Origin of the sequence: Rothia sp. HC945 (assembly GCF_051370785.1) — a bacterium.
Taxonomy (GTDB): Bacteria; Actinomycetota; Actinomycetes; order Actinomycetales; family Micrococcaceae; genus Rothia.
Genome location: NZ_JBFCSN010000002.1, coordinates 230,687 through 341,159, shown reverse-complemented (window position 1 = coordinate 341,159; position 110,473 = coordinate 230,687). Strand labels below are relative to the sequence as shown.

Annotated in this window: 88 protein-coding genes, 2 tRNA genes, 1 pseudogene and 2 riboswitches (1 of these 93 only partly in view); of the genes and pseudogenes, 69 read left to right on the top strand and 22 right to left on the bottom strand. The window is 64.8% G+C overall.

Features of this window, described 5'->3' with window-relative positions; translation table 11 throughout:
• Positions 1–284: 284 nt before the first annotated feature.
• Positions 285–2,744 carry a trehalose-phosphatase gene (otsB, locus tag AB0Y14_RS10050; protein WP_436589111.1) on the bottom strand — a complete coding sequence of 820 codons (2,460 nt, stop codon included), beginning with the start codon at positions 2,742–2,744 and terminating at the stop codon, positions 285–287.
• A gap of 154 nt (positions 2,745–2,898) precedes the next feature.
• Between otsB and AB0Y14_RS10045 the strand changes: the two genes are divergently transcribed.
• From AB0Y14_RS10045 to AB0Y14_RS10035, 3 genes are all read left to right on the top strand, one after another.
• Positions 2,899–3,792, top strand: a complete 894-nt coding sequence (locus AB0Y14_RS10045; protein WP_436589110.1) for a DsbA family protein — start codon at positions 2,899–2,901, stop codon at positions 3,790–3,792.
• A gap of 122 nt (positions 3,793–3,914) precedes the next feature.
• A tRNA-Thr gene (locus AB0Y14_RS10040) sits at positions 3,915–3,991 on the top strand.
• Between the two features lie 181 nt (positions 3,992–4,172).
• Positions 4,173–5,096, top strand: coding sequence for an SDR family oxidoreductase (locus tag AB0Y14_RS10035; protein ID WP_436589109.1), 924 nt, complete (start codon positions 4,173–4,175; stop codon positions 5,094–5,096).
• On the opposite strand, the gene AB0Y14_RS10030 is transcribed toward AB0Y14_RS10035, so the two are convergent.
• Complete coding sequence (locus tag AB0Y14_RS10030) at positions 5,065–6,162, bottom strand: TDT family transporter (protein WP_436589108.1); 1,098 nt, start codon at positions 6,160–6,162, stop codon at positions 5,065–5,067. The two genes, AB0Y14_RS10035 and AB0Y14_RS10030, sit on opposite strands and share 32 nt — an antisense overlap.
• A 91-nt stretch (positions 6,163–6,253) precedes the next feature.
• Between AB0Y14_RS10030 and AB0Y14_RS10025 the strand changes: the two genes are divergently transcribed.
• The 9 genes from AB0Y14_RS10025 to AB0Y14_RS09985 all read left to right on the top strand — a co-directional run bounded on the left by AB0Y14_RS10025 (position 6,254) and on the right by AB0Y14_RS09985 (position 17,691).
• On the top strand, positions 6,254–7,180 hold the full coding sequence (locus AB0Y14_RS10025; RefSeq protein ID WP_436589107.1) for a LysR family transcriptional regulator: 927 nt from the start codon (positions 6,254–6,256) through the stop codon (positions 7,178–7,180).
• 100 nt (positions 7,181–7,280) lie between these two features.
• Positions 7,281–7,874, top strand: a complete 594-nt coding sequence (locus AB0Y14_RS10020; RefSeq protein WP_436589106.1) for a histidine phosphatase family protein — start codon at positions 7,281–7,283, stop codon at positions 7,872–7,874.
• Positions 7,875–8,039: 165 nt separating this feature from the next.
• Positions 8,040–8,831: a DeoR/GlpR family DNA-binding transcription regulator gene (locus tag AB0Y14_RS10015; protein WP_129314859.1), complete on the top strand. Its 792-nt coding sequence runs from the start codon at positions 8,040–8,042 to the stop codon at positions 8,829–8,831.
• On the top strand, positions 8,828–9,787 hold the full coding sequence (locus tag AB0Y14_RS10010) for a 1-phosphofructokinase family hexose kinase (RefSeq protein ID WP_436589105.1): 960 nt from the start codon (positions 8,828–8,830) through the stop codon (positions 9,785–9,787). Before AB0Y14_RS10015 ends, AB0Y14_RS10010 begins: the two co-directional genes overlap by 4 nt.
• A 79-nt stretch (positions 9,788–9,866) precedes the next feature.
• The gene (locus AB0Y14_RS10005) at positions 9,867–12,107 is read left to right on the top strand and encodes a PTS fructose transporter subunit IIABC (protein WP_436589104.1); all 2,241 of its coding nucleotides are present in this window, start codon (positions 9,867–9,869) and stop codon (positions 12,105–12,107) included.
• A gap of 37 nt (positions 12,108–12,144) precedes the next feature.
• The gene (gene ptsP / locus AB0Y14_RS10000) at positions 12,145–13,842 is read left to right on the top strand and encodes a phosphoenolpyruvate--protein phosphotransferase (protein WP_436589103.1); all 1,698 of its coding nucleotides are present in this window, start codon (positions 12,145–12,147) and stop codon (positions 13,840–13,842) included.
• Positions 13,843–13,906: 64 nt separating this feature from the next.
• Complete coding sequence (locus tag AB0Y14_RS09995; RefSeq protein ID WP_129314870.1) at positions 13,907–14,185, top strand: HPr family phosphocarrier protein; 279 nt, start codon at positions 13,907–13,909, stop codon at positions 14,183–14,185.
• A 205-nt stretch (positions 14,186–14,390) separates the two neighbouring features.
• The gene (locus AB0Y14_RS09990; RefSeq protein ID WP_436589102.1) at positions 14,391–15,503 is read left to right on the top strand and encodes a lipid II:glycine glycyltransferase FemX; all 1,113 of its coding nucleotides are present in this window, start codon (positions 14,391–14,393) and stop codon (positions 15,501–15,503) included.
• A 79-nt stretch (positions 15,504–15,582) separates the two neighbouring features.
• Positions 15,583–17,691 carry a threonine/serine ThrE exporter family protein gene (locus tag AB0Y14_RS09985; RefSeq protein ID WP_436589101.1) on the top strand — a complete coding sequence of 703 codons (2,109 nt, stop codon included), beginning with the start codon at positions 15,583–15,585 and terminating at the stop codon, positions 17,689–17,691.
• Between the two features lie 18 nt (positions 17,692–17,709).
• Here AB0Y14_RS09985 and AB0Y14_RS09980 read toward each other — a convergent pair whose 3' ends face one another.
• A complete protein-coding gene (locus AB0Y14_RS09980; protein ID WP_436589100.1) occupies positions 17,710–18,390 on the bottom strand; it encodes a uracil-DNA glycosylase in 681 nt (226 codons plus the stop codon).
• Between the two features lie 49 nt (positions 18,391–18,439).
• Here AB0Y14_RS09980 and AB0Y14_RS09975 point away from each other — a divergent pair, with 49 nt between their 5' ends.
• The 7 genes from AB0Y14_RS09975 (at position 18,440) to AB0Y14_RS09945 (ending at position 26,361) form a co-directional block, all read left to right on the top strand.
• The gene (locus AB0Y14_RS09975; protein WP_436589099.1) at positions 18,440–18,652 is read left to right on the top strand and encodes a DUF3263 domain-containing protein; all 213 of its coding nucleotides are present in this window, start codon (positions 18,440–18,442) and stop codon (positions 18,650–18,652) included.
• A 106-nt stretch (positions 18,653–18,758) separates the two neighbouring features.
• Entirely contained in the window at positions 18,759–19,487 is a 729-nt protein-coding gene (locus AB0Y14_RS09970; RefSeq protein WP_436589098.1) for a LytR C-terminal domain-containing protein, read from the top strand.
• A gap of 374 nt (positions 19,488–19,861) precedes the next feature.
• On the top strand, positions 19,862–21,499 hold the full coding sequence (gene groL, locus AB0Y14_RS09965) for a chaperonin GroEL (RefSeq protein WP_436589097.1): 1,638 nt from the start codon (positions 19,862–19,864) through the stop codon (positions 21,497–21,499).
• Between the two features lie 181 nt (positions 21,500–21,680).
• Positions 21,681–22,949 (top strand): MFS transporter, encoded by a 1,269-nt coding sequence (locus AB0Y14_RS09960; protein ID WP_436589096.1) that lies wholly within the window; start codon positions 21,681–21,683, stop codon positions 22,947–22,949.
• Positions 22,950–22,993: 44 nt separating this feature from the next.
• Positions 22,994–24,130, top strand: coding sequence for a 23S rRNA (uracil(747)-C(5))-methyltransferase RlmC (rlmC, locus tag AB0Y14_RS09955; protein WP_436589095.1), 1,137 nt, complete (start codon positions 22,994–22,996; stop codon positions 24,128–24,130).
• Between the two features lie 73 nt (positions 24,131–24,203).
• Complete coding sequence (locus AB0Y14_RS09950; RefSeq protein ID WP_436589094.1) at positions 24,204–25,388, top strand: isochorismate synthase; 1,185 nt, start codon at positions 24,204–24,206, stop codon at positions 25,386–25,388.
• A gap of 10 nt (positions 25,389–25,398) precedes the next feature.
• Positions 25,399–26,361, top strand: a complete 963-nt coding sequence (locus tag AB0Y14_RS09945; protein WP_436589093.1) for an RNase H family protein — start codon at positions 25,399–25,401, stop codon at positions 26,359–26,361.
• Positions 26,362–26,368: 7 nt separating this feature from the next.
• Here AB0Y14_RS09945 and AB0Y14_RS09940 read toward each other — a convergent pair whose 3' ends face one another.
• The 4 genes from AB0Y14_RS09940 to AB0Y14_RS09925 all read right to left on the bottom strand — a co-directional run bounded on the left by AB0Y14_RS09940 (position 26,369) and on the right by AB0Y14_RS09925 (position 29,425).
• Complete coding sequence (locus AB0Y14_RS09940; RefSeq protein WP_436589092.1) at positions 26,369–26,659, bottom strand: WXG100 family type VII secretion target; 291 nt, start codon at positions 26,657–26,659, stop codon at positions 26,369–26,371.
• A gap of 137 nt (positions 26,660–26,796) precedes the next feature.
• Complete coding sequence (locus AB0Y14_RS09935) at positions 26,797–28,227, bottom strand: sensor histidine kinase (protein ID WP_436589129.1); 1,431 nt, start codon at positions 28,225–28,227, stop codon at positions 26,797–26,799.
• Between the two features lie 75 nt (positions 28,228–28,302).
• On the bottom strand, positions 28,303–29,010 hold the full coding sequence (locus AB0Y14_RS09930; protein ID WP_238692325.1) for a response regulator transcription factor: 708 nt from the start codon (positions 29,008–29,010) through the stop codon (positions 28,303–28,305).
• Between the two features lie 103 nt (positions 29,011–29,113).
• Positions 29,114–29,425 (bottom strand): hypothetical protein, encoded by a 312-nt coding sequence (locus tag AB0Y14_RS09925; RefSeq protein WP_436589091.1) that lies wholly within the window; start codon positions 29,423–29,425, stop codon positions 29,114–29,116.
• A gap of 354 nt (positions 29,426–29,779) precedes the next feature.
• Between AB0Y14_RS09925 and AB0Y14_RS09920 the strand changes: the two genes are divergently transcribed.
• The 3 genes and pseudogenes from AB0Y14_RS09920 to AB0Y14_RS09910 form a co-directional block, all read left to right on the top strand.
• Complete coding sequence (locus AB0Y14_RS09920) at positions 29,780–30,163, top strand: cold-shock protein (RefSeq protein ID WP_129314896.1); 384 nt, start codon at positions 29,780–29,782, stop codon at positions 30,161–30,163.
• A gap of 30 nt (positions 30,164–30,193) precedes the next feature.
• Positions 30,194–30,715 carry a DUF3027 domain-containing protein gene (locus AB0Y14_RS09915; protein ID WP_436589090.1) on the top strand — a complete coding sequence of 174 codons (522 nt, stop codon included), beginning with the start codon at positions 30,194–30,196 and terminating at the stop codon, positions 30,713–30,715.
• Positions 30,716–30,816: 101 nt separating this feature from the next.
• Positions 30,817–32,112: pseudogene (locus AB0Y14_RS09910) on the top strand (MFS transporter); the annotation flags it as partial.
• A 124-nt stretch (positions 32,113–32,236) separates the two neighbouring features.
• Here AB0Y14_RS09910 and serC read toward each other — a convergent pair.
• On the bottom strand, positions 32,237–33,361 hold the full coding sequence (gene serC / locus AB0Y14_RS09905) for a phosphoserine transaminase (protein WP_436589128.1): 1,125 nt from the start codon (positions 33,359–33,361) through the stop codon (positions 32,237–32,239).
• A 171-nt stretch (positions 33,362–33,532) separates the two neighbouring features.
• Between serC and AB0Y14_RS09900 the strand changes: the two genes are divergently transcribed.
• The 5 genes from AB0Y14_RS09900 (at position 33,533) to AB0Y14_RS09880 (ending at position 37,637) form a co-directional block, all read left to right on the top strand.
• Entirely contained in the window at positions 33,533–34,228 is a 696-nt protein-coding gene (locus tag AB0Y14_RS09900; RefSeq protein WP_436589089.1) for a metal-dependent transcriptional regulator, read from the top strand.
• Positions 34,229–34,234: 6 nt separating this feature from the next.
• Positions 34,235–34,861 (top strand): thymidine kinase, encoded by a 627-nt coding sequence (locus AB0Y14_RS09895; protein ID WP_436589088.1) that lies wholly within the window; start codon positions 34,235–34,237, stop codon positions 34,859–34,861.
• A gap of 432 nt (positions 34,862–35,293) precedes the next feature.
• Positions 35,294–35,442: riboswitch (cyclic di-AMP (ydaO/yuaA leader) on the top strand.
• 8 nt (positions 35,443–35,450) lie between these two features.
• Complete coding sequence (locus tag AB0Y14_RS09890) at positions 35,451–36,059, top strand: C40 family peptidase (protein WP_436589087.1); 609 nt, start codon at positions 35,451–35,453, stop codon at positions 36,057–36,059.
• 180 nt (positions 36,060–36,239) lie between these two features.
• A complete protein-coding gene (locus AB0Y14_RS09885) occupies positions 36,240–37,163 on the top strand; it encodes a C40 family peptidase (RefSeq protein ID WP_436589086.1) in 924 nt (307 codons plus the stop codon).
• A 213-nt stretch (positions 37,164–37,376) separates the two neighbouring features.
• Positions 37,377–37,637: a hypothetical protein gene (locus AB0Y14_RS09880; protein WP_436589085.1), complete on the top strand. Its 261-nt coding sequence runs from the start codon at positions 37,377–37,379 to the stop codon at positions 37,635–37,637.
• Positions 37,638–37,645: 8 nt separating this feature from the next.
• On the opposite strand, the gene AB0Y14_RS09875 is transcribed toward AB0Y14_RS09880, so the two are convergent.
• Entirely contained in the window at positions 37,646–38,539 is an 894-nt protein-coding gene (locus tag AB0Y14_RS09875) for a DUF4031 domain-containing protein (protein WP_436589084.1), read from the bottom strand.
• Positions 38,540–38,580: 41 nt separating this feature from the next.
• On the opposite strand from AB0Y14_RS09875, the gene AB0Y14_RS09870 reads away from it, so the two are divergent.
• From AB0Y14_RS09870 to AB0Y14_RS09860, 3 genes are all read left to right on the top strand, one after another.
• A tRNA-Arg gene (locus AB0Y14_RS09870) sits at positions 38,581–38,653 on the top strand.
• A 353-nt stretch (positions 38,654–39,006) separates the two neighbouring features.
• Positions 39,007–39,624: a PadR family transcriptional regulator gene (locus tag AB0Y14_RS09865; RefSeq protein WP_436589083.1), complete on the top strand. Its 618-nt coding sequence runs from the start codon at positions 39,007–39,009 to the stop codon at positions 39,622–39,624.
• Positions 39,621–41,228 (top strand): DHA2 family efflux MFS transporter permease subunit, encoded by a 1,608-nt coding sequence (locus tag AB0Y14_RS09860; protein WP_436589082.1) that lies wholly within the window; start codon positions 39,621–39,623, stop codon positions 41,226–41,228. The genes AB0Y14_RS09865 and AB0Y14_RS09860 overlap by 4 nt, the downstream gene beginning before the upstream one ends.
• Positions 41,229–41,262: 34 nt before the next feature.
• On the opposite strand, the gene AB0Y14_RS09855 is transcribed toward AB0Y14_RS09860, so the two are convergent.
• Positions 41,263–41,961, bottom strand: coding sequence for a hypothetical protein (locus tag AB0Y14_RS09855; protein WP_436589081.1), 699 nt, complete (start codon positions 41,959–41,961; stop codon positions 41,263–41,265).
• 82 nt (positions 41,962–42,043) lie between these two features.
• On the opposite strand from AB0Y14_RS09855, the gene pcrA reads away from it, so the two are divergent.
• The 5 genes from pcrA to AB0Y14_RS09830 all read left to right on the top strand — a co-directional run bounded on the left by pcrA (position 42,044) and on the right by AB0Y14_RS09830 (position 50,020).
• Positions 42,044–44,602, top strand: coding sequence for a DNA helicase PcrA (gene pcrA / locus AB0Y14_RS09850; RefSeq protein ID WP_436589080.1), 2,559 nt, complete (start codon positions 42,044–42,046; stop codon positions 44,600–44,602).
• 100 nt (positions 44,603–44,702) lie between these two features.
• Positions 44,703–46,097: an MFS transporter gene (locus AB0Y14_RS09845; protein ID WP_436589079.1), complete on the top strand. Its 1,395-nt coding sequence runs from the start codon at positions 44,703–44,705 to the stop codon at positions 46,095–46,097.
• 207 nt (positions 46,098–46,304) lie between these two features.
• Positions 46,305–47,474 carry an ADP-forming succinate--CoA ligase subunit beta gene (gene sucC / locus AB0Y14_RS09840; protein ID WP_436589078.1) on the top strand — a complete coding sequence of 390 codons (1,170 nt, stop codon included), beginning with the start codon at positions 46,305–46,307 and terminating at the stop codon, positions 47,472–47,474.
• A 37-nt stretch (positions 47,475–47,511) separates the two neighbouring features.
• The gene (sucD, locus tag AB0Y14_RS09835) at positions 47,512–48,429 is read left to right on the top strand and encodes a succinate--CoA ligase subunit alpha (protein WP_436589077.1); all 918 of its coding nucleotides are present in this window, start codon (positions 47,512–47,514) and stop codon (positions 48,427–48,429) included.
• Positions 48,430–48,562: 133 nt separating this feature from the next.
• Complete coding sequence (locus AB0Y14_RS09830; RefSeq protein ID WP_436589076.1) at positions 48,563–50,020, top strand: protein adenylyltransferase SelO; 1,458 nt, start codon at positions 48,563–48,565, stop codon at positions 50,018–50,020.
• A 60-nt stretch (positions 50,021–50,080) separates the two neighbouring features.
• Here the strand turns inward: AB0Y14_RS09830 and AB0Y14_RS09825 are convergent, their stop codons facing one another.
• The 4 genes from AB0Y14_RS09825 to AB0Y14_RS09810 form a co-directional block, all read right to left on the bottom strand.
• Complete coding sequence (locus tag AB0Y14_RS09825; protein ID WP_436589075.1) at positions 50,081–51,283, bottom strand: VIT1/CCC1 transporter family protein; 1,203 nt, start codon at positions 51,281–51,283, stop codon at positions 50,081–50,083.
• A gap of 212 nt (positions 51,284–51,495) precedes the next feature.
• Complete coding sequence (locus tag AB0Y14_RS09820) at positions 51,496–52,755, bottom strand: MFS transporter (protein WP_436589074.1); 1,260 nt, start codon at positions 52,753–52,755, stop codon at positions 51,496–51,498.
• A gap of 56 nt (positions 52,756–52,811) precedes the next feature.
• Positions 52,812–54,218 carry a TY-Chap domain-containing protein gene (locus AB0Y14_RS09815; protein WP_436589073.1) on the bottom strand — a complete coding sequence of 469 codons (1,407 nt, stop codon included), beginning with the start codon at positions 54,216–54,218 and terminating at the stop codon, positions 52,812–52,814.
• A 235-nt stretch (positions 54,219–54,453) separates the two neighbouring features.
• Positions 54,454–55,290 (bottom strand): aldo/keto reductase, encoded by an 837-nt coding sequence (locus AB0Y14_RS09810; RefSeq protein WP_436589072.1) that lies wholly within the window; start codon positions 55,288–55,290, stop codon positions 54,454–54,456.
• A gap of 83 nt (positions 55,291–55,373) precedes the next feature.
• Here AB0Y14_RS09810 and AB0Y14_RS09805 point away from each other — a divergent pair, with 83 nt between their 5' ends.
• Complete coding sequence (locus tag AB0Y14_RS09805; protein ID WP_436589071.1) at positions 55,374–56,759, top strand: MFS transporter; 1,386 nt, start codon at positions 55,374–55,376, stop codon at positions 56,757–56,759.
• A gap of 93 nt (positions 56,760–56,852) precedes the next feature.
• Here the strand turns inward: AB0Y14_RS09805 and AB0Y14_RS09800 are convergent, their stop codons facing one another.
• The 4 genes from AB0Y14_RS09800 to AB0Y14_RS09785 all read right to left on the bottom strand — a co-directional run bounded on the left by AB0Y14_RS09800 (position 56,853) and on the right by AB0Y14_RS09785 (position 66,017).
• The gene (locus tag AB0Y14_RS09800; RefSeq protein WP_436589070.1) at positions 56,853–58,454 is read right to left on the bottom strand and encodes a GMC family oxidoreductase; all 1,602 of its coding nucleotides are present in this window, start codon (positions 58,452–58,454) and stop codon (positions 56,853–56,855) included.
• A 25-nt stretch (positions 58,455–58,479) separates the two neighbouring features.
• Positions 58,480–59,955, bottom strand: coding sequence for an aldehyde dehydrogenase family protein (locus AB0Y14_RS09795; RefSeq protein ID WP_436589069.1), 1,476 nt, complete (start codon positions 59,953–59,955; stop codon positions 58,480–58,482).
• On the bottom strand, positions 59,952–62,090 hold the full coding sequence (betT, locus tag AB0Y14_RS09790) for a choline BCCT transporter BetT (RefSeq protein WP_436589068.1): 2,139 nt from the start codon (positions 62,088–62,090) through the stop codon (positions 59,952–59,954). The genes AB0Y14_RS09795 and betT overlap by 4 nt, the downstream gene beginning before the upstream one ends.
• 231 nt (positions 62,091–62,321) lie before the next feature.
• Positions 62,322–66,017, bottom strand: coding sequence for an SNF2-related protein (locus AB0Y14_RS09785; protein ID WP_436589067.1), 3,696 nt, complete (start codon positions 66,015–66,017; stop codon positions 62,322–62,324).
• An 83-nt stretch (positions 66,018–66,100) separates the two neighbouring features.
• Positions 66,101–66,232: riboswitch (SAM riboswitch) on the top strand.
• 27 nt (positions 66,233–66,259) lie between these two features.
• Here AB0Y14_RS09785 and AB0Y14_RS09780 point away from each other — a divergent pair.
• Together AB0Y14_RS09780 and AB0Y14_RS09775 are read left to right on the top strand one after the other, a co-directional pair.
• Positions 66,260–66,445 (top strand): hypothetical protein, encoded by a 186-nt coding sequence (locus tag AB0Y14_RS09780; RefSeq protein ID WP_129314968.1) that lies wholly within the window; start codon positions 66,260–66,262, stop codon positions 66,443–66,445.
• On the top strand, positions 66,442–66,882 hold the full coding sequence (locus tag AB0Y14_RS09775) for a plasmid stabilization protein (RefSeq protein WP_436589066.1): 441 nt from the start codon (positions 66,442–66,444) through the stop codon (positions 66,880–66,882). Before AB0Y14_RS09780 ends, AB0Y14_RS09775 begins: the two co-directional genes overlap by 4 nt.
• 60 nt (positions 66,883–66,942) lie before the next feature.
• Here AB0Y14_RS09775 and AB0Y14_RS09770 read toward each other — a convergent pair whose 3' ends face one another.
• Complete coding sequence (locus AB0Y14_RS09770) at positions 66,943–68,259, bottom strand: glycosyltransferase family 4 protein (protein ID WP_436589065.1); 1,317 nt, start codon at positions 68,257–68,259, stop codon at positions 66,943–66,945.
• A 147-nt stretch (positions 68,260–68,406) separates the two neighbouring features.
• Here AB0Y14_RS09770 and AB0Y14_RS09765 point away from each other — a divergent pair, with 147 nt between their 5' ends.
• Complete coding sequence (locus AB0Y14_RS09765) at positions 68,407–70,533, top strand: cell division protein PerM (protein WP_436589064.1); 2,127 nt, start codon at positions 68,407–68,409, stop codon at positions 70,531–70,533.
• A 36-nt stretch (positions 70,534–70,569) separates the two neighbouring features.
• Here AB0Y14_RS09765 and AB0Y14_RS09760 read toward each other — a convergent pair whose 3' ends face one another.
• Positions 70,570–70,992 (bottom strand): hypothetical protein, encoded by a 423-nt coding sequence (locus AB0Y14_RS09760; protein ID WP_436589063.1) that lies wholly within the window; start codon positions 70,990–70,992, stop codon positions 70,570–70,572.
• Between the two features lie 39 nt (positions 70,993–71,031).
• Between AB0Y14_RS09760 and purN the strand changes: the two genes are divergently transcribed.
• The 10 genes from purN (at position 71,032) to AB0Y14_RS09710 (ending at position 83,731) form a co-directional block, all read left to right on the top strand.
• Positions 71,032–71,595, top strand: a complete 564-nt coding sequence (purN, locus tag AB0Y14_RS09755; RefSeq protein ID WP_436589062.1) for a phosphoribosylglycinamide formyltransferase — start codon at positions 71,032–71,034, stop codon at positions 71,593–71,595.
• Between the two features lie 54 nt (positions 71,596–71,649).
• The gene (gene purH / locus AB0Y14_RS09750) at positions 71,650–73,260 is read left to right on the top strand and encodes a bifunctional phosphoribosylaminoimidazolecarboxamide formyltransferase/IMP cyclohydrolase (protein ID WP_436589061.1); all 1,611 of its coding nucleotides are present in this window, start codon (positions 71,650–71,652) and stop codon (positions 73,258–73,260) included.
• Positions 73,261–73,434: 174 nt separating this feature from the next.
• Positions 73,435–74,454 (top strand): LacI family DNA-binding transcriptional regulator, encoded by a 1,020-nt coding sequence (locus AB0Y14_RS09745; protein ID WP_436589060.1) that lies wholly within the window; start codon positions 73,435–73,437, stop codon positions 74,452–74,454.
• A gap of 151 nt (positions 74,455–74,605) precedes the next feature.
• Entirely contained in the window at positions 74,606–76,015 is a 1,410-nt protein-coding gene (gene uxaC, locus AB0Y14_RS09740) for a glucuronate isomerase (protein ID WP_436589059.1), read from the top strand.
• Positions 76,012–77,400, top strand: coding sequence for a mannitol dehydrogenase family protein (locus AB0Y14_RS09735; RefSeq protein ID WP_436589058.1), 1,389 nt, complete (start codon positions 76,012–76,014; stop codon positions 77,398–77,400). Before uxaC ends, AB0Y14_RS09735 begins: the two co-directional genes overlap by 4 nt.
• Before the next feature lie 74 nt (positions 77,401–77,474).
• The gene (uidA, locus tag AB0Y14_RS09730) at positions 77,475–79,289 is read left to right on the top strand and encodes a beta-glucuronidase (protein WP_436589057.1); all 1,815 of its coding nucleotides are present in this window, start codon (positions 77,475–77,477) and stop codon (positions 79,287–79,289) included.
• Between the two features lie 83 nt (positions 79,290–79,372).
• Positions 79,373–80,977, top strand: a complete 1,605-nt coding sequence (locus AB0Y14_RS09725) for a glycoside-pentoside-hexuronide (GPH):cation symporter (protein ID WP_436589056.1) — start codon at positions 79,373–79,375, stop codon at positions 80,975–80,977.
• Positions 80,978–80,981: 4 nt separating this feature from the next.
• Entirely contained in the window at positions 80,982–82,211 is a 1,230-nt protein-coding gene (gene manD / locus AB0Y14_RS09720) for a D-mannonate dehydratase ManD (RefSeq protein WP_436589055.1), read from the top strand.
• A complete protein-coding gene (locus AB0Y14_RS09715) occupies positions 82,205–82,750 on the top strand; it encodes a gluconokinase (RefSeq protein WP_436589054.1) in 546 nt (181 codons plus the stop codon). Before manD ends, AB0Y14_RS09715 begins: the two co-directional genes overlap by 7 nt.
• A gap of 9 nt (positions 82,751–82,759) precedes the next feature.
• Positions 82,760–83,731, top strand: coding sequence for a bile acid:sodium symporter family protein (locus AB0Y14_RS09710; RefSeq protein ID WP_436589053.1), 972 nt, complete (start codon positions 82,760–82,762; stop codon positions 83,729–83,731).
• Between the two features lie 376 nt (positions 83,732–84,107).
• Here the strand turns inward: AB0Y14_RS09710 and AB0Y14_RS09705 are convergent, their stop codons facing one another.
• Positions 84,108–87,419, bottom strand: coding sequence for a beta-phosphoglucomutase family hydrolase (locus AB0Y14_RS09705; RefSeq protein ID WP_436589127.1), 3,312 nt, complete (start codon positions 87,417–87,419; stop codon positions 84,108–84,110).
• Positions 87,420–87,633: 214 nt separating this feature from the next.
• Here AB0Y14_RS09705 and glyA point away from each other — a divergent pair, with 214 nt between their 5' ends.
• From glyA to AB0Y14_RS09675, 6 genes are all read left to right on the top strand, one after another.
• Positions 87,634–88,920: a serine hydroxymethyltransferase gene (gene glyA / locus AB0Y14_RS09700; RefSeq protein WP_436589052.1), complete on the top strand. Its 1,287-nt coding sequence runs from the start codon at positions 87,634–87,636 to the stop codon at positions 88,918–88,920.
• Positions 88,914–89,867, top strand: coding sequence for a bifunctional methylenetetrahydrofolate dehydrogenase/methenyltetrahydrofolate cyclohydrolase (locus tag AB0Y14_RS09695; RefSeq protein WP_436589051.1), 954 nt, complete (start codon positions 88,914–88,916; stop codon positions 89,865–89,867). The genes glyA and AB0Y14_RS09695 overlap by 7 nt, the downstream gene beginning before the upstream one ends.
• 101 nt (positions 89,868–89,968) lie before the next feature.
• Positions 89,969–90,505, top strand: a complete 537-nt coding sequence (locus tag AB0Y14_RS09690) for a hypothetical protein (protein WP_129315002.1) — start codon at positions 89,969–89,971, stop codon at positions 90,503–90,505.
• A 113-nt stretch (positions 90,506–90,618) separates the two neighbouring features.
• Entirely contained in the window at positions 90,619–91,488 is an 870-nt protein-coding gene (locus AB0Y14_RS09685) for an exodeoxyribonuclease III (protein ID WP_436589050.1), read from the top strand.
• Between the two features lie 67 nt (positions 91,489–91,555).
• Positions 91,556–92,593, top strand: coding sequence for a tryptophan--tRNA ligase (gene trpS / locus AB0Y14_RS09680; RefSeq protein ID WP_436589049.1), 1,038 nt, complete (start codon positions 91,556–91,558; stop codon positions 92,591–92,593).
• A gap of 51 nt (positions 92,594–92,644) precedes the next feature.
• A complete protein-coding gene (locus AB0Y14_RS09675) occupies positions 92,645–93,172 on the top strand; it encodes a 2'-5' RNA ligase family protein (protein WP_436589048.1) in 528 nt (175 codons plus the stop codon).
• Between the two features lie 82 nt (positions 93,173–93,254).
• Here AB0Y14_RS09675 and AB0Y14_RS09670 read toward each other — a convergent pair whose 3' ends face one another.
• Positions 93,255–94,364, bottom strand: coding sequence for a mannose-1-phosphate guanylyltransferase (locus AB0Y14_RS09670; RefSeq protein WP_436589047.1), 1,110 nt, complete (start codon positions 94,362–94,364; stop codon positions 93,255–93,257).
• A 331-nt stretch (positions 94,365–94,695) separates the two neighbouring features.
• Between AB0Y14_RS09670 and sdhC the strand changes: the two genes are divergently transcribed.
• The 14 genes from sdhC to AB0Y14_RS09600 all read left to right on the top strand — a co-directional run.
• The gene (gene sdhC, locus AB0Y14_RS09665; RefSeq protein WP_129315108.1) at positions 94,696–95,097 is read left to right on the top strand and encodes a succinate dehydrogenase, cytochrome b556 subunit; all 402 of its coding nucleotides are present in this window, start codon (positions 94,696–94,698) and stop codon (positions 95,095–95,097) included.
• 3 nt (positions 95,098–95,100) lie between these two features.
• Positions 95,101–95,586, top strand: coding sequence for a succinate dehydrogenase hydrophobic membrane anchor subunit (locus AB0Y14_RS09660; protein WP_129315012.1), 486 nt, complete (start codon positions 95,101–95,103; stop codon positions 95,584–95,586).
• Positions 95,587–95,668: 82 nt separating this feature from the next.
• Positions 95,669–97,429, top strand: coding sequence for a succinate dehydrogenase flavoprotein subunit (sdhA, locus tag AB0Y14_RS09655; RefSeq protein ID WP_436589046.1), 1,761 nt, complete (start codon positions 95,669–95,671; stop codon positions 97,427–97,429).
• Positions 97,429–98,220: a succinate dehydrogenase iron-sulfur subunit gene (locus tag AB0Y14_RS09650; protein ID WP_436589045.1), complete on the top strand. Its 792-nt coding sequence runs from the start codon at positions 97,429–97,431 to the stop codon at positions 98,218–98,220. Before sdhA ends, AB0Y14_RS09650 begins: the two co-directional genes overlap by 1 nt.
• A 128-nt stretch (positions 98,221–98,348) precedes the next feature.
• Positions 98,349–99,578 carry an amidohydrolase gene (locus AB0Y14_RS09645; RefSeq protein WP_436589044.1) on the top strand — a complete coding sequence of 410 codons (1,230 nt, stop codon included), beginning with the start codon at positions 98,349–98,351 and terminating at the stop codon, positions 99,576–99,578.
• Positions 99,579–99,713: 135 nt separating this feature from the next.
• Positions 99,714–100,832, top strand: a complete 1,119-nt coding sequence (locus AB0Y14_RS09640; protein ID WP_436589043.1) for a BMP family lipoprotein — start codon at positions 99,714–99,716, stop codon at positions 100,830–100,832.
• Between the two features lie 12 nt (positions 100,833–100,844).
• Positions 100,845–102,404, top strand: coding sequence for an ABC transporter ATP-binding protein (locus AB0Y14_RS09635; protein WP_436589042.1), 1,560 nt, complete (start codon positions 100,845–100,847; stop codon positions 102,402–102,404).
• Entirely contained in the window at positions 102,401–103,717 is a 1,317-nt protein-coding gene (locus AB0Y14_RS09630) for an ABC transporter permease (protein WP_436589041.1), read from the top strand. The genes AB0Y14_RS09635 and AB0Y14_RS09630 overlap by 4 nt, the downstream gene beginning before the upstream one ends.
• Positions 103,714–105,021, top strand: coding sequence for an ABC transporter permease (locus AB0Y14_RS09625; protein ID WP_436589040.1), 1,308 nt, complete (start codon positions 103,714–103,716; stop codon positions 105,019–105,021). The genes AB0Y14_RS09630 and AB0Y14_RS09625 overlap by 4 nt, the downstream gene beginning before the upstream one ends.
• Before the next feature lie 4 nt (positions 105,022–105,025).
• Positions 105,026–105,445, top strand: a complete 420-nt coding sequence (locus AB0Y14_RS09620; RefSeq protein ID WP_436589039.1) for a cytidine deaminase — start codon at positions 105,026–105,028, stop codon at positions 105,443–105,445.
• A gap of 50 nt (positions 105,446–105,495) precedes the next feature.
• Positions 105,496–106,803: a thymidine phosphorylase gene (locus tag AB0Y14_RS09615; RefSeq protein WP_436589038.1), complete on the top strand. Its 1,308-nt coding sequence runs from the start codon at positions 105,496–105,498 to the stop codon at positions 106,801–106,803.
• A 76-nt stretch (positions 106,804–106,879) separates the two neighbouring features.
• Complete coding sequence (locus AB0Y14_RS09610; RefSeq protein ID WP_436589037.1) at positions 106,880–108,676, top strand: hypothetical protein; 1,797 nt, start codon at positions 106,880–106,882, stop codon at positions 108,674–108,676.
• Between the two features lie 51 nt (positions 108,677–108,727).
• Positions 108,728–109,957 (top strand): adenosine deaminase, encoded by a 1,230-nt coding sequence (locus AB0Y14_RS09605; RefSeq protein WP_436589126.1) that lies wholly within the window; start codon positions 108,728–108,730, stop codon positions 109,955–109,957.
• Positions 109,954–110,473 carry the 5' portion of a MazG nucleotide pyrophosphohydrolase domain-containing protein gene (locus tag AB0Y14_RS09600; protein WP_436589036.1) on the top strand. 320 nt of this gene lie beyond the right edge of the window, so only the first 520 of its 840 coding nucleotides appear in the window; it begins with the start codon at positions 109,954–109,956; the stop codon falls past the right edge of the window. The genes AB0Y14_RS09605 and AB0Y14_RS09600 overlap by 4 nt, the downstream gene beginning before the upstream one ends.

Sequence of the window (110,473 nt, the reverse complement as noted above, 5' to 3'; positions counted from 1 at the left end):
CCGAAAATGTTTTTGGTGTGGGGGAGTGGTGTTGTCTGCCTGTTGTGGGCGGGTGGCACTGTTCCCCCACCTTTTTTTGTTTAATGTCCGGACCCTGTGGCCCCGGCCCCCGGGGCTGGTGCCCCGGCGCCCCGGGCCCCCGGGGCTGGTTCTGGTGTCGGGGTGGTGGGGTGATCACACACCACGCCGCTGTCCTGGCACGGTAGGCCACTATGTAAAGCCCCGGTCCCTTGAAAGGGACCGGGGCTTTGTTTGTTTAACCGACAGATCCTTGGTCGGCTGAATCAGCCGGTAACGTTCGCCTCATGCCAGTCTGCCTGAGCCGAATGCTTTCGGCGTAGGTGAGCCAGGCGGGCCAGAGCATGGGACATCGCTTCGGGCCCTGTGACTCGGAGGCGCGCCACGGAATCCGCCCTTCCGACTTTGATCCCGAGGTCGTCCGGTCCGAGGACGCTCAGAGCGTGTTCATCCGTGAGGTCGTCACCGGCAAAAATGGACACGTCCGCCTGGACGACATCCCGGACGGCCTTCATGGCGTCGCCCTTGTTCACCTCGAGCACGGCGCATTCGACGACGTACTGGCCTGGGGACAACATGACTCCCGGAATCCGTTTGAGCGTCTGGACGGCGTCCGCTTCGGCAGCCTGAGCAGCCTCGTCGTCGCCCATGGTTCTCGTATGGAAACCCACGCCGGCCGGTTTGTGCTCTATTTCCGAGCCAGGATGGCGCCGGACCAGGTCTTCTACGGCTTGGGTGGCTCGGTCGAGTGCCGCGCGTTGATCGTCGCTCAGCCGCAGGCCGGGTGACTCCTCGCCGGCGGCAGACAAATCGAACTCGGCGCCGTGCGACCCTGCGAGCAGCATCTTGCGGTTGGGGTCGGCGACCTCGCGGAGAAAGTCCAGCGGGCGCCCTGAGATGAGCGCGACCGAGGTGTTCGGGAGTTCCGCCAGGGAATCCAAGGCGTTTTCCGACAGCGGCAACGCACGTGCCTCCTCCGGGTCGGTCGTGAAGGGAGCCAATGTCCCGTCGAAGTCCATCGCAACCAGCAGGTTGTCCACACCTGCCGCGCGTTGGAGCTCTTCCTCCACGGCCGGGGTGGGGAACGGCCCGTGGCCACGATCCATGTGACCGACGGCGGGCAGCTCGTCCGTGGACGGTTCCGGTCCAAGATTGTCTTCTCGTGTCTTGGACAGGTCTTCCAAGAACCGGGTAGACCAGTCCTCGACGTCGTGCGCGAAGATCTGCTCCCTCATGCCCTTCATGCGATCCTGTTGTTCTTCGATCGTCATGTTCTTGGCGTACAGCAGGGCTTCTTTGAATCCGTCGATGTCGTGCGGGTTGATCTGTATCGCGTCCGGAAGCTGCTCGGCTGCGCCCGTGAACTCGGAGAGCACCAGGGCGCCGGTATGATCCAAGTGGCTCACCACGAACTCCTTCGCGACGAGGTTCATGCCGTCGCGCAGGGACGAGACCACCAAGACATCGCTGGCCAGATACAAAGCGATCATCTCTTCGAACGGGTAACCATGGTGCAGATACCTGATCGCTGTGTGGGACATCGTGTCGAACTGGCCGTTGAGTCTTCCGACCATGCCCTCGATCTGTTCTCGCAACTCTATATAGGAGGCGACTCGCTCCCGGGAGGGGCTCGCCACCTGGATCATCGCCGAGCTCTCCACGGTGAGATCCCCGTCATTCAGGAGTTCTCCATAGGCCTTCAATCGGTGGCGAATGCCCTTGGTGTAGTCCAACCGGTCCACGCCCAAATAGACGGTCTTCGGGTTGCCGAGCTCTTCCCGGATCTGACGGGCGCGCCTCTTGGTCGTGGCCAGGGACGCCATTTCCGTCACGGCCTCCACGTCGATCGAAATGGGGTACGACGCCGCCCGAGCAATCCATGTGGGAAGATCGCGATTGAGCCGTTCCTTGCGGGCCCGGCGTCTCGACGTCACGTTCGGCATGGCATTGGTGTAGGCCCGGCGGAACCGTTCGTTCTCTTCGTCCTCATGCTGCTCCTGAGGCGTCTGCGTCACCTCGGCCCGTTCGCCGTCGAACTGGACGCCCAGGATCTGGTCGCAGCACCTCCGGAAATTCTGGGCATCTCCGGGACGCTGGAAGCCGAGAAGGTCCGCGCCCAGCAGGCCCGTGAGGACCTGCTTGCGCCACGGGAGCTGCGCGAAGATTTCCAACGGCGGGAACGGGATGTGATCGAAGAACCCGATGGTGAGGTCAGGGCGGAGATGCCGCAACATGGCCGGTACCAGTTGCAACTGGTAGTCCTGGACCCAGACCGTGGCATTGCGGGAGGCGTTTCGTGCCGCCGCTTCCGCGAACCGACGGTTCACGGCGCGGTACGTGTCCCACCACGTACGGTGGAACTCGGGAGGGGCGATGACGTCGTGGTACAGCGGCCAAATGGTCGCGTTGGAAAACCCCTCGTAGTAGCGGCGGACCTCGCCCTCTGAGAGCCCTACCGGCACGAGATGGAAGACATCATGGTCGAAGGGCTCGAGCTCTTCGTCCGCGGCACCGTGCCAGCCGATCCAAGCGCCGGAATGACTCGACATGACGGGGGCGAGGGCGCTGACCAGGCCCCCTGGAGAGCGCCTCCAGGTGGACTCTCCGGTGTCGTCTACTGTTCGGTCCACGGGCAGCCTGTTGGCTACGACGACGAAGTCGTAGTCGCCCACGGGGCCTTCTTCGGAAGCAACGCGATCCTGCGTCAGTTCTTCACTCGGATTCATGGTTTCTCCCTTCAACCAACCTGTACCAAGCCTATCCGCAGTTGGTGGGAGAGGAAGGAGCGTTCTCCGAGTAATTTGTTGACCGGCTATTCAGCAAATTCGGCTAGGCTATTCGCGACTGTAAGTACCGTCCAACTCGAACAGGGAGCATATCGTGGCATCTTCCACTTCGCCGCGCAGCAGCGAGGCGAGAGAAAAGGCGCGCCAGATCGCCGCAAAGCAGAGCAAAGGGGCCGGAAAGAAGTCCCGTCTGTGGTGGCAGATCGGCGTAGTCGTCGTGCTGGTGCTCATCATCGGCATCATTGCTGCGGTCTACACGCACAACAAGAAGAGCGAGATCCCGGATGCCGGTCCGGTGCCCGCCAGCGCAAACCAGTACGGCGGAATCGTGCTGACGAAGGACGGTATCAAGAAGGACACCTCGGACGTCGACAAGAGGGACGTCAACGACATCAAGAAGTCCTCCGAGTCCGCTCCGCCAGACGACGAGTCCAACGGCAAGGAGACCACCCTGCCCCTGGGCATGACCACTTCCGAGGACGCCAAGAAGAACGGTGAACCGGCGAAGGTGACCACGTTCCAGGATTACAACTGCGTCCACTGCGCAGAGTTCGAAAAGGCCAACGGGGACGAGATCAAGGAGAAGGTCCTCAACGGAGATATCACCCTGGAAATCCGCAACCTGAACTTCCTGGACCAGGAGACGAGCACGGAGTACTCCTCGCGTGCCGCGGCGGCCGCCTACTCCGTGGCCGACCAGGTCTCGCCCGAGAAATTCCTCGACTGGCAGCAGGAGATGTTCTCCCACCAGGGCCAGGGAGGAATGAGCAACAAGGAGATCGCCAAGATCGCGGACAAGTACGGTGCCGACATCAAGGACGACCTGGACAACAACAAGTACAGGCCCATGGTCAACGTCTTGGTTGCCGAATCGAAGAAGAACGACGTGCAAGGCACTCCGACCACTTATGTGGACGGCAGAAAGTTCACGGGGCAGAGCTTCCCCGACTTCCTCGATGGCATCATCAAGGACAAATCGGGTCAGTGATCCAAGCCTGCGGTGCTGCATGTGGGGCACGATGCCGGTCACGGAGTCGTGTCTCACACGCGGCCTGGCGGGTTTGGGATAGTCCTGGGCGCCAGGTAATCTGATCAAGCGCCTCGGCGCCTGCCTCCTTAGCTCAGATGGCCAGAGCATCTGTCTTGTAAACAGAGGGTCGCCGGTTCGAATCCGGCAGGGGGCTCCATGTTCAAAGGGCCACGAACGGCATCAACCGTTCGTGGCCCTTCGTGTTTCATGGGGTTCCGCGGCGTCGCGGGCCGGCGTGGGATTAAGCGTGTGGCTTGACCTGGTGGCAGGGGGATTCTCCGCCTTCCTAGACTGGTGCCGAAGCGTACTTCCGTTGGACACCCTCTAGAGGAGACACCATGACTCAGAAGAATACGCAGAACGATGTCGGCGTCGATCAGCTGACTTTTCAGAATCCCGTACACCGCTTCCCCTCGATCGAGCCCCCTCAGCAGCATCAGCCGGAGCCCGGCCTGGACGAACAGCTCGCCCCCAAGGCCGATAGGGGGGAGACCAGTTACCGGGGGACGGGGCGTTTGGAAGGGCGCAAGGCCCTGATCACTGGCGCCGACTCCGGAATCGGGGCCGCGGTGACCATCGCTTTCGCGAGGGAAGGTGCCGAGGTCGCCCTCAACTACCTTCCGGCCGAGGAAAAAGACGCCCAGTACCTCAAGAACCTCCTGGAAAACGAAGGGCACACGGTGCACCTTCTCCCGGGCGACCTGTCCGATCGGGAATTCTGCCGGAGCGTGGTCGACCGAGCCCATGAAGCCATGAACGGGCTCGACACGCTCGTCAACAACGCCGGAAAACAGGTAGTGACCGACGGGCTGCAGGGGCTCAGTGATGAAGAGCTGGAAGCCACGTTCGACGTCAATATTCTGGCCATCTTCCGAGTCACCCGGCAGGCCCTGAACTACCTTCCGGCTGGCTCCTCGATCGTCAACTCGACGTCGATCCAGGCCTACGACCCGTCGCCGCACATCATGCACTACGCCTCGACCAAAGCGGCCATCAACAACTTCTCCAAGGGGCTCAGCCAGGAACTGGCCCCGAAGGGAATCCGTGTCAACGCGGTGGCCCCAGGGCCGATTTGGACGCCACTGCAGGTCAGCGATGGACAGCCAAAGGAAGCCCTTCCCCAGTTCGGCAAGAACACCCCGATCGGACGCGCGGGTCAGCCCACCGAATTGGCCCCCGCATACGTCTTCCTGGCGTCATCCGAATCCAGCTATGTGATCGGCGAGACCCTCAACGTGACGGGCGGACAGGTCTCGCCGTAACCAGAGCCCGGGTGAGGTTGGTGACCGACCCCGTGGCCGCGATGCACCAGTGCACCGCGAGGACGAGAAGCAGCGCGAGGGACAGAAGATCCCATCCCATCAGGTGGGTCCCGAGGCTGCAGGTTCCCACGGGGAAGGTCATGGCCCACCAGCCGGGGCTGAAGGGCATGCCGCGGAGAAACTGCCGGTACGTCGTCGCGGCCGCCCACGCAAAGACCGGGATTCCGATGCACAAGACGATCACGCCGTATATGTGGGCGAAGTCCGACAGGACGGAGCCGGTTTCCGGTCTGACGAACGGGGCGGCGGCCATGGCCAACGACTGGGCGGCTGCCGTCGATTGCCCCACGATGCCCAGAGGAATGAAGGACGACGCCGCGGCGGCTGGTGGCAGCCCCTCGTGTCTCCACGCATGCTCGTAGGCGACTCCGAATACCGCGACGCCCATGGCCAGGGCCACGAAAAAGCTTCCGACCGACAATAGTCCCGCGAGTATTGCCCCGTGCGGGGACGCGGCGTGCGCGACCAGTTGGGCCCCCGTCGTCGCCGTCACCATGGGTGCGACCACGGGCAATCCCCACGCGGGCAGGGGACGCTCATTGTGAATCTTCATGAGCTTGGCACCGAATCCCACCGCGCTGACCCAGCCGATCGCGGTTCCTATGATCCACAGGACCCAATCCACCGACCAGGCGGTTGCCTCCAACTGGGGAATCCAGTGAGGGATGACGGCCGACGTCGCGGAACCCACAGACAGGTACCCCATCGAGACCATGCCCCAGGCACTGATCTCGGAATGCCTGGACAACGAGTCCATGAGGACACGAGGTCGACGAATGCACCTCGCCAGAAAACCCACGCTGATCAGAACCAGCAGTGCCCAGGCGGTCAGGCACAGCACCACGTCCAGCACCGGGATTCCGTGGGCCCGAACAAGGGACGCCAGCAATGACGTGCCCATCACGGAACCGAACCACGCGGGTCCCGCCGGGAACGCGGTGGGGCGTCGTATGCTCTCCGTATTCTCCCGCGGGTGCGTGTCGAAGTGTTGCGCTGAACGAAGCATGGGTCGAGCCTATGCCCGTCATTGCGCCTCGAGTAGGGGGTATTCAACTGTCGGCCCACAACTCGAGCTTGTGACCCGCTAGGCTTGGACCATGAGCGTGCATCGACTTCCGGACCTCTCTGTCTGGGCCCTGATCGACGAGGTGGACCGGCGCGGGAGCCTCGGCGCGGCGGCACGCGCCCTAGGGATGACGCAACAGGCGGCCTCGGCCAAAGTCAGGAGCGCGGAAAGCCTCATCGGGGTCGACCTGTTCGCGCGCTCTCCACGGGGCGCCGTCGCGACCCCGGAAGGGCGCACGGTGCTCGAGGCCGCAGCGGGCCTGCTCGAGTCCGCACGCTCGCTTTCGGAGGCGGTCGACTCGGTTCGAGGGGGCGCCTCGAGGCGGCTCACGGTTGCGGCCAGCAATACCGTGGTCGAGCACTATCTCCCGACGTGGACGGGGGACATGCTCCGTCGGGATCCAGGTGTGAGGATCGACGTCGTCGCCGCGAACTCCCGCGAGGTCATGCGCGACGTCGTGGCCGGAGACGTCGAGCTCGGTTTTATCGAAACCCCAGAGCGCCCGGGTGGCGATCCGGATGCCGGCCGGTTGCGCGAAGAAGCCCGCTGGCAAGGCAAGCTCCTGGCTCGTTCAGTGGCCTGGGACAGTATCATCCTGGCCGTGACCTCGACCCATCCTTGGGCCGACGAACCACCAACGGTGGATCAGGTCCGCACCACCCCTCTGCTGCTTCGGGAGTACGGCTCCGGAACCCGCCGCGCCGTTGAACAGGCATTGCCGGGAATGGTCGCTCCCGCAGCGGAGGTCGGGTCCCTCTCCGCGTTGTGGCGCACGGCTCGGGCGACCGGGATACCCGCATTCTTGCCGTCGCGGGCGATTGCCGAGCCCCTGGTGCCAGTGCGCGTCGAGGGGCTCGACGTCGGGCGTCCCATTCGTGCGATTTGGCGCCGAGGTCGTCACCTGTCCACCGTCGCGAGTTCCCTGATCGCGGCGGCGGAGGATCCTGCATCCCCGTAACAGGGGTCGGGCCAGAGGATGTTGGGCGTCACACAAAAGTCCACGCAAGCCCACAGGCCCGAGTAGGATCGATCCGGATCGATCTATGAGGAGGCAACGAGTGACTCAGGAACAGGCCGAGAAATCCGTGATGACGGGGCGTCTTGTCGTCGTGCGTCATGGACAGACCGACTGGAACAAGGCCGGCCGGATGCAGGGCAGCTCGGACATCCCCCTCAATGACAGAGGTCGCGAACAGGCGCATGAGGCCGGGAGTGCCCTGGCGGAGCAGAACGAGTTCTGGAACTACCTCGGGTCATCGCCGCTGTCCCGCGCCCAGGAAACGGCTCGCATTATCGGTGAGCACGTGGGTCTGTCGGAGATCGAAACCGTCCCTGGCGTCATTGAGCGCGCCTATGGTGACGCCGAGGGGCAGACGCTGTCCTTCGAGGACTCGCGCCATCCGCAGGACCTGTTCGCGGGAGTCGAGCCCGAAGCGGACGTCTACCGTCGTGGAGTCGCAACCCTCAAGGACCTGGTCCTCGAGCATCCTGGGGAGAACCTCCTGGTGGTGAGTCATGGGACGCTCATCCGTAGGGTTCTCCTGGCGACGACGCCGGGGGACTGGAGCCAGCACGTGCCGAACGCGACCCCGATCGAGGTCGACATCGAAGGATTGTTCGCGTGGGATCCGGAGCAGCTGGTTCTGGACTGAAACGTTCCGTCATGGAGTCCACGATCGCGGCGTAGCGGGAATGTGCGTTTCCCTGCGAACGCTAGCGATCGCAATCAATCCCGTTGACCGAACCACTTAATGCCACATAAAATCAAACACGCACAAACGGGGGTTTCCCGTTGACGTAACCGGGAGTGTTTCACCATGTTCGCTGAAGAACGACGGGCGGAGATCGCCAAGCTGGTCAGCAGCGCCCGGCGAGTGAACGGTGCCGAACTGGCCCGCCGATACGAGGTCACGATGGAAACCGTGCGCCGTGACCTGGCGGCTCTCGAAGCCGATGGCCGGTTGCGCCGAGTGCACGGCGGGGCCGTGACCGTCGAGCAGTCCACGGCGGTCGAATCCAGCATTTCCTCCCGACAGACAGTCAACACCCCGGAGAAGCATCGCATCGCGTCCCGTGCATACCAGCTCCTGCAGGATGCCGACGCCGGGGCCGTGGTTCTCGATGCCGGTTCGACGACCGAAATCTTGGCCGACCTCATCGCAACCTCGGACTTCTCTCTCAAATCCGGTGCCGATCGTTTGATCGTCACCCATGCTCTGCACATCGCGGTCAAGCTCGCCGAAGCCGACGGGATCGTTCTCGACCTCGTCGGCGGCCAACTGCGCAAGATGACGTGGGCCGCGGTAGGCACGCGAGCTGCGGAACATTTTTCGACCATCCGCCCGGACATAGCCCTGATCGGCGTCAACGGACTCAACGAAGAGTTCGGGTTGTCGACTCCAGGACTGAACGAGGCCATCGTCAAGACCGCGATCGTGCGCAGCGCGCGCCGCGTGGTTCTTCTGTGCGATTCGGCCAAATTCGGTCAGGAGTCGCTCGTGAGGTTCGCGAGCCTGCCCGATATTGACGCCCTCATCACTGACAAGGCGCCCGAAGGATCCTTGGCAGCCGCCCTCGAAGAAGCGAACGTAGAGGTTCTCATCGCATGATCGTCACCCTGACAGCCAATCCCAGCCTCGATCGAACCGTCGAGATTCCCTCAGCCCTGGATCGCGGAACCGTGATTCGTGCCAGCCGTTCGGTGGCAGACCCCGGCGGCAAGGGCGTCAATATTGCCCGCGCTCTGAGCGTCAGCGGCGTCGAGACGGTCGCCGTACTGCCCGGTGACGATGGTGATCCTGTTCTGGCAGGTCTTGCCGAGGCGAACGTCAGGTATTCGAACCTGGCGACCGGTTACCCGATCAGGACAAACGTGACCGTGGCAGAGCCGGACGGGACTACGACCAAAATCAACGCCCCCGGCGAGCCCTTCGACGAAAGAGCGCAGCGCGAGCTGACTCGCTTGCTGATCAATGAGGCCGACGGCGCCGGTTGGCTGGTCCTCGCCGGTTCGTTGCCTCCTGGTGTGCCCAGCGACTACTACGCCGTGATCTCCAGGGCGGTCAGGGAAGGCCTGGGGGACGAGGCTCCCCGCGTGGCCGTGGACACCTCCGGGTCCGCGTTGAGGGACACCCTCAACGGCCAGGACGGACTGCCGACCCTGATCAAGCCCAACTCCGAGGAGCTGGCGGAATTGGTGGGGCGTTCGGGGGCTTGGGAAACACTCGAATCGGATCCGGTGGAGACCGCCAGGACAGCCCGTGAACTCGTGGACCGCGGCGTCGGCTCTGTGCTGGCGACACTCGGTGCCAAAGGCGCGGTTTTGGTGACTGCCGATGGTTCGTGGCACGCCCAGCACGCTCCGATCCGTGCCCGGAGTACGGTCGGCGCCGGGGACTGCTCGCTCGCCGGATACCTCCTGGCTCATGAAGCCGGTCAGGAGCCGCAGGAATGCTTGCGCCAGGCCGTGGCCCACGGCTCGGCGGCCGCATCCCTGCCTGGGACCCAGGTTCCTACCCTTCAGGACACGACCCCGCAGGCCGTGACCGTGACCAAGATCGACTGACAGCACAACCCATCCCACGCCCCGGCGGGCCGCTTCCGCCGGACCGTGCGACCGGGCCCGCACCATCAAGGAGAAGCTCATGTCCGAACTGATCACCGCAGATCTCGTGGTCTTGGATCAGAACCTGGGCGAGGACCGCTTCGACCTCATCAGGAATCTGTCCGAAAAAGTCGTCCAGCAAGGCCGGGCGACGTCCCTCGACGGTCTCTACGCGGACGCCAAGGCGCGCGAGTCCAAGACCGACACCGGGATCCCGGGCGGAATCGCTATTCCGCACTGCCGGTCGGAGGCGGTCACCGAGGCGACACTGGCCATGGCCAGGCCCGCACCCGGCGTCGACTTCGGGGCGAAGGACGGCCCTGCTGACCTCATCTTCTTCATCGCCGCGCCGGAAGGCGCCGACCAGGAACATCTCACGCTGCTGTCCAAACTGGCGCGCTCGCTCGTCAAGAAGAGCTTTGTGGCGTCCCTCCGTTCGGCCGAGGACCCGCAGGACGTCGTGGACCTGGTCAATGGCGCTCTCGGACTCGGCGGCGCAAGCGAGGCCTCCGAAGCCGGAGCGTCCGCGGACGCCGCGTCGTCGGACAAGGGCGAGCCGAGGGGCGGATCGAAGACGCCCACAGGCGAAGGATCCACGTCGCTGGCCGCCGGCGCCACGGCGGGCGCAGGGGCGGCCGCTGGCGTCGGTGCAGCCGCTGGCACTGGCGCATCGGGAGCTACCGCGGACGCTTCCACCGCTGACACAGCCGCGTCCCATGATGATCACGGGACGGAGCCCGCCACGGGGGACGCAGCCTCCAGAAGCGGCTCGACCGAAAAAAGACTCGTTGCCGTGACCGCGTGCCCCACAGGTATCGCCCACACCTACATGGCTGCGGATTCCCTGGCTCAGGTGGCCGAGGAAAAGGGCATCCGCCTCGACGTCGAGACCCAAGGGTCCTCGGGGAACGAAGCCCTGTCGCAGGAGACCATCGACGCCGCCGACGCGGTGATCTTCGCCGTGTCCGTCGACGTCCGGGACCGGGGGCGTTTCGCGGGCAAGCCGGTCATCGAATCCCCGGTGAAACGAGGTATTGACGAACCCGACGTCATGATCGACGAAGCGCTCGCGGCCTCGGAGGACCCGAACGCGCGCAGGGTGTCAGGCTCCAAGTCCGAGAATGCCTCCACGGCGTCGGACGAAGGAACGTGGGGCGGACGAATCTATCGCTCGCTCATGACGGGCGTCTCCTACATGATCCCGTTCGTTGCGGCGGGCGGTCTTCTGGTGGCCATCTCCTTCATCCTGGGCGGCTACGAGATTGCCAACAACGCCAACGACATTCTGGGGATCTCAGACGACGCCGTCACGGGGGACGGCGCGTCACTGTTCAACCTCGGAGACACGAGCCTTCTCCAGTACCTTGCCGCCGTGGCGAACGTGATCGGCAACTTTGCGATCGGGCTCCTGGTGCCGGCCTTGGCCGGGTACATCGCCTTCGGCATGTCGGGGAGACCGGGCATCGCTCCCGGATTCGCGGCCGGCCTGGTTGCCAATACCGTGGGCGCCGGCTTCCTGGGCGGGATCGTTGGTGGTCTCCTTGCCGGCGTCGTCGCCTACCTGCTGGCGAAACCGAAACTTCCTCGGTGGCTGGCCGGTATGATGCCGGTGGTCATCATCCCGTTGCTCGCGACCATGATCTCCAGTGGTCTGATGTTCCTGGTCCTGGGGCAACCGATTGCATGGATCATGACCGTGCTCAACGACTTCCTGATGTCGATGTCCGGCGCATCCGCCGTGGTCCTGGGCCTTATCCTGGGCGCGATGATGGGGGCGGACCTGGGCGGCCCGATCAACAAGGCCGCATACCTCTTCGCCACGGCCGGGCTCTCCGCCGGAAACGACGTCTCGAAGGAAATCATGGCCGCGGTCATCGCCGCCGGAATGGTCACGCCCCTGGCGATGGCGCTCGCGACGACGATCCGCAAGAAGTACTTCACCGAGGCAGAGATCTCGAACGGACGCGCGGCCTGGTTGTTGGGCGCGTCGTTCATCTCCGAGGGAGCCATTCCGTTCGCGGCGGCGGACCCGTTGCGCGTCATCCCGTCCTCGTTGGTCGGAAGCGCCGTCGCCGGTGCCGTGTGCATGGGGTCGCACGTCGCCTCACCCGCGCCCCACGGCGGCATCTGGATTGTGCTCCTGGTGGACAATTGGCCGATGTACCTGATCTCGGTTGTGATCGGAACGATCGTGACCGCCGCGATGTACCTGGTCCTCAAGGGCCTCGGCAACGCCAAGACCGGCAATGAAAAGGCCGACGAGGTAGCAGCAGCTTCCTGACAGTCGGCACGAGCTTCACGAGTAAGGACTGATAGCGATGAAGAAACTCACCGGAGTAGGCGTTTCCGCCGGGCGGGTCATCGGCCCCGTGCTGCAGATGCCCGAACCCATCCAGGAGCCGGCCGTCGGATCCACCCTGGGCGACGACCAGTCGCCCGAGGAAGCGGTCGAACGTCTCCAACAGGCGGCCGCCTCCGTCAAGGAGAACCTCAAGGAGCGTTCCGGACGGACCTCGGGCAATGCTGCCGCGGTTCTGAAGTCCACGGCCCTCATGGCCGGGGACAAGGCGCTGCTGAAGAGCGCGAGCAAGCTCGTGACCGGCAAAAACTACACCCCCGAGCGTGCGATCTGGGAAGCGGCAGGCTTGTACGCGGAACAGATGAAGGCCTTGGGCGGCTACATGGCCCAGCGTGTGACCGACATCCTCGACGTTCGGGCGCGCATCGTGGCGGAACTGACCGGTGAGCCCGCTCCCGGAATCCCCGAGTCCGAGGGCGCCTTCATCCTGATTGCGGAGGATCTGGCCCCGGCCGACACCGCGACGCTCGACCCCGAAAAGGTCATCGCCTTGGTGACCTCCGAGGGCGGGCCCCAGGCCCACACCGCGATCCTCGCCAGGGACCTGGGTCTCCCTGCCATTGTGGCCGCCAACGGTGCAACCGAGGTTCCGGAAGGCACGGTCGTCTACGTGGATGCAACCGACGGGACCATCGTCACGGAGCCCGGAGAAGCCGAAAAGCATCTGGCCGAGAAGTACGCCAACCGCAAGGCGATCCCGGAGTTCGACGGCGCGGGTGTCCTTGCCGACGGGACCGGTATCCCGTTGTACTCCAATGTCGGCAACGGAAAGGCGGCCCTGACCGCGGCGGAGAACCGGGCTCAGGGGATCGGCCTCTTCAGGACCGAATTCGCGTTCCTGAACAGGGAGGAAGAACCCTCGGTCGAGGAGCAGCAGGTCGAGTACAAGGCCGTTTTCGATGCATTCCCGGAGCAGCACGTCGTCGTACGGACGCTGGACGCGGGTGCAGACAAGCCTCTGCCCTTCCTCACGGATACCTCCGAGCCCAACCCGGCGTTGGGCGTCCGCGGTTACCGGACCGATTGGACGACCCCGGGCGTCCTGAAACGACAGCTCGAAGCGATCTCGGCCGCGGCGAAGGAGTCCAGCGCCGACGTCTGGGTCATGGCTCCGATGATTTCCACAGCCCCGGAGGCCAAGGACTTCGCGGCCATGCTCGATGAGGTCGGCCTCGGCGTGCACGGCGTCATGGTCGAGACCCCGTCTGCCGCAGTAACGGCAGAGGCGATCCTCCAGGAAGTGGATTTCGTCTCGATGGGAACGAACGACCTGACGCAGTACACGATGGCCGCGGACCGCCTCCTCGGGGCTTTGGCCGAGCTGAACAATCCGTGGCAGCCGGCGGTTCTGGAAATGATTCGGCTCACCGTCGAAGGCGCCCAGCGGGCCGAAAAATCGACCGGTCAGGAGAAGACAGTATCGGTCTGCGGCGAGGCCGCGGCCGATCCGGCGCTGGCCGTGGTTCTGGTCGGGATGGGTGTCAAGGCTCTTTCCATGAATACCCGTTCCTTGCCCGCCGTCGCCGCCGTCTTGAAATCCGTTACGCTGGAACAAGCACAACAGATTGCCTCCAAGGCCTTGGGCGCGCGATCTGCTGAAGAGACAAAGGATGTGGCTCGCGCGGAGCTGCCCATCCTTGATGACCTCGGTCTGTAATCAGTCCGGCATTTCAAGGGACGTTCCGACGCCCCGCCTGACCACATAATCAAGGAGAACAATCATGGCAGAACGTATCGCCACCATCGCCAGCCGAGTCGGACTGCACGCTCGACCGGCTGCGATTTTTGCCGAGGCTGCTGGCGACCTCCCCGTCGAGGTCACCATCGCCGCCGAGGGCGAGTCGGCTGATGAGGCAATGGACGCGTCGTCGATCCTGTCCCTCATGTCCCTGGGTGCCAAGCACGGCGACAAGGTAGTCCTGCGAGCCGAGGGCGAGGGTGCCGACGAGGCCTTGGACAGCCTGGTCAAGATTCTCGAAACGGATCACGACGCCGAATAGTCGGCGACGGCCGAGGTGCTCGACTCCTCGAGCCTGCCGGCCCAGCACTGAGCCCGAGCTCGTTGTCCACAGAAGACGACGATCTCGGGCCTTTGTGTGAGGACTTTCCGAATCTCCGCCGTAAACTGGTGGAGACCAGCCCGCGGCGCGGGAAAACCAACCATGGCGTGGGGCAATACCTCCGCGCACGGCAGATGAGGATTCTTTGCGACACTTCACCGCTCGATTCGCGACCGATCAGGAAATCGACAACTGGGATGACCACGTCACCTCCAACCCCAACGGTGGCAACCTCCTCCAGTCCGCGTCCTTTGCCTCGGTCAAGTCCGCACACGGGTGGAAGCCCGTGTTCATGGTTTACGAGGGTGTGACCGAAGTCGGCGAGGGGGACGACGTCGAGGAGCGAGAGGTCTCCAGCTACAACCTCGTCCTCGAGAAGAGCATTCCTCTCCTGGGCAAGATCTGGTACATGATCAAGGGGCCGGATGTCACCGACATTGAGGACATCCCCGCGATCATGGACGCCAACCGCGAATTTGTCCGCTCCAACGGCCTGAAGGTTTTCGCCATCAAGATCGAACCGGACATCGAGGATTCCGAATCTCGCAGCGCGTTCCTCCACCGTGCCGGCCTGGTCAAGCAGTTCAACATCCAACCCAATGACTCCACGGCGATTCTTCGTACGGACGCGGACGAGGAGACGGTGCTCAAGTCCCTTCACTCCCGCGGGCGGAACGCCGTGCGCCGCGCCACGCGTGAAGGGGCCGAAGTCGAACAGGTCGAACTCACGGAAGAGAACATGAAAAAGATGTTCTCCCTGATGGACACGGTCGGCCAGGGCAACGCGAACGTGAACCTGAGGTCTTTCGAGTACTACAAGCAGTTCTGGACCACCTTCGCCCGCGCCGGTCAGGGGCGCCTCTACTTCACGTACGAGGACGGCGAACCTTCCGTCGGCGCCTTCGTCATTCGATACGGGCGCAAGGGCACCTACAAGGACGGCGGGTCCAAGCCGCGTCGTCGCCAGTATGGGGACTCGCACCTGGTGCAGTGGATCGCACTGACGGACCTCATGACCGATTACGGGATCGAGGAATACGACTTCTGTGGGACGCCGCCCAAGGCGGAACTCAAGAACAAGGAACACGGCTACTACGGGTTGGGGCTGTTCAAGACCAGCTTCACGAAGACGGTGGTCGACTTCGTTGGTGTTTACGACCAGGTTCTGAACCCGACCGCGTACAAGGCCTGGGTGTCCGTGGTCGAACGCGTGGTGCGCCAGATCTGGTGGCGCCGTACCAAGCAGCCTTTCTACTGAGCCGACCCTCAGGTTCTCGCGAACCGATTCTCAGGGGCGCTCGGTAGCGTCGGAGTGAGTCATGTGCCTAGGAGGGAAGATGAGCGAAGGGCAAGGGGAGCAGCACCTTTCGGGTGCCTACCCTTCTGCGGACTTGCCGCACGAGTCCGGGTCCGAGGCCGACCCATTCGGCCCGGACGTCGCAGAAGACGTCTACACGGATCCGTTCTCCGGAAGTCACACGGCCCCCATCGCCTCCGACAGCACAACGGCCGAGCAATCCGCCGTGCCCACGACGAATCTTCTGGACGCTGACGGGGAATTCGGCGAGGACCCCCTGGCGGGACCGCCGACTCGGGCCGAACAGCAGTCGACGGGATTCCCTGCCGTCCGCAGATCCCAGATCCGGGACGAGCGGCTCGCGGAGATTCTCGGACGACCGGAGCATGGCGAGTCCGTTGCCGACCACGGCACGGTATCGGCCGGCGGTCGTACGGGATCCACCGCGTACGCCGAGGAGAACATCCAGCCCGAGACCGATGTCAGCAGCTTGGGCGCCGCGACCCAGGGATCCGGGGTCCAGGACGCCGAGCGGATCGCCGCCGTCAGGACCGCCCCGCAGGATGTCTTCCGCAATACCCAAGACCTGACCGGCAGCTATGCGGCGGGCGCGCAGACAGCGCCGGCGGAACAACCGATAGCTCGTGCCAGCTATCCTTCCGCCGAGGCTCCGACCGCCCGGCCGTCGCAGCCCCGTCGCGGCATCGGCTTGCGCCGGATGATGCGGTCCGAAAACTTGCCCACGGCCCCCATGAGGGTGGTCGAAAGGCTCGCGAACTCGCCCTTCGCCAACCCGCGGCGTCGCAAGGAGAACACCGAGGCACGGAAAACGCTCAATTTCGCGTTGCGCATGGCGGAGACCATGTTCCACTTCGGTGCCGATTCCCGCGACGTCGAGACGGCCATCGTCGCGACGTGTGCGACCTACGGCGTCGAGGACGTCGACATCGACATCACCAACCAGTCGGTGATCATCAACTACATTTCCGAGTACGGAATCCACTCGGGTGCGAATGAGGCGACGAACGAGAACGGCGGCGTTTTCAGTCACACCGTGGTTCGTGTGGTCCGGTCCTGGTCCGACAACTACGCCGGGCTGACCGAGACCCACCGCCTGGTCAAGACGATCACCAACGGTGAACTTTCCCGGTCCGAGGCGGAAGCGCGGCTCAACCGTATCCTGTCCAAGCCCAAGCCTTATCCGCGCTGGCTGGTGAGCCTCTGCAATTCTCTGGCGGCCGCGGCCCTGACGATCGGTATCGGTGGTACGTGGCCTGGCGCCATCGTCTCCTTCGTGACGTTTGCCCTCGTCCAGGTAATTGCGGGGAAACTGGCCTCGTGGAGGATTCCTTCCTTCTTCACCATGGCGGCGTGTTCCGCCGTGGTCACGCTCATCGCGATGGCTCTGTGGGCGATCGGTGCACCCATTTCTCCGCCGCACATTGTCGCCTCCGGCCTGATCATGCTCCTGCCGACGCTGACCCTGGTATCGACCATTCAGGACGCGATCAACGGGTTCCCCGTGACATCGGCAGGGAGGCTGGTCGCCACGGGGTTGTCATTCCTCGGGCTGATCGTCGGCATCGCGATCGCCATCTCGATCACCAGCTATGCCGGATTCGAGGAGATCAAGGTGGACAGCGTGATCTTCTCCGGGGCGCAACCGTTGGTCAACATCATCTTCATGCTTATCGCAACGGCTCTGATCGCCGTGACGGTCCAGGTGAAACCCGAACATATTCTCTACGGGGTATTCAGCGCCTTCTGTGGCCTGATGGTCTACCACCTCTTCGGGTGGCTGGGTGCGGGCGGTCGCATGATCTCGATGCTCGGCGCGATCGGTGTGGGTTCCGCTTCCGCCCTCATTGCACAGCGGCGGGTCATCCCGCAGGTTGTCATTGCCGTTCCCGGGCTGACGTTCTTGCTCCCCGGACTGACCATTTTCCGCGGTATGTACACACTGACGGTCAATATCGACCCGGTCACCGGGATCATCCCCATGCTCAACGCCGGGGCGATCATTATGTCGATGGCCGCGGCGGTCGTCCTCGGTAATTACCTGATGCGCCCACTGATGAGCAAGGACCCGCAAGTCACGCGAAGGCTCGTCCGTAGAAGGAAACAGCAACCGGAGCCACTGGGCAACTAAAGCCGGCGTCGTCGAGAGCTACTGGATGCGCCAATCGACCGGTTCGAGCCCCAGGGAATCCAGATGCTGATTGGCAGTGCTGAATGGCCGCGATCCGAAGAATCCTCGGGATGCCGACAGGGGAGAGGGGTGCACTGACTCGACCTTCGGTACGTCCGGCCCAAGCTGGGCACCGGCATTCCGGGCGTCCCTGCCCCACAGAATCGCGACGAGAGGCTTGTGGCGTGCACCCAGGGCTTGGATGGCGGCGTCGGTGACTGATTCCCACCCCTGGTTTCTGTGGGACCCGGCCTCGCCCTCGCGCACCGAAAGGCATCGGTTGAGGAGCATGACTCCCTGCCGTGACCACGCCGTCAGATCCCCATGCTGGGCGGGCGGAATGCCGAGGTCCGATTCCAGCTCCTTGTAAATATTTCCCAAGGAACGGGGCAATGGGCGCACGTGGGGCTGGACGGAGAAGGAGAGCCCCATCGCATGACCCGGTGTCGGGTACGGATCCTGACCGATGATGAGGACTCTGACTGAATCCATGGGCTCCTGGAAGGCGCGGAACACCTGGTCGGCAGCCGGAAAGGTGCGGTGTCCCGCGGAATGCTCGGCCCGCAGGAAGTCGCCCATGCGTCGAATCGTCGGCTCGACGGGTTCGAGGGCCTCGGCCCAGTCACGGGCCATGATCTCGGACAGCGGCTGAGCGCCCACGGTTGCTCCCTGGTTCGTGTACGACGACGGTGGTCCCTAGACTATCCTCGTGGAGTCCCTGACCGAAGCCGAGCGCGCCATCCTTGAGATGGAGAAGAGAACCTGGAAATATCCGGGTGCCAAGGAGCGTGCCGTGCGCCGGGAACTCGACATGTCGGCGACCGAATATTATATGCGCCTCAACCGCCTGATCGACGATGTGCGCGCCATTCGGGAGGAGCCGGCACTGACCCGGAGACTCAGGCAACGGCGGGATCCCTGAGGATCTTCGTCGCGCGTGCAGAATTTGACCAGCCGGGCCGGATATCGTGGATGCTTGACCGATGCGCGGCCGAGCGTAAGCAACCCCGAAAACGACGAGGACACTGATGGCCGAGTACGAACACGATGAATTCGACGACGTCCCTGCGGATTCGCCCCGCCGCGGGGCATACCGTGGCGAGGTGCCCGAGAAAACCCGCGGTTACAAGCATCTTGCGGCCTTGATCGTCGCCGGCGTCTGCGCGCTCGTTCTGGGCGGCGTGTTCTTCCTGCTCTCCCCGAAACTTGCCTCGCCCGAGTCGGCGAGTGCCACGAAGTCGTCCTCGAGCAGCCAGTCTTCCTCGGAATCCTCTTCGCAGGCTGGGGACAGCGGAGGTTCGTCCGAGACCGAACCCGATTCTTCGACCTCGCTCGCGGTGTACAACCAAGGCGCGGCGGAAGGTACGGCGACCGATGCCGCGTCGACCCTGACGGACGCCGGCTGGAAGGTGGCCGATGTCAGCAACTGGGACGGCCCGTCCCAGGACTCCACCGTGGTCTTCTACACCGACGGCAATGAGGACCAGGCCAAAGCGGTAGCCGACAAGCTGAACATCGACAACGTCAAGCCGGCCACCGGTTCCGGCTACGACGTCGTGGTCGTTCTCTCCGATGACGGCGGGTCTTCCGCCGAATCCGGTCAGGACGGCGGGAACGCCGAGCAGGGATCCGGAAGCGCGGGAGAGGACGCCGGAGGATTGGGCCAGGATTCCGGGATCACGGGCCAAGACGGCACTGGTATCGGTCAGGACTCCGGGATTCCGGGCCAGGATTCCGGGATCGCGGGCCAGCAGTAAATCGGCATGGCCCGGCAGCTTTTGGCCCCGGGCCGTCCGAACATCGGCACGATGACGAGAGGTGTTCGAAACGGCCGATCCCACGGATGTGCTGTGAGCGAAGAGCCGTCGCCGTCTGTGGAGAACGTTTGCACTCTCCGTCGTCGAGTGCCAAGATTGGACTTAGCACTCATCCACCTCGACTGCTAAATACGCCGCTTGGACCGGCCGATTGCTGGCTGGGCGGCAGGCGTCGCGGATCGATGGGCAAAGACACAGTCACCACGGTGAGGTGTGGGATCAGGTCGCCCAGAGCGTGGTCTGGTCACCAGCCGTCCGTCGCGGGCACCGTGGCTGATGTATCCGTCTACCGTCCAGGAGGGACGTAAGCCACCATGGCAAAACTGATTGCTTTTGATGAAGAGGCACGGCGCGGACTCGAGAAGGGTCTGAACACCCTCGCCGACGCGGTCAAGGTCACGCTTGGGCCCCGCGGTCGCAACGTTGTGCTGGAGAAAAAGTGGGGTGCCCCCACGATCACCAACGACGGCGTTTCCATCGCACGTGAGATCGAGCTGGAAGATGCGTACGAGAAGATCGGCGCCGAGCTCGTCAAGGAAGTTGCCAAGAAGACCGATGACATCGCGGGCGACGGCACGACCACCGCGACCGTCTTGGCCCAGGCTCTGGTTCGCGAGGGCCTCCGCAACGTTGCGGCAGGCGCGGATCCGCTGTCTCTCAAGCGCGGCATTGAAAAGGCCGTCGAGGCCGTGACCAAGGAACTGCTCTCCTCCGCCAAGGAGATCGAGACCGAGGAAGAGATCGCGGCCACCGCTTCGATCTCGGCCGGTGACCCCGAGATCGGCAAGCTCATCGCGCAGGCGATGGAGAAGGTCGGCAAGGAAGGTGTCATCACCGTCGAGGAGTCGAACACCTTCGGGCTCGATCTCGAACTGACCGAAGGTATGCGCTTCGACAAGGGCTTCCTCTCCGGTTACTTCGTGACCGACGCCGACCGCCAGGAAGCGGTCCTCGAGGACCCCTACATCCTCATCGTCAACTCCAAGATCTCCAACGTGAAGGACTTGGTCCCCGTGCTGGAGAAGGTCATGCAGTCCGGCAAGCCGCTGCTGATCATTGCCGAGGACATCGAGGGCGAGGCCCTGGCCCTCCTGGTCTTGAACAAGATGCGTGGCTCCATCAAGTCCGCGGCCGTCAAGGCGCCGGGCTTCGGTGACCGTCGCAAGGCTCAGCTGGCCGATATCGCCGTCCTGACCGGCGGCCAGGTCATCACCGAAGAGGTTGGTCTCTCCCTCGAGACCGCGACCCTTGACCTGCTGGGCCAGGCCCGCAAGGTGGTCGTGACCAAGGATGAGACCACCATCGTCGACGGTGCGGGTTCCGCCGAGGAGATCGAGGGCCGTGTGGCCCAGATCCGCGCGGAGATCGCCAACACCGATTCGGACTACGACCGCGAGAAGCTCCAGGAGCGCCTGGCGAAGCTCGCCGGCGGCGTGGCCGTCCTCAAGGCTGGTGCCGCGACCGAGGTCGAACTCAAGGAGCGCAAGCACCGCATCGAGGATGCAGTCCGCAACGCCAAGGCAGCAGTGGAAGAAGGCATTGTCTCCGGCGGCGGCGTGGCACTCATCCAGGCCGGTGTGCGTGCTTTCGATTCCCTCAGCCTTGAAGGAGACGAAGCAACCGGCGCGAACATCGTCAAGGTGGCCGTGGATGCTCCGCTCAAGCAGATCGCAACGAACGCTGGTCTCGAGCCCGGAGTCGTGGCGGACAAGGTTCGTGGACTCGAGCAGGGTTACGGTCTGAACGCTGCAACCGGGGACTACGAGGACCTCATGACCGCGGGCATCAACGACCCGGTCAAGGTGACCCGCTCGGCACTGCAGAACGCCGCATCCATTGCAGGACTGTTCCTGACCACCGAGGCCGTCGTTGCCGACAAGCCCGAGAAGAACGCCGGCGGTGCCGGTGCCGAGGGCATGGACGGAATGGGCGGCATGGGCGGCATGATGTAGTCATCGGCCCTCCGGGCCCTTGCCCGGATGCCTCCGAGGCCCCGCACGAGCTCGACTCGTGCGGGGCCTTTTTCTGCGTTCCAGGCCTTCCGGAGCGTGAGAATGACGTGGATGCGTCATGTTCTGCCGGTCGGGGTAAGGTGGGCAACCGGAAAAATCCATCGAGGAGCGGGGACGACGGGTGGGGAGCACGAAGAGCAAGGCCTGGTTGTGGGCGCTGGTTGCCTTCATGTTCTTCTCCCAGACGGGTCTCAACATCGCCAGGCCGCAGATGAGCTACAAGCTCATAGCCCTCGGTGCGCCACCGTTCACGATTGGTCTGGTGACCTCTGCCTACGCGATTGTCCCCGTATTTGCCGCGATCGCTATGGGACGGCTGGCCCAGAGGATCAAGAGATTGCGGCTCCTCGTTCTCGGGGGCGGACTGCTCATCGCGGTGGGTACCGCGATGCTCGCCGTCGTCGATGGCGTGGGAACCATCGCGTGCGCCAGCCTCGTCTTTGGTATGGGGCACCTCGTCTCCCAAATCGGCTCACAGTCAGCGGTCTCCAGGTATGCGTCCGACTCCGGCCTGGACCAGGGGTTCGGCTGGATTACCGCGGGGTTGTCTGCCGGTCAGCTCGTCGGGCCGCTGATCGGTGGCTGGGTTCTGGGGCTCCACGCCGACCCGAGCGAAGCGCAGAGGCTCGATGACATTGCGATCGCCTCGTGGATCGGTGCCGGGTGCGCCCTGATCTCCATTGTTTTCATGCTCCTTCCCGTGGTGAAGGCCTCGTCCCATCCGCAGACCGAGGGCTCGCAAACGCAGAATGCCGACATGGAGGATGCCCCAGAGGCAGCGGAGCCCGCCGCGTCGAAGGCCACCACCAGGAGAATTCTCGGGACGCCCGGAGTCGCCTCACACATCCTGGCGTCCATGGCCATGCTCTCGATCATGGACATCCTGACCTCATTCCTTCCGCTGGTGGGCGAACAGCACGGGGTGGCTCCCGTCTGGGTCGGCATCCTCTTGGCCGCCCGCAGTCTTGCCTCGATCGTGTCCCGATCGATGATCTCCGTCCTTTCCGCCCGGTGGAACAGAACGAAGTTGGTGTTGGTCTCTCTCGTGCTGAGTTCCCTCACGGTGGCCGCCGTTCCACCCATCATGTCCGTGATTCCTGCGGCGCTCGTGTTGCTCCTGGTCGGAGGCTTCTTCATCGGACTCGCACAGCCTCTGACGATGACGATGATCATCAAATCCGTGCCGACCACGTGGAGGTCTCCCGCGCTCGCGGTGCGCCTGACCGGCAACAGAGTGGGGCAGGTCCTGATTCCGCTGGTGGCCGGCGCCGTCGTCGCGCCCGTGGGACCCGCCGGTGCCATGTGGTTGACCTGCGCACTGCTCCTGGGGTCGGCAGGGGAGAAAGCGTTCCGATATTCGCGACAAGGAGCCACGAATGCTGACCTCTGATCCGGATCTGGGGACTCGGCTTCGCGGGTTACCATGGGGTCACCATGCAATGCGATGATTTCGACGCCGGCACCTGCCGGTCCTGTTCCCTGATGGGGATCCCGTATCGCACCCAACTTCAGGACAAACAGAATCAGGTCGAGGCATTGTTGGCCGAATTCGAGGGAGTCGATTGGTCGGCTCCCGCGGGGAGCGCCGAATCCGGTTTCCGGAACAAAGCCAAGATGGCCGTTTCGGGTACCGTGAACCATCCGATGCTGGGAATCCTCGACCGGGGAGGGCGCGGCATCGATCTGTCCGAGTGCGGGCTCTACCCCGAGCCCGTCCTGCACTGCATGCCCGTGCTCAAATCCCTCATTCGGTCCCACGGCCTGACACCCTACGACGTGCCCTCACGGCGAGGTGAACTCAAGAACATCTTGGTGACGGTTTCACCTGATGGGGAGGTCATGATCCGATTCGTGCTGCGGAGCAAGAAGCTTGTGGTCCCGATACGTCGCGCCATGCCAGATCTGCGGCGCGCTCTTCCGCACGTCCGTGTCGTCAGCGCGAATATTCTGCGCGAACACAAGGCTCTCCTCGAAGGCGACGAAGAAGTGCCGCTCACAGATGAGCAGTTGTTGCCGATGCGACTCAACGGCCTCACGCTGAATCTCAGGCCTCAGGGTTTCTTCCAGACCAATTCGCGGATTGCGGCGGGAATGTACGAGCAAGCTGCGGCCTGGGCCGCCCAACGAAGGCCGGACAGGGTCTGGGACCTGTACTGCGGCGTCGGAGGATTCGCTCTCCACGCGGCACGGCGGCTCGGGCCGCGGAGCACGGTTCGCGGCGTGGAGATCAGCACCCAAGCCATTCAGGCGGCTAGGGCCAGTGCGGCGGAGGCCGGCCTGGACAATGTCACATTCGACGACGCCGACGCGGGGACTTTTGCCGCCGGCTCTGCCGAGAGCCCGGACATGATGATGGTCAACCCGCCCCGGCGAGGACTCGGACCGACGATGACGGAATGGATCGAGGCCAGCGCGACGAGCACTCTCATGTACTCGAGCTGCAATGCTCGTTCGCTGGTCAAAGACCTGCGGGCGTTGTCGTCGTTCAGGCCTCGGGAAGCGAAGATGTTCGACATGTTTCCCCAGACCAACCACTACGAGACGATGGTTCTGCTCGAGCGGGTGAACTGACGGTACGGCCGGATATCCCGGCGGAAAACTTGGAACGTCACGGCACGGGCACCGTGGAAGAGGAAGGACGACGATGAACTGGACGGACGCGAGCGGCGCCGAGGCAGTGGGGGCCGCTGCCCCCGGTGCCGTCCCCGACGAATCCGGCGTGCGGGGGACCGAGGGCGGCATGCCCGATTTCGCGTTGTCCACGGGGCGCGGAACGCTCGAAACTTCGGGCGTCCGCGAACGCGTTTCCGAGGGCCGGGCTGCTCAGGCCGCGGCAGAGCACGAATCGGTCGTTGTCGGTATGCTGCCTTTTGACCCAGAGGGCGAGCCGCTGCTGTTCGTGCCCGAGCGCGCCGCATGGACGGCCAGGGACCAGACACCTGCGTCCCCGTCCGATGTCGCCCGACCGACGGCGGCCCACGGGGTCGACAGCCAGATGTACCGTGATGCCGTGGCACTGGCCGTGGCCCGGATCCACGAGGGAGCCCTGAACAAGGTCGTCCTGTCCAGGGCATTGGACCTCTGTTACGACGCTCAGCCCATCCGCCCCGAAGCGGTGTACAGAAATCTTCTCGCGCTGTACCCGACCGCGTATGTTTTCTCCGTCCGAAACCCCTCGACGGGGGAGTACGTGATGGGGGCGAGCCCCGAACTCGTGGTGGGGGTCGAAAACGGCCGGTGTTCGACCCACCCGTTGGCGGGATCGTCCGCCCGGCGAACGGCGGACGGCCCGACCGAGGACGCCCAAGCGGGGGAAGCTCTGTTGCGGTCCGCGAAGGACCGGGCGGAGCACGCAACCGTGGTCGACGACATCGCCGCGCGTCTGGGGCCGTTGTGTGCCTCATTGGCGGTTCCACCTGCCCCGACGCTGTTGGCCACGCCCCAATTGTGGCATCTCGGGACGGCCATGAGTGGGACACTGCGGCCAGGCGTGACGGCATTGAACGCGGCCCGTGCCGTGCATCCGACCCCCGCGATCTGCGGGATGCCCCGGAAGGAGGCGTTGGACCTCATCCGAGAGGTCGAACCTTACGAACGGGGTTTCTACGGAGGCCTCGTGGGGTGGATGGACCAGCACGGCAACGGCGAATGGGCCCTCAACCTCAGGAGCGGCAGAGTGGGAGAGGGGCATGCAACCCTCTGCGCAGGAGCCGGAATCGTCTCCGGGTCCACGCCTCAGGACGAACACCACGAAACTGCCGTGAAGCTCTCGACGTTCCTGGCCGCCCTCGGCCTGGACCTCGACGACGTCGAAGCCGTCGCTGGGTAAAGTGGGGACAATGAGCACACAAGGCGCGACCACGGACCCGACGGGCGACGAAGAAACTGGCGAGGCCTCGCCGCGAGGTGCCCACGACGCCGTGATCGTGGCCGCCGCCGATGGCTCGGCCCTCGGGAATCCGGGACCCGCCGGGTGGGCCTGGTACGTGGACGATGGCTCCTGGCAGGCCGGCGGCTGGCCCCACGGGACCAACAACATGGGGGAACTGAAAGCTGTTCTCGCTCTCTTGCAGGCCACGGCAGACCACCCGGAGAGACCGCTGCGCATACTGTGCGACAGCAAGTACGTCATCAATTGCATCACCCAGTGGATGCCCGGTTGGAAAGCGAAGGGCTGGAAGAAGAAGGACGGAAAACCCGTTCTGAACAGGGATCTGCTGGAAGAGCTCGATCGCGCCCTGGCCGGGCGCAAGTACGAATTCGAATGGGTCAAGGGTCACGCCGGGCATCAGCTCAACGAGGCGGCGGACGAACGTGCCCGGGCCGCGGCTACCGCGTTCCAGAACGGTCAGGACCCGGAGACAGGGCCCGGGTTCGTCCCCGGTGCCGCCGGGGACGAACCCGCGAGCGCAGACAACGCATCCACGGAAGCGGGGAACAAGCCCTCCCGCCCGCAGGAGAAATCCGCGCAGGCCGTCGTCGAGCACGAGAAGCTCCTGAGCGATCGCGAGACCTGGGCCGATGCTCAGCGTCTTGCGCCGCTGCTGGCAGAAGACCTCGTGTGGGTCACGGTGAGGGGCCGACTGGCCGACAAAACGGCCGCCATCAACTATCCGGAACAGGCCTTCGCGCTCGATGGGGAGCCGGATCTCGTCCGGGCCCACGCGGTGTCGGAAGACACCGGGCTGGTCGTCAGCAACGTCAGGACGGCGCGTGGGCCAGCGGTTCGGTCGAGTCTGTGGACCCGAACCGCGCGTGGCGCCTGGACCCTCGCCATGCGTCAGGACACCCTCGAGCTCTGATCCGTGACTACCCGGCGAAGAGCGATGCGTTCGCCGCTTCCGTCTCGGCGTAATTGGCTCCAGCGTTGGACAGGGCCGTGTTGATCTGGCCGATGGATTCCTCGACCTGGGCCTGGGTGGCTCTCCACGCGGAAAGAACCTCCTGGAAATTTGCCGCCGCGGAACCGGTCCAACTGGACTGGAGATCTTGCAGTGATGACGTCATGCCGTTGACCTCAGACGAGATGCGCTCGACGTAACCGTGCGCCTCCGCCGTCTTGGCCGCGATGACTTCCGAATCAACCACGAATTGGGCCATGTCTTCCTCCTGATCTCGTGGCGCTGATGCGCCCCCGTGCCGGCCGGAACGGGCCGGTGACAGGAGGCTAAGCCGTCACGTCCTTGGCAGGATCATGGCGCTCCGCGATAAATCACCGTTCGCGGGACAGCCAACGGTCAGGAAGGGATTTCCCCGGTCTGTGGATGAGCGGATCCGTCCTCGGCGTCGGGGGCGTGCTGCGGAACCTGGACGACCATCGTGGCGCCTCCACCGGGGGACTCCTCGACACGGACGGATCCATTGTGCTGAGCGATGATGGCGGCCACGATGGCCAGACCGAGCCCGGTGCCGCCGGTGTCTCGCGCTCGCGATTCGTCGGACCTGTAGAAGCGTTCGAAAACCTTTTGCATTTCGTCGCCCTGGATTCCCGGTCCGTGGTCCACGACCTTGACGACGGAGAGGAACTGTCCATCGATGCCGGGGCGGGACCCCACGGCTATTTCTATGGGAGTCCCCTCCGGCGTGTAGCGCAGGGCATTGGTCACCAGGTTTGCGAGAACCTGTCGAAGACGCGGCTCATCGCCCAGAACAGGTGCGGGCAGGCCCGGGCCCGAATCCAGGCCGACGACGGCGATCTCTCGCTCCGGCGCCGAGGCCGCGGCGTCGCCGGCGGCGTCGTTCGCCAGATTCAAAAGGTCCACCTGGGTCATCTCCATCGCGCGACGCTCGTCGATGCGGGCGAGCATCAGGAGGTCTTCGACCAGCTGTCCCATCCGTTTTGACTCCGCTTCGATGCGGGACATCGCCTTGGCGACGTCCTCATCCGTCTGCAGGGCTCCGTGCCTGTAGAGCTCGGAGTATCCGCGAATCGAGACGAGAGGAGTTCGCAATTCGTGGGAGGCGTCTCCGACGAAACGACGCATCTTGACCTCCGAGCGCTTCTGGGCATCGAAGGCCTCCTCGATTCGCGTCAGCATGACGTTGAGCGACAGCGAGAGCTGACCAATCTCCGTACGGGGGTCGTGACGTTCGATGCGTTGGGACAGATCGCCGGCCGCGATGCGGGCCGCCGTGCGTTCCACGCGCGTCAACGGTTCGAAGGCTCGCGTGACCAGAACCCAGGCCAGGGCCGCGGCGGCTGCGAGGGTCGCGAGCCCGAAGGCGAGGGTCAGGAGGCCGACAAGGGTCACCACAGCGTTGGTCTGCGTCAGGGGTGTGGCGATGATGACCGTGTATCCGGAGTCGTCGGTCGCCAGAGGAAGGATCCGCCACTCGGTGTCGCCGTTGTTGCTCGGCACGGTCAGGCCCTGGCCGTTGTAGCGCATCCCGTTCTCGTGGTTCCAGCCATTCAGGCGTGGAGACGAGTTGCCGTCGTCCGCGACGATGGAACTGACCAGGTTGCCGTCCGAATCCATCAAGTACGCCGAATAGCGGAACCCGGGACCGTTCGAGGATACGGCCTTGTCATTGCCCAAGTACTTGGTCAACGACGAGGAACTGGACTTCATCTCGGTGTCGATCTGCTGAACCAGTTGTCCTCGCAGAGCCGAAATGGCCACCAGGCTCGTGACGGCGATGGCCAGGGCGAGCAGAAATCCGGTCAGCATGACCAATTGGGTGCGCAGGGACAGCGCGCCCAATTTGGATTGTCGTACTCGGTTGGTGACGGAGTACACCACGGACTAGTGCTTGGTTGTCCGCAGGAGGTAGCCGACGCCGCGCTTGGTATGGATCAGCGGAGGCAAGGACTTGTCGTTGTCGATCTTGCGGCGCAGGTAGGAGATGTAGGACTCGACGATCGAGGCGTCACCGTTGAAATCGTATTCCCAGACGTGGTCCAGGATCTGCGCCTTGGACAGAACCCGGTTCGGGTTCAGCATCAGGTAACGGAGGAGCTTGAATTCCGTGGGGGACAGATCGATTTCACGATCGCCGCGGTAGACCTCATGGGCGTCGTCGTCGAGGACCAGGTCCTCGACGTGCAGCCGGGAATCCTCCTCCTCGAGTGCCTGCGTCCGGCGCAACACCGCACGGATGCGCGCCACGACCTCGTCCAGGCTGAACGGTTTGGTGACGTAGTCGTCCCCGCCGACGGTCAAACCGGTGACCTTGTCCTCGGTGTCGTCCTTCGCCGTCAGGAAGAGGATGGGGAATACCAGACCGGTTGCTCGGATCTTGCGAGTCACGGTGAACCCGTCCATGTCCGGCAGCATGACGTCCATGACGGCGAGATCGGGGGCATCGGCCGTCGCCTTGTCGAGAGCCTCGCGACCGTTAGCGGCCGTGATCACCTCGAATCCCGCGAACCTCAACGAGGTGGCGAGGAGCTCGAGAATGTTGGGCTCATCGTCGACGACTAGCAGCTTGGCTTCTGACTGTTGTGCTTTCACGGGTTCAAGTCTGACCCAACTATCTGAATAGACGCTGGGCATTGGTCAGGGGAATCCTGGTTCAGGTCTGGGCGGCTCCGGGTCGGAAGCCCTTGTCAGACGGTCAGAGCGATCTGCGTCGCCTGGCAGCGAGGACCAGCGCGACGATGAGAAGGACGAATGCGATCGGAAGACCGATCAGGGGCACCTGAGTCAAAAAGCTCCACGGGTGGAAGCCCGACCACTTCAGAATCAGCATGACGACGCCGCAGACCACGCACAGCACAGCGATGATTGCAGCGAGACCCGCGAACCAGGTGAATGCTCTGGACTCCGCCGCGTCCGTTCCCGGCTGCGAATCCTCAACCGAATCGTCCGTGGCAGCACGGTCGGAGCTCAGCGGCGAGTTCGCGCGGGGGGAAGAGGAATTTTTCATGGCTTCAACGGTACCGCTTTTTCGGGGGTTCGAGCCCGCACGGAGGACTGGCCCCCTGTATAATGGGTACTTCAGGCTTTCGCGCACAGGAATCGCTCGTACGGGAGAAACCGGGCATCGCGGCCCAGCATCTAGGGCCCGCCAAGGTTCGTTCATGACGCCGCGGACCACCGTGTGCAACCAACGGTCCGGTCTCCCCGCTCCGATCGTGGATTCAGGGCGAGACGGACGGAACCGGTTCGGGGCGCTCGATCAGGGTTGCAACGAGCCATCATGATGCCCCGCCTCACCGGCGAGACCGGGTGCGCCACCAACGGGGGACAAGGCCCCCACCACAATGCAAAGGAAACGATCATGCCCACCGGAAAAGTGAAGTGGTACGACGAGTCGAAGGGCTTCGGCTTCGTGACGGCCGAGGACGGCCAAGAGGTCTTCCTGCCGTCCTCCGCACTTCCGCCCGACGCCAAGGGCGTCAAGTCCGGCACCCGGCTCGAATTCGGTATTGCCGAAGGCAGGCGGGGCGCCCAGGCGCTGTCCGCCCGCTTGCTGGACAAGGCCCCTTCGTCGGTCAAGAATCACCGCAAGCCCGCGGACGAAATGGCTGTCATCACCGAGGACCTCATCAAACTGCTGGACGGCGTGTCCAACACATTGCGCCGCGGAAGGTACCCGGATCGAGCGGTCGGGAAGAAGGTAGCGACCATCCTGCGCAACGTCGCTGACAACCTTGATGCATAAAACGGCTGGTCACGGGGTTTAATAAGGGATATGGCGAAAACACTGCACGATGAATCGGCCGTCGCGGTCGACGGCACTGAACCGGCCGTCGAACCGACGAGGCCGACCCTCGGCGCCCAGAGGACGCCGCGACGGCGGACGACCCGCCTGGACTCCGTTCTGGCCGAGGCCAAGGAAACCGCATACCGCAGCGTCCTGGAGATCACTCCCGAGGAGACGGTCGGCACGGTCCACCACATTCGTGGGGAAGAGGACCGGCTCAGCACTCACCTCTTCGAATGCGCTCTTCCCGGGTATCGGGGGTGGTTCTGGTTCTCGACCGTCGCACGCGCGCCCCGCTCGAAAAAGGCGACCGTGTGCGAAGTCGGTTTGTTGCCCGGCGACGACGCCTTGCTCGCCCCCGAGTGGATACCCTGGGCAGACCGTTTGCGTCCCGAAGACGTCGACGAGGACGCCGAGGGCCAGGACGGTGGATCCGATGAGGAGGCCGAGGGCTCCGGCGCCGGCATGGACAATGGGGAGACCGAGGAAGCTTCCGCGGAAAAGGAATAGAGAACCAGGGGGCGCGGTCCAAGGCCGGTCGTTGCCCCGCAAGGAGATGACCCGGAACGCCTAGCCAAAAAACCGATACCGCCCACGGCCCGCGCCGAGGAACCTTCCGTTCCCTCAAGGTTCCGAACTACCGCCTGTGGTTCGCAGGTGCCCTGATCTCGAATATCGGGACCTGGATGCAGAGGATCGCCCAGGACTGGCTGGTGTTCAATCACCTCTCCCATGAAGACTCCACCGCGATGGGCATCGTGATGGCTCTGCAGTTCCTGCCGCAACTCGTCCTCGCGCCGTACGCGGGTCTCCTGGCCGACCGCGCCGATCGGCGGAAACTGCTATTCCTGACTCAAACCTCGATGGCTGTCCTGGGCGGTCTCCTCGGCGGACTCGTCCTCTCGGGAGCGGCGCAACTCTGGCACGTTTACATCTTCGCTCTCCTGCTCGGAGTGATCACGGCGCTCGACTCGCCCGTTCGGCAAACCTTCGTGTCGAACCTGGTCTCGGACGCGGACTTGCCGAACGCCGTCGCCCTCAACTCGATGTCCTTCAACTCGGCCCGTATGGTGGGCCCGGCCATTGCCGGTGTCCTGGTCGGCGCGGTCGGTCCAGGGCCGGTATTCCTGATCAACATGGTCACCTTCGTGGCCATGATCGTCGCGATAGCGAAAATCGACACGAACAGCCTGAGACCCATGCCACGGGTCTCCCGAGCAAACTCCCGCATGAGGGACGGAATCGCCTACATCACGACTCGGCCCGACATCCTGGTCGTCATGATCGGAGCCTTCCTGGTCGGGACCTTCGGAATGAACTCCGCGATCAATATTGCGGCCATGGCCACGAGCGAATTCGGATACGGCGCGAACCAGTTCGGTTTCCTGACCTCGACTATGGCGATTGGGTCGATCACGGGAACGCTCATGGCAGCCAAGAGGGAACGGCCCCGGCTCCGATTCATCTTCGGTGCCGCGGGCGCCTTCGGCCTGACGTGTCTTCTCGCAGCGCTCTCGCCGACCGTGGTGGTCTTCGCCGTCGTTCTGATCCCGATGGGGCTGGCGGCGCTGACCTTCATCACATCGGCGAATGCTTACGTCCAAGTCTCCACCGAACCCCAGATGCGCGGCCGCGTCATGAGCATCTATATGGCCGTGTTCATGGGAGGCACTCCCATAGGTGCGCCCGTGGTCGGCGTGGTCAATGACGCCCTCGGAGCGAGGTGGGGGCTGGGGGTGGCAGTCATCGCCGGCCTGGTCACCGCGGCCCTCGGTTTCTTCTGGTACTGGCGCAGTCAGCACCTCCACCTGACCTTCGACCGGTCACGGCGAGGTTTCGTGCGTCTGGAGAAGGACGCCGACTATTCGCCCGTCACCGCCGCGCTGGAGGTCCAAGAACCCCGGTGACGTCGGCACCCGGTGACGTCGGCACCCGGTGGTGGCGGCACCCCGGTGACGGACGTCCCCGGGTGCCGTGACTAGCCCGGTCACCGGGGCACCCCGGCGACCGGGCTTGTCGGCCCACGGCCGATTAGTCCAGGCGTTCGATGACGTAATCGATGCAGGACAGCAGAGCGGCGACGTCGTCCGGGTCGATCGCAGTGAACGTCGCGATGCGCAGCTGGTTGCGACCGAGCTTCCGGTACGGTTCGGTGTCCACGATGCCGTTGGCCCGGAGAATCTTGGCAAGGGCGGATGCATCGACCGTGTCGTCGAAGTCAACGGTGGTGATGACGGTCGACCGGTCCTCGGGCCGCTCGACAAAGGGGCTGGCTACGTCGCTGGCCTCGGCCCACCGGTACACGAGATCGGAGGAACGCGCCGTGCGGTCCGCGGCCCAGCCCAAACCCCCGTTCTCGAGGATCCATGCGATCTGGTTGTCGAGCATGACAAGGTTCGCCAAGGACGGCGTGTTGTAGGTCTGGTTCTTCCGGGAATTGTCCACGGCAGTGGTCAGGTTCAAGGAATCCGGAATCCAGCGGTCCGTGGACGCGATGCTGCCGACTCGGTCCAGGGCCGCCGGGGAGAAGAAGGAGAGCCACAGGCCGCCGTCGGACGCGAAATTCTTCTGCGGAGAGAAGTAGTAGACGTCGGCTTCCTGCGGGTCCACGGCCATGCCACCGGCGGCGCTCGTCGCATCGATGAGGACCAGGGCGTCGTCCTCCACGCCGGAAGGCCGTTGGACGGGCGCAGCGACGCCGGTCGAGGTCTCGTTCTGGGGCCACGCGTAGACGTCGGCGCCGGGAACGGGGGAAGCGGTCGGACGGGTGCCTGGTTCGGAGGAGGTGATCTCGGACGGTTCGAGGAAGGGCGCCTTGTCGGTGGTCGCCGCAAACTTGGAGCCGAATTCACCGAAACTCAGGTGAGCCGCCTTGGAGCGCACGAGGTTGAATGCGGCGGAGTCCCAGAACGACGTCGCCCCGCCATTGCCCAGAATGACCTCGTACCCGTCCGGCAGTTCGAACAAGTTCTCCAGGCCGGTGCGCACCGAACCGACCAGATTCTTGACCGGAGCCTGCCGGTGCGAGGTTCCGAGGAGGGACTGGGCCGAAGCGACGGCCTCGACCTGTGCGGGGCGAACCTTGGACGGGCCCGCGCCGAAGCGTCCGTCGGCGGGAAGAAGTTCTTGGGGGATGACAATGTTCTCGGCCACTATTCGTGCTCCAATGATCAGTGAGGGGTGCGCGTGGTCTCCGCGGCGTCCTGACTCCACCATTGTGCTTCGTAGAGTCCTCCAGGAGTGAATCTTCTACGGAAGATGAACCTAAGCACCTAGAATGGACGGACAAACAGGCAGGAAAATTACGAGAAGGGCGTTATATCTCCGATGACGGACCTCGTTGACACAACAGAGATGTACCTCCGAACCATCCTGGATCTGGAGGAAGAAGGCATCACACCGATGCGCGCCCGGATCGCGGAGCGGCTCGACCATTCCGGGCCGACCGTCTCGCAGACGGTGGCACGCATGGAACGCCACGGGCTCGTGCACGTCGAGAGCGATCGTTCCTTGTCCCTGACCCCGGATGGCCGGAGCCGAGCCGTATCGGTGATGCGCAAGCATCGCCTGGCGGAACGGCTGTTGGCCGACGTCGTGGGGCTGGATATGGCCTATGTTCACGACGAAGCCTGCCGCTGGGAGCACGTCATGAGCGAACGCGTCGAGCGCCGGCTCGTCGAGCTCCTCAACTCGCCGAAGTTCTCGCCGTACGGCAACGCGATCCCCGGGCTCGAAGAGCTCGGGGTGACCAGTGAGAAGGACGATCCCAAGACCGTGACCCTGACGATCGCGGCGAAGGATTCCTCGGATGAGGACCGATTCACGATCGCGCGGTTCCCGGAAGTCCTTCAGGCCGACGTCGACATCATGAAGGTCCTCGGTCGTGCGGGCCTCCGCCAAGGCTCGGTCGTCGGCATCCAACCGAAGGTCGGAGCGATTCACGTACGAGTCGAGGGCGAGGCCGAAGGCGTGGACGTCGACATGGAAATTGCGGACCACATTGTGGTCAAGCGCGGCGCCTGAACGGACGTGGCCAAGCTCTATTTCCGTTACGGAGCCATGAACTCCGGCAAGTCCACCGCGTTGTTGCAGGCGGCCTTCAACTACGAGGAGCGAGGTCAGCGGATCGTGCTGGCCAAGCCGAAAGTGGACACCAAGGGGGAGACCCATATCGTCTCGCGTCTGGGCGTCCAGCGCGAAGTCAATATCCTGCTGGCCCCGGAAGAATCTGCCCGAGACACCTTTCTGCACCACGCCCATGGCGAAGACGACGGTGGGCTCGGGGTGGACGTGGCCTTGCCGCCAGTTGCCTGCCTCCTGGTGGACGAAGCCCAATTTCTGACGCCGGAACAGGTAGACGACCTGATGAGGATCGCCGTGCTGGACGGCGTGCCGGTCCTGGCATACGGGATCAGAACCGATTTCCGGACGCGCGCCTTTCCCGGATCGGCCCGCTTGCTCGAGCTCGCTCACACGGTGGAAGAGCTCAAGACCATCTGCCGCTGCGGCCGCAAGGCCCTCTTCAACGGACGCAGGGTGGGTCAGGAATTCGTCTTTTCGGGGAGCCAGATCGCCATTGACGGCGAAACCGTGACCTACGAATCGCTGTGTGCGGCGTGCTATCTGGAGGAGACCGGCGGGATTCTGGGCGGGTAGACCTCGCCGGGCCCTCTCCGGGTTCGCCGGATATCTAATCGTGACCCGAGCCGGGATCTTCTTAATCATTTCGTGACTTTTGCGGCACCTTTGGCACGGCCTTGCGCCGGCTCGAGGGGTGCCGACCTGCCTCGGAGGCACCTGTGCGACACGACACGAAAAAAATTTTAAGTGTTGCATCGTGTGCCATGTCACTCCTGCTGATTTTGGCCCTTCCCTGCGTTCGTGCTGATCAAAAGGGTGTTGGTCCGGCGCCAAAGCCGCCGCGAGTGACATCGGTCATCCCCTGGGCGAGGGCGCGACCCCCTTCGGAGGGCCACCCTCGTGACCAAAACGTGACTTTTCTGTGCCCTGTGTGTACTCTCGACATCGTGCCAATCACTGGTCGAGACGGCACCTTCGGTCAGAACGCCTAGCTCTGCCACTGACCGAAGAACCGAAAAACCAACAGTCCGTTGGCAGAGGCGGGGGACCCAATAACGGGTTCTTCCACGGAAGAGCCCTCGGGGTTAAGTCGCAGCAGCGACCGGGTGACTCCCATCCGAACCCGACAGCTCACCTCGTAGGCACAGGGAGGAAAACTTTTATTATGACTAAGCACATTGCTCGCCACCGCGCTGCAACTCAGTCCCACGTCGTTCGCAACACCGGTATCGCAGTTGCCGCAGCAGGCGTCATCGCCGGCTCGGTTGCTCCGGCCAACGCATTCGCTTCGGCCGCCCCGGTTGAGAACGCCGCGAGCACCACTCAGGCTTCCTCGGCTCAGCAGAGCATCAGCGTTGAGAACGCTGACTACAGCGCCCCGGCCGACAACAGCACGCAGGACGCCGGCTCGCAGGCTACCGGTAATCGCGCCAAGATCGTTGACGACGCCAAGACCGGCGAAGGCGGTTCCTACGTTTGGGGCGGCCGCGACTTCAAGGCTTGGGACTGCTCCGGATTCGTTTCCTGGGTTGCTTCGCAGTCCGGTGTCCAGCTGGACGCCTACACCCACTCCATGAAGGATCAGCTCACCCCGACCGATGCCCCGCAGCCCGGTGACGTCGTCTTCACCAACGGCTACGAGCACGTCGGTATCTACCTCGGTGACGGTCAGATGATTTCCGCTCTGAACCCTGACCAGGGCACCACGATCACCTCGGTCGACGGTGGCGGAATGATGCCGGTTGACGGCTACTACAGCATGCCCGGAATGTAATTTCGGTCTACTGACTTCGCCTTGTGAGGATAGAGGGGCGCCCGGGAGGGAAACCCGGGCGCCCCTTTTTTCATATCTGAACACCCCTCTGCTCGCACACTTCCGCGCATGTTGTCGATGCACGGAACTGAGGGACGTGCCGGATGCAACGGCACCCCTCCATGAATTCAAGGAATTTTCATGGCACCGACTACCTATTTCTCGCACAAGACACGTCGCACGACCGGGGCCCTGACGGCGACGGGACTTCTGGTCGGCAGCATCGCGCTCGTTCATGGCCTCGAACCGGCCGAGCACGAGCCGAGCGCGTTTTCGCAAGCTTCCACCACGATTCCCAGCACATCGCTGGCTTCGGCACACACGAATCTGACCTTCGTTCCGGTGGCCCTGAAGCGCCCGGAAACCGATCCTCAGGCGGCCGCGCAACGGGAAGCGCAACGGGCCGAACTCCGGCGGGCGGCCGAGGACAAGGCGGCGTGGCTCGAACAACAACGTCGTGCCGAGACGGAACAGGCCGCCGAGGACGCGGCCCAGCCCGATGGACAAGCCCAGGCCGAGGAAACCGCGCAGGTCGAGGAGACCCTCGCGACGCCGACCGACTCGGCCGAAGACGTCGTCTTGGACCGGTTGCATTCTTCGGAGGAATCCTCGGCCGATGATTCGCAGCTTCCCGAGGGCGGCGGTACGGGTGGGCCTCAAACCCAGGGGATCGTGCCCGCGGCCGAGATCGTTGGCGACGGGGCGCCTCGACCGGCCTCCCCCCATACTGCCCTGGGTGACGCCGTGGCCGAGGCCGCCAAGTCCCAGGTGGGTGTGCGCCAGGACTGCACCATGCTGGTCACGAATGCCCTCAGGGCGCGGGGAATTTCTTTCCACGGATGGCCGAAGGACTACCTCAGCCTGGGGCACACCGTGAGTGCCGAAGAGGCGCGACCGGGAGACATCGTCTACTACGCGTCGAACGGGATGGGTGGATCACACGTTGCGATATACCTCGGCAACGGCCGGGCCGTCCACGGTGGATGGGAAGGCGGGACGACCGCCGAATTCGGTACAGAACTTCCGAATGCGTCATCTCCTCTCTATATCCGTGTGGATCGCTGAATTCACGGCTATGATGGAAAAGTAGGTTTTCCTCCTTGGGCGAGACACTTTTGAAGAATGTGATCTCGTCAATTCCGGGCCGTCCATGGTTCCGGGCGGTGCGGCCCCCTCGACCAGTGGGGGCCGCACCTTTTTTGCGCCCAGTGCGAGACAGCGTGGACGTGGCGCAGGCCCGTTCTGCAACCGCCAAGTCCGAGGTTCTATCATGAGGGCATGCCCTCACAATTCGAGCCTCCCCAGAGCAGCAGCGATCAGGAATTCCGAGCGATGGCCGTCGGCATGGTGGCCGGGGCGGTTCCCGGGATCATCGTGGGCCTCATCCTTTCCCTCTCACTCGGCAACCCGGCCATGTGGGTTTCGATCGCCGGTGGAATCGGCATCATCATCGGTCTTGTCTCCGCGGTTCTCTACAACAGGGTCCGTGCCCGCAAGAAGGGATCGGGCGACGACGCCGGAGAAAGACCTGGCGCCTGAGTCACCCCTCAGCCGCGTCGGAGGGAGCGGATCTCCGACCTCAGGTTGTTCCGCGCGACGTCCTCCCAATGGCCGCTGGCGAAGTCCGTCAGGTAGATCCTGTCCTGAGCCAGGAATCCCTCGAGGATGTCCGCACGCGTACGACGGAAGACGTCTTCGGGAACATGTGCGTACTCCCTCCGCACGGAGCTCGCGTACCGCCCGTACCGTCCGGGGGACGCCGCCAGAATGCCCAAGTCGGCATCGTGGAAAATCGGCCACAACGGATCGCTCCCCGTCGCCGTGTGGTCGATGGTGCCCAGAATCAGCCCGCGCACGCGATCAAGCACGTCCGGAGCGAGAACACCGGTCAAGTCTGCCGTGACAAGCTCGGCGCTGTCCCGTTCGTCCTCCTCGGGGCGGCCCCTGTAGACGGCGTCGTGGTACCAGGCCGCCAGGCGCAAGCCAAGCCGTGAAGCGGAGTCCACGGGGGCCGCGGCATCGAGGCGTTTCACGTTGTCGAGAACCTCCGCCAGATGAACCGAGGTGTGATATTCGCGACCCGGTGAGTCCCAGCGGTTCAGCAATTCCTGACCGATCTCCGGGGCGCTGGGCACGGTGGCGTTCCAGTCCCGCACCAGGCGAGGGCGGATCCTCGCTGGACGCTCCTTCGCCGGAATTCGCAGACCCGAGGCCGCCAGGCGCCGGGTCAGCTCATGGGCCGTGACCCTCGTGGCGCCCGCGGCGACGGCGTCATCGATCAGGTGCCGCGGGACGTCGTAGTGGTCTTCGTCAAAAGCCTTGGGACTGATGGGGGTCCTGCTGACCAGTTCGTGGAGTTCGTCCAGGCTGGTATCCGAGACGAGGTGGGAGAACATCGTGCCGTGAGCGGGCCACAGCGGAGGGTCAATCAGAACGGCCATGAACCCAGCATGGCACGGGAACCTGTACACTGGTGCGGTGCGCCCTCGTAGCTCAGGGGATAGAGCACGGCTCTCCTAAAGCCGGTGTCGGTGGTTCGAATCCACTCGAGGGCACTCTCGCAATCCGTCACGTGGTCGGCCTCTTGCCTGATCGGTCGTGGCGGATTTGTTTTTGCTCGCGAGGTCCGTGCCCCTGACCGGTCAATGCACCAGAACGTCGAAACCCTGCCTCGGGGATCCGGGCGGTTCCCATAGTTGTTGTCGGCGTCGCGCACACGCCCCAACAAGCCGCCCGAACGGTCCTTCGGCAGGGTTCCGATCCGTGGTTCTCTTGCTCATACTCGCGAGTACGAAAAGGACATTACTGGTTGGAGATGGCTTCCACAAGGCACGGCGTCGTCATCCTGCCCATCGGCCCAGAACGCCCTGTTTGTGAAGCAATGTTTATTCCGCGTAGAATAATCCGAGTGGAACACGACTCTCAGCGGCGCATGAAACTCACGCCATTGGCCGTGACGGTTCTGGGGTTGCTCCGGGAACGTCCGATGCACCCGTACGAAATGGCCCAGGTCCTCAAGAAGCGGGGAGACGACCACCTGGTCAGGATCAGCCCGGGCGCCTTGTACCACACCGTCGAGAAGCTCCAGGAACGCGGACTGGTCAGGATTGACCGCGTGGAACAGACCAATAACAGGCCGGAACGAACCATCTACGCGGTCGAACCGGCCGGCGAAGGTGCCGCCAGGGAATGGGTGGTCTCGGAGCTGTCCACGGTGCGCAGCGAATATCCCGTGTTTCCGGTAGCGCTCGCGGTGGCCCCCAAACTGCCGTGGTCAGCCGTTCGGGCTGCCTTTCAACAACGGATCGCGGTGCTCCGAGATCACGTGTCCGGTCGGGAAGTCAGGCTGGAGCAGGCGCGAACAGAGGGTATCGACGAGATCCTCCTTCTCGAGGACACCTACTTGTTGGAACTCCAGACGGCACAGATCAACCACATGCAACGAACCATAGACTTGGTCGACAGCGGCGCCCTGACCTGGCCCCCGCAATCCGACCGGCCGGACACCCCGAAAGAAGAATCATGAATTCCGAATACACTCCGCGGCACAGCAGTGCCGCGACCGCGGAGGCCGGGTCGCCCACGGGCGAGTCGACCGACCCCAGCACGCGCGCCCGGAAGAACCTCGACACCGCGCACGAGAACAAGACCCACGGGAAGGGCGAAGACAAACAGGCGTGGAGCGCCCTCTGGGCCATCGTCATCGGGTTCTTCATGATCCTGATCGATTCGACGATCGTTTCCACGGCGATGCCGGCCATCATGAACCACTTCGACGCCGACATCAACAAGGTCGTGTGGGTTACCAGCGCGTATCTGCTCGCCTACGCGGTCCCGTTGTTGGTCACCGGCAGACTGGGGGACCGCTTTGGTCCGGGCCGCATGTATCTGGGGGGACTGGCCCTCTTCACGGCGGCGTCCCTCTGGTGCGGGTTCTCGGGAACCATCGAAATGCTCATCGTCGCCCGCGTGTTCCAGGGGCTCGGCGCCGCCGTCATGACCCCGCAGACGATGGCGATCATCACCCGCCTCTTCCCGGCGGAGCGTCGAGGGCCAGCCATGGGTGTCTGGGGTGCGACCGCCGGTGTCGCAAGCCTCCTCGGCCCGATTCTGGGCGGCCTCCTGGTCGATGGCCTCGGTTGGGAATGGATTTTCTTCGTCAATATTCCAGTCGGCATCTTCGCGTTCGTGCGAGCCTGGCAGAAGATCCCCAAACTGGAAATCCACGCCCACCGCATGGATTACGTGGGCGTGGTGCTGAGTGGGATCGCTATGTTCCTCATCGTCTACGGAATCCAAGAGGGGCATGGGCACGACTGGGGCGCCGTCTGGGGTCCAATCACCGTGCCGGAACTGATCATCGCCGGAGCCGTGATCTTCGTTCTGTTCATCGTGTGGCAGCGGGTGACCAGTACGGAACCTCTGATTCCCCTGGGGCTCTTCCGCGACAGGAACTTCTCGCTGGGCAACGCGGCCATCGGCATGGTCGGGCTCATGATCATCTCTTTCGTGCTGCCACTCATGCTGTACTTCCAGCTGGTCCGAGGCATGTCGCCCACGCAGGCCGCCTTGATGATTGCCCCGATGGCGATCGTCTCTGGCGTTCTGGCCCCCGTGGTCGGCGGCCTCATCACGGCGGCCAGGGCGCCGTTCATCGCCGTCTTCGGGCTCCTGATGAATGTCCTGGGACTCGTGGGCTACTGGTACTTCATGTCCCCGGACACCTCGATCTGGGTCCTGTTGATTCCTTCGTTCGCGATGGGCATCGGCGGTGCCTGCATGTGGTCGCCCATTTCGATCACGACGACGCGCGACCTCGCCCCGAAGCAGGCCGGGGCGGGATCCGGTGTCTTCAACACCACACGTCAGGTGGGCGCGGTGCTTGGTTCCTCGCTGATCGCGATGATGATGGAGAACCGCATCGCGGCCCATCTTCCGCAGATGGCCGGTCAATCGGTCCAAGGCGGAGAGGCGGCGGCGGGCAGCTCGCAACTGCCGGAGATGTTGCGGGACGGGTACACCACGGCGATGGGGGAGAGCATTCTCCTGCCGGCCGCGGCGGTCCTTGTGGGTGCCGTGGTTGCGGCGTTCTTCCGGCCGCGGGCCAAGAACGCTTCCAAGCGGGCCTGAGCCGGATCGAGGCCTCAAGGGCGCATTTCGGGGGTCAGCGGCGCGGTTGCTGGCCCTCGAGCTCTCCCCGGGAGAACGCATCCAGCTTTCCCCTCACCAGGCGCACGGCGAGCCACACCGCCTCGGCAACCATGATCACCAGCAAGAACCAGCGTGCGACGACGAGCCCTGCGGCAAGTCCCGGCCAGGCACCGGCGGGGTCGGACAGAGCGGCGTCCAGCGTGAGGTTTCCGACGATCGTCACGACCATGAACAGAAGCGGTGGGATCCACAGTGCGGTGCGGCGTCGTCCCCGGATGCCCGAGGCGGCGACCATGGAGAACCACGCGGCGCCGAGGAAGATGGGGGAGATCAGGCCCCAGGACCAGTGGATGGCCACGTACGCGTTGCGACCGGCATCGCCCAGGCTCCGGGCAATGTGCGGGGCATCGGAGACGAATCCGAAGGGACCCAATTCGGGCACGGTCGTGTGCGCGCTCGCACCCAGCCGGGGCAAGAGCGACGCGTGGAGGTAGACGAACATCAGAACGGACACGACGACCAGCACGCCGGTGATGATTCCCGTGGAGGATTTCTTGGCCGGCTCGGCCTGTGGCGAACGGCCAGTCGTGGCCTCGGCGTCAGAGGCGCCGCGTTGCCCGCCCGATCTCCGTGAGGTCGAATCGGCCTTCCGGGGCGGCGTAGACGCTCCCGCCCGGTCACCGTACAGCCGTTGCTTTTGTCCCTTCGACATGCCCATATGCCAATTATGGACCGTCACACCCGCAACCGGGGGGACGCGAATCGAAACTGTGTTCCCCTAGACTGGAACCAGTATGGATTTCTTGCGCGACTCTTCCTTCTTCGAACCCCAGACCTCCCGGTCCCAAGGCCAGGGAGCAGGTTCCCGCGGCCCTGAAGGACTGGTCGAGGGACTCAACGAGCACCAGGCTGCTGCGGTGACCCACTCGGGTTCGCCCCTGCTGATCGTGGCGGGTGCAGGCTCCGGAAAAACCCGTGTCCTGACCCACCGGATCGCATACCTTCTAGCCACCGGTCGCGCCCACCAGGGCGAAATCCTGGCTATCACGTTCACCAACAAGGCCGCTGCCGAGATGCGGGAACGCGTCGTCGAACTCGTGGGACCCAGGGCCGAGAAGATGTGGATCTCGACCTTCCACAGTTTCTGCGTCCGAGTGCTCCGGCGCGAAGCGGCGACTCTCGGGCTGAAATCCTCGTTCTCCATCTACGACGCCGCCGATTCCCTCCGGCTGATCACCCTGATCGCCAAGGAATTCGAGCTGGACGCCAAGAAATTCGCGCCGAAGGCCCTGCAACATCGGATTTCGGCGCTGAAGAACGAACTCGTGGATGCCGAGCAGAACGCCTCCTCCGCGTCGGGCAACGACCCGTGGGAATCCGCCGTGGCCAGGGTCTACAGCGAGTACGCCCGCCGGCTGCGAGCGGCCAACGCGATGGATTTCGACGACCTCATCGCGGAGACCGTCTTCATGTTCCGCGCCTTCCCCCAGGTCGCTGAATACTATCGGCGGCGCTTCCGGCACATTCTGGTGGACGAATACCAGGACACCAACCACGCCCAGTACGCGCTGGTCCGGGAGCTGACCGGGCACGATTCGGCTCCTGCGGAAACTGGGCAGACTCCCTACCCCCAGGGGACGGAACCGGCCGAGCTGACCGTGGTGGGAGATTCCGACCAGTCCATCTACGCCTTCCGCGGTGCGGACATCAGGAACATCACGGATTTCGAGCGCGATTACCCTTCGGCCCGAACGATCCTGCTCGAGCAGAACTACCGGTCCACGCAGAACATCCTGACGGCAGCCAACGCGGTGATCCAGCGCAACCCGGATCGCCGGGACAAGAAACTGTGGACCGCTTCCGGAGACGGCCCCCTCATCACCGGCTACGTGGCCGAGAACGAGCACGCCGAGGCGAGGTTCATCGCAGAGGAAATTGACAGGCTCCGCGACGAGGACGGCGTGGCCCCGGGCGACGTCGCCGTCTTCTACCGGACCAACGCCCAGTCCCGTTCCCTGGAAGAAATCCTGATGCGCGTCGGTCTGCCGTACCGAGTGGTCGGAGGGACACGGTTCTATGAGCGCAAGGAGATCAAGGACGCGTTGTCCTATCTGCGCGCCCTGATGAATCCCGACGACGACATCAGCGTGCGCCGTATCCTTAACGAACCCAAGCGGGGGATCGGTGCGCGTTCCGAAGGTGCCATCGCCAATTTGGCCACGCGCAATCGCACCTCCTTCATGGCGGCGGCACGGACGGCCGATGAGGCTCCTGGACTCGCAGCCGCCGGGGCCAAAAAGATCGGGGCATTCGTGACGCTGATGGACGACCTTCAGCAGATCGCGTCCACGGAAACCGCCGCGACGTGCCTCGAGGCTGTGCTGGAGCAGACGGGCTATCTCGAGGCACTGCGCACCTCGGACGACCCCCAGGACGAGTCCAGGGTGGAGAACCTCGCCGAGCTCGTGGCCGTGGTCCGCGAATTCGAGAGGGACAATCCGGACGGGGGCCTGGCCGAATTCCTCGAGCACGTCTCCTTGGTTGCCGACGCCGACCAAATCCCGAATCGTCCGAAGGCGGGCGACGAGGAAGACGGCGGGGTCTCCGCCGAACAGGTGGCACGGGAGGTGGCCGAGGCCCGTGAAGAGGGAGTCGTGACGCTCATGACCCTGCACACCGCCAAGGGCCTGGAATTCCCGGTGGTTTTCCTGACAGGCATGGAACACGGGATCTTCCCTCATCAGAGGGCCCTCGCCGACGAGAAGGAAATGAGCGAGGAGCGCCGGATCGCCTACGTGGGTCTGACCCGAGCCATGGAGAGGCTCTACCTGACCCGCGCCGAATCCCGGTCGATGTGGGGTCAGGGCCAGTTCAACCCGCCGTCGCCCTTCCTCGAGGAAATCCCGGAACACCTCATCGATTGGAAGCGCCTCGGGTCCGCCTCCGGATTCCCGCCCGGAGGATTCGGTTCGGCCGTCTACGGTGCGGGCTCCTTCTCTGGGGGTTCCGGCCGCAGAGACTCCACGTCCTGGACCGGGTCCGGTGCCTGGGGCGGACGAGGCGCTGGTCCCACCCGGCGACCGGCCCCTGCGAGCCAGGACGCCGGATACTCGGGCGGCATCGAGGGGTCGCCCCCGTTGGGTGCGCGAGCTTCCAAGCCATCGAGGATCAACCAGACGAAGGAAATCCCTTCCCTGTCCGTGGGTGACACCGTGGAGCACAAGACGTTCGGGACGGGCCGCGTGATCGGCGTAGAAGGAGGCGGGGACAAGACCGTCGCCAAGGTGAGATTCGCGAACGAGGAAAAACGCCTTCTCCTCCGTTACGCGCCACTGACCAAAGTCGATCAGTAGCCAATAGCCCCCGCCGAAAGGTTCCAGCTCGCGTCGAACCGCTGCTGACCAGGCGATATGTCGGTATGGTGTTGTGCAGACCACACACCGAAGGGCCGTTATGACCTCCTCATCCGACACCTCCGAGCCGAACCATTCCGCCGCGGCGGACGCTCCCCAACCCGCAGAGCCGGATGCCGGGCAAAGGCGAAAGGCAATCGTCTCCAGCTTCCTCGGCAATTTCGTGGAGTGGTTCGATTACGGGGCCTACAGCTATCTCGCCGTCACGATAGGCTCCGAATTCTTTCCGGGGGATGCCGCAAATTCGACGCTGATGGCCTTCGGATTGTTCGCCGTCGCCTTCCTGATCCGACCCGTCGGGGCCTTCTTCTGGGGCCACTGGGGCGACCGTTTCGGGCGCACGAAGACCCTGGCCTGGTCGATCCTCCTGATGACCGGCGCAACCTTCCTCATCGGTTGCCTGCCCGGGGCCTCGACGATCGGCGTCGCCGCGCCGATCATTCTCCTTCTGCTGCGGTTGGTCCAAGGGTTCTCCGCATCGGGGGAATACGCGGGTGCCTCGGCGTTGCTCAGCGAATTCGCCCCGACCGGGAAACGGGGGCGGTACGCATCCGTGGTCCCCGCGTCCACGGCGTCGGGCCTCTTGCTCGGTTCCCTTGCCGCGACACTGCTGTACGGCCTCCTGTCCGATGAGTCCATGACCTCCTGGGGCTGGAGGCTGCCCTTCCTCGTCGCCGCGCCACTGGGGCTCATCGGTCTCTACATCCGACGCAAGATCGAGGACACGCCGGCCTTCGTGAAGCACACCACCAGCCAGATGGAACAGGTCGAACGAGGGCAGAAGCCGACCCCGCCGCTGGTCGAATTGCTCACCAGCGCGCCGAAGCAAATGATCCAGGGGCTCGGCATCGTGCTCCTCAACGCGGTGGGGTTCTACGTGGTCCTCACGTTCATGCCGACCTACCTCTCGGAGAATCTCGGGTACGACGCCACGGCGTCCCAACTGGCCACGACGCTGTCCCTGATCACATACATCGCGTTCATCTTCCTGACGGGGTCCGTGGCCGACCGCATGGGTCGCCGCAATACGCTGATCCTCGCATCCTGCCTGTTCATCGTCCTGACCATTCCGGCGTTCCTGGTGATGGGAGCCGGCCACTACTGGTTGGCCGTCCTGGCGCTGGTGGTCATGGGGGCATTCCTGTCCCTCAATGACGGCGCTCTGCCCTCGGCGGTCTCCGAATTGTTCCCGACGGCGGTTCGTTTCAGCGGATTCGCCCTGGTGTTCAACATCGGCAATGCCTTGTTCGGCGGGCCGATGAGCGCGGTCAACACGTGGCTCATCTCCAGGACGGGGAACACCATGTGGCCCGCATTCCTCCTCATGGGGGCGGCCCTGCTCGCGCTCGGAGCGGTCCTGTGGTCGAAGGACCGCTCGAAGTCCTCGATAGATTTCGACCACACCGAAGACCCCGCGGCCGGACCCGTTGAGTGAGTTACGACTCAGGCGGCACTGCATTGGGGCGAAACACGACCTTTCTCGTTAGGGTCGGTCCCACCTTCTGAGCTAAAGTCGCATCAGGGGAGCGTCTGTCTCCCGCGCTGACCGATGTGTCGCAGCGGATGAGGGCGTTCCACGACAAGATCCGGATGGGCTGGACGGTTCACCCGGTACGACTTCGACGAAGAAGGACACATATCCGTGGACCTGTTTGAATTCCAGGCACGCGATCTCTTCGAGAAGCACGGTGTACCCGTACTTCAAGGGATCGTTGCCGAAACTCCCGAAGAAGCAAAAGCGGCCGCCGAGAAGATCGGCGGCGTGACGGTCGTCAAGGCTCAGGTCAAGGTGGGCGGTCGTGGCAAGGCCGGTGGCGTCAAGGTCGCCAAGACCGCAGATGAGGCCTACGAATACGCTTCCCAGATCCTGGGCATGGACATCAAGGGTCACACCGTCAACCGCGTGATGATCGCGCAGGGCGCGGACATCGCAGAGGAATACTACTTCTCGGTTCTTCTGGACCGCGCGAACCGCTCCTACTTGGCCATGTGCTCCGTCGAGGGCGGCATGGAGATCGAGCAGCTCGCCGAAGAGCGTCCCGAAGCCCTGGCCCGCGTCGAGGTCGACCCGAGTGAAGGCCTCAACCAGGAGAAGGCCGAGGAGATCGTTGCCGCGGCAGGGTTCCCCGAAGAGCTGCGCTCCAAGGTTGCACCCGTTCTGGTCACGCTGGGCGAGGTCTTCGACAAGGAAGACGCAACCCTTGTGGAGGTCAACCCGCTGGTCAAGACCGGCGAGGGTGACATCATCGCCCTGGACGGCAAGGTCTCGCTGGACGACAACGCCGAATTCCGCCACGAGGACCACGGCGGTCTCGAGGACAAGGCATCGACCGACCCGCTCGAGGCCAAGGCCAAGGAAAACGACCTCAACTACGTCAAGCTCGACGGCGAGGTCGGAATCATCGGAAACGGCGCCGGACTCGTCATGTCGACTCTCGACGTCGTGGCCTACGCCGGGGAGAAGCACGGCAACGTCAAGCCGGCCAACTTCCTCGACATCGGTGGTGGTGCCTCGGCCGAGGTCATGGCCAACGGTCTCGACGTCATCCTGGGCGACGACCAGGTGAAGTCGGTCTTCGTCAACGTTTTCGGCGGAATTACCGCCTGCGACGCGGTGGCGAACGGCATCGTCAAGGCTCTGGAGATCCTGGGCGACGGCGCGACCAAGCCGCTCGTTGTCCGTCTCGACGGCAACAACGTCGAAGAGGGTCGTCGAATTCTGGACGAAGCCAACCACCCGTTGGTGACCCAGGCAGACACCATGGACTCCGGTGCCGATAAGGCCGCAGAGCTCGCACACCAGGCCGCCTGAGACCCCGCCGATACATCTCGAGACTCTTAAGGAAAACATGTCTATCTTTTTGAACAAGGACTCCAAGGTCATCGTTCAGGGCATCACCGGCGGCGAAGGAACCAAGCACACCGCGCGCATGCTTGCCGCGGGTACCCAGGTTGTCGGTGGCGTCAACGCCCGCAAGGCCGGAACCACCGTGTCCCACAAGGCCCAGGACGGCGCCGACGTCGAGCTTCCGGTGTTCGGGACCGTCGATGAGGCGGTCAAGGAGACCGGCGCGAACGTGTCGATCGTCTTCGTCCCGCCGGCCTTCACGAAGGATGCCGTCATCGAGGCCGTCGACGCCGAGGTCCCGCTCGTCGTCGTCATCACCGAGGGCATCCCGGTCCAGGACGCGGCCGAATTCTGGGCCCACGCCAAGGCTTCGACCGACGCCGACGGCAAGCCCAAGACCCGCATCATCGGACCGAACTGCCCGGGCATCATCACCCCCGGCGAGTCCCTCGTGGGCATCACCCCCGCGAACATCACCGGCAGCGGCAAGATCGGCTTGGTCTCCAAGTCCGGCACCCTGACCTACCAGATGATGTTCGAGCTGCGTGACATCGGGTTCTCGACCGCGATCGGTATCGGCGGCGACCCGGTCATCGGCACCACCCACATCGACGCTCTCGAGGCGTTCGAGGCGGACCCTGAGACCGAAGCCATCGTGATGATCGGTGAGATCGGTGGCGACGCCGAAGAACGTGCCGCCGAGTACATCAAGGAACACGTGACCAAGCCGGTCGTCGGCTACGTCGCGGGCTTCACCGCTCCCGAGGGCAAGACCATGGGCCACGCAGGCGCCATCGTCTCCGGATCCTCCGGAACCGCAGATGCCAAGAAGGAGGCCCTCGAGGCCGCCGGCGTCAAGGTGGGCAAGACTCCGTCCGAGTCCGCCCAGCTGATGCGCGACATCTTCGCCAGCAAGTAAGCCCGACCAGGCTTCACCGAACCGCCCGGACCAGATCGTGGTCCGGGCGGTTTCGTGTCTCCAGCGCCCGCGCCCGAGGAATATATCCGCCGCGAGAATGTTCTACCGGGTACACCCTCGTCGAAGGAGCCGAATGCAGTCCGTTTTCGCCGAAGCCTTTCCCGAGCTGTCCATCGCATGGACGGGAGACGAGCCGAAAGATCCCCGGATCGTCATCCTCAACGACAAATACGCCGAGTACCTCGGGCTGGACCCTGACACGCTACGAGAAGAGCAAGGGCTCCGCTTCCTGACCGGTGCGTCTGCGCCCGAAGACGCCCAGCCGGTGGCGCAGGCGTACGCCGGTCACCAATTCGGCACCTATTCGCCCCGGCTCGGCGACGGACGTGCCATGCTCCTCGGAGAGGTCACGGTGGACGACGGGAGTCTCCGGGACATCCACCTCAAGGGTTCCGGTCGCACGCCATTCGCCCGCGGAGCCGCCGACGGAAAAGCGGTCCTGGGGCCCATGCTCCGGGAATACCTGGTGAGCGAGGCAATGAACGCTTTGGGCATTCCCACCACACGTGCTCTGGCCGTGACCGAGACCGGCGAGGAAGTGTTCCGGGACCTTCCGCGTCCCGGCGCCATTCTCGCGCGGGGAGCCAGTAGCCACCTGCGCGTCGGGACCTTCCAGTACGCCGCCCAGAGCCTGCGCAACACGGACCTGGTGAAAAGGCTGGTCGACGTCGCCCACGACCGTCACGTCCCAGGAGACGATGACGATGAGGGCGGCGAGCAGAACCCGGCCCTGGAGCTGTACGACCACGTGATCGAGGTCCAGGCCGAACTGATCGCGCAGTGGATGGCCGTCGGGTTCGTCCACGGCGTGATGAACACGGACAACATGACCATTTCGGGCGAGACGATCGACTACGGCCCCTGCGCCTTCATGGATGCCTATTCGGCCTCGACCGTCTTCAGCTCGATCGATGGCCAAGGCCGGTATCGCTACGGAAACCAGCCCGGAATCGCCGAATGGAATCTGGCCCGCTTCGGTGAGACGTTGCTTCCCGTGATCGACGAGGACCCCAATGAGGGCATCCGGAAGGCGACGGAGACGCTGCAGAAATTCGCGCCGCTCTACGAGGCCGCCTGGATCCAAGCCATGGCACGCAAGCTCGGTCTCACCGGAACGGCCACGGATGAGCAGACCGCCCGAGACGTATCCCAGGAGCTCCTGCGCCTCATGGAAGCCTCTTCACTGGACTTCACGAGTACGTTCCGGGCGCTCGCCGACGCCGTCCGCGATCGCCAGGCCGCGCAGGAGCTGCGGGATCGGGTCGAGGACCCGCGCTTCGATGCCTGGTTCGTCCGGTGGCAGGGGCTCGGCCCCGACCCGGAGCTGATGGACCGGGTCAATCCGATTTACGTGCCTCGCAATCACCTGGTCGAAGAGGCGCTCGAGGCCGCCTACAACGGCGACCTCGACCCTTTCCTCAGGCTCCTGGACGTGGTGACCGATCCATACACCCGAAAGCCGGGTTACGAGGCCTACGCCCAGCCGGCACCAGCCGATCAGGGGAAATACGTGACCTACTGCGGCACCTGAGCCGGGGAACGCGAGTACGCCCCCGGTATCAGGCGGACCGGCTGGTTCCCGTAGTGGGGGTCAGCCCCCGACGGAGGTGCCGAACAAGAGCCCCAGCAGGTACGTGGCCGCGGCGGCGCCGTACCCGATGAGCAGTTGCCGCAGGCCACGCTTGAGGGGAGACGCGCCGGAGAGCAGGCCGACCACGGCCCCCGTGCCCAGGAGAGCGATCCCGACGAGAACCAGCGAAATCGCCATCCCCGGGAAACCGGAGATCCCGAACAGGTACGGCAGGATCGGGATGATCGCGCCCGATGCGAAGAAACAGAAGCTCGAGGCCGCCGCACCCAGATCCGTTCCCAGAGCCACGTTCCCGGTGTTCTCCTCCTCGGCCTCTGCCTCCGGCTGGTGGGAGTAGGACGGGTCGCAGTCGCAGGAGTAATGACCGAACCTCTCGAGAACGCGGTGATGCGCGGCCTCCTCGCTCATGCCACGGGCCCGGTAGATCAATTCGAGCTCGTTCCTGTCGATGTCCAGGTCGGGGGCGACTTCCAGGGTCACCTGTGTGGGACGGGAAGCATCCAGCAGTTCTCGTTGCGACCGGACGGACACGAACTCGCCCGCACCCATGCTCAGGGCGCCGGCGAGCAGACCGGCGACGCCGCTGAGCAGAACCATGTGCGGGCTCGCACCTGATGCGCCGATTCCCATGATCAGCGCGACGTTCGAAACGAGCCCGTCATTGGCGCCGAAGACGGCGGCGCGGAAATTGCCGGACAACTTCTCTCTGCCGTTGGTCGCGAGTGCCCTCACGACCTCCTCGTGCACGGCCTCATCCGCGGCCATCGAACTGGGAGCATCCGGATCTTCGTCATAGGGCGAGCGCCCCTCGGCCCTTTGGGCCAGGGCCAGCACGAAGACCGTCCCGAAATGCCTGGCCATGAACTGCAGGGCCAGGGAAGAGATCGAGGGGCGGGGCTCGGGATCGGCCTGGGGGCCCAGAAGGTTGCGCCAGTGCTGCTCGTGCCGTTTCTCGGCGTCGGCCATTTCGCGCAAGATTTCGGATTCGCGTCCGTCCGTGCGCTCGGCCAGATAGCGGTAGACCGTGGACTCAGAAATTTCGTCGGCCAGATAGCGGCGCCAACGCCGGCGTTGAGCGGCTGTCGCGTGGTTGCTCGATCCGGCGGTCGAGGATGCGCTCCCGGAGGCTGACGCGTCAGAGGCACCTGAGTCTCTGCCTGCGTGCGAGTCTTCGGGGCGTGGGGCGATCGGCTCTTGGCTCATGAGGGTGTCTCCTTCGGGCCGAGGCCGCGAGGGGCCCCGCGGAGACTTCGGCCCTAGTCTGTTGATCCCTGGAAGGGGCTTGGGCCGAAGGTCTCGCTCGCCCGACTCGACGGTCCCTGGCCTTGGCCGGGACGGTTCGACGGGTGGATTGCCGGGAGAAAAACTCTCCAGTGTGTCGACAACCCGCTCTGGCACGTACACGCCGCTGGGAACTACTCCCCTTCGATCTGCCCCACCCTAGCGGTTTTCTCCCGCCGGAGCACCCCTCCGGCAATCAATGCGCCGAACGCCACAACAGCCACGCAGAACCAGCCCGTCAAGGTCCAGCCGCCCGCGATGTAGAAGAACCCGCCGACCCAACCGTTGAGGGCCGAGCCAGCGTAGTAGAAGAGGTTGTACATCGCGGTGCCCTGGGCCTTGCCTTCCCCTGCCAACAGGCCCGTCCACGCGGAGGCGGCGGAGTGGGCGGCGAAGAATCCCATGGTCAGCATGATCAGACCAATCACGACGACGACCAACGGCGACGTCGTGGTCAGGACAACCCCGGCGATCATGACGAGCATCGAGACCAGGATCGTGGTGAGCCTCCCGAACCGGGCGGCCAGGCGACCCGCGATGCTCGAGGTAAACGTGCCGGAAAGATACGCGAGGAACAGCATCGAAATGGCCACCTCGGACAGAGAGTACGGCGGCAATTCGAGCTTGAAGCCGACGTAGTTGTAGACCGTCACGAATGCGCCCATCAAAGTGAACGCCAGAAGGAACAGGCTGACCATTCCGGGGTTCCGGATGTGCCGACCGATGCGCGATGCGGTGGTCAGGACCGCGCCCTTCGCGGGGACAGGCGTGAATCTCCGCGCCCGGGGGAGCAGGAGCAGGAACGAGATGGCGGCCGCCGTCGCCAGAACCGCGACTGCCATGACGGCGAGGCGCCAATTGCCGGAGAACTGGGCGACGGGCCCGGAAATGAGGCGCCCGGCGAGTCCGCCGATCGTGGTCCCGGAGACATACAGCCCCGTGGCCGCACCCGCGTGAAGGGGTTGCGTCTCCTCCGTGATGAAAGCGACGGCGACGCCGGCGAGACCCGCCAGGGCAGCACCCTGGATGAACCTCAGCACCAGAAGCATCCCGAAATGCGGTACCCACGGGATGATCAGGCCCAGAACGGTCGCCGCAATGATGGCCGCGGCCATGGCCCGGTTCTTGCCCCAGCGGTCGGCGACATAGGTCCACGGTAGGGCGAACAAGGCCAGACCGAGAGTGGAGGAAGAGACGATGAGGGCGACCGAGGCGACGTCCCGATGGAGGTCCGCCGCGATTGAGGGGAGGACGGCCTGCGGCGAATACAGCGGCGCGAAGGTTGCGACGCCGGCGCAGAACATGGCCACGAGCATTCGTGTGAACTCGGGTGTGCCTTTGGAGTACCCCAACCATTCGTTGTCGAATGAACCCGTCGGAGGCGTCGAAGACACCGAAAATCATCTCCTGTCGAGAGCGGAAGAAATTGTGCGCAGACCGAGGGGTCGGGTCAGAGCGTGGGTACCGTTGCGGAGCGGTCCTGCTCGTACAGCGCACCGGACCCCCAGCGGAAGCGATACGGGTCGGGGCAACCGCGGCCGAACCTGAGGGCATCGACCAGGACGTCGGCTGCCTCGTCCAACGAGAGGCTGGAACGCTCCCAATGCCACTGGTGGGGAGTGGGCGGGGTCCATCCGGCCTCGGCCAGGTACTCCTCGTCCATGGGCCACTTGATGGCGGGCAGGAACTGCTCCGAAACCACGGTCACGGAAACCCCGCCCGGGCCGGTGAACGCCTGAGCGTAGGGAGAGTCTCCGCCCGTATTCCCGGTTTCGTAGTCGACCGTCAGGAAATGCTTCCAGGGAAGCTCCCTGATGGCTTGGGCGATCTCGGCGATGAGACTGCGCCACGAGGATTCGTCGCCCGTGGCCTCGCCGATGTGTTCGACCACGCCGATTCCCCGGTCGATCCAATGCTGCGGGGACCAGGATCCCGGTTGCTGGATCCCGAGGTCGTCGGCGTTCCCCCACGGGCCGACCCAGTTCTCCTCGTACCGTGGGTCGCCGCGGCCAGGGGCTTCTTCGTTGATGAGTCGGCGCCCTTGGGACAGGGCCTCGTGCCATGAGCCGAAGCGGTGCCGGACCGTCGCCAACGTGGGGCGCGGGGTGGTGTGGCGGGCGACGTCGGCGGACCACCGGCCGTACAACAGCGCCAGGGGTTTGCGGTTGTTCCGGATGCAATACGTCAGGAAGTCGGCGATCGCGCTGCGGAACCGGTCCTGCGTGAAATCGGGGACGCGGTCCGTGCCGTCCGGCGCGTACCTCTGCCCCGGTGCCAGCCCGATCGAAACCAAGGCCCTCGACCAGGAGCCTTCCCCGAATTGGGAGCTCAGAGAACGCGCGCTCGCCGGCCAGTTGCTCCGGACCAGGCGGGACATGCGCGTCAGGTCCTCCGGCATGTCGTGGCGGAAGGATTCGTATTCGGCGCTGGTGATCGAGGCGCGGGGGAACTCGGTCAGGAAGGAGAACGTGGCGCCGATGCGCCCGAGAAGCCTCGCGGTCTGTTCGTCGGTGGAACCGGCTCCCTCGAAGATGCGTGAGAGATCTTGGACGATCGCGGGATCTCCGGAGACGGCAATGAAGCGTCGGTCTTCGCCGAGATCGAGCAAATGGTTCAGTGCGAGCCAGACTCCCGCGGCCATCAGCGTGCTGTTGAGCGACTCGTCTCCGGGATGGACGAAGCGTTGCGGATACTGGGACAGGACCCGGTCCAGGTGATGTCGCGCGATCTGGGGGTACAAGGTCACCAGTCGGTGGCGGCATTCGCTGCGCGTCCATCCGGCGTCGGCGAGCTCATCGACGAGGGGCCTGAAAGCGTCGAGGAACTCCTTGTACCCTGAGCTTTCCGAATCGACCATGTTCCCTTCATCCCACCGAGATTGGACCGCCGTGCGGCGGGTCGAAAGACGGGAGCGAACCTCTGTCACTGACTGCGTCCTTCCTTATGAGCGTATGCATCGCCGCCCAGGCATGCCAAGGACAGAACCGGATATTACCTGTTGCTTCGCTCTCCTTCGTCGATGTGACGGCGCATGAGGATGCCCCCGCCGGAGAAACCGGGCGGGGGCATTCGTCATTGGCCGGAACGAGCATCTACTCCATGGTCTCGGTCGGCTTCATTCCGATGCGACCGTTGTCGCGCGTCAAGCCGTTGATGGCCTCGACCTCTTCGTTCGAGAGGTGGAGATCCACAGAAGCGAGGTTGCTGACGATGCGTTCCGGTGTCACCGACTTCGGGATCACGACGTTGCCGATCGCCAAGTGCCAGGCGATGATGACCTGGCCCGGCTGGGCGTCGTGCTTCTCAGCGATGTCGGTCACGACCTTTTCCTTGAGGGCATCGCCGCCCTGGCCGAGAGGTGACCAGGCCTCGGTCTTGATCCCGAGCTCCTCGTTGACGCGTCGCATGTGCTCCTGGTTGAAGTACGGATGCAACTCGATCTGGTGGATTGCCGGGGTCACGCCGGTCTCGTCGATGATCTCCCGCAACTGCTCCTCCGGGAAGTTGGAGACACCGATGGACTTGACCTTTCCCTGCTTCTGGAGCTCGATGAACGCCTTCCAGGTGTCCAGGTACTTGCCGTTGGCCGGCTGCGCCCAGTGGATCAGGTAGAGGTCCAGGGGATTGGTGAGCCCGAGACGCTCGATCGAAGCGTCGAAAGCTTCGAGGGCCGACTCGTAGCCCTGATCGTCGTTCCACAACTTGGTGGTCACGAAGACGTCGTTCTCGTCCACATCGGACTCGGCCAACGCCCTTCCGACGCCCGCCTCGTTGCCGTAGATCTTTGCGGTGTCGACGTGGCGGTACCCGGCGTCCAGGGCCTGGACCACGACCTTTTCGGCGACGTCATCCTCGACCTGCCACACGCCGTAGCCGAGCTGCGGGATCTGGTTGCCGTCATTGAGTGTGATGTTCGGTGAGGTTGCCAAGAAAGCATTCCTTTCATCGTGGAACCGTATTCGTGGTGCATAACCCCTGACCCGGCGAGGGTATTCCCGACTAGTCTTTGGGCATGGCCAGACTGCTCATGGACCTTTCTCCGTTGAAGAAGTACCCGGACTTCCGACGTCTGTGGATGGGGTCTGCGTTCTCGACCCTGGGTTTCCAGGTCACCTCCATGGCAGTGTCTCTCCAGATCTTCCACATCACGGGCTCCACGTTCGCCGTGGGATCCGTGGGCCTGGTCGCGGTCCTGCCCCTGATCATCGGAGGCCTCTACGGAGGAGTCATCGCGGACGCGCGCGATCGGCGGCTCGTCGCACTGACGGTCTCTGTGATCCTGTGGCTCGTCAGCGTGCTGATCGCGCTCCAGGCATTTCTGCACCTGGAGAACGTATGGGTTCTCTACGGGCTGATCGCGGTGCAGTCCTTCGTGCACCCGATCAATCAGTCCGCCCGTGGGGCCATCATTCCCAAGGTGGTCGGGCTCAAGCGTCTCCCGGCGGCCAACGCCTTGAACATGTCCGTCAATACTCTGGCGACGACGCTCGGCCCGATGTTGGGCGGTTTCCTGGTCGCGGCCGTGGGGTACGGGTGGACGTACGCGGTCGACGTCGTGACCTTCACGGTGGGTCTGTGGGCGCTCTACAGGCTGCCCGCCCAGGTGCCGGAACACGATGGGACCGCACCGGCCCGCGGAATGAAGGCGGTCATCGATGGCTTCGGGTTCGTGCGGCGATCGCCCGTGATCTCCATGACTTTCGTGCTGGACCTGTGCGCGATGGTCTTCCTGTTCCCGCAGGCACTGTTCCCCGCGATGGCGATCACGGTGGTCGGGGGCAACGCGGCCGTGGCAGGCCTGCTTTCCGGAACGATGACTTTGGGGGCGTTCCTGGGGACGCTTCTCTCGGGCCGTGCCGTTTCGGTTACCCGCCAGGGGGCAGCACTGACCTGGACCTACGCGGGGTGGACGATCGGGATGCTCTGGTCGGGAGTCTCGATCGCCTGGATCGCGGTGGGGACGACGCCGGGAACCCCCACAGCCTGGGTCGGGTTGGCGTTGTGCATGGTGGGACTCATGGTTGCCGGTGCCTCCGACGCCGTGGGCGGCATCTACCGTTCGACGATTCTCCAAACAGCGGCCCCGGACACGATGCGCGGCCGACTCCAGGGGCTGTTCATCGTGACCGTCACGGGCGGACCCCGGATCGGGTCCGGTGTGATGGGAGCGGCCGGCCAATGGGCTGGGCCCGGAATGGCTTTGGTCTACGGCGCTGTGGCTTGTGCGGCGAGCGTCGGAGCGCTCAGCGCCAAGTTCCCGCAACTGCGCGCTTACCACGCACCGGTACCGCCGGAAACCTCCGCCATGGACACGCTCCAGACGCCCCAGGCGCGCACCGAGACCGCGGAGATTCCTCAAGTACCTCCTCCGCCGGCCCAGCATCCGGAGGAAGACTGACGGCGCACTCGGAACAACGGGACACCCAAAAACAACGGGGCACCCGATCGCCGCCTCGACGGCGATCGGGTGCCCCGGAGCAAGCACGAGCTTCTAGGCGTTGTCCTCCGTCACCAGCTCCGCGGCGCGCTCGCCGATCATGAAGCAGGTGATGTTGGGGTTGACCGCAACGATCTCGGGCATAACGGACGCATCGGCCACGCGAAGACCCTGGACACCCTTGACCCGGAGGCGCGGGTCCAGAGGCGAGTCGATATCATCCTCGGGCCCCATACGCACGGTTCCGACCGGGTGGTAGACCGTGTTGTGGGTCTTGGCCACGTAGTCGGCGATCTCCTCGTCCGTTTGGACGTTCTCGCCGGGGAAGAGTTCGCGTCCACGCCAGTCGTCGAGCGCAGACTGGGAGACGATCTCCCGAGCCTTGCGGATCCCGGCGACCATGATCGCCATGTCGTAGCCCTCTTCGTCCGTGAAGTACTTCGGATCGAACTTCGGCTTGTCGCGGAAGTCCAGGGACCGCAGGCGCACGGTGCCGCGTGAGCGGGCGTGAGGCACATTCGGTGTCAGGCAGAAGACGTTGTCAGCGGTCGGGTAGCCACGGCGCAGGGTGTGCATGTCGAAGTTCACCGAGCCGTAGTGCATCATGAAGTTCGGCCGACCCGGGAACTCGTCCTCGAAGGGCACATCGAGCTGGGTGAAGATGCCGATCTCCCACCACTGCGTCGAATCCTGGACCATCGGCTTCTTGGCCTCCCACTGGATGACGGCCTCGGGGTGGTCCTGCAAGTTCTCGCCCACACCGGGGGAGTCCTGCAGCACCTCCACGCCGACTTCACGCAGGTGTTCGGCAGGTCCTATACCGGAGAGCATCAGCAGCTTCGGGGTATCCACCGCGCCGGCGGACAGGACGACCTCCTTGCGCGCACGGATCGTCTTGGCGATGGCGAACGCGTTGTCCACGACCTCGACGCCGATGGCCCGCTTGTCCTCGTCGAACAGAACCCGCTTGACCTGGGTATCGGTGATGAGATGGAAGTTTTCCCGACCACGGATCGGGTGGATGTAGGACACGGCCGACGACGAGCGCGTTCCGTCCGCGCGGCGATTGATCTGGAAAAAGTTCGCCCCGTTGGTCACGGTCTTCCCCGAGTTGAACTGGGTCCGGGGGATCCCGGCCTGCTCACACGCGTCCAGGACCGCGACGCCGCAGGGATCCTTCGGCGGAACGTTCATGAGGTGCACCGGACCGGAATCGCCGTGGTGCTCGTTGCCCGGGGTGCCGGCGTCCTCGTTCTTCTCGAGCTGCTTGTACAGCCGGAACCCGTTCTCGGCGTCCCAACCCTTGGCGCCGAACTTGTCCTCCCACTCGTTGAGGTCCTCCTCGGGCGCCCAGAAGGCGATGCACGAGTTGTGGGAGGAGCACCCGCCGAGGACCTTGGCCCGGGCCATGCGCATGAAGGAATTGCCCTTCTCCTGCTCCTCGACCGGGTAGTCCCAGTCGTAGCCGGACTCGAGCAGCTCCATCCAACGGTTCAGTGCGAGGACCTCGTCGATGCCCTCGTCGTCGGGGCCCGCCTCGATCAGCGCAACCTGTGCCTCGGGGTTCTTCTCGCTCAACCGTGCCGCGGTCGCCGCACCGGAGGAGCCGCCTCCCACGACGACGTAGTCGAATTCCCGCTCTTGGGTTTCAGTCATATCCTGGTTTCCTTTCCGTCTGCGTCTACTGGTCGTCGCCGAACCAACCGGTCACTGCCGGGGCGGTGTTGTGGTAGATGTGCTTCGTCTCCTGGTACTCGCCGAGCCCGTGCAGACCCAGTTCGCGACCGATGCCGGACTGCTTCATGCCGCCCCATTCGGCCTGCGGCAGGTAGGGGTGGAAGTCGTTGATCCAGATGGTTCCGTGGCGCAGGCGGGACGAGACACGCTCGGCCCTGCCGGCATCGTTCGTCCAGACGGCGCCCGCGAGTCCGTAGAAGGTGTCGTTGGCCGTGGCCACGGCCTCGTCCTCGGTCGTGAAGGTTTCGATGGTCACCACGGGCCCGAAGGCCTCATCGCGCACCACCGACATGCCGCGACGCACCTGGTCGATCACGGTCGGCTTGTAGTAGTAACCCTGGGCGAGGTCACCCTCGGTCGCCCACTCACCACCGCAACGGATCCGGGCGCCTTCCTCGACGCCGGCCTTCACATAGTCGGTCACCTTCTGGCGGTGCTGCTCGGAGATCAGCGCCCCGGTCTCGGCGTTCTCGTCGAAGGGACCCCCAATCCGGATCTTCTCGGCGCGGCGCACGAGCTCCGCCGTGAACTTCTCTGCGATCGACTCCTCGACGACGATCCGGGAGCCCGCCGAGCACACCTGGCCGGAGTGCACGAACGCGCCGTTCAGGGCGTTGTCCACGGCGGCGTCGAAATCGGCGTCGGCGAAGATCACGTTGGGATTCTTCCCTCCCAGTTCCAGGGCGATCTTCTTGACCGTCGCCGCGGCGGAGGCCGCGATCTTCCGGCCGGTGACCAGACCGCCGGTGAAGGAGATCAGGTCGACGTCCGGGTGCGAGGACAGAGGAGCGCCGGCCTCCGCGCCCGCGCCCAGAACAAGGTTCCCGACGCCGGCCGGAAGGCCGAGCTCATCGAGGATGTCCATCAGCAGTATGGCCGTGTGAGGGGTCAGCTCCGCGGGCTTGAGAACGAAGGTGTTGCCGGCTGCCAGCGCGGGGGCGACCTTCCAGGCGACCTGGAGGAGCGGGTAGTTCCAGGGGGTGATCATGCCGCAGACACCCACGGGCTCGGTCACCACGCGGGAGGACACGTTCGGATCGCCCGCGTCCACCTCGCGCCCGGCATCCTGGCCGGCGACCTTGCCGTAGTACTGGAAGCACGCCGCGATGTCGTCCATGTCGAGTTCGGACTCGACCAGGCGCTTGCCCGTGTCCAAGGACTCGGCCCGTGCGAATTCGTCCTTCCGATCACGCAACCGGCGGGCGACGTCGAGCAGGAAGTCTCCTCGCTCGGGTGCGGTGGCCTGCCACGCGCCGTCGTCGAATGCCGCGCGGGCCGCGGCGATTGCTGATTCCGTGTCGGCCGAGGTCGCTTCGGCCACGACCCCCACCTCGGTGCCGTCGGCGGGGCAGATGATGGTGCGGGTCCCGCCTTCGGACGCGGGGACCCACCGGCCGTTGATATACAGCGTATTACTCACTGATTTCCTTCCTTCGTCACGGAATTCTCCGTGTTCTCCTGATCCGTCACAGGGACGTCCAGCGGTGCCGTGAAGTCCATGGACCAGTCCGTCGTGGCCACGGACGAACCGATGATCTCGGTCGAACCCGCCTCCTCGACGGTCGGTCCGCTGATGCGGATGAATTCGATGTGACGTTCGTGGTTGTCCAGAACGTCGTGGATGAGTTGCTCCTTCGTGTACCCGTAGACGTCGTAACCACGGGAACCCGTCAGCGCGAAGGGTTCCAAGCGGTAGTAATTGTCCTCGGTGCGCGCCGGACTGAGCAGATACCCCGGCGTCGGCCACGCGACCGGGTAGACCTGGTAGGTGAAATCGCGTTCGCCGTCCATCCTCTCCGTCAGCGTGACATAGGGGATGGTGGTCGCGAAGTCGACCCCCTGCTCGACGACGGCGTCCACGCCCTCGGCTCGCAGAGCCTCCCCGACCTCGTCCAGGGCGGGGGCCACCACGGTCCGGACGTACCGGGTGGCGGACCTCCGGCCGGGGTAGGAGACCGAGCGACTCAGGCGCTGGCGCCAACTCCGGGTCTGGGAGGAGGGCTCGATCGACGCCGCGCGGTTGGCCGCGCGTACTCCGGCGAATGCCGCCTCTCGGGACTCCATGTCCGCGCCCTCGACCCGCAGTGCTTTCCACAGGCCGAACATGACCAGGTAGAGGACGATTGCGAAGGGGAGCCCGAACACGATCGTCGCAGACTGCAGCGTCGCGATACCTCCGATCAGGAGCATCGCCAGAGTCAGCAGACCCGTGGCCGCGGCCCAGAAGATCCGCATCCACTTGGGGCCGTCCTGGTTGGGGTCCTCGATCTTCGAGGCAAAGTTCGACATGACCAGGGCGCCCGAGTCGGCGCTGGTCACGTAGAACAGCAGACCCGTGAAGGTGGCCACGGCCGCAGCGGCCGTCGCGCCCGGGTACTGGCCGAGGAGCGTGTAGAAGGCCTGCTCCGGGGTGTTCATGATCGAATCACCGAAGGCCGTGTTCTTCTGTTCGTAGATCAGGTTCAAGGCGGAATTGCCGAAGATCGAGATCCAGATCAGGATGAACGCGAACGGGATGGTCAGGGTTCCCACCACGAACTGGCGAATGGTGCGGCCACGGGAGATGCGGGCCAGGAACAACCCGACGAACGGGGACCACGCGACCCACCAGGCCCAGAAGAACAGGGTCCAGGTGTTCATCCAGTCGGTCGGGTGGTCGAAGGCCATCGCGTCCAGGGTCATGCCCGGGAAGCGGCTGAGGTAGTCGCCCAAGTTCATGACCAAGCCGTTCATCAGGAAGTCGGTGTCGCCGAAGACCAGGACGTACAGCAGCAGGGCGAGGGCCAGGTAGATGTTCAGCTCGGAGAGGCGGCGGATGCCCTTGTCGACGCCGGACACCGCGGAGGCGATGGCCATGAGGACCGAGACCGCGATGAGTCCGGCCTGAACGCCGACGCTCTGCGGGATGTCGAAGAGGAACTGCAGGCCGTAGTTGATCTGCACGACGCCGATACCGAGCGAGGTCGCCACGCCGAACACCGTGCCGAGCAGAGCGGAAATGTCGACGGCGTCGCCCGCGGCACCCTTGATGCGTTTGCCGATGATCGGGTACAGGGCGGAGCGGATCGACAGCGGGAGGTTGAACCGGTAGGCGAAGTAGCCGAAGGCGAGGCCCATCAGCGCGTACATGCCCCAACCGGTCAGCCCGTAGTGGAACAGGGTCCAGACGACGGCCTGACGGGCGGCCTCTGCGGTCTCACCGTTCCCCCGCGCGGGGCTGTAGTACTGCGTGACCGGTTCCAGGACCGAATAGAACATGAGGTCGACGCCGATGCCGGCGGCGAACAGCATTGCGGCCCAGGAGAACAAAGAGAACTGTGGGCGCGAGTGGTCCGGGCCGAGGCGAATCTTCCCTTGTCTGCTCGCCGCCACGACGATGATGAATACGACCACGGCGGTGCCGGTCAGGATATAGAACCAACCGAAGTTCTGGGACACCCAGGCGACCACGGTCCCCAGGATGCTGCTGGCCGAATCGGGCGCCAGGAGAGCCCAGAGGGAGATCGCCAGGACGCCCAGGGCGGCGCCCAGAAAGACCTTCCAATTGGTGGTCATCGGGGCGTATCGGTGGGCTCCGGTCGGAGGGTTGGCCGAGTCGGGGCCGGGGGACGGGTCCTGGGGACGAGTAGGGGCTGCTGTGCTGTCTTCGGGTCTGTTCATGGAGTCTCTGCGATCGGTTACGTAGTGATAAGTCTGCTTATATCCAGCCGATCAACATTACCTCATAGCTTCGTGGAGCTCGTACTTGATGTCGTCACGGTTCGTCCGTCCGACGACATCCTGCTATCACCCTTCGAGGAGACCCCTGATGTCTTCGGCGCCGAAGGCCGAGGAGAAGATCTCGCCCTCGTCCATCACGGCGTCGAACAGTGCCGCCTTGGACTCCTTGAGGTCCATGACTTTCTCCTCGATGGTTCCGGAGGACACGAGCCGATAGACCATGACATTGCGTTTTTGTCCGATGCGGTGCGTCCGGTCCACGGCCTGTGCTTCGGCCGCCGGGTTCCACCACGGATCCATGATGAAGCAGTAGTCGGCCGCAGTCAGATTCAGCCCGAATCCGCCGGCCTTGAGGCTGATCAAAAAAATCGGCGCCTTGCCCTCATTGAAGGCGTCCAGGACCGCCCCGCGGTCCCTGGTCGAACCGTCGAGGTACAGGTAGGGAATCCCCTCCTCGGCGAGCACCTGACCGATGAGCTTGAGGAAACTGGTGAACTGGCTGAACACCAGGGCCCTGTGCCCGTCCTGAATAATCTCCGGCAACTGTTCCCTGAGATAGGACAGTTTCGAGGACTCGACGTCCCGTTGCTCCTCGTCGACGAGCCCCGCGGCCAGGGACAGCCTGCGCAGCATCGTGAGGGACTGGAAAATGGTGAACCTGTTCTTGTCCATGTCCTGGAGCAGTCCGAGGATCTTCTGGCGCTCCCGCTGGAGCCTCGTGTCGTAGACCTTGCGGTGCTCCTCGGTGAGCCCCAGATCGACCCGGTGCTCCTGCTTCTCGGGAAGCTCAGCCGCCACGAGCTCCTTGGTGCGACGCATCATCAGCGGACGAATCCTCTTGCGCAATTTGGGCAGGGCTTCCGGTGCCTCGCCGCTCGAGATGGGCTTGGCATAGAAGTCGCGGAACTTTCTGGCCGAGGGGAACAGGCCGGGTGCCGCGATCGAGAACATGGACCACAGTTCCATCAGGTCGTTCTCCATCGGGGTGCCGGTCACGACCAGGGTGAACCGGGTCGGCAGATCGCGGGCGATGCGATGGGCCTTGGTCTTGGCGTTCTTGATGAACTGTGCCTCGTCCAGCACCAGACCGGTCAGCCCGAGCTCGCCGTACTGGTCGCCGTCGATCCTGAGCAGGGCGTAGGAGGTGATGACGACGTCGGCGCCTTCCGTCCGCTCGGCGACGGAAGACTTGGCCCTGGCCGAGGTGGAGGTGACCAACGCGGTGCTGAGCGTCGGGGCGAAGCGGGCGATCTCCCGCTCCCAGTTGGGGGCCACCGAGGTCGGCGCCACGACCAGGAAACGGGGGCGCTGGGCGGCGTCGGACCGTTCCTTTTCGTGGACCTCGAAGGCATGCAGGAACATCGCGATGGCCTGGACGGTTTTGCCGAGGCCCATGTCATCCGCGAGCACGCCGCCGAGACGGTGGTCGTAGAGGAAAGAGAGCCACCTGAACCCCTCGAGCTGGTACGGACGCAGATGCGCCGTCAGGTTTTCCGGCAATTCGGCTTGTGGAATCTCCTCGAGCTCGAGGAGCGACTGGACCGATTCGTTCCATTCCTCGGCCACACGGACGTCCGTCGCGAGATCCTCCAGATCTTCCCAGAGGCCGGCCTGGTGGCGGCTGATCTGCAGCGGGGCAGACTCATCGCGCAACTGGCGGGCCTCGGACATCAGGTCGCGGAGCTTCTGGAATTCGGGTCGGTCGAGCCGGAAGTAGGAACCGTCGCCCAGGAGGAGGTGCTTCTGGCCGGAATCGAGCGCTCTGAAGATGTCTGCGAAGGGGACGTACCAGTTTCCGGCACGAACCGTGACGCCCAAATCGAACCAGTCACGGTCGCCGGTCGATTCGACCGACACCGTGATCTGCGTATCCGCGTCCAGGGACTTGAACTCGGGAATTTCCCCCTGGGTGCGGACCGTGACGCCTGGCATGGACTCGACCGCGGGTATCACCCGTTCGACCAAGTCATGGGTCTCCCAGCCGGAGGAGTTCGTGTGCCGGAATGAAATCTCGGGCAGGACGCGGCGCACCTCGGAGACCACCGCCTGCTCGAGCTCGTTGTCCCGAATCTCCCGGAAGGGGTCCGGGCGGCCGACGATGACGGGAACACTGACTCGTTCCTCACCGTCCGCCCCCTCGGATCCAGGGTCCTCCGCGGGATCGTCGGGCCATCGCACGGGAGATTTCGGGTAATTCCAGAACCAGTCCGACGACGCAGGGAACACCGTGCTGCTCTCTTCGGCAGGTTCGTGGAAGGTCACTTCGAGCACCAGTTCGGGGATCTCGACCTCGGGCAAGGCGGAGGCGGCGTCGCCCTCGGGGACGATGCTGACTCGGCGGGCGATCTGCGGGTAGAAGTCCTCGGCGAAATCCCTGATGTCCGATTCGGGGATCGACAGGGCGCCGTCCTCCGCAATCGAACGTGCGAGCGGGTTCGGCGGCTCGGACAAGGGCAGGAAGAGGACCTCGGTATCCTCCGAAATCCATCCCTCGTCCACGGCCCGGGCAGCAAGTTCGGGCAAGGGCGAGGGCCGGGTGGTCTGCCAGGTGCCGGAGTCCTGCGCGTCGCTGACGTATTGCGCGTGCACCGAACCTCCCAGTGCGACATACGCCTGGGGGGAGCGCGGGTTGCCCAGGGGGAAGAGGGACTGCCCCGGAACCCAGGTGGTCTCCTGGTCACCGTCCCCATCCTCTGGGGGACCGAGAGGAAGCCGGAGACCGGGGGAAATCTCCAGCCCACCGGATTCGTTCTTGTCCACGCGCAACTCGAGCTCCGTCTCCGGAGCCAACCCGAGGGATACGGGCCTGCCCCGGACAAGGATCGTGATGTCGATCGAGGCGGCCCTCTCCAGGAGGTCCCAGACCAGGGGAGACGTCACGTGCTCGAGGGAGAGATGATCGTGCGTCGAAACGTAGGGGCTCTGATCCGCATGGACCACGGAGTAGAACTCGCGGAACCACGAGGCCTGGTCCTCGGGGATGCCGAGATCCGGCATCGAGGATTTGGAGAACTCGCCCCAGCTCAGTCCGCCCTTGATCCATTTTCCCCGTGCTCCCAATTTCAGCGGGCGAGCGGTGAGGCGGACCGGGGCCGCCGCGTCCCCGCCGTGCAGGCCCAACCCATGATGACGGGGGACCTCGAAGTCCAGGTCCAAGGCGCTGGGGACGTTCTGTCCGACGACCTGGCGCTGGGACTGGAGGGCTCGCGTCATCCGTCGACGCCACGAGGACTGCATCTCGCCCAGGGCGCGGTTCGAGGTCCGGTTCGTTGCCTCCGTGGCAGAAAAGTCAGTGAAGGTTTCCGCGGCGGATGCCGGAACTTGCACCCCTGACTGTTCGGACCAGCGCCGGACCGCATCCGGCAAGGCGCCGCGGCCAGGATTCCTCTCCTGAGTTTCCCCACCGGACGACGCCGATCTGATCGGTTGGCTCTCTGACGGTTCGCCCCAGCCGCCCTCGTGGAACCAGCCCAACAGTGCGGCGACGACGTGCTTGCAATTGGTGCCCACCGGGCACGAGCAGAACGAGTGGAACGGAGCGGAGTGGGCGACCTTTTCCTCAGGGAAAATGACGGTTTGTGAATACGTCTGGCGTTGGCTCCCGGAGACCTTGGCCGAGAACGTCAGGCTGTCGGCGTCGTATGTCGCGGAGAGCACCTTGCCCGCACGGTAGTAGCGCTCACCGCGACCGAACGCATTGTGTCCGGCCGCGGAGATGATCTGTGCGACGGTCACCGGCAACTGCTGGGCGGGAAATGGCATAACTTCCAATCTAGTACTTCTGCGAAAACATTGAGAGGTGGGTCTTTTCATCTCGGCCCGTCCCTGGGTATGCTGAAGAACAGCTTCAAGAGACTCAACTGCAAAGCTCCGACTTGGTTGAGCGCCAACCCCATGTTCACGGGTGGTTCGGATGACGAAGCGGTCTATATTCGCCGTTCGCGGCAGAAGTAGTTTGGTATAGGCAAGAGCATCGAAAGGATTGCGCGCTCGCGCTGATGGCAATGTCCCACAATTCCGCCCGCCCCGATTTCTCTGCGGCAATTCCGGTCTCCCGCGGCTACCAGGCCATGAGCATCCAGGAATATGCCCGGGTCGATTCCGCGCGGTCCGAATTCCTCAACTTCCTCCTGGCCCCGGCCGGAACGGGTGAGCCGATCGTCGATCTGGCGGTGGGCAGCGCCGCATGAGTTCAGGCTCGAGAGGCCTGCTGCTCGATTCGGACGTCCTCGCGGAGATCCGACGTTCACGGCCGAACCCCACGATCGTCGCTTTCCTGCGTCGCCGCTCCCATCGGACCCTCTTTCTCTCCACGCTCTCGTTGGGGGAGCTCAGGGGGTTGTATCCCCAGCCCGAAACGGAACGTTGGTTGGACGAACTCGTCGAACGGTTCGCCGGACATGTGCTCGACGTGGACTCCCAGGTGGCTCGGGAATGGGCGGGAAGGTCCACGCCCCAGTCGATCCTTCGCTTGGGCAAGAGCCCCGGTGCGTCCTGGACGGGAGCCGCGGTCGAGGGGCTCGTCGCGGCGACCGCACGGGTTCACGATCTGACCGTGATCTCCTCCAAGGCGGAAACCTATCGTTCGTGGGGCGTCGAGGCTCTCGACCCCTGGACGGAGTCCTAGGCCGGCCGCGCCGGCAACTGGCCCGAGTGCGGAACCCGATGACGCAACCGGGTGATGAAGCTAGGGCGCTCCCACATGCCGTGGAAAGGGCAGAGGCCGGTGCCGCGTCGTCGATCGTCCGCGTCCCGGTGAGTCCGGGCCGTGCTGTTCGCGCCACCGGTGCAATTGCCGAGCCCTGTGGAACTCGCCGGCCCGATGATAATGCCGCTCGAGTTCGCGGGACGTCGCCGGCCACGACTTGGCCTCCATGGCACGTCTGCCATTCATGGCCAACTGGGCCCGAGCTGACGGGTCGACGAGTGATTCCACCATGTCACGCAGCATGCCAAGATCACCCGGACGGTACAGGCGGCCCGTGACCCCGTCCTCGATGATGTCCAACGGACCTCCGCGCCCCACGGCCACCGTGGCGACTCCCGAGGCCATTGCTTCCTGGAGCGTCTGCCCGAAGGTCTCGAACTCACCAGGGTGAGCGAAGATGTCGAGGCTCGCCACGTGATCGGCGAGCTCCGTACCGGTCAGCTGACCCGTGAACACCGCACGGTGCAGCGTCGACGCGAGCCGCGACGCATTCGGCCCATCGCCGACAATCACGAGTTTGACCCCCGGCAAGGACTGGAGCACGCGCAGGTCTTCGACTTGCTTCTCCGAAGCCAGACGCCCGACGAAGCCCACGAGAGTGTCTCCGTCTTCGGCGCCCAGGCGGCGTCGCAGATCAGCACTGCGGCGGTCCGGACGGAACAGCTCGGTATCGACCCCGCGTCCCCACCGGAAGAGGCGGGGCACTCCGAGGGTCTCCAAATATTCTGCCGAGGACCGGGAAGGCGCCAGGGTCAGCGTGGCTTCGCGATGGATCGCAGCGATGCGGTGGTCCGCCGTCGACTCGAGCCACGGCATCCCGTATCGATGCGTGTAGGCCGCTACGTCCGTCTGATAGACGGCGACACTGGGGATCCCGAGGTTTTTCGCCGCAGCCACGGCGCGTGCCCCCAGGACGAACGGGGAGGCGACGTGCACGACGTCGGGCTGATAATCCACCATGATCCTGCGCACGGCCGAGACCGTCCCCGCGGAGAACCGAAGGGTCGGATAGCCCGTGAGCGGCAGCGACGGCAATCGTAGGGTCGGTACACCTTCCACGTCGTCGACCCACTGGCCCGGTGCCGGAAGGACGACGCCGGCGCCCTCCGAACGAGCTGCTCCCTCCGCTCCCGGCCGCAGACCGGGCGACGTCGGTTCGGAGGATCTAGGGGTCCTGGGGTGAGCCCAGTCCGAGGGCTTCAGGGCTCGGCCCGAGGGCGCCAGATGCATGAGCTCGTGCCCCATACGTCGCAGATTCTCTGCGCTGCGCAGAAGGGACGTGGTCACACCGCTCATGTGGGGGACAAATGATTCCGCAACCATCAGAATTCGCACACTCCAAGAACAACCGCTGATTCCGAACATCGGGTGAAGGCCCGTGAGACCTCGGATTGCCTGTGGATTAAAAGCCAAACGCCCGCGCGCGTGACATGATGAGAGGCGATGATGAAGACGCCTCGCAGACCCCCGCGCTCCCGGTCATTGCCCATGCCGCTGTGGCTCCAGGCCATGATCGAAATACTCCTGACCAGCATCGCTTCGCTGGTTGTCGTCCTCGTCGTGCTCTTGATCGGATGGGCCTCCCTCGGGTTCGTCGGCTCGCCGGCAACGGTCCTGGCAGCGACTGGCCAATTGTGGCTGGCGGGCCACGGCGTGGACCTGCACCTGAACATCCCCATGACGGACTCCGCGCAGGCCGTCAGCGGAGTCGCGAGGCTGACGCCGCTGGGGTTGACCCTGGTGCTGCTCCTCTTCGCACGCCGTGCGGGCAAGCGGCTCGCGCGAGCCTCCTACGAGGGCCAGTTCTGGCAGGCCCTGGTCGGGGCCGGGCTGATGTACATGGCCATCGGTTTGGCGCTGAGCCTCGTGACGAGCACCTCGGCGCTGTCGACCAATCCCTTGGTCTCCGCGATCGTGCCGCTCGGCGTGCTCCTGGTCGGGATGTTCTGGGGCGGGCACAAGGTCGCGGGCTCCTGGTTGCGTCTGGTCGGCATCGACCCGAAGGAGCTGTCCGACCGGTACAGCCAGTATTCCAAGTGGGCCGGGGCCTACATGGTCTCCCTGATCCGCGCGGCCTGGGTCGGTTTCATGGGCCTCATCGCGACCGGCGCCCTGTTGGCCGGGGTCTCGATCTTCTTCCACTGGAACCGCATGATCGCGCTGTACCAGGGTCTTCATGGCGGTTTCCTCGGGGACATCTCGGTGACCTTGTTGCAATTTGCCCTGTTGCCCAATCTGATTGTCTTTGCTCTGGCCTGGGGGAGCGGCGCCGGATTCTCCGTCGGGGAGGGGACCTTGGTGTCTCCAGCGACTACGAACGCAGGCGCTCTGCCGTCCCTCCCAGTCCTCGGGGCCGTACCCGCCGACGCCACGGCATGGGCCTACGTGGTTCTGGCCCTGCCAGTACTCGCCGGTGCGCTCGCCGGGTGGTATTTCATTCGCGAGGGGGAGAACCACCTCGACGAATGGTTCGCCCTCAAACTGTCCTGGCGTTGGCTCGCCGCCGTGCTCTCGGGGCTGACCCTGGCTATCGGCCTGGGCATCCTGGTCGGTCTTGGCGCATGCCTCCTGGCGGCCATGGCCCACGGCTCGCTGGGTGTCGGCAGGTTCACTGATTTCGGCCCCAACCCTTGGGTCACGGGCATCTGGGCGGCGGTGACCATTGCGATCGGCGCCGTGATCGGTCAGCTGGTCGGGCCGTGGATCGAAAACGATCCGGCCACGGATGTCGAGCCCGAGCCACGGTCGAAGCCCTCAAACAAGGAGGCCTCGAGCGCAAAGACGTCGGCCAAGGGTGCACGGCGTGCGACGCCGGCCACGACGTCGTCGGGCAGATCGACCCGGGCGACCGGCCGGACATCCTCCCGAGGTGAAACCTCGGCCTCGAGTACCACGAAGGGCGCGGCATCACAGCGCGCGGGATCGCGATCCGCAGCGTCCGAGGCCGCGGGGTCCGGTGCCAGGGTCACCGGTGGTACGAAGGCCCGCCCGATGTCCACGGGGTCCGAGGAAGCCGCTCTGAACGGATCCGCCGCGGACCGGAGTGCTGCCTCCACACGCGCGGCGTCGACTCGAACGGCGTCCGGGGCAGGCGCCTCAAGGGCCGGAGGGGCGCGCGGGTCCGGCTCGAAGACGCGATCTTCTCCCACGCCCGCCTCATCGGCCGCGGGTTCTTCCGGGCACGGATCGACGGAGCGACCGACCAAGGTCACGGCCTCTTCCCGCAAGGTGACCCAGGAACCGATCGAAGCGGATTCCGCTGCGGGTCAGACCGAAGCGACCACATCCGGAACCGTCGACGGAGACTCGGCCCTGCCCTGGGCCGGGCCCGGAGCACCGGAAACTGCCTCCGAGCAGGACCGGGCCGGGCAGGCGCCGGAGGAGAAGGACACGCGGACCGATTCGGGGACCAAGGAATCCGCCGGGACGTCGGGTGCATCGTCGGCCCCGGACGTGGGTGCGCCGAGGGATGCCCAGGAGGGCAGGCAGGCTCCGACGGAGCCTGAGGAAGCGCACGCGGTTCCCGAGAAACGACCCGTCATCGGCCGGCCGAAACGTCGTCGTCGCTGACCGCGACGGCGACGCCGCGGCGCCACCAGTGGAACGTCACCAGTGGATCTTGCTCATCATGGAATCGAAGAGACTCTGTCGGCAGGCGTCCCCGGAGGAAATGGTCAGCGAGTTCTGGACGCATTCCCGGTACTCAGAAGTCACTCCCCACAGGGCAAGATTGACTCCGGCGTTGGCGGCGAAATAGAGATCCGCCAGGAGAACGAGCGAGAGGACGACGTACCCGATCCAGCCCGCGCGGATCCTCTTCAACGCGACCATGGTCAGGATGCACCAGAGCGCGGCCGCAACCATGAGAATCATGGACACCACCAGAGCCACCGCTCCGACGGGCGAAGTGGAGAGCAGGCTGGCCACGAGCCCCGCGACCGACAGGAGAATCGTGATCCGCGACCGATAAACCAGGGAGTGATGATGCCGTGGATTCGTCTGGTCCTCTGCGGGGTTGGGCGATGTCATGTCATCAACCCTACCGGCCGGATCGGTAGGGTTGATCGCATGCGAATAGTGGTCATGGTTTCCGGTTCCGGAACCAATCTTCAGTCTCTCCTGGATGCCGTTCGGACCGGAACGCTCGACGCCGACGTGGTCGCGGTCGGTGCCGACAAACCGTGTCGTGGCATCGAACGAGCCGGCGAGGCCGGAATCGAGGACTTCGTGGTCCCGCCGGGTGATTACCCGGACCGCGCAGCCTGGAACCGGGCCCTCGAGGAAAAAATCGCCTCGTACGATCCGGACTACGTGGTCTTCGCCGGATTCATGCGCATCGTGGATGCGGGCCTTGTAGCCCGTTTCGAGCGGAGGATCATCAACACCCATCCCGCGTTGCTGCCGTCCTTCCCCGGCGCCCACGGGGTGCGGGACGCCCTCGCCCACGGCGTGAAAATCACGGGGGTCACGGTCCACCTGGTGGACTCGGGCGTGGACACCGGACCCATCCTTGCCCAGGCCGCGGTGCCCGTCCTGGACAACGACGACGAGCAGACCCTGCACGAACGCATCAAGCAGGAAGAGCGGTCACTGCTCGTAACCACCATCAAGAACTTGGCGACCTGCCCATAGACTGGACGTCGTCACCGACAAGCAGTCAGCCAGAACCGAAGAGTTGGAGTTTCCGTGTCCCTGACCGAACTGGACCGTGTGCCTTTCAAGAGAGCCCTGATTTCCGTTTTCGACAAGACCGGGCTGGACGACCTTGCCCGCGGTCTGCATGAGGCCGGCGTAGACGTCGTCTCCACGGGCTCCACGGCGCAGAAAATCAAGGACGCCGGCGTACCGGTCACGGAAGTCGCCGAGATCACTGAGTTCCCCGAATGCCTCGAGGGCCGGGTCAAGACGCTGCACCCGCGGATCCACGCCGGAATCCTCGCGGATCGTCGCAAGAGCGACCACATCCAGCAGCTCTCTGACCTGGGCGTGGAGCCATTCGACCTCGTCGTCGTCAACTTGTACCCCTTCTCCGACACTGTCGCTTCGGGCGCCGGCGAAGAGGACATCATCGAGAAGATCGACATCGGGGGCCCCTCGATGGTCCGTGCGGCAGCGAAGAACCACCACAGCGTGTCGGTCGTCGTGGACCCGAAACAGTACGAGCGCGTCGTCGAGGCCGCCCGTGGTGGAGGGTTCGATCTGGCCGAAAGGCGGCGGCTCGCGGCGGGGGCCTTCTCCCACACGGCCGCCTACGACACTGCCGTGGCAACCTGGACCCAGCAGCAATTCGCCCAGGATCCGGACGCCAACTTCTGGCCGCCCTACGCCGGCATGGGCTTCGAGCGCTCGGAATCCTTGCGGTACGGGGAGAACCCGCACCAGCGCGGAGCCTTGTACGTCGACCCCGCGACCGCTCCCGGCATCGCGCAGGCCGAACAGCTCGGCGGCAAGGAAATGTCCTACAACAATTACGTGGACGGCGACGCCGCCCTCCGCGCGGCCTTCGACTTCGACGATCCCGCGGTCGCCGTGATCAAGCACAACAACCCCTGCGGGATCGCGGTGGCCGGGCCTGACGCGGAGGACCCCATCGCGGAAGCGCACCGCAAGGCCCACGCCTGCGACCCGTTGTCCGCGTACGGCGGCGTGATCGCGGCCAACCGCGAAGTGACCCGCGGAATGGCCGAGACGGTCAAAGGGATCTTCACCGAGGTGATTATCGCACCGTCCTATGAGCCCGAGGCCCTCGAGCTTCTCCGGACGAAAAAGAACCTCAGGATCTTGGTCCTTCCTGAGGGCTTCGAGCGCGGATCCGTCGAATACCGACAGGTGTCCGGGGGCGCCCTGTTCCAGCAGAGCGACCGCTTGCAGGCCGAAGGCGACGACCCTTCGACATGGAGCCTCGTGGCTGGGTCCGCGGCGGACGAGAAAACTCTTCAGGACTTGGCCTTCGCGTGGCGTGCCCTGCGGTCGGCCAAGTCCAACGCGATCCTTCTGGCCGACGACGGCGCCGCCGTCGGCATCGGCATGGGCCAGGTCAACCGGGTCGATTCGTGCAAGCTCTCGGTCGAACGAGCCAACTCCCTGGGTGAGGACGGTCAGGAGAGAGCTCGCGGTGCCGTGGCCGCGTCCGATGCCTTCTTCCCCTTCGCCGACGGCCTCGAGGTCCTGCTGGAATCCGGTGTGCGCGCCGTCGTCCAGCCGGGTGGTTCGATCCGCGACGAGGAAGTCATCGACGCCGCCGAGAAGGCCGGCGTGACAATGTACGTGACGGGCGCCCGTCACTTCTTCCACTAGATCAGTCACCGGCGGTACGCCGCTCCTTGTCGCCCGATCGACCTGCCAGGTCTCGTCCGGGGCAAGGCGCGGCGCGGCCGGCGACGCCGCGCGCTCAGCTCCGGGCTGCCACGGCTCGGCGGCGACGGGGTGGAGCAATTGACCCTTCGGGTCGAGGGGGACCAAAATCAGGTCATGCGCAGTGACGGGGAGATCGAATCGGGCGAATCAGTGACCATCTACGATGTGGCTGCTGAAGCCGGGGTCGCCGCATCGACCGTCTCCAGGACCTTTTCCCGCCCCGGCCGGGTCTCCTACTCCACGGCGGAGAGAGTGCGCGCCGCGGCCGAACGCATCGGATACCGGACCGAGGCCGTGGCGCGTGCCTCGGCTACCGGGGGTTCGGCGACGAAGACCCTGGGCCTCGTGGTCGCGGACATCGCCAACCCCGTATTCATCGAGATGGTGCGAGGCGCGGAGTACGCCGCGTCGCAGGCGGGGCTCACGGTGGTCTTCTCCAATTCCCGCGAGAACGGGAAGCGCGAGTACGAGGCCCTGAACCGCGCCCTGCCGACGGTCGACGGACTGCTTCTCGCGGGGTCCAGACTGCCCGACACCACGATCCGTACGTTCGCCAAACAGAAGGCGATGGTCGTCATGAACCGAGAGGTTCGCGGCGTCGCGTCGGTCGTGATCGACCAGCGCGAAGGTGCTCACACCGCCGCCGAACATCTGGCGAGTCACGGGGCACGTAGCATCGCCTACCTCGCGGGCCCCGAACGATCGTGGGCCGACGGTATGCGATGGACGGGGGTCCGCGATGCGGCGGCCGTGCTCGGGATCGAGGCCCGACGACTGGGCCCGTTCCTGCCGACCATGACCGGCGGACAACGTGCCGCCGAAGCCTGGTTGGGCTCTCGTACGGACGGAGTGATCGCCTACAACGACCTGATGGCCCTCAGCTTCATGCAGACCGTCCAGATCCGGGGCCTGGAGGTTCCGGACGACGTCGGCATCGTGGGGTTCGATGACTTGCTGGCCTCCCGCCTGACCAGGCCCCAGCTGAGCACGGTCATCGGGCCGCTCGAACGCATGGGTGCGACGGCGGCGGCCCACGTGATGGCGATAGCGAACGGGGCACACGCCACCACGGACCGACCGGTCGTCATGCCCGCGCGATTGATCGCGCGGGGCAGCTCGGAACCGCGGCCCTGATTTCACGCCGTACGGTCGACGGCGGAACGCTCCCGATGCTCGGGTGATCGGCCGTTGCCCTCCGACGGTTGCCGAGATCTCCTCGAGAAGCGATCTGGCAACTAGTGGCAACCGTTGCCCGTGTCACCGCGTCCGGACGTGCAATGGACTCATGACACAGTCCATTGCCACACACCCCGATCGGCTTCTTCCCGCGGACCCCGCGACGCGGACCATCGCGCGGGAACTGGTGGAGGTCGCCGAGACACTTCCGTTGCTCTCCCCGCACGGGCACGTCCCGGCGGAGGCCATCGCGCGCAATGATGCGTTCCCGGATCCCGCTGCCTTGCTGATCAGCCCGGACCATTATGTGTATCGCTTGCTCAACGCCGACGGCGTGAACCCGGAGGAAGTCAACGCCGGCACCTCCGACGCCGCCGACCCGCGGGACGTCTGGCGGGCTTTCTGCGAGCGGTGGGAACTCTTCGACGGCACCGCATCCGGGTACTGGCTCCGCCGCGAGCTGGTCACCGTTTTCGGCATCGACGACGCCACGATCGATGGGGCCCAAGCCGATGAACTCTACGACCTGATCTCCGACGTGCTGGGTCGGCCCGGCTTCCGCCCGCGAGAGTTGTTCCGGGACTTCGGCCTGGAAGTCTTGGCGACCACGGATGACCCGCTGGACGATCTCTCGGCCCACCGACAGTTGGCAGAGGACCAGGATTTTGCGGGGAAGGTCCTTCCCACGTTCCGCCCGGATGCTTACGTCAAATTCTGGAATCCGTCCTTCGCCACGAACGCCGATCGACTCGTCCAGGAAGCAGGCGACGGTCTGTCCGGATACCGGGGGTACCTCCGGGCCATGGAGAATCGTCGTCGTTACTTCGTGGAGAACGGTGCGGTGTCGGCCGACCACGGCGTGTGGCGCCCCGAAGCCGCTCGTTTGGACGACGCCGAAGCGGCCGAACTGTTCGAGAAGGGCGTCTCCGGCACCGCGACGGGGGCGGAGGCCCTGCGGTTCGAGGCGAACATGACCTACCAGTTCGCCCGGATGTCCGTGGACGACGGACTGACCATGACGATCCACCCAGGTTCTTACCGCGATCACAGCACGCAGACCGTCGAACGCTTCGGCCCGGATACGGGCAACGACATCCCCTTCGCGGTTGACTTCACACGAGGTCTGCAACCGATGCTGTCCGATTTCGGCAATTCGGACGATTTCAATCTGGTGCTCTTCACGCTCGACGAGACCACGTTCTCGCGGGAGATCGCGCCCCTCGCCGGCTTCTACAGGGCGGTCTACGCGGGTGCCCCCTGGTGGTTCCTGGATGAGCCGGACGCGATGCACCGATTCCGAGCGGCGACGACCGGGACCCTCGGATTCTCCCGAACCTCCGGCTTCATCGACGACACGCGTGCATTCTGCTCCATACCGGCCCGCCACGACGCCGCCCGCCGCGTCGACGCCGGCTTTCTGGCCAGGCTCGTGGTCGAGCACCGCATCACCGAGGAGCGTGCTCGCACCGCGATGGTAGAGCTCACGGACACGAACCCCCGAAAGGTCTTCAACCTATGAGCACACCGCTGAACAGGAACACTGCGGGAGAACGGACGGGGTCGATTCCGCCCGTCCGGATGGTTCACCTGGGGCTGGGAGCCTTCCACCGCGCCCACCAGGCCTGGTTCACCCAGCACGCCGAGACGGACGCGGCCCGCCCCGAGTGGGGCATCGCTGCCTTCACCGGCAGGAGCGCCCGGGCCGCCGAGGACCTGACGGCCCAGGACGGGCTGTACTTCTTGGCGGAGCGATCGGCCGAAGGGGACGCGTTCGAACTGGTGAGTTCCATCGTCGAGGCCGATCCGGCCTCGGATTCGCCCCGACTGGTCGCCTTGCTCTCCGATGCCCAAGTAGCGGTCGTGACCCTGACCGTGACGGAAGCCGGATACCACCTCGACCCCTCCGGACGTTTGGACGTCGACGACGAGGCCGTTTCATCGGACGTCACCGTGCTGAAGAAATCCCTTCCGGAGCCCCCCGCGGCCCCAGAACTGCGCACCGCGGCGGGACGGCTGGTTCTGGGCCTCGACCGGCGGATCCGGTCTCTCGGGGACCGGGCCGGTATCGCCGTCGTCTCGTGCGACAACATGGCCGACAACGCGACCGCGGTACGCAGCGCAGTGCTCGGGATGGCCCGAGCATGCCAGGACGGTCTGGCAGAGAGACTCGACGAAGCCGTTTCGTGGGTCGGGACCTCCGTCGACCGGATCACCCCCGCCACCACGCAGGATCTGCGGCGCGAGGTCACCGAAGAGACAGGGTACGACGACGCCGCCCCCGTCGTCGCGGAGCCCTTCCGCTCCTGGGTCCTGGCGGGTGACTTCCCGGCCGGACGGCCCGCGTGGGAGAACGCGGGTGCGGAATTCGTCGATGACCTCGAGCCGTTCGAGCGCCGGAAACTGTGGTTGCTGAACGGAACCCACAGCTATATGGCCTACGCGGGTCAGAGGGCGGGCCACCGTTCGGTCGCCGAAGCGATCGCGGATCCGGAGATCCTGGAGGGCGTCGAAGACTTCTGGGACGAGGCAGAGAGGCATCTGACCGACCCTTGCCTCGACATCCCGGCATACCGGGAGAGCCTGCTGGCACGCTACCGCAATCCACGGATCCACCATCTGCTGGCACAGATCGGGAAGGACGGAGCGCAGAAGATGCGCATCCGCGCCGTGCCCGTGTACGAGGCGGAACGCGAGTCGGGCCGGACCGGCGCCGCGGCAGCCCGGTCGATCCGGGCCTGGATCGACTGGCTCCGGACCCAGGATCCCGAAAACCTCGAGGACGGCGAGGCCGTCGCTCTCCGGTCGGCGCTCGCCGGGGAAGAACCTGCACGAGCGCTGCTCGATGTGCTCCGCCCGGGCCTCGGCCAGGATACGCATCTCGTCTCGTTGGTCGCCGGCGACTGACTGCTCCCCACGCAGGCCCCACGAGGGCCTGCCGCCCCACCGGGCTGTGCCCGGATCAGAAAGGACTGCTTGACATGCTCCGACCTCAAGAAAGCACCACGCGGCAACGCGTCGCCCTGAACGGTCTCTACGATTTCGCGGTGGACTGGAACCACGAGGGATTCGACAACGGGTGGGCGATTGGCCTGCCCCGTCAGGGCCTCACCGCCCCGGTACCGGGGTCCTACAACGATCTCTTTGCCGACAACGCCATTCGGGAGCACATCGGTTGGGTCTGGTACTCCCGCCGGATTCGCGTTCCACGAGGGTTCCACGGGCAGCGGATCGTCCTCCGGCTGGACGCGGCAACTCACCTCGGCGTCGTCTTCGTCGACGGCCGCGAGGTCGCCCGCCACCAGGGCGGTTACACCCCCTTCGAGGCCGACGTGACCGATGTGGTCGAACCTGGCCGTGAATTCCTGCTCACGGTGGCCGTCAACAACGAACTGTCCCACGAGACGCTGCCTCCCGGCGAGGTGACCCAGGACGACGACGGCCGCAAACATCTGGCCTACCGGCACGACTTCTTCAACTACGCCGGCCTCCACCGATCGATCTGGCTGTACGCCGTGGACCCGACCCGGCTCGAGGACGTGACCGTGACGACCGACGTCGACCGGGACACAGGCCGCGGAACGGTACGGTACGCCGCTGACTTCGCGGGCGAGGCGACCGAGGCAGCCCTGCAGGTCCTGGACGCGGACGGTGCCGTCGTTGCCGCGACGGATCGCGTCCATGTCGACGGCGGTTCTCTCGACGGCGAGCTGTCCTGGGGCGACGTCAACCTGTGGCAACCGCGCCACGGATACTTGTACACGCTGCGCGTCCTGACCTACGAGGGTGAACGGCTCGCCGACGAGTACGACCAGCGATTCGGCGTGCGCACCGTCGAGGTCCGGGGCAAACAGTTCCTCATCAACGGCGAGCCGTTCTACTTCACCGGCTTCGGGATGCACGAGGACCACGAGACCATCGGCAAGGCCCACTCGGACGCCCACATGATCCAGGATTTCGCGTTGCTGGACTGGATCAATGCCAACTCGTTCCGGACCTCGCACTACCCGTACTCGGAAGAGATCATGGACTACGCGGACGAACGCGGAATCGTGGTGATCGACGAGACCCCGGCCGTCGGGCTGAACTGGCACATGGGTGCCGGGATCATGGACCAGGGCGGCGGCAACACCTTCGACCCCGGCAACGTGGACGAGAGGACCCGGGAGGTCCACGCCCAAGAGATTCGTGAACTCGTCCAGCAGGACAAGAACCACCCCTCGGTGGTCCTGTGGTCGATCTCGAACGAGCCGGACTCAGGAGCCGACGGCGCGCTCGAATACTTCGAGCCGCTCGCCCGGCTGGCCCGCGAGCTGGACCCCTCCCGACCCATCGGATTCGTCAACGTCATGTTCGCCCCGTGCGGCGTGGACAGGATCTCGCACCTCTTCGACGTCCTCATGCTCAATCGCTACTACGGCTGGTACGAGAACTCCGGTGACATCGAGGCTGCGCGGCGGATACTGCGCTCTGAACTCGAGGACTGGGACCAGCAGTACGGGAAACCCACCCTCATGACGGAGTACGGGGCGGACACCGTGGCCGGGCTGCACTCGGTCTACGAAATCCCGTTCACCGAGGAGTACCAGGTGGCCTTGCTCCGCATGTATCACGAGGAATTCGATCGGGTTGAGTGCATGGTCGGCGAACAGGTGTGGAATTTCGCCGACTTCCAGACCAAGAACGGTTTCGCCCGTGTCGATGGGAACAAGAAGGGAACCTTCACCCGGGACCGCAAACCCAAGGCACTCGCGCACGAGCTACGGCGGAGGTGGGCCGAGAAACTCGGCCGCTGAGCGCTTCGGTCTCATTGAACGGGCGGCCTTCCTCGGGCCACCGACCAGAGCCCCCACGGGCACACCAGGCAAAGGAGCCTGCCATGTCTGACATATCCACATCATCCATACCCCACGTGGCAAGGGAGCACCTGCCGAAGACGAGGATCGTCGGGTACGGTCTCGGCGACGCCGGATGCAATATCGCGTTCCAGATGACCGGGACCTTTCTCCTGCTCTTCTACACGGACGTCGTCGGCATACACCCGGCCCACGCGAGTGCGATCTTCCTCTTCGTGAAGATTTGGGACGCCTTCGCGGACCTCTTCGCCGGGCGCATGGTGGATCGCACGATGACGCGGTGGGGCAAGTTCCGTCCCTTCCTTCTCTGGTACACGGTTCCGTTGCTCGTGGTGAACGTGCTCTGCTTCTGGATTCCGGTGGACTCGTACGCGACCAAGATCGTGTGGGCGACCGTCAGCTACGCGGTGCTGGGCCTGCTGTATTCGATGGTCAACATCCCGTTCGGGTCATTGGCCGGTGCCATGAGCCAGAACCCGGTGGACCGCTCGCGGCTCGCCTCCGCGCGGATGGTCGGCTCAGGTGCCACGATCCTGTTGCTCTCGGTGTTTCTGGCACCGCGGCTCAAGCAAGCGGCGGATCTCTCGACCACGTTCCTGATCACCTCCGTCGCCTTCCTGGTGATTGGCGCCGTCTTCTTCGGCATCACCTTCCTGACGTCCAAGGAGGTGGTGTTCCGCGAGGTCGAGAAGGTCAGCTTCAAGGAAACCCTGTCCACCATCCGGCAGAACGGGCCGCTGTTGAGATTGTGCTTGTCTTCGGTCTTTTACCTGACGGCCCAGTCGATGGTTGCCGCGCTGACCATCTACCTGGCCAACGTCGTGCTCGGGCGCTACACCTCCGGAGGATGGGTTGCGTCCGTATCGATCGTGATCACCACCGGGGCGGTGCTCTACGTCGGTCCGTTCGGCCCGGCCGTCACCCGCGCCCTGGGCAAGAAGCGAGGGTTCATCTACAACTGCGTCGTCGCTGCGGCCGGCGGCGTCCTGTTCGCTGTGAGCAACTCGGTGTGGCACTCGCTCGTCACGAGCCTCATCGGCCTGTTCCTGGTGGGAGTCGGCATGGGGCTGCTCAACACGATGACCTGGGCGCTCGAAGCGGACACCGTCGAATACGGCGAGTACAAGACCGGCGTACGCACCGAGGGCGCGACCTACGCCGCCTTCTCGTTCACGCGCAAGGTCGGGCAGGCCCTCGGCCAGGCCCTGGGCGGCGTCGCCCTGACCTGGGCAGGATATACAGCGGGGCAGGGAGACCAGGGCGACGGCGTCGTCACCGGCCTGGCCGCGTATGGCGGGCTGATCCCCGCCGCAGTGTTTGTTCTCGCGCTGATCGTGATGGCCGGTTACCCGCTCACCGAGGACAAATTCACAGTGATTATGAAGTCGATCGAGGCAAACCGGAGGTTGCGCCACGAAGACCTCCGCACCGGTGCGGTTCCCGCGGCCGTGGAGACGAGCGAAGATCTCGCAGGACCCACCGCGAGCACGTCGCATCCCACGACCGCGGCGAACACGACCGTGCCCGAACACGATCAACCCAGAATCCGCATTATCGAGGACGACCCGGGGGCCGAGGCGCCGCGGGAAGACTCCTCCGAGACCGACGACCCATCGAAAGGACAGTAGAACAATGCGTACTGAGAAAGCCGAAGTTTTTGTCACGAGTCCCTCCCGCAACTTCGTGACGCTCAGGATCACGACCGACGACGGCGTGACCGGGATCGGGGACGCGACTCTCAACGGGCGCGAGCTCGCCGTGGCCGCGTATCTGAAGGAGCACGTCTGCCAGTTGCTGCTGGACAAGGACCCCAGCACCATCGAGGACACCTGGCAGTTCCTGTACCGGGCGTCCTACTGGCGTCGTGGACCGGTCACGATGGCCGCGATTGCCGCGGTCGACATGGCCCTGTGGGACATCAAGGGGAAGGTCGCGGGTCTGCCCGTCTACCAGCTCCTGGGCGGGGCGTCGCGTCGCGGCTGCCGGGCCTACGGCCACGCCTCGGGGCGAGACCTCGAGCACCTCTTCGACTCGATCCGTGAGGAACTGGACCTGGGATACAAGTCGATTCGTGTCCAGACGTCGGTGCCCGGGATCGAGAAACTGTACGGCGTCGCGGCGCAGGAACAATCGACAGGGGAGCGGTACGATTTCGAGCCCGCCAATCGCGGGACCCAGCCCGTCGAAGAGGATTGGGACACCCGCGCCTATCTTCGCCACGTCCCAACCGTATTCGAAGCGGTGCGCAACGAATTCGGTCCGGAGCTGCCGTTGCTGCATGACGGCCACCACCGGATGACCCCGCGCGAGGCCGCCCAGTTGGGCAAGTCGCTGGAGCCGTTCGACCTGTACTGGCTCGAGGACTGCACCCCGGCCGAGAACCAGGAAGCCCTGCGTCTCGTCCGCCAGCACACCACGACCCCCTTGGCGATTGGAGAGGTCTTCAACTCGGTCTACGACATCAAGGACCTCATTCAGGAGCAGCTCATCGACTTCGTCCGTTGCGCATCGACTCACTTCGGTGGCATCACACCCTTGCGGAAGGTCATGAACTTCGCCGAGATGTACCAGGTCAGGTCCGGTTTCCACGGGCCGACCGATGTTTCGCCGATCGGGTTCGCGGCCCAACTGCACCTGGGTCTGTCGATCCACAACTACGGCCTGCAGGAGTACATGCCGCACTCCCGACTGACCCGCGAGGTCTTCCACGAGGGACTGACCTTCGAGAACGGGTACCTGCACCCCGGCGACACTCCAGGCCTCGGAGTCGAGTTCGATGAGACGGCGGCCGGTCGTTTCCCCTACGATCAGGCATATCTTCCTTACAACCGACTGGCCGATGGGACCGTTCACAATTGGTAGACCACCATCTCTCCGCACCTCCGCTGATTCTGGTCATGGGAGTGTCCGGAGCAGGCAAGACGACGATCGGCTCTCTGCTCGCGACCCGTCTCGGGGCCGAGTTCATCGACGCCGACTCTCTCCATCCTCTCTCCAACGTGGAGAAGATGGCGGCCGGGAACCCCCTGACGGACGAGGACCGGTGGCCGTGGTTGCACGTCGTCGGGCAGACGCTGCAGAAGGCCGCGGCAGTCGGCCCGGAAGGGGCGGGTCTGGTCATCGCCTGCTCGGCCCTTCGGCGGTCCTACCGAGAAGCGATTCTTGCCGAGGCCCCCCGGACGTTCTTCGTGCACCTCGCGGGCGACGAGGAAACCTTGTCCCACCGGCTCGAGGGCCGCAGCGATCACTTCATGCCGACTGGGCTTCTGCGCTCACAGTTGGAGACGCTGGAGGAGCTCGGGGACCACGAACCCGGCGCGCGGATCGACATCGACGCGCCGATCGATCACATCCTGGACGATTCCGTGCGAGCCATAGCAGCCTCTGCCGTGACCTGGTAGACAGTGCTCATGCACTCCACCCAGTCAGGGACCCCCGGTCCGGCCAAGAAGTCCGAAGAACGCAGCGCCCTCTATGCGGTGACGATCTTTCCGCTGCTGATTCTCGCCGCGGGCGTGCTGGGCTTCGTCCTGCCCGGTGCTTTCGCCGGACTCTCAGGATGGGTCAATCCTTTGTTGGGCATCATCATGTTCGGCATGGGCCTCACCCTCACCGCGCCCGATTTCGCGCTGGTGGTCAAGAACCCCGTACCCGTGGTGATCGGAGTGGTCGCACAGTTCGTGATCATGCCCCTGCTGGGTCTCCTGATTTCTTGGGTCCTCCAGCTCCCGGCGGAACTGGCGGTCGGCGTGATCCTAGTGGGGTGCTGCCCGGGCGGCACGGCGTCGAACGTCGTGTCCTACCTGGCCAAGGGCGACGTCGCCCTTTCCGTGGCGATGACATCGATCTCTACCCTCATCGCCCCCTTCCTGACCCCGTTGTTGGCCGTGTGGCTCGCGGGGGAGAGGATGGACGTGAGCGGTACCGAGATGATGCTCTCCATCCTCGAGGTCGTGCTGGTTCCGGTGCTCCTGGGCCTCGTGGTCCGCGGCCTGGTCCCGCGCGTCGTGGTCGCCGTGACGCCCGCATTGCCGTGGGTTTCGGTCGCGGCCATTTCCGTGATCGTCGCGATCGTGGTCGCCGGATCGGCTGCGGCCATCGTTTCGGCTGGCCTGCTCGTGCTGCTCGCCGTCGTACTCCACAACGGGCTCGGATATTTGCTGGGCTACGGCGCGGCAACACTGTTCAGGGTGCCCGTGTCCGCTCGGCGAACCACCGCGATCGAGGTGGGGATGCAGAACTCCGGGTTGGCGACGTCGCTCGCCAGAACATACTTCACCCCCGAGGCCGCCTTGCCCGGTGCGGTCTTCTCGGTGTGGCACAACGTCTCCGGCGCACTCGTCGCAGCGTTCTTGCGCCGCCGCTCCGCCGCCCGCGACTAAGGTACGGGGCGGAACGGCGGGTCGCTGGGCGCACGAGACGGAACCTCGGGTAACTGGGCGTGTGCGGCTGGGCGCGGTCGGCTACCCCGTGCCGCCGTCTGTCGCATGTCGCCTGTCGCCTCCGACGTCGTTGGGTGGCGGTTGCCCGATGAGGAGCTGTTTACCCCTGTTGAATGGGGATTGAACCGCCACCTAACGGGGGTCATCGCCTCTCCCTCGGGTAACCGCCACGGAACGGAAGCGTGGGTGCGCGCGGCCTTTGCCACGTCGCGGAGCGAGCGACGGGCGAGCGACGGGCGAGCGGCGAACGAGCCAGGGCACGTTGGCACCTGCGGACCCGGCCCACCGGCGCTCAGCTCCGACGCGCCCCCGACCGTTATCGCTTCACGGCGTGCAGGTCCTCGAGCCGGTACTCGCAGGATTCCCCGCCTGGGAGGACAGTCTCGAAGTCGCCTACCCGCACGCGGACGGCGCTCGCCTTCTTGGATCTGGCCGAGAGCCGGACGCGCGTCGCATCGATGAAGACGTCCAACAATTGGCCGTGGTACTGAACCTCGAAGCCCACCGACTTCAGCTCCTCGGGCATCGAAGGCTCCAGCTGGATGCAGTCGGTCAGCACCTGCACGCCGGCGTAGGCGCGCTGCACGACGTCGAGCGTCCCGCACATCGCGCCCAGGTGAATGCCTTCCTGAGTCGTGCCGCCCTGAGTGTCGTCCAGGTCAGCCATGAGGGCGTCCTGGTAGACGCTCCACGAATGGCGAGGATCCACGCGCGACATGATCGAGGCCGTCACGACCCGGGAGAGGGTCGACCCGTTGGACGTGCGGGCGAGGTAGTAGTCGATGGTCTCTTCGATCTTGGCGAGGGAGACGTCGTAGCCCAGCAACGAAAGCTGTTCCTGCAGTCCGCGCTGGCCGAAGAGATACACGAGCATCAACGTGTCGGCCTGCTTGGACAGTTTGTAGTTGTTCGTCGCGTCGTCCTCGGCCTCGAGGATGAGGTCCATGCGGCCGATGTTGCCGTACTTGCGGCGGTAGTGGTCCCAATCGATCTCGGCCAGGTCGTCGTAACCGTCGAACTGACTGATCGTACCGTTCCGGTTGAAGGGAACGGCCATGTTCGCGGCCATGTGCTGCCAGGCAGCGAGTTCGGCTTCGGTCACGTTGTTGGCCGAGGTCACCCGCAGGGCCTGGTGCTCGGGAAGTTCCTCAAAGATCTCGACCGTGTGCCGGAAGAGCCACGCGGCCAGGACATTCGTGTAGGCGTTGTCCTTCAGCCCGCCGCCGTCCTCGGAACCGGGGTAGCCGTCGTGGTATTCGTCCGGTCCCATGGCACCCTCGATGTGGTACCGCTTGTCTTCCGCATCAAAGGTGACCAACGAGGTGAAGAACCGGGCGATCTCGACCATGAGCTCCGCGCCCTGGTGCGCCAGCCAGCTCGTGTCGCCCGTGGCCGTGTAGTAAGTCCACGAGTTGTAGGCGATCGCGAGCCCGACGTGGAACTGGCGCCACGAATTATCCGGCATCCACCGGTCCGAATGGGGGTTGTAGAGCTCCACGGGAGTCTCCTCCCGCCCGTCGGATCCGGACTGCCACGGGAACATGGCGCCGCTGGCCCCGAACTCTGTGGCCTTGTCGCGTGCCGCAGGCAACCGCGCCCACCGGTACTGCAAGAGCGAACGGGTCACGAAAGGCAGGCGCATGGTGATGATCGGGAGGATGAATATCTCGTCCCAGAAGATGTGTCCGCGATAGCCCTCGCCGTGCAGCCCTCGGGCGGTGACGCCGGCGTCGTTGAGCTCCATGTTGGGGCCGAGCGTCTGGACGATGTGGAAAATGTGCAGGCGCAGGGCGAGCATCGTGGTCACATCCGTCTCGATATCGACGGCGAACCGGGCCCACAGCCTGGACCACGCCTGCTGGTGCGGGCCGTACAGCGCGGAGAACCCGTTTTCGGTCCTGTTCAGGGCTTCGACCGCGCCGAGAACCGCGGAGGCGATGGCCGAATCGCGGGAAGTCACCAGGGCCGTGGTCGTGTCGAAGACGACCTCTTTGCCGTCCTGCCCGTCGACCCTGTACCGACGCATCTCGACGCCGCCCGGACGGATCTCCCTCTCGAGCTTTGAGGTTACCGAGCCGTTGACCGTCGTCCGCTGGGCGACGGCGACCTCGTGCCCCGACTGGTTGGTGCGTACGACATTGATCAGCGTGTTGTCCGGAAGCGTGGTGGAGGCTTCCGCGACCAGATGGTGGCGCGCGAGGTCGCGGTATTCCGCGACGTTGTTGTTCGTGACGTTCGGGTCGATGCCGCTCCGCACGTGGACGCGTCCCGTCCAACCCAGCGGCGTCACGGTGGTCTCCATGGCCGCCAGGTGCCGGTGCTCCATGGACACCAGGCGCTTTTGCGTGATTTTGACCCGACGGGGCGTCTCCGAGACGGGTTCGGTGTCGGTGCTGGGCACCTCTTCGAGCAGACAGGTCCGGGTGAGAACCCCGTGGCGCAGGTCCAATTCGGTGACCTCGTCCAGCGGGGTCATGCCGCCCTCGGACCACCAGTCCCCGCCCCGAAGCCGAACATCGAAGAACTGGAAGTTCGGCAGATTGACCATCGACTCGTGTTCGAGGTCGCGGCCATTGATGTGGGAGACGACGCGGTTGAACAGGCCGGCCACGTAGGTGCCGGGGTAGTGGACGCCGTCGTCTCCGCGCTCGGGCCGGCAACCACGAACACCCATGTACCCGTTGGCCAGGGTCAGCAGGGCCTCACGATGGCCTTCCTGTTCGGGGTCGAAGCCGTGGAACACGAGCTTCCACGAGTCGTTCCGCTCCGCACCCAGGTCGAGTTCTCCGACGTCGTTGTGAACCAGATCCGCGCCGGCCTCCTCCAACTCGTTGCGGTCTCCGTGGCGATTGATCCCGACGACGAGCCCGAATCCTCCCGCACGCGCCGCCTGGACCCCGGACACGGCGTCCTCGATGACGGCAGCTTCGGCAGGGGAAACCCCGAGCTGGCGGGCCGCGGCCAGGAACATGTCCGGCGCAGGTTTTCCGGGCACATTGTTCTCGAGCGCGTAGGTTCCGTCGATGACGAGGTCGAAGAGGTCGTCGAGTCCAGCAGCCTCGAGAACCGAGGTCGAGTTCCTGGACGCCGTGACCAACGCGATCGGCACTCCGCTTCGTTGGAGCCGACGCGCAAGCGAGACGGTGCCCTTGAACACCGTCACGCCGTTGGACTCGAGTTCTTCCTGGAAGTAGTCGTTCTTGAGGCGTGACTGGCCCTGGACGGTCCACTGCCCCGAGGGGTCGTCCTCGCTGCCTTCGGGGAGTGCTGCGTGACGAGAGGCCAGAAGAGTGCGCACGCCGTCCTCGCGGGCGCGTCCGTCCACATAGGACCTGTAATCCGTGGAGATACTGAATTCCCTGCGGTCGATATCCCCGGCGTCGTGACCTTCGGAGGGCTCCAGGCGGGGATCCGCGAGGATTGCATCGAAGAGCTTCTTCCACGCGTTGGAATGCACGGATGCGGTATCCGTGACGACTCCGTCCATATCGAAGATCACGGCCTTCTGCGGCACCGACAGAGGCATCTGTGATCGGTTTTCTCTCGTGGTGCTCGAGTCCGGTCGATAAGGGGAACCGGAGCGGAGGTTCAAGGGATCACTGGCTCCGAGCGAGGTGAGAGAGTTCATCAAGGACCTTTCCTGTTGGCTCAGGCAACCATTAAACACGCTCACGCCGTCCTGTGGTTCGACAAGACGCCGGTTTCCGGCGGCTTTCACCGATGGCTGGATGATCCACGTAGCACCGTGAAACGGAGGCGTTCTGGGGCTCTGCGTGACATAGGATGGTGCGGAAGCCATTCGCGTGCCACGTCGCAGGCGTGGAGTCAGCCCCAGGAGAACTATGAGCAACTCGTCCGTGCAGGATGTCAACAACCGGCCGCTGGCGGAGCTGGACCCCGAGGTCTCGCAGGCCATCGACAAGGAATTGGGTCGCCAGCGAGCGACCCTCGAGATGATCGCTTCGGAGAACTTCGCTCCGCGCGCCGTCCTGGAGGCGCAGGGCTCGGTGCTGACCAACAAGTATGCGGAAGGCTACCCGGGCCGCCGCTACTACGGCGGATGCGAGCACGTCGACGTCGTCGAGGACCTGGCGCGGGAGCGTGCCAAGTCGCTGTTCGGTGCAGAGCACGCGAATGTCCAGCCCCACTCCGGCGCACAGGCGAACGCCGCCGTGATGATGGCGCTCATGCAGCCGGGGGACACCCTCATGGGGTTGTCCCTGGCCCACGGCGGCCACCTGACTCACGGAATGAAGCTCAACGTGTCCGGCAAGCTGTACAACATCGCAGCCTACGAGGTCGATCCGGAGACGGGCCGGCTGGACATGGACCGTGTTCGTGAGGTCGCGCTGGAGGCCAGGCCCAAGGTCATCGTCGCCGGTTGGTCCGCGTACCCGCGTGAACAGGACTTCGAGCGTTTCCGCCAGATCGCCGACGAGGTCGGCGCGTACCTCTGGGTCGACATGGCGCATTTCGCCGGGCTGGTCGCCGCCGGCATCCACGCGAACCCCGTGCCCCACGCCCACGTGGTGACCTCAACCGTTCACAAGACGCTGGCGGGCCCGCGCTCCGGCGTGATCCTGTGCACCGAGGAGCTCAAGAAGAAGATCGACTCGGCGGTCTTCCCGGGACAGCAGGGTGGTCCGCTGATGCACGTCATCGCGGGCAAGGCGGTCGCCTTCAAGATTGCCGCGAGCGAGGAATTCAAGGACCGGCAGAAGCGGACGGTCGAAGGGTCGCAGATTCTCGCCGACCGTTTGACCGGGGACGACGTCGCTGAGCACGGCATCTCGGTTCTCTCCGGGGGCACCGACGTGCACCTTGTGCTCGTGGACTTGCGGAATTCCGAACTGGACGGCAAGCAGGCGGAGGACATCCTGCACGAGGTCGGCATCACGGTCAATCGCAACGCGGTTCCCAACGATCCTCGCCCGCCCATGGTGACCTCGGGCCTGCGCATCGGCACGCCCGCTCTGGCCACGCGTGGTTTCGGACGCGAAGAATTTACCGAGGTTGCCGACATCATCGCCGAAGCGCTCAAGCCGGGGGTCGACGCCGACGCCCTGCGCGCCAGGGTCGAGAAGCTTGCCGAGCAGTTCCCCCTCTACGAGGGCCTCGAGGAATGGTGAACGCGACAACCACTCAGCAGGAAAGGTATTCGGACATCAACACCGAGACCCAGCAGGAAACATTCCCGAAGGTCCTCGACGGAACGGCCACGGCCGGTGCGATCAAGAACGAACTGCGTGACCGCGTGGACGAGCTCCGGGCCAAGGGCATCACGCCGGGGCTGGGAACCGTGCTGGTCGGGGACGACCCGGCCTCTCGTTCCTACGTTGGCGGCAAGCACCGTGACTGCGCCGAGGTGGGCATCGCGTCGATCCGGCGCGATCTCCCCGAAGACGTCACCCAGGAAGAACTCGAACAGGTCATCGACGAGCTGAACGCGAACCCCGAATGCACGGGATACATTGTTCAGCTCCCCCTGCCGCCGCACATCGACACGAACAGGATCCTGGGCAGGATCGACCCGGACAAGGACGCCGACGGTCTCCACCCGACCAACCTCGGCAAGCTCGTACTGAATGTATACGGCGATATCGATTCCCCGCTGCCGTGCACGCCGAACGGCATCATCGAGCTCATGCACCGTCACGGCATCAACTTGGTCGGAAAGAACGTCGTGGTCCTGGGCCGTGGAATTACGGTGGGCCGACCGCTCGGGTTGTTGCTGTCCCGTCGTGACATCAACGCGACCGTGACCATGGCGCACACCGGGACCAAGGACCTCGACGAGGTCCTCGCCCGCGCGGACATCATCGTCGCAGCGATCGGGGTTCCGCACGCCGTGCGCCCCGACCAGGTGGCCGACGGCGCGATCCTTCTGGACGTCGGCGTATCCCGGGTCCTGGACCCGGAAACGGGCAAGAAGAAGCTCACGGGTGACATCCACCCGGACGCCGCGGCCAAATCCTCGTGGTATTCGCCGAACCCCGGCGGTGTGGGACCCATGACCCGGGCGATGCTGCTGGTCAACGTCGTCCAGAGGGCCGAAAGGGAAGCGGCGGAGGCCTAGGGAAACGAGCGCCGGCCCTGGCCGGAAACGGCGGGGCCGGCGTTGTCGTGTGATGCTGAGGGGCGGAAAGCGCCCCGCCGCGGACTTGTACAATGGGGGCCATGCAACCGATCGGAACTTCAGACGCCCGTGTGGGCAATGCACAGACCAGAAGCGCGGCCAGCGGAAGAGCCTTCTGGGCCACCGTGATCGGCATGGCGGTGATGGTTCTGATTTTCGTCTTCGCTGTGATTTCCGCGGCGAACGAGCAGTCCGTGCTGGGATGGATCCTGGCGGCCATCGCTCTCGGGTGGTTGGCGCTCGCGGCCTATGCGCTCTTCCTGGTCCGGGGAACGCTCCGTTTCGGGAAGAACGCCGTCAGGAAGTTGCAGAGCGATCTCGAGGACGCCCAGATGCGTGCGCCTTCTTCCGGGACCTCGGCGGTCCCCGAAGCCGACGCCATGCGTGACCAAAAACTCGCGCATTCCTTCCAGATCGTGCTGGTGCAGAACAAGGTTCTCAAGGAAGAACTTGCCAAGGGCGACCAGGCGGACCAGGAAGTGGTGGACCGGGCCATCGACACCATCAATTTCACGGCCAAGAACGGGATGGGTATGGTTCAGTCCCAGGACACCGTCGACGGCACGGTCGTGGACTAGAACCACTCGACCAGTCGGTTGCGAAAGCATTGATCGTCCACGAGCACGTCTGATTCCGCACGGCGGGACCGCGTGTGAGCCATCGGAAGAATCACGAGGAAGGCCGAGACTTTATGGACCAGACCGCCAGGGACGGCAACAGCCTGCGCATCGCAACCGTGAATGTCAATGGTATTCGGGCCGCCTACAACCCCAAGAAGAAGCAGACCATGGGGGACTGGCTCGAGAACAGGGACATCGACGTCCTCTGCCTCCAGGAGGTCAGAGCCCCTGACGCGAAGCTCCGAGAACTGCTCGGGGAAGAGGACTGGGACATCCTGCACGCCGAGGCCGAGGCCAAGGGCCGCGCAGGTGTTGCGATTGCGACGCGCAAGGACACCGAGGACCGGCCCTCCCGGCTGTCCGGCCAGCCCGTGGCCAAACGGGAGAATATCGGCGTCGATTACTTCGCCCGCTCGGGGCGCTGGGTCGAAGCCGACTATGAACTGCCCAACGGGCAGACCCTCACGGTGGTCTCCGCCTACGTCCACTCGGGCGAGGTCGGTACGGAGCGCCAGGACGACAAGTACAGGTTCTTGGACGTGATGCTCGAACGGCTCCCGGCGCTCGCGCAACATTCTGACCACGCTCTGATCGTCGGCGACCTCAACGTGGGCCACACCGAACTCGACATCAAGAATTGGAAGGGCAACGTCAAGAACGCCGGGTTCCTTCCTGAGGAACGCGCCTACTTCGACCGGTTCTTCGGCGACCTCGGATACCGCGATGTCGCCCGTGGCCTGGCCGGCGAGGTGCCAGGACCCTACACCTGGTGGTCCTACCGGGGCCAGGCCTTCGACAACGACGCCGGCTGGCGGATCGATTACCACATGGCGACCCCGGCCCTTGCGGAGGCCGCGCAGAACGCCGTGGTGGATCGGGCACCGAGCTACGACACCCGCTTCTCTGATCACGCTCCGCTCGTGGTCGACTACCACTTCTAGACGTTGCGCCTCCCGAGCCCGCCGGAACCGGTGGGCGTCGGGGCCGCAGAGAGCAGAAAAGAACAGCATGACAGAACGCACCATCCCCAACGCATCCACCGGTGCACCGAGAGTATTTTCCGGTGCGCAGCCTTCGGCAGATTCCCTTCATCTGGGCAACTACGTCGGGGCGGTCCGCAACTGGGTGGAGATGCAGGCCGAGAACGAGTGCATCTATTTCATCCCCGATCTCCACGCGATCACGGTCCCGCAGGACCCTGAGCATCTCGCGGAGCGGACCCGGAAGACCGCCGCCCAGTACATTGCCGCGGGCATCGACCCGACGAAGACGCCGTTCTTCGTCCAGTCCCACGTCCCGGAGCATAGCCAATTGGCCTGGTTGCTCACATGCATCACTGGCGACGGCGAGGCCCGCCGCATGACGCAGTTCAAGGACAAGGCCGCGAAGCAGGGATCCGAGAACACGTCGGCGGGACTGTACGCCTACCCGATGCTCATGGCGGCCGACATCCTGCTGTACCAGACCGACCAGGTTCCGGTGGGGGAGGACCAGCGGCAGCACCTCGAGCTGACCCGCAATCTCGCACAGCGATTCAACACGCGGTTCGGCGAGACTTTTGTGGTTCCCGAGGCCAAGATCCTCGGCGATACCGCCAAGATCTACGACCTGCAGAACCCTTCGGCGAAGATGTCCAAGTCGGCGGCCTCGGAGAACGGCATCATCTGGTTGTTGGACGATCCGAAGAAGCTGGCCAAGAAGATCAAGTCCGCCGTGACGGACGACGGAACCGAGATCCGCTTCGACCGGGAGGACAAGCCGGGCGTTTCGAACCTGTTGACCATTTATTCGTCCCTGACCGGTCGGTCCGTCGAGGACATCGTCGCCGAGTACGAGGGCAAGATGTACGGCCACCTGAAGGTTGGGCTGGCCGACGTCGCCGTGGACGTCCTCGGTCCCATCAGGGAACGCACCCTGGAGATCATGGACGACCCCGCCGAATTGGACCGGTTGCTGGCCATCGGCGCGGCCAAGGCACGGGAGATCGCGGCACCGACTGTTGCGTCAGCCTATGAACGCATGGGATTTCTGGCACCGCGGGGCTGAGTAGTGCAAACAAAGGTCTCATCGGGTCCCGCCGATCAGGGAAGGATCGGTGTGAGCCCCACGATTCTTCCGGGCAAGAGCTATCTGAGCCTGGTCCTGGACGTGCCCGCGTGCGTGCACGAGGACGTCATGCGGTGGCGATCCCACCATTGTTCTCACCCGGGGCATCCTCTGCACATCACGGTATTCATCGCGGAGCTGGGTGAGCGCCCGGAGGAAAGCGCCGAACGGTTCCTCTCGGAATTCGAGGATCTTTGCCTGGGGCTCGGTCCTGGTCGCATCACTCTCACCGGCACCGGGACTTTCCGTCCGATGAGTGACGTGGTCTTCCTGTCCGTGGGGGATGGCACGGAGTTTCTCCACGAGCTGCACAATCGGTGCCTGAAACTTTTGGACAGCGCATCGCCGTTTCTCTATCACCCGCACATGACGTTGACGCAGAACGAGGGGCGGCGCACGCTCGAGGCCGCGTTGGCAGACTTCAGGGATTTCACAGCGACGTTCCCGGTCACCGGGCTGGACGCCTACATCGGTGACGACGCCGGATGGCGGTCACTGGGCCGGGTCGACCTCCGCTGAGCGTCCCGGCCCCCTGAGGGTCGAGCGGGACGCGACGCACCTGGGTCCGAAGGCCCGGCGCCCGGGCCCTTGCCGACGCCGATCAGAGGACGTCGGTGTCCCCGTTCTCCTTGAGCGCGTTGACGGCGTCCTTGACTCTTTGGGCATGCTCTTGAGTCGTGACCAGCAGTGCATCCTGGGTATCCACCACCACGATGTCTTCGACGCCGATCAAGGCGACGATGCGGCTGGTGTCCGACGCGACGATGCCGGAGGCGTTGTCCGTCATGACTCTCTTGTTCTTGCCGATCACGGCAACCTCGTCCACGTTCACGGCGCGGTTGAGCCGGCTGATGGCTGCGAAGTCCCCGACGTCGTCCCAGGTGAAGGAGGCGGGGACCATGGCGACGTCGCCCGCCGCGGCCGCAGGCTCGGCCACGGCGTAGTCGATCGCGATTTTGGGCAGACTGGGCCACACCCGGTCCATGACGGCGTCCCGTTCGTCAGTCTCCCAGGCCTCGGCGATCTCCATGATGCCCGCGTGCAGCTCGGGCTGGTTCGCGGCCAGATGGCTCAGCAGGAGTTTGGCCGGGGCGACGAACATGCCCGCATTCCAGGTGTACTCACCGCTGCGGACGTACGAGCGCGCAGTGTCCTCGTCCGGTTTCTCTACGAACTCGTCGACCTTCATCGCGGACGGTGCGGCCTCCAGGTTGAGGCTTTCGCTCGCGCGGATGTAGCCGAACCCCGTGGACGGGGAGGTCGGTGTGATGCCGATGGTCACGATGCGGCCCGTGGCCGCGGTCTGCACCGCTTCCTCGACGACTCGGTGGAATTCCTCCGTCGGCTCCACCACATGGTCCGCCGCGAACGAGCCGACGATGGCCTCGGGGTCCCGGAGGCTAATGATCGCCGAGGCCAACCCGATGGCCGCGCCCGAATCCTTGGGAGAGGGTTCCAGCACGAGATCCGACTCGGAACATTCGGGCAGCTGGCTGCGCACGGCTTGCGCGTGAGTGCGCCCAGTGACAATCATCACACCACTGGAGCTGAGATCGATCAGACGCTCGTAGGTCGAGCGCAGGAGCGAATGTCCGCTGCCCGTCAGGTCGAGCAGGAATTTCGGTGCATCGGCCCTGGACAGAGGCCAAAGGCGGGACCCGACACCACCGGCCGGGACAAACGGGTGGAAGTGCGCATGTGGAGCATTCATCGCACACATCGTACCGGTTGCGTTCGTCATAAATCGCAAGGCCGCCGAGTGTGCCTTAGGAGCGCCTCGACCCGAACTCCCGAATCGTCGCTCGACCGCATCGGCGGAATGAGTGGGAAGCACGGCATTAGGCCAAGAATCTGTGGCCTATTCTCCCCGGAAGACCGCGGGAGAGCGGCGTCGACATGGTGTCACTAAGTGTTCCGGCTGCTGGTAATCTGACAGGAGAACTCGCTCACTCATGACGCCCGGGCCCGCCCGGTCTGCGCAGTGGCAGTGCATTCTTGGGCCCCTCGCCGGAAGGAAGACCGACGCCGCGGCCCTCCGGTTGATGAAACAGGGAGGTTATTCAGTGCCGAATACATCCAAGGGCACCCTCTATAGAGGCCGCCAGGGCATGTGGTCCTGGGTGGCTCATCGCGTCACAGGCATCGCAATCTTCTTCTTCTTGCTTGTCCACGTGCTTGATACGGCACTCGTCCGGGTCTCCCCGGAGGCCTACAACCACGTGATTGCCACCTACAAGAACCCCATCATGGGTCTCGGCGAGGCCGGCCTGGTTGCCGCGATCGTCTACCACGCCTTCAACGGTCTCCGAATCATCCTGATCGACTTCTGGAAGAACGGGGCCAAGAACCAGAAAGCGATGCTGTGGGGCGTCCTGATCCTCTGGGTCATCGCCGTCGTGCCGTTCCTCGTCCGCCACCTCGCCATCGTTTTTGGAGGTCACTAACCCATGGCAACTCCGTTGAAAACTCGCATCGCGGTCCCGCGGAGCCGGGACAACAGCGTCGATGGCATCAAGTACAACCGCTCAGGCTCCAAGCGCAACAACTTCGAGATGTTCGCGTGGCTGTACATGCGCGTCTCGGGTGTTCTGCTGATCGTCCTGATCTTCGGGCACCTTTTCGTCAACCTCATGATGGGCGACGGGGTTCACGCGATCGACTTCGGCTTCGTCGGAGGCAAGTGGGCCAACCCCTTCTGGCAGACCTGGGACCTCATCATGCTCTGGCTGGCCATGATTCATGGGACCAACGGCGTGCGCACCGTGATCGACGACTACGCCGAGAAGGACAGGACCCGTTTCTGGCTCAAGACCCTGCTCTTCCTCGCTTCCGGGTTCATCCTGCTCGTCGGCACCCTGGTGATTTTCACCTTCTCCCCGTGCCCCACGGGAGCAGATCCCTCGCTGGTTCCGTCCTTCTGCCCGGCACCGTAGCCGCGGCCGGATCACGACGCCGGGGCAGGACGGCGCTCCGCCCCACACCTACAGAGACTCAACAAGGAAAGAGCATCCAAGAATGCAGCTTCACAAGTACGATGTGGTCATCGTCGGTGCCGGCGGTGCCGGTATGCGCGCAGCCATCGAATCCGGCCAGCGCGCCCGCACCGCCGTACTGACCAAGATCTACCCGACCCGTTCGCACACCGGTGCGGCCCAGGGCGGAATGTGTGCGGCGCTGGCCAATGTCGAGGAAGACAACTGGGAGTGGCACACCTTCGACACCATCAAGGGCGGCGACTACCTGGTGGACCAGGACGCGGCCGAGGTCATGGCCAAGGAAGCCATTGACGCCGTGCTGGACCTCGAAAAGATGGGCCTGCCGTTCAACCGCACCCCCGAGGGCCGCATTGACCAGCGTCGATTCGGTGGGCACACGCGTGACCACGGCAAGTCACCCGTCCGCCGTGCGTGCTACGCCGCGGACCGCACGGGCCACATGATTCTCCAGACGCTGTACCAGAACTGCGTCAAGCACAACGTCGAGTTCTTCAACGAGTACTACGTGCTCGACCTGGTCATGACCGAGGTCGACGGCAAGCCCCGGCCGTCCGGCGTCGTGACCTACGATCTGGCCACCGGCGAGGTCCACGTGTTCCAGGCGAAGTCGATCGTCTTCGCCTCCGGCGGTTGCGGAAAGATCTTCAAGACCACCTCGAATGCGCACACGCTGACCGGAGACGGCATGGCCATCGCCTTCCGCAATGGCCTGCCTCTTGAGGACATGGAATTCGTTCAGTTCCACCCGACGGGTCTCGCGGGACTGGGCATCCTGGTCTCCGAGGCAGCCCGAGGTGAGGGCGGAATCCTCCGTAACTCCGAGGGCGAACGCTTCATGGAGCGCTACGCCCCGACGATCAAGGACCTTGCCCCGCGTGACATCGTGGCCCGCTCGATGGCCAACGAGGTTCGCGAGGGCCGCGGTTGCGGGCCCAACAAGGACTACGTCCTCCTGGACCTGACCCACCTCGAGCCGGAGCACATCGATGCCAAGCTCCCGGACATCACCGAGTTCGCGCGCACCTACCTGGGCGTCGAGCCGTACACCGAGCCCGTCCCGGTGTTCCCGACGGCCCACTATGCGATGGGTGGCATCCCCACCAACATCGACGCCGAGGTGTACTGCAATTCGGAGGAGACGGTCCCCGGACTCTACGCGGCGGGCGAGGTCGCCTGCGTGTCGGTCCACGGCTCCAACCGTCTGGGAACCAACTCGCTGCTCGACATCAACGTGTTCGGCAAGCGCGCCGGAATCAAGGCTGCGGAGTACGCGGCGACCGCGGATTTCCTGCCCGTCCCCGAAGACGCGGCCCAGCCGACGCAGGATCTGCTGGATCTCATGCGCAACGGCAAGGGCGACCAGAAGGTGGCCGTGCTCCGCAAGGAACTGCAGGACGTCATGGACGCCGACATGCAGGTGTTCCGCACGGCCGACACGATCCACAGCGCGCTGGACAAGATCGCCGATCTGCAGGAGCGTTACAAGCACATCCAGATCCAGGACCAGGGCAAGCGCTTCAACCTGGATCTCCTCGAGGCCGTGGAACTGGGCTTCCTGCTGGAGCTCGCCAAGGTCATGTCCGTCGCGGCCCTGCACCGCGAGGAATCCCGTGGAGGCCACTTCCGCGAGGACTTCCCCAACCGCGATGACGACAAGTTCATGAAGCACTCGATGGCCTACCTGGACGAAGGTGCCGAGACCGACAGCGTCGCCGGCATCCGCCTCGAGACCAAGCCGGTGATCTTCACCCGCTACGAGCCGATGGAGCGTAAGTACTAATGACTACACAGGAAAAGGAAGCAGCCGAGCCGGCTTCGAAGGTCGATCTGCCGGGTGAGTCCGGCGGCGGGGGAGAGATCCCCAAGTACAACCTCACTTTGAAGGTCCGTCGTTACAATCCCGAGGTCTCCGAGGAGGCGCATTGGGAGGACTACGAGCTGGAGATGTTCGGCACGGACCGAGTCCTGGACGCATTGCACAAGGTCAAGTGGGAGATCGACGGTTCGCTGTCGTTCCGCCGCTCCTGCGCGCACGGTGTGTGCGGTTCCGATGCGATGCGCATCAACGGCCGCAATCGGCTGGCGTGCAAGACCCTTCTGAAGGATCTCGACCTGTCCAAGCCGGTCACGGTCGAGGCGATCAAGGGCCTGCCGTGCGAGAAGGACTTGATCGTGGACATGGAGCCTTTCTTCCAGTCCTACCGCGAGATCATGCCGTTCCTCATGAACGAGGGACACGAGCCGGAGCGCGAGCGCTACCAGTCCCAGGAAGACCGGGACCGGTTCGACGACACGACGAAGTGCATTCTCTGTGCGGCCTGCACGTCCTCGTGCCCCGTTTTCTGGACCGATGGTCAGTACTTCGGGCCGGCGGCGATCGTCAACGCCCACCGTTTCATTTTCGATTCGCGTGACGACGCCGGCGACCTGCGCCTGGAGATCCTCAATGACAAGGAAGGCGTGTGGCGCTGCCGGACGACCTTCAACTGCACTGAGGCCTGCCCCCGCGGGATCCAGGTCACCAAGGCGATCGCCGAGGTCAAGCAGGCGGTTCTGGCTCGCGCTTTCTGACGCGTCGCCGCACGTCAGTCAATCAATGACGCCGCCCGCGTCCCCTGGGGGACGCGGGCGGCGTCGTCATGTTCTGACACGTTTGCAACGTGGGCGCGAACCCGGGTCCGAGCGCTAAGGTCGGTTGTATGGGTAATAGTCCGTCACTCTCAGCTTCCGGCAGTCCGCTGCACGTCACTCCGCTCGTCGCCAAGTTCGTGGACGAGCTGATCGAGTTCCGACGCACGATCCACCAGCACCCGGAGCTGTCCTTTCGCGAGCATCGGACGACCGACCGCATCATGGCCCGTCTCGAGCAGGCGGGGCTCCACCCGGTGCGCTTCAAGTACACCGGGTGCTATGTGGACATCGGGCGGGGCCCGATTGCCGTCGCGTTGCGAGCGGACATCGATGCCCTGCCCATCGAGGAGAACACCGGACTGGACTTCGCCTCGATCAACGAAGGGGTGATGCACGCGTGCGGGCACGACATCCACCAGAGCGTCATGCTCGGAGTCGCCCTGACCTTGGCGGACATCGACTCGTCCGCGCCATTGGCCGGCACCGTCCGCATCATTTTCCAACCCGCCGAGGAGAAGCTGCCCGGGGGCGCAGTCTCGGTCATCAAGGAAGGTGTGCTGAAGGATGTTCCGCGTGCCTTCGCACTCCACTGCGAGCCGAAGGTCGACGTCGGTCAGGTGGGCACGCGCATCGGTGCGATCACGTCCGCGACCGACACGATCAAATTGACTGTTCGAGGACACGGCGGCCACACGTCCCGGCCCCACCTCACGGAGGACCTGATCTACGCGATGGGCCAGATCGCGATCAACGTTCCGGCGGTGTTGTCCAGGAACCTCGATGTCAGAGCCGGGGTCCTGGTGGTCTGGGGGCAGATCGAGGCCGGGGTGGCCCCGAATGCGATTCCAGCGACCGGTTACATGGCCGGAACCATGAGGTGTCTAGACGCGGACGCGTGGTACAAGGCCGCGGAGCTGCTGGACGAGGTGGTGGAACAGGTTGCCGCCCCGTACGGCGTCGAGGTCGAACTCGAACACGTCCAGGGCGTCCCACCGGTGGTCAACACGGAGACCGAAACCACCTTGTTGGAGAATGCGGCGCGAGCCGAACTGGGCGAGGACTCCGTGGTGCTCATGGAGCAGTCGATGGGCGGCGAGGATTTCGCGTGGATGCTCCAGGAAGTACCGGGATCGATGATGCGGCTCGGAACCCGCCCGCCGGGTGGGCAGACCTACGACCTGCACCAGGCGGACTACGTGGCGGACGAGCGTGCCATCGAGTGCGGCGTGCGTGTCATGACCGCGACCGCCCTGCGGGCCATCAACCACCAACGGCGTACCGATCAGGGCGAACTCTGAGTTCCGACCCGGGAGGCTCCCAGCAAAAGGGCTTATGAGGGGCTACACTGTGGTGCACACCGCAGAACATTCGCGGCCGATGCACGGGCAGGGAATCCGCCGCCACGTGGTCGGCGGCGCACCCGGAGGTACCTCATGCCCGTCCTTTCTCCCCAGGGCCTGCGCCGCACGTTGGTGACCGGCGGCGCCATTATCAGCGCATCGGCGCTCTTGCTCACCGGATGCGCGCCCGCACCTGACGAAGACGCGGACATCGCCCAGGATCGCTCCGATTACACCGGGTGCATCGTCTCGGACTCGGGCGGCTTCGACGACCGCTCCTTCAACCAGAACTCCTACGAAGGCCTGCTGAAGGCCAAGGACGACTACGGCATCGAGACCAAACAGGCAGAGTCCCAGGCCATCACGGACTACGAACCCAACGTCAGTTCCATGGTCCGCGGTGGATGCGGCCTGACCGTCACGGTCGGCTTCAACCTGTCGGACGTCACGAAATCCACCGCGGAAGCCCATCCGGACAAGCACTTCGCGACCGTGGACGACAACTCGATCGACCTGCCCAATGTCCGGCCCATCATCTATGACACCTCGCAGGCGGCCTTCCTCGCCGGCTACCTGGCCGCCGGGTCAACCAAGACCGGGAAGGTCGCGACCTTCGGGGGCCAAGAAATCCCCACGGTCACGATCTTCATGGACGGATTCGCCGAAGGGGTCAACTACTACAACCAGCAGAAGGGCAAGGACGTTTCCTTGCTGGGCTGGGACGTCGACAAGCAGACAGGAAGCTTCACCGGCGACTTCGAGGACACGGGCAAGGGCAAGACGACCACCCAGAACTTCTTGAACGAGGGGGCCGACATCGTGATGCCGGTGGCGGGGCCCGTGGGCAACGGCGCCATGGACGCCGTCAATGGGTTCAACTCCGACGAACCCAAGGACCCGGCCCGCATTATCTGGGTCGACTCGGACGGATACGAAACCCTCGCCGGGGGCCAGGAATACGTTCTGACCTCGGTGATCAAGAAGATGGGCGACGCGGTCGAGAATGCATACGTCGCCGACATGGACGGCAAATTCACCAATGAGCCGTACATCGGCGACCTCGAGAACGACGGCGTCGGGCTCGCTCCGTTCCATGACCAGTCGGGCAACGTTTCCGACGACATGAAGGATGAGCTGAAGGACCTCAAGACCAAGATCAGCAGCGGAGAGGTCCCTGTCGAATCCAAGGCCAGCCCGGTCAAGAAGCAGTAAGGATCCTCGACGATGAAACTCGAATTGCGGTCGGTGACGAAACGCTTCGGCGCGTTCACGGCCAATGACTCGATCGACCTCGTGGTCGAACCGGGAACCGTGCACTGCCTCCTGGGGGAGAACGGGGCCGGAAAATCGACCCTCATGAACGTGATCTACGGTCTGTACGAACCGACCGAGGGGCAGATCCTTCTGGACGAGCGGGAGATGCGTTTCTCCGGTCCCGGAGAGGCCATGCGGGCCGGCATCGGGATGGTCCATCAGCACTTCATGCTTGTTCCGGTATTCACGGTCGCCGAGAACGTGGCCCTGGGCGCGGAATCCACCCGGGGCACCAGCCTGGACCTCGAACAGACTCGCCGCCGCATCCGTGAGATCTCGGATCGGTACGGGTTCCGCGTCGACCCGGACGCCGTCGTCGAGGACCTGCCCGTGGGCGTCCAGCAACGGGTCGAAATCATCAAGGCCCTGGTGCGCGACGCAGAGATTCTGATCCTCGACGAGCCGACGGCCGTTCTGACGCCGGCGGAAACCGACCAGTTGCTGGCGATCATGGCCCAGTTGCGCGACGACGGAAAATCCTTGCTGTTCATCTCCCACAAACTGCGCGAGGTGCGCGCGGTGTCCGACGAAATCACCGTGATCCGTCGCGGCAAGGTCGTCGGTACCGTGGACCCGACCGCCACGACCACCGAGTTGGCCTCCATGATGGTGGGCCACGACGTGAACCTCACCGTGGACAAAGAAGCCCCGCAGCACGGTGACAACACCTTCTCGGTTCGCGATCTCTCCCTGGTCTCGGACACAGGGGTCAAGGTTCTCGACGGGATCGACCTGGACGTCCGCGGCGGAGAAATCGTCGCGGTCGCCGGCGTCCAGGGCAACGGTCAGACCGAGTTCACGGAGACGGTCATGGGTTTGCACCCGAAGGCCACGGGCCGCATCGTCCTGGACGGTGAGGACCTGCTGGGAATGACCACCAAGAAGATCATCGACGCCGGCGTCGGCTTCGTCCCGGAGGACAGAACCGTCGACGGATTGGTCGGGGCCTTCAGCATCGAGGAAAACCTGGTGCTCAATCAATTCGACACCAAGCAGTTTTCCGCCGGGCCGTCGCTTCGGCGCGGCGCGATCAGATCCAACGCTCGCAAGAAGGCGGCGGCCTTCGACATCCGAATGAATTCGGTGTCCGACCACGTGGCGACGCTCTCGGGCGGCAACCAACAGAAGGTGGTCGTCGCCAGGGAGCTCTCGAGGCCGCTGAGGCTCCTCGTCGCCTCCCAGCCGACGCGCGGCGTGGACGTCGGATCGATCGAATTCATCCACGAAAGGATCGTCGCCGAGCGCGACGCCGGAACACCGGTCGTCATCGTCTCGACCGAGTTGGATGAGGTCTATGCTCTCGCAGATCGTATCGCCGTATTCCACCACGGGCGCCTGATGGGCATCGTGGGCCCGGACGTCCCGCGCGAGATGCTCGGACAGATGATGGCCGGGGCAACGGCGGAAGAGCTCCAGGCCGACGCGCCGCAGCCCGCGGTCCAGAACACCACCGAAGGAGAGCCCGCATGAGCTCGTCAGAGTCGCAGCAGCCCCTGGCCGCGCCCGTGGACGGCTCGGGATCGGCCTCCGAAGGCACGGCGGTCGCTCCCGTCACACCGCCCTGGGCCTCGGGGCCGGAGAAACCGTCTTTGGCGTACCGTTTCACGTCGTCCCCGCTCGTTCTCTCCGTGGCCGCGCTGGTCGCCGCCCTCGTCGTCGGCGGACTTCTCATCGTCTTCACGGACCAGCGGGTGCTGACCCGCATGAACTATTTCTTCAACCGGCCGAGCGACACCTTTGAGGCCGCCTGGAAGGCCGCCAGCTCGGCGTATGTGGCATTGTTCGAAGGCGCCATCTTCGACCCGAGCGGCGAGGACTGGATCCAACGGATCTACCCTCTGACCGAGACGTTGACCATTGCGACACCGCTCATCTTCGCTGGCTTGGGCGTCGCCATTTCGTTCCGATCGGGCCTGTTCAACATTGGTGCTCAGGGACAGATCATCCTCGGCGCCATCGTGGCCGGGTACATCGGATTCAGTTGGCACCTGCCGGTAGCGATACACCTCGTCCTGGTGATCCTCGGGGGCATTCTGGGAGGTGCAGTGTGGGGTGGCCTGGTCGGATTGCTCAAGGCAAAGACCGGTGCCCACGAAGTGATCCTGTGCATCATGCTCAATTACGTGGCCCTGAACCTGGTGCTGTACGTCCTCACCACGCCAGGGTTCCAGAGAGAAGGGTCCACGAACCCGATTTCGCCGCAGATTGACCAGAGCGCCCAACTGCCCAAGCTCTTCGGCGACTCCTTCCGGCTCCACTGGGGATTCGTCTTGGCCATTCTGGCGGTCCTGCTCGTTTCGTGGATGATCAACCGGTCCACGGTCGGATTCCGGCTTCGCGCGGTCGGCTCCAATCCCGAAGCGTCGAAGACCGCCGGAATCAACGTGACCGCCGGATACATCGTCGTGATGGTCATGGCGGGTGGTCTCTCCGGGATGGCCGGCGTCTCCCAGATCTCGGGCACGGAGAAGGTACTGACGGGCGACGTCGCCGCATCCTTCGGATTCGACGCGATCACCGTTGCTCTCCTCGGACGGTCGAAACCCTGGGGGACCTTTTGGGCCGGCCTTCTCTACGGTGCCTTCCGCGCGGGGGGAGTGGCGATGCAGACCAATACCGGAACCAATATCAACATCGTTCTGGTCGTCCAATCGTTGATCGTTCTGTTCATTGCGGCCCCACCGCTGGTCCGTGCGATCTTCCGTCTGCCCGACCCCTCGAAGACCGGCCGCGGCAAGAAGGCCCGCAAGGCATCGGCACCCAAGGCAGGAGCAGCCCAGTGAGCACCGCCGTCCAGGAAAACAGGAACTCCGTCCGGCCGCCCGAGTCCTCCGAACCGGAGAAGACCGCGGTCCGGCACTGGCGCACCGCCATCATCTTCACGGTCCTTGCCCTCGTCACGTTGCTCGTCTGCGCCATCAACGCGGCCGACGACACGGTCGTGTTCAGGCTCTCGGAAACCCGGGACACCATACGGCTGGGCGACGTCGCCCTGGGGTCACGGGTGACGGGCTGGGTGCTCGCCGTCGTCGCGATCTGTATGGCCGCCGTTGCGTGGACCGCCGGCTCGAAGGGACGCAAGGTGCCCCGGTGGTGCACCACAGTGTTCTGGGCGGCCTTCGTGATCGCCATGCTGGTGTGGGCGGTCAGCCACGCGGACAGCAACAGTCTTTCCCTGCCCGGTCTGCTCGGCGGCTCACTGACGCTCGCCGTCCCGCTCATTTTCGGATCGATGTCCGGTTTGTTGTGCGAACGCAGCGGCGTCGTGAACATCGCGATCGAGGGCCAACTGCTGTTCGGTGCGTTCTCCGCGGCCGTTGCCGGATCCGTGTCGCACAATGCCTGGGTAGGTCTCCTCGCCGCGATGCTCGGAGCCGTTCTGGTGTCCTTGGTCCTGGCCGTGTTCTCGATCAAGTACCTGGTCAACCAGGTGATCGTGGGCGTTGTGGTCAACGTCCTGGTCTCCGGTCTGACCGGTTTCCTCTACTCGACGGTGCTCTCACGCTCCAACGTCGGTCTGAATGCCCCGGACCACCTGCCGGATTACGCGGTGCCGGTGCTGTCGAAGATCCCGGTGATCGGTCCGGTGCTGTTCGATCAATCGGTGATCGTGTACCTGATGTACGGCGTCGTCTTCCTGATCTGGTACTGCCTGACCAGGACCCGGTGGGGATTGCGCACCCGTGCGGTGGGCGAGCACCCGAAGGCGGCGGACACGCTCGGAGTCAAGGTCAACCGTCTGCGCTTCTGGAATGTGCTGGTGGCCGGCGCCGTGGCAGGCATGGGCGGCGCATTCTTCACGCTCGTCTCGGTCTCGTCCTTCAACAAGGACATGACGGCCGGCCAAGGGTACATCGCGTTGGCCGCACTCATCTTCGGCAGGTGGCGCCCGTTCGGCGCGCTGTTCGCCGCGCTGCTCTTCGGTTTTGCGACCAACTTGCAGTCGGTCCTGTCCCTTCTCGGGACCACGGTTCCGAGCCAGTTCCTGGCCATGCTGCCGTACCTGGTGACCATCGCGGCCGTGACCGGGTTGGTCGGCCGTTCCCGAGGACCGGCCGCCAGCGGGGTCCCGTATGTCAAGGAGTGATCGCATGAGCACACCCCATTCCGGCGACCCCCAGTGGGAGCCTTTGATCGACGCCGCCCGCGAGGCCCTCGGTCGGTCCTACAGTCCGTACTCGAACTATCCTGTGGGGGCGGCGGGACGAGCCGAGGACGGTCGGATCGTCGTCGGGGCGAACATCGAGAACGCCTCGTACGGCGTGACGTTGTGTGCCGAATGCTCGATGGTCTCGGATCTGTTTCGCACGGGCGGCGGCAGGCTCTCGGCCTTCGTGTGCCTCAACGGCGCGGAGGAGGTCATCATGCCGTGCGGACGATGCCGTCAGCTTCTGAATGAGCACCGCGCGCCGGAGATGAGAATCCTCACCCCGGAAGGACCGCGAACCATGGACGAGGTGCTTCCTCAGGCCTTCGGCCCGCACGACGTCGCCGGATTCGTCGACCGGTAAACCTGAATCGACAACCTCACCGACCATCACGAGCAAAGGACACCTGAGCGATGAGCGAAGAATTCGACGCGGTCGACGTCATCCGCACCAAACGTGACGGCGGGTCATTGAGCACAGATCAGATCGACTGGGTCGTGGACGCCTATACGAGGGGCACGGTCGCGGACGAACAGATGTCCGCGCTGGCCATGGCGATTTATCTCAGGGGCATGGAGCCGGAGGAGACCGCTCGGTGGACGCGAGCCATGATCGCCAGCGGGGAGCGACTGGACTTTTCCCCGATCCTCGGACCGCGAGGCAAGATCGCGACTGCCGACAAGCACTCCACCGGTGGGGTGGGGGATAAGATCACTCTGCCGCTCGCACCCCTCGTGGCCGCCTACGGGATAGCCGTGCCGCAACTCTCCGGCCGGGGCCTCGGGCACACCGGCGGCACGTTGGACAAGCTGGAATCGATCCCCGGGTGGCAGGCATCCCTCAGCAACGAGGACATGATGCGGATCCTGGGGAGCGTCGGGGCCGTGATTTGCGCGGCCGGTACCGGCCTGGCCCCGGCGGACAAGAAACTGTACGCATTGCGCGACGTGACCGGAACGGTCGAGGCCGTTCCGCTGATCGCCTCCTCGATCATGTCCAAGAAGATCGCGGAGGGCACGGATTCTCTGGTCCTGGACGTCAAGGTGGGCCCGGGAGCCTTCATGAAGGACGAGGCCTCGGCGAGGCTGCTCGCGCAGACGATGGTCGATCTGGGAGGCGACGCAGGGGTGCGTACCACGGCCCTGCTGACGGACATGTCCGCCCCCTTGGGGCTCACCGTCGGGAACGCGATCGAGGTCGAGGAATCGGTCGAGGTCCTGGCCGGCGGAGGGCCCGACGACGTCGTGGAGTTGACCGTGGCGCTCGCTCGGGAAATGCTCTTGGCCTCCGGAGTCGACGAGGACCCGGCCGAAGCACTCGCCGACGGGCGGGCCATGGACGTCTGGAAGGACATGATTCGTGCACAGGGCGGAGACCCTGAGGCCGAACTTCCCACGGCACGCGAGTCCCACGTTCTGCGCGCACCGCAGTCGGGCACCTTGAGCCGGCTCGATGCCCTGGCCGTGGGTACCGCCTCGTGGCGGTTGGGGGCCGGGCGCACCCGCAAGGAGGATCCCGTGCAGGCAGGCGCGGGAGTCCGGCTGCACGCGAAGCCGGGCGACCGGGTCGAGGAGGGCCAGCCCCTGATGATCCTGCTGACCGACACGCCAGAGCGCTTCGACCGGGCCCTGAAAACTCTGGATGGCGGCTTTGAGATTTCTTCATCGAGCCCGGTGGATATCGCAAGGCCCCTGATCCTCGATAGACTGACGGCAGAATAGGGTTCAACATTCTTGTCCCGTGCGAGTGGGGCAGATCTCGAGGCGCCCGTGCGGGCGCAGAAAATCAAGGTGAGTCGTGGCTTTCAAGCTTTTCCGCAAGAACTCGGACGACGACGCCGTGCGGCGTTCGGACGATGAGCTGAACGGAACGGAGCGGCAGGAGGAAGATTCTGCCGGCTCGGAAGTTCGGGCTCTGCCGGACCGCCCCGAGCTTCCGACGACCAACGGACTGCCGGACATCGTCAAGATGATGGAGTCCGAGCGCGTGGCCACGCTCCAGCTGAATCAGCGGGGCAACGAAATGACCGCGGTCATGGACCCGAGCGAGAAGCCAGAACGCAAGACCACGGTCGATACGCAGTCGCCATGGTTCGACGCCGTGGCCAAGCTCTACACGGCGGCGCAGGCCAGCGAGAACGGTCCCTGGCGCCGTGCCGAGATCATGATCTCCTCGGTGCGCGAGGGCCGACGCTCGGTGGAGGTCGAGTACACCTACCCGAATTCCGACGAGCAGGTTCGCGAGGCCTACACGCAGACCCTGCCGACCACGCTCTCCCGCGGCGGAGAATCCGACGCTTCGGGGTCCGATGGGGCGTCCGGTTCGACGTCCGCGAGCAAGGCGGGTGCCGCGACCGCATCGGGCGCCGTCGCCGGTGGCGCGGCGGGCGCCGCGGCCGGGACGGCGGCAAGCGGATCGACGCGGAACGCCTCCACCTCGACCGACCAGGAACGTGGCGAAGCGCTCGACGCCGTTGCGGATGACGCCGAGGCGCGCAAATCCGATGCGACCGGCGAATCCGGGCGCGACGGCGAGAACGCGGTTCTGGGAACGCCCGAGGACGCCGGTTCGTCGAAGGACAGCGTGGCCTCGAACGACTCGAGGACCCAGGTCGTTTCGGGAACCGAGAAGTCTCGTGCCGTGACGGATGCTCAGAGTGCAGGAGCCGAGGCCTCCAACGGTTCGGACTCGGCCACGACCTCCTCCTTCTCCGAGGCCAACGCCAAGGGCGGACAGCCCGCCGACAAGCCGAGCAAGGACGCGACGTCGGGCGGTGCCGCCGTGGGCGGTGCGGCTGCCGGCGGTGTCGCCGCAGGTGCCGTGGCGGGTGGCGCGGCCGCTTCCGCGGGATCCGGAACCACCGATTCCTCGGCGTCGTCCTCCAAGGAGGCCGCGGCGGCCACACCGGGGCAGGATGGGACCGCGGATGCGTCCGAGCCGGTTCCCGACGTCGTCGAGGACTCCCAATGGGATGGGGAGGACGGCCGCTCGGATTCCGCCGCAGCGTCGTCGACCGTCGCGGCCGATCTTCCGGATTCCGTCCCCTCGACGGCCGATCAGACCGACGTCGCCCCCTCGTACTCGAGCTCCGAGCAGACCGGGCCGCAGAAGCCCTCGACGACCCAGCTGGCTCCCGGCAATCTCGTGCTGACCGAGGCCGACGTGCTGAAGCGCATCGGAGAGGCCCAGAAGACCCTCTTCGGCCCGAACGGTACGGCGAGGGACGTGTCGACCGTACTGATCCGCGTGCGTGCACTCGGGTCCTACTACGACGCCCTGACCCACGTGCGTCGCAACGGTTTCTGGGACCAGCGGAAGACCTTCGACCTCATTCCGGAGGAGGCCCTGCACATCCTGGAGCTCAAGTCGGACTCCTACCAGGAGGGCGCGGGGTCGCCCATCGCCATGATGTTCCGTTTCACTCCCGGTGTTCCGCCGCAGGTCTCCTTCTCCTACGAGGACGAGGAGAGCTTCGTGAAGTACAAGGACCGCCTGCCGGCCCAGCAGTACATCGAAGAGTTGCGGATGTTCCCGAGGACGGGTGCGAATATCCCGGAGCACATGACCGATGCGCTCACCCAGTGGAGCCTCTGACCCGAGGATGACCGTACGGATGACGTGGCGGCTCGTACCGTGAGCGCCCAGGTGGTGACGCCGTGGCCCGAACCGGCCCATGACGAGGGGTGGTTCGCGTCCCTCCCGAAGGTCTGCCTCCACGACCACCTGGACGGCGCGCTGCGCCCGACAACCGTGATCGAACTGGCGGCCGAGATCGGGCACGAGCTTCCGAGCCGTGAGCCGGCCGGGTTGGAGGAGTGGTTCGCAGCGGCGGCCGATTCGGGATCTCTCGCGAGGTACCTCGAGACCTTCGAACACACCGTCGCGGTCATGCAGTCCGTGGCGGCACTCGAGCGGGTTGCCCGCGAGTACGTTCTGGATTCGGCGACCGACGGCGTCATTCACGGCGAGGTCCGGTGGGCACCGGAGCAGCATCTCGGCCGCGATCTGAATCTGGACACCGCGATCCAGGCGGTCGACCGGGGCCTTCGCGCCGGGGAGGCGGAAGCCGCCGACCGCGGTCGACGCATTTCGGTCCGTCAGATCATCTGCGCGATGAGGCAGAACGATCGTTCGCTTCAGGTCGCGGAAGCGGCGGTGCGGAACGCGAACCGCAGCGTCGTGGGTTTCGACCTGGCCGGCCCGGAGGCCGGTTTCCCGGCCTCGTCGCACCGTGATGCACTCGAGTACTGTGCCCAGAACTTCCTTCCGGCCACGGTGCATGCCGGCGAGGCGGACGGGCTCGAATCGATGCGTCAGGCCTTGTTCGATGGCAGGGCGTTGAGGATCGGTCACGGGGTACGCATCGCGGAGGATCTCAGTCCCCGCGAGCCGCGCGGAACATTGGGAGAGAACGTCTCCCGGTTGCCCCGCCGCCGCGATCTCTCGCCGCCGCCCGCGACAGCGGTCTACGCCCTCGGGCCCCTCGCGTCCTGGGTCAGGGACCGGCGAATTCCCCTGGAACTGTGCCCGTGCTCCAACCTCCAGACCGACGCCGCCCCGAGCCTCGACGGGATCGGCAGGGAATATCCGGCGGGGGAGCGGCCCAGGGCCAAGAAGTACTCGGAACACCCCTTTGAGCTGCTCAGGGAACTCGGATTCGCGGTGACGGTCAATCCGGACAACGGGCTGATGTCGAGGACCTCCATGACCCACGAATTCATGGAGCTGGCCGGGGTCTTCGGATACGACCGGGAGGATTTCCGGGCGCTGACCCTGACCGCGGCCGAGGCCGCGTTCCTTGCGGCCGATGACCGTGACGATCTCATCGACCGCGTCATGGCCGGATATTCCGACGCGCCGGTGGTCGGGTCATGAGGCGACCTCACCATTCGCCCGAAACGGCTTCCGGAGACGACCGGCCGACGGCCGAGTCTGCCTTCGCGGACCTGGTGGCGCTCATGGATCGGCTCCGGTCTCCCGGAGGGTGCCGCTGGGACGGTGAACAGACTCACGAGTCCCTCGTGCGGTACCTGATCGAGGAAGCCTACGAGGTCGTCGAAGCGATCGAGGCGCCCGGCGGCGTCGACCGGGCGCTGCTGCTCGAGGAACTGGGCGACGTCCTGCTCCAAGTCGTCTTTCACGCACGGGTTGCCGAAGAAGCTGAGGACGGCTTCTCGATCGTGGACGTCATCGAAGCGCTGAACTCGAAGATGGTCCGCAGGCACCCGCACGTGTTCGAAGACCGGGCAACCACGGACGGTCCCCAGGCGGGCGCCTCGGGCGACGACGGCCTGGAAGCTCTGACTCGACGATGGGACGAGATCAAAAAGGCTGAGAAACCGGACCGCAAGGACCCGTTCGACGGCATCCCTCCCGCCTTGCCGGCGCTCG

Bases quoted from the DNA above. Each gene is read 5' to 3' on its own strand.
- otsB (WP_436589111.1), bottom strand. From the start codon at position 2,744: ATGAATCCGAGTGAAGAACTGACGCAGGATCGCGTTGCTTCCGAAGAA.
- AB0Y14_RS10035 (WP_436589109.1), top strand. From the start codon at position 4,173: ATGACTCAGAAGAATACGCAGAACGATGTCGGCGTCGATCAGCTGACT.
- AB0Y14_RS10030 (WP_436589108.1), bottom strand. From the start codon at position 6,162: ATGCTTCGTTCAGCGCAACACTTCGACACGCACCCGCGGGAGAATACG.
- AB0Y14_RS10025 (WP_436589107.1), top strand. From the start codon at position 6,254: ATGAGCGTGCATCGACTTCCGGACCTCTCTGTCTGGGCCCTGATCGAC.
- AB0Y14_RS10015 (WP_129314859.1), top strand. From the start codon at position 8,040: ATGTTCGCTGAAGAACGACGGGCGGAGATCGCCAAGCTGGTCAGCAGC.
- AB0Y14_RS10010 (WP_436589105.1), top strand. From the start codon at position 8,828: ATGATCGTCACCCTGACAGCCAATCCCAGCCTCGATCGAACCGTCGAG.
- AB0Y14_RS10005 (WP_436589104.1), top strand. From the start codon at position 9,867: ATGTCCGAACTGATCACCGCAGATCTCGTGGTCTTGGATCAGAACCTG.
- ptsP (WP_436589103.1), top strand. From the start codon at position 12,145: ATGAAGAAACTCACCGGAGTAGGCGTTTCCGCCGGGCGGGTCATCGGC.
- AB0Y14_RS09995 (WP_129314870.1), top strand. From the start codon at position 13,907: ATGGCAGAACGTATCGCCACCATCGCCAGCCGAGTCGGACTGCACGCT.
- AB0Y14_RS09985 (WP_436589101.1), top strand. From the start codon at position 15,583: ATGAGCGAAGGGCAAGGGGAGCAGCACCTTTCGGGTGCCTACCCTTCT.
- AB0Y14_RS09970 (WP_436589098.1), top strand. From the start codon at position 18,759: ATGGCCGAGTACGAACACGATGAATTCGACGACGTCCCTGCGGATTCG.
- groL (WP_436589097.1), top strand. From the start codon at position 19,862: ATGGCAAAACTGATTGCTTTTGATGAAGAGGCACGGCGCGGACTCGAG.
- rlmC (WP_436589095.1), top strand. From the start codon at position 22,994: ATGCAATGCGATGATTTCGACGCCGGCACCTGCCGGTCCTGTTCCCTG.
- AB0Y14_RS09950 (WP_436589094.1), top strand. From the start codon at position 24,204: ATGAACTGGACGGACGCGAGCGGCGCCGAGGCAGTGGGGGCCGCTGCC.
- AB0Y14_RS09945 (WP_436589093.1), top strand. From the start codon at position 25,399: ATGAGCACACAAGGCGCGACCACGGACCCGACGGGCGACGAAGAAACT.
- AB0Y14_RS09940 (WP_436589092.1), bottom strand. From the start codon at position 26,659: ATGGCCCAATTCGTGGTTGATTCGGAAGTCATCGCGGCCAAGACGGCG.
- AB0Y14_RS09935 (WP_436589129.1), bottom strand. From the start codon at position 28,227: ATGCTGACCGGATTTCTGCTCGCCCTGGCCATCGCCGTCACGAGCCTG.
- AB0Y14_RS09925 (WP_436589091.1), bottom strand. From the start codon at position 29,425: ATGAAAAATTCCTCTTCCCCCCGCGCGAACTCGCCGCTGAGCTCCGAC.
- AB0Y14_RS09920 (WP_129314896.1), top strand. From the start codon at position 29,780: ATGCCCACCGGAAAAGTGAAGTGGTACGACGAGTCGAAGGGCTTCGGC.
- AB0Y14_RS09915 (WP_436589090.1), top strand. From the start codon at position 30,194: ATGGCGAAAACACTGCACGATGAATCGGCCGTCGCGGTCGACGGCACT.
- AB0Y14_RS09900 (WP_436589089.1), top strand. From the start codon at position 33,533: ATGACGGACCTCGTTGACACAACAGAGATGTACCTCCGAACCATCCTG.
- AB0Y14_RS09890 (WP_436589087.1), top strand. From the start codon at position 35,451: ATGACTAAGCACATTGCTCGCCACCGCGCTGCAACTCAGTCCCACGTC.
- AB0Y14_RS09885 (WP_436589086.1), top strand. From the start codon at position 36,240: ATGGCACCGACTACCTATTTCTCGCACAAGACACGTCGCACGACCGGG.
- AB0Y14_RS09880 (WP_436589085.1), top strand. From the start codon at position 37,377: ATGCCCTCACAATTCGAGCCTCCCCAGAGCAGCAGCGATCAGGAATTC.
- AB0Y14_RS09875 (WP_436589084.1), bottom strand. From the start codon at position 38,539: ATGGCCGTTCTGATTGACCCTCCGCTGTGGCCCGCTCACGGCACGATG.
- AB0Y14_RS09860 (WP_436589082.1), top strand. From the start codon at position 39,621: ATGAATTCCGAATACACTCCGCGGCACAGCAGTGCCGCGACCGCGGAG.
- AB0Y14_RS09855 (WP_436589081.1), bottom strand. From the start codon at position 41,961: ATGTCGAAGGGACAAAAGCAACGGCTGTACGGTGACCGGGCGGGAGCG.
- pcrA (WP_436589080.1), top strand. From the start codon at position 42,044: ATGGATTTCTTGCGCGACTCTTCCTTCTTCGAACCCCAGACCTCCCGG.
- AB0Y14_RS09845 (WP_436589079.1), top strand. From the start codon at position 44,703: ATGACCTCCTCATCCGACACCTCCGAGCCGAACCATTCCGCCGCGGCG.
- sucD (WP_436589077.1), top strand. From the start codon at position 47,512: ATGTCTATCTTTTTGAACAAGGACTCCAAGGTCATCGTTCAGGGCATC.
- AB0Y14_RS09830 (WP_436589076.1), top strand. From the start codon at position 48,563: ATGCAGTCCGTTTTCGCCGAAGCCTTTCCCGAGCTGTCCATCGCATGG.
- AB0Y14_RS09825 (WP_436589075.1), bottom strand. From the start codon at position 51,283: ATGAGCCAAGAGCCGATCGCCCCACGCCCCGAAGACTCGCACGCAGGC.
- AB0Y14_RS09815 (WP_436589073.1), bottom strand. From the start codon at position 54,218: ATGGTCGATTCGGAAAGCTCAGGGTACAAGGAGTTCCTCGACGCTTTC.
- AB0Y14_RS09805 (WP_436589071.1), top strand. From the start codon at position 55,374: ATGGCCAGACTGCTCATGGACCTTTCTCCGTTGAAGAAGTACCCGGAC.
- AB0Y14_RS09800 (WP_436589070.1), bottom strand. From the start codon at position 58,454: ATGACTGAAACCCAAGAGCGGGAATTCGACTACGTCGTCGTGGGAGGC.
- betT (WP_436589068.1), bottom strand. From the start codon at position 62,090: ATGACCACCAATTGGAAGGTCTTTCTGGGCGCCGCCCTGGGCGTCCTG.
- AB0Y14_RS09785 (WP_436589067.1), bottom strand. From the start codon at position 66,017: ATGCCATTTCCCGCCCAGCAGTTGCCGGTGACCGTCGCACAGATCATC.
- AB0Y14_RS09780 (WP_129314968.1), top strand. From the start codon at position 66,260: ATGTCCCACAATTCCGCCCGCCCCGATTTCTCTGCGGCAATTCCGGTC.
- AB0Y14_RS09775 (WP_436589066.1), top strand. From the start codon at position 66,442: ATGAGTTCAGGCTCGAGAGGCCTGCTGCTCGATTCGGACGTCCTCGCG.
- AB0Y14_RS09770 (WP_436589065.1), bottom strand. From the start codon at position 68,259: ATGAGCGGTGTGACCACGTCCCTTCTGCGCAGCGCAGAGAATCTGCGA.
- AB0Y14_RS09765 (WP_436589064.1), top strand. From the start codon at position 68,407: ATGATGAAGACGCCTCGCAGACCCCCGCGCTCCCGGTCATTGCCCATG.
- AB0Y14_RS09760 (WP_436589063.1), bottom strand. From the start codon at position 70,992: ATGACATCGCCCAACCCCGCAGAGGACCAGACGAATCCACGGCATCAT.
- purN (WP_436589062.1), top strand. From the start codon at position 71,032: ATGCGAATAGTGGTCATGGTTTCCGGTTCCGGAACCAATCTTCAGTCT.
- AB0Y14_RS09745 (WP_436589060.1), top strand. From the start codon at position 73,435: ATGCGCAGTGACGGGGAGATCGAATCGGGCGAATCAGTGACCATCTAC.
- uxaC (WP_436589059.1), top strand. From the start codon at position 74,606: ATGACACAGTCCATTGCCACACACCCCGATCGGCTTCTTCCCGCGGAC.
- AB0Y14_RS09735 (WP_436589058.1), top strand. From the start codon at position 76,012: ATGAGCACACCGCTGAACAGGAACACTGCGGGAGAACGGACGGGGTCG.
- uidA (WP_436589057.1), top strand. From the start codon at position 77,475: ATGCTCCGACCTCAAGAAAGCACCACGCGGCAACGCGTCGCCCTGAAC.
- AB0Y14_RS09725 (WP_436589056.1), top strand. From the start codon at position 79,373: ATGTCTGACATATCCACATCATCCATACCCCACGTGGCAAGGGAGCAC.
- manD (WP_436589055.1), top strand. From the start codon at position 80,982: ATGCGTACTGAGAAAGCCGAAGTTTTTGTCACGAGTCCCTCCCGCAAC.
- AB0Y14_RS09710 (WP_436589053.1), top strand. From the start codon at position 82,760: ATGCACTCCACCCAGTCAGGGACCCCCGGTCCGGCCAAGAAGTCCGAA.
- AB0Y14_RS09705 (WP_436589127.1), bottom strand. From the start codon at position 87,419: ATGAACTCTCTCACCTCGCTCGGAGCCAGTGATCCCTTGAACCTCCGC.
- glyA (WP_436589052.1), top strand. From the start codon at position 87,634: ATGAGCAACTCGTCCGTGCAGGATGTCAACAACCGGCCGCTGGCGGAG.
- AB0Y14_RS09695 (WP_436589051.1), top strand. From the start codon at position 88,914: ATGGTGAACGCGACAACCACTCAGCAGGAAAGGTATTCGGACATCAAC.
- AB0Y14_RS09690 (WP_129315002.1), top strand. From the start codon at position 89,969: ATGCAACCGATCGGAACTTCAGACGCCCGTGTGGGCAATGCACAGACC.
- AB0Y14_RS09685 (WP_436589050.1), top strand. From the start codon at position 90,619: ATGGACCAGACCGCCAGGGACGGCAACAGCCTGCGCATCGCAACCGTG.
- trpS (WP_436589049.1), top strand. From the start codon at position 91,556: ATGACAGAACGCACCATCCCCAACGCATCCACCGGTGCACCGAGAGTA.
- AB0Y14_RS09670 (WP_436589047.1), bottom strand. From the start codon at position 94,364: ATGAATGCTCCACATGCGCACTTCCACCCGTTTGTCCCGGCCGGTGGT.
- sdhC (WP_129315108.1), top strand. From the start codon at position 94,696: ATGAAACAGGGAGGTTATTCAGTGCCGAATACATCCAAGGGCACCCTC.
- AB0Y14_RS09660 (WP_129315012.1), top strand. From the start codon at position 95,101: ATGGCAACTCCGTTGAAAACTCGCATCGCGGTCCCGCGGAGCCGGGAC.
- sdhA (WP_436589046.1), top strand. From the start codon at position 95,669: ATGCAGCTTCACAAGTACGATGTGGTCATCGTCGGTGCCGGCGGTGCC.
- AB0Y14_RS09650 (WP_436589045.1), top strand. From the start codon at position 97,429: ATGACTACACAGGAAAAGGAAGCAGCCGAGCCGGCTTCGAAGGTCGAT.
- AB0Y14_RS09645 (WP_436589044.1), top strand. From the start codon at position 98,349: ATGGGTAATAGTCCGTCACTCTCAGCTTCCGGCAGTCCGCTGCACGTC.
- AB0Y14_RS09640 (WP_436589043.1), top strand. From the start codon at position 99,714: ATGCCCGTCCTTTCTCCCCAGGGCCTGCGCCGCACGTTGGTGACCGGC.
- AB0Y14_RS09635 (WP_436589042.1), top strand. From the start codon at position 100,845: ATGAAACTCGAATTGCGGTCGGTGACGAAACGCTTCGGCGCGTTCACG.
- AB0Y14_RS09630 (WP_436589041.1), top strand. From the start codon at position 102,401: ATGAGCTCGTCAGAGTCGCAGCAGCCCCTGGCCGCGCCCGTGGACGGC.
- AB0Y14_RS09620 (WP_436589039.1), top strand. From the start codon at position 105,026: ATGAGCACACCCCATTCCGGCGACCCCCAGTGGGAGCCTTTGATCGAC.
- AB0Y14_RS09615 (WP_436589038.1), top strand. From the start codon at position 105,496: ATGAGCGAAGAATTCGACGCGGTCGACGTCATCCGCACCAAACGTGAC.